This is a genomic window from Amycolatopsis sp. NPDC114478 (assembly GCF_055633805.1).
In genome coordinates this window covers 1-104,166 of the sequence record NZ_JBVKDO010000029.1, presented here as the reverse complement: position 1 = coordinate 104,166, position 104,166 = coordinate 1, and the positions used below count along the sequence as shown (strand labels likewise).

Annotated in this window: 92 protein-coding genes, 1 tRNA gene and 1 rRNA gene; 38 read left to right on the top strand and 56 right to left on the bottom strand. The window is 72.0% G+C overall.

The features are described from left to right. Nucleotides 1–64: 64 nt before the first annotated feature. On the bottom strand, nucleotides 65–1,225 hold the full coding sequence (locus ACZ7OH_RS45770) for a sensor histidine kinase (protein WP_470286649.1): 1,161 nt from the start codon (nucleotides 1,223–1,225) through the stop codon (nucleotides 65–67). Between the two features lie 159 nt (nucleotides 1,226–1,384). Continuing rightward, entirely contained in the window at nucleotides 1,385–2,560 is a 1,176-nt protein-coding gene (locus ACZ7OH_RS45765; RefSeq protein WP_470286648.1) for an MFS transporter, read from the bottom strand. A gap of 51 nt (nucleotides 2,561–2,611) precedes the next feature. Between ACZ7OH_RS45765 and ACZ7OH_RS45760 the strand changes: the two genes are divergently transcribed. The 4 genes from ACZ7OH_RS45760 (at nucleotide 2,612) to ACZ7OH_RS45745 (ending at nucleotide 5,980) form a co-directional block, all read left to right on the top strand. Then, a complete protein-coding gene (locus ACZ7OH_RS45760; RefSeq protein WP_470286647.1) occupies nucleotides 2,612–3,661 on the top strand; it encodes a LacI family DNA-binding transcriptional regulator in 1,050 nt (349 codons plus the stop codon). A gap of 173 nt (nucleotides 3,662–3,834) precedes the next feature. After that, nucleotides 3,835–4,209, top strand: a complete 375-nt coding sequence (locus tag ACZ7OH_RS45755) for a peptidase inhibitor family I36 protein (RefSeq protein WP_400904213.1) — start codon at nucleotides 3,835–3,837, stop codon at nucleotides 4,207–4,209. Between the two features lie 1,184 nt (nucleotides 4,210–5,393). Continuing rightward, nucleotides 5,394–5,470: transfer RNA gene (locus ACZ7OH_RS45750), tRNA-Arg, on the top strand. Between the two features lie 315 nt (nucleotides 5,471–5,785). Further along, entirely contained in the window at nucleotides 5,786–5,980 is a 195-nt protein-coding gene (locus ACZ7OH_RS45745; RefSeq protein ID WP_470286646.1) for a hypothetical protein, read from the top strand. 13 nt (nucleotides 5,981–5,993) lie between these two features. On the opposite strand, the gene ACZ7OH_RS45740 is transcribed toward ACZ7OH_RS45745, so the two are convergent. Continuing rightward, nucleotides 5,994–6,785 (bottom strand): alpha/beta fold hydrolase, encoded by a 792-nt coding sequence (locus tag ACZ7OH_RS45740; RefSeq protein WP_470286645.1) that lies wholly within the window; start codon nucleotides 6,783–6,785, stop codon nucleotides 5,994–5,996. A 180-nt stretch (nucleotides 6,786–6,965) separates the two neighbouring features. Between ACZ7OH_RS45740 and ACZ7OH_RS45735 the strand changes: the two genes are divergently transcribed. The 4 genes from ACZ7OH_RS45735 to ACZ7OH_RS45720 all read left to right on the top strand — a co-directional run bounded on the left by ACZ7OH_RS45735 (nucleotide 6,966) and on the right by ACZ7OH_RS45720 (nucleotide 11,334). Next, nucleotides 6,966–8,339: a TrpB-like pyridoxal phosphate-dependent enzyme gene (locus tag ACZ7OH_RS45735; RefSeq protein WP_400904208.1), complete on the top strand. Its 1,374-nt coding sequence runs from the start codon at nucleotides 6,966–6,968 to the stop codon at nucleotides 8,337–8,339. Then, the gene (locus tag ACZ7OH_RS45730; protein WP_470286644.1) at nucleotides 8,336–9,568 is read left to right on the top strand and encodes a hypothetical protein; all 1,233 of its coding nucleotides are present in this window, start codon (nucleotides 8,336–8,338) and stop codon (nucleotides 9,566–9,568) included. The genes ACZ7OH_RS45735 and ACZ7OH_RS45730 overlap by 4 nt, the downstream gene beginning before the upstream one ends. After that, complete coding sequence (locus ACZ7OH_RS45725) at nucleotides 9,565–10,074, top strand: hypothetical protein (protein WP_470286643.1); 510 nt, start codon at nucleotides 9,565–9,567, stop codon at nucleotides 10,072–10,074. The genes ACZ7OH_RS45730 and ACZ7OH_RS45725 overlap by 4 nt, the downstream gene beginning before the upstream one ends. A gap of 108 nt (nucleotides 10,075–10,182) precedes the next feature. After that, entirely contained in the window at nucleotides 10,183–11,334 is a 1,152-nt protein-coding gene (locus ACZ7OH_RS45720) for a DUF4365 domain-containing protein (protein ID WP_470286642.1), read from the top strand. A gap of 69 nt (nucleotides 11,335–11,403) precedes the next feature. Here the strand turns inward: ACZ7OH_RS45720 and ACZ7OH_RS45715 are convergent, their stop codons facing one another. The 12 genes from ACZ7OH_RS45715 to ACZ7OH_RS45660 all read right to left on the bottom strand — a co-directional run bounded on the left by ACZ7OH_RS45715 (nucleotide 11,404) and on the right by ACZ7OH_RS45660 (nucleotide 23,632). After that, nucleotides 11,404–12,651 (bottom strand): ATP-grasp domain-containing protein, encoded by a 1,248-nt coding sequence (locus ACZ7OH_RS45715; RefSeq protein WP_470286641.1) that lies wholly within the window; start codon nucleotides 12,649–12,651, stop codon nucleotides 11,404–11,406. An 8-nt stretch (nucleotides 12,652–12,659) separates the two neighbouring features. Beyond that, nucleotides 12,660–13,958 carry an MFS transporter gene (locus tag ACZ7OH_RS45710; RefSeq protein ID WP_470286640.1) on the bottom strand — a complete coding sequence of 433 codons (1,299 nt, stop codon included), beginning with the start codon at nucleotides 13,956–13,958 and terminating at the stop codon, nucleotides 12,660–12,662. Nucleotides 13,959–14,044: 86 nt separating this feature from the next. Beyond that, a complete protein-coding gene (locus ACZ7OH_RS45705; RefSeq protein WP_470286639.1) occupies nucleotides 14,045–14,761 on the bottom strand; it encodes a transglutaminase-like domain-containing protein in 717 nt (238 codons plus the stop codon). A 28-nt stretch (nucleotides 14,762–14,789) separates the two neighbouring features. Continuing rightward, nucleotides 14,790–15,935, bottom strand: a complete 1,146-nt coding sequence (locus ACZ7OH_RS45700) for an acyl-CoA dehydrogenase family protein (RefSeq protein WP_470286638.1) — start codon at nucleotides 15,933–15,935, stop codon at nucleotides 14,790–14,792. Between the two features lie 15 nt (nucleotides 15,936–15,950). Further along, entirely contained in the window at nucleotides 15,951–16,322 is a 372-nt protein-coding gene (locus ACZ7OH_RS45695; RefSeq protein ID WP_086671488.1) for an ectoine synthase, read from the bottom strand. Between the two features lie 4 nt (nucleotides 16,323–16,326). Continuing rightward, nucleotides 16,327–16,611: an acyl carrier protein gene (locus tag ACZ7OH_RS45690; protein ID WP_400904195.1), complete on the bottom strand. Its 285-nt coding sequence runs from the start codon at nucleotides 16,609–16,611 to the stop codon at nucleotides 16,327–16,329. A gap of 1 nt (nucleotide 16,612) precedes the next feature. After that, nucleotides 16,613–18,247, bottom strand: a complete 1,635-nt coding sequence (locus ACZ7OH_RS45685) for an AMP-binding protein (protein ID WP_470286637.1) — start codon at nucleotides 18,245–18,247, stop codon at nucleotides 16,613–16,615. A gap of 49 nt (nucleotides 18,248–18,296) precedes the next feature. Beyond that, nucleotides 18,297–19,601 (bottom strand): PQQ-dependent sugar dehydrogenase, encoded by a 1,305-nt coding sequence (locus ACZ7OH_RS45680; protein ID WP_470286636.1) that lies wholly within the window; start codon nucleotides 19,599–19,601, stop codon nucleotides 18,297–18,299. 94 nt (nucleotides 19,602–19,695) lie between these two features. After that, nucleotides 19,696–20,538 (bottom strand): O-methyltransferase, encoded by an 843-nt coding sequence (locus ACZ7OH_RS45675; protein ID WP_470286635.1) that lies wholly within the window; start codon nucleotides 20,536–20,538, stop codon nucleotides 19,696–19,698. Next, entirely contained in the window at nucleotides 20,535–21,611 is a 1,077-nt protein-coding gene (hppD, locus tag ACZ7OH_RS45670; protein WP_470286634.1) for a 4-hydroxyphenylpyruvate dioxygenase, read from the bottom strand. The genes ACZ7OH_RS45675 and hppD overlap by 4 nt, the downstream gene beginning before the upstream one ends. Nucleotides 21,612–21,638: 27 nt before the next feature. After that, nucleotides 21,639–21,851 carry an MbtH family protein gene (locus tag ACZ7OH_RS45665; protein WP_372666501.1) on the bottom strand — a complete coding sequence of 71 codons (213 nt, stop codon included), beginning with the start codon at nucleotides 21,849–21,851 and terminating at the stop codon, nucleotides 21,639–21,641. A 26-nt stretch (nucleotides 21,852–21,877) separates the two neighbouring features. Continuing rightward, complete coding sequence (locus tag ACZ7OH_RS45660) at nucleotides 21,878–23,632, bottom strand: amino acid adenylation domain-containing protein (protein WP_470286633.1); 1,755 nt, start codon at nucleotides 23,630–23,632, stop codon at nucleotides 21,878–21,880. Nucleotides 23,633–23,875: 243 nt separating this feature from the next. On the opposite strand from ACZ7OH_RS45660, the gene ACZ7OH_RS45655 reads away from it, so the two are divergent. The 4 genes from ACZ7OH_RS45655 to ACZ7OH_RS45640 all read left to right on the top strand — a co-directional run bounded on the left by ACZ7OH_RS45655 (nucleotide 23,876) and on the right by ACZ7OH_RS45640 (nucleotide 28,745). Further along, nucleotides 23,876–25,057: an acyl-CoA dehydrogenase family protein gene (locus ACZ7OH_RS45655; RefSeq protein ID WP_470286632.1), complete on the top strand. Its 1,182-nt coding sequence runs from the start codon at nucleotides 23,876–23,878 to the stop codon at nucleotides 25,055–25,057. Between the two features lie 84 nt (nucleotides 25,058–25,141). After that, nucleotides 25,142–26,377 (top strand): cytochrome P450 family protein, encoded by a 1,236-nt coding sequence (locus tag ACZ7OH_RS45650; protein ID WP_470286631.1) that lies wholly within the window; start codon nucleotides 25,142–25,144, stop codon nucleotides 26,375–26,377. A gap of 13 nt (nucleotides 26,378–26,390) precedes the next feature. Then, a complete protein-coding gene (locus ACZ7OH_RS45645; protein ID WP_470286630.1) occupies nucleotides 26,391–27,407 on the top strand; it encodes an alcohol dehydrogenase catalytic domain-containing protein in 1,017 nt (338 codons plus the stop codon). Between the two features lie 12 nt (nucleotides 27,408–27,419). Further along, complete coding sequence (locus ACZ7OH_RS45640; RefSeq protein WP_470286629.1) at nucleotides 27,420–28,745, top strand: extracellular solute-binding protein; 1,326 nt, start codon at nucleotides 27,420–27,422, stop codon at nucleotides 28,743–28,745. A gap of 54 nt (nucleotides 28,746–28,799) precedes the next feature. On the opposite strand, the gene ACZ7OH_RS45635 is transcribed toward ACZ7OH_RS45640, so the two are convergent. Next, nucleotides 28,800–30,146 carry a condensation domain-containing protein gene (locus ACZ7OH_RS45635; RefSeq protein WP_470286628.1) on the bottom strand — a complete coding sequence of 449 codons (1,347 nt, stop codon included), beginning with the start codon at nucleotides 30,144–30,146 and terminating at the stop codon, nucleotides 28,800–28,802. Nucleotides 30,147–30,325: 179 nt separating this feature from the next. Between ACZ7OH_RS45635 and ACZ7OH_RS45630 the strand changes: the two genes are divergently transcribed. Both ACZ7OH_RS45630 and ACZ7OH_RS45625 read left to right on the top strand, forming a co-directional pair. Then, complete coding sequence (locus ACZ7OH_RS45630) at nucleotides 30,326–31,567, top strand: acyl-CoA dehydrogenase family protein (RefSeq protein ID WP_470286627.1); 1,242 nt, start codon at nucleotides 30,326–30,328, stop codon at nucleotides 31,565–31,567. A gap of 16 nt (nucleotides 31,568–31,583) precedes the next feature. Beyond that, the gene (locus tag ACZ7OH_RS45625) at nucleotides 31,584–32,945 is read left to right on the top strand and encodes an FAD-binding oxidoreductase (RefSeq protein ID WP_470286626.1); all 1,362 of its coding nucleotides are present in this window, start codon (nucleotides 31,584–31,586) and stop codon (nucleotides 32,943–32,945) included. Nucleotides 32,946–32,998: 53 nt separating this feature from the next. Here ACZ7OH_RS45625 and ACZ7OH_RS45620 read toward each other — a convergent pair whose 3' ends face one another. Then, entirely contained in the window at nucleotides 32,999–33,361 is a 363-nt protein-coding gene (locus ACZ7OH_RS45620; protein WP_400904169.1) for a YciI family protein, read from the bottom strand. Nucleotides 33,362–33,919: 558 nt separating this feature from the next. Between ACZ7OH_RS45620 and ACZ7OH_RS45615 the strand changes: the two genes are divergently transcribed. From ACZ7OH_RS45615 to ACZ7OH_RS45600, 4 genes are all read left to right on the top strand, one after another. After that, nucleotides 33,920–35,524 (top strand): MFS transporter, encoded by a 1,605-nt coding sequence (locus ACZ7OH_RS45615; protein ID WP_470286625.1) that lies wholly within the window; start codon nucleotides 33,920–33,922, stop codon nucleotides 35,522–35,524. Between the two features lie 175 nt (nucleotides 35,525–35,699). Next, entirely contained in the window at nucleotides 35,700–37,214 is a 1,515-nt protein-coding gene (locus tag ACZ7OH_RS45610) for an FAD-binding oxidoreductase (protein WP_470286624.1), read from the top strand. A gap of 75 nt (nucleotides 37,215–37,289) precedes the next feature. Beyond that, nucleotides 37,290–38,684 (top strand): FAD-dependent oxidoreductase, encoded by a 1,395-nt coding sequence (locus ACZ7OH_RS45605; protein ID WP_470286623.1) that lies wholly within the window; start codon nucleotides 37,290–37,292, stop codon nucleotides 38,682–38,684. 6 nt (nucleotides 38,685–38,690) lie between these two features. Further along, nucleotides 38,691–39,875: an epoxide hydrolase family protein gene (locus tag ACZ7OH_RS45600; protein ID WP_470286622.1), complete on the top strand. Its 1,185-nt coding sequence runs from the start codon at nucleotides 38,691–38,693 to the stop codon at nucleotides 39,873–39,875. A 418-nt stretch (nucleotides 39,876–40,293) separates the two neighbouring features. On the opposite strand, the gene ACZ7OH_RS45595 is transcribed toward ACZ7OH_RS45600, so the two are convergent. Next, nucleotides 40,294–41,814, bottom strand: a complete 1,521-nt coding sequence (locus ACZ7OH_RS45595) for a methyltransferase domain-containing protein (protein ID WP_470286621.1) — start codon at nucleotides 41,812–41,814, stop codon at nucleotides 40,294–40,296. A gap of 29 nt (nucleotides 41,815–41,843) precedes the next feature. Next, complete coding sequence (locus ACZ7OH_RS45590) at nucleotides 41,844–42,575, bottom strand: DUF2306 domain-containing protein (RefSeq protein ID WP_470286620.1); 732 nt, start codon at nucleotides 42,573–42,575, stop codon at nucleotides 41,844–41,846. Between the two features lie 238 nt (nucleotides 42,576–42,813). Between ACZ7OH_RS45590 and ACZ7OH_RS45585 the strand changes: the two genes are divergently transcribed. From ACZ7OH_RS45585 to ACZ7OH_RS45570, 4 genes are all read left to right on the top strand, one after another. Continuing rightward, nucleotides 42,814–44,325, top strand: coding sequence for a multicopper oxidase family protein (locus tag ACZ7OH_RS45585; protein WP_470286619.1), 1,512 nt, complete (start codon nucleotides 42,814–42,816; stop codon nucleotides 44,323–44,325). Nucleotides 44,326–44,390: 65 nt separating this feature from the next. Next, complete coding sequence (locus ACZ7OH_RS45580; protein ID WP_470286618.1) at nucleotides 44,391–45,965, top strand: 4-hydroxyphenylacetate 3-hydroxylase family protein; 1,575 nt, start codon at nucleotides 44,391–44,393, stop codon at nucleotides 45,963–45,965. 22 nt (nucleotides 45,966–45,987) lie between these two features. After that, nucleotides 45,988–46,761, top strand: a complete 774-nt coding sequence (locus tag ACZ7OH_RS45575) for an SDR family oxidoreductase (RefSeq protein WP_400904156.1) — start codon at nucleotides 45,988–45,990, stop codon at nucleotides 46,759–46,761. Between the two features lie 82 nt (nucleotides 46,762–46,843). Next, the gene (locus ACZ7OH_RS45570) at nucleotides 46,844–48,430 is read left to right on the top strand and encodes an outer membrane protein assembly factor BamB family protein (protein ID WP_470286617.1); all 1,587 of its coding nucleotides are present in this window, start codon (nucleotides 46,844–46,846) and stop codon (nucleotides 48,428–48,430) included. Nucleotides 48,431–48,492: 62 nt separating this feature from the next. On the opposite strand, the gene aroF is transcribed toward ACZ7OH_RS45570, so the two are convergent. Next, entirely contained in the window at nucleotides 48,493–49,527 is a 1,035-nt protein-coding gene (gene aroF / locus ACZ7OH_RS45565) for a 3-deoxy-7-phosphoheptulonate synthase (RefSeq protein WP_470286616.1), read from the bottom strand. A 257-nt stretch (nucleotides 49,528–49,784) separates the two neighbouring features. Here aroF and ACZ7OH_RS45560 point away from each other — a divergent pair, with 257 nt between their 5' ends. Beyond that, nucleotides 49,785–50,204 (top strand): SgcJ/EcaC family oxidoreductase, encoded by a 420-nt coding sequence (locus ACZ7OH_RS45560; protein ID WP_470286615.1) that lies wholly within the window; start codon nucleotides 49,785–49,787, stop codon nucleotides 50,202–50,204. A gap of 53 nt (nucleotides 50,205–50,257) precedes the next feature. Here the strand turns inward: ACZ7OH_RS45560 and ACZ7OH_RS45555 are convergent, their stop codons facing one another. From ACZ7OH_RS45555 to ACZ7OH_RS45530, 6 genes are all read right to left on the bottom strand, one after another. Then, nucleotides 50,258–50,806 carry a carboxymuconolactone decarboxylase family protein gene (locus tag ACZ7OH_RS45555; RefSeq protein WP_400904148.1) on the bottom strand — a complete coding sequence of 183 codons (549 nt, stop codon included), beginning with the start codon at nucleotides 50,804–50,806 and terminating at the stop codon, nucleotides 50,258–50,260. Next, on the bottom strand, nucleotides 50,778–51,245 hold the full coding sequence (locus tag ACZ7OH_RS45550) for a DUF6187 family protein (protein WP_470286614.1): 468 nt from the start codon (nucleotides 51,243–51,245) through the stop codon (nucleotides 50,778–50,780). Before ACZ7OH_RS45550 ends, ACZ7OH_RS45555 begins: the two co-directional genes overlap by 29 nt. Then, nucleotides 51,238–52,566 carry an FAD-dependent oxidoreductase gene (locus ACZ7OH_RS45545; RefSeq protein WP_470286613.1) on the bottom strand — a complete coding sequence of 443 codons (1,329 nt, stop codon included), beginning with the start codon at nucleotides 52,564–52,566 and terminating at the stop codon, nucleotides 51,238–51,240. Before ACZ7OH_RS45545 ends, ACZ7OH_RS45550 begins: the two co-directional genes overlap by 8 nt. Before the next feature lie 19 nt (nucleotides 52,567–52,585). After that, nucleotides 52,586–53,062, bottom strand: a complete 477-nt coding sequence (locus ACZ7OH_RS45540) for a DUF6423 family protein (RefSeq protein ID WP_348957008.1) — start codon at nucleotides 53,060–53,062, stop codon at nucleotides 52,586–52,588. Between the two features lie 265 nt (nucleotides 53,063–53,327). After that, on the bottom strand, nucleotides 53,328–53,678 hold the full coding sequence (locus ACZ7OH_RS45535; RefSeq protein WP_400904144.1) for a DUF6235 family protein: 351 nt from the start codon (nucleotides 53,676–53,678) through the stop codon (nucleotides 53,328–53,330). Nucleotides 53,679–53,807: 129 nt separating this feature from the next. After that, on the bottom strand, nucleotides 53,808–53,933 hold the full coding sequence (locus ACZ7OH_RS45530; RefSeq protein WP_470286612.1) for a hypothetical protein: 126 nt from the start codon (nucleotides 53,931–53,933) through the stop codon (nucleotides 53,808–53,810). 135 nt (nucleotides 53,934–54,068) lie between these two features. Here ACZ7OH_RS45530 and ACZ7OH_RS45525 point away from each other — a divergent pair, with 135 nt between their 5' ends. Then, complete coding sequence (locus ACZ7OH_RS45525; protein WP_400904141.1) at nucleotides 54,069–54,281, top strand: hypothetical protein; 213 nt, start codon at nucleotides 54,069–54,071, stop codon at nucleotides 54,279–54,281. 569 nt (nucleotides 54,282–54,850) lie between these two features. Here the strand turns inward: ACZ7OH_RS45525 and ACZ7OH_RS45520 are convergent. The 17 genes from ACZ7OH_RS45520 to ACZ7OH_RS45440 form a co-directional block, all read right to left on the bottom strand. After that, entirely contained in the window at nucleotides 54,851–55,045 is a 195-nt protein-coding gene (locus ACZ7OH_RS45520) for an acyl-CoA carboxylase subunit epsilon (protein WP_470286611.1), read from the bottom strand. Nucleotides 55,046–55,059: 14 nt separating this feature from the next. Further along, on the bottom strand, nucleotides 55,060–56,769 hold the full coding sequence (locus ACZ7OH_RS45515; RefSeq protein ID WP_470286610.1) for an acyl-CoA carboxylase subunit beta: 1,710 nt from the start codon (nucleotides 56,767–56,769) through the stop codon (nucleotides 55,060–55,062). Continuing rightward, nucleotides 56,766–56,945: a DUF6222 family protein gene (locus ACZ7OH_RS45510; protein WP_400904136.1), complete on the bottom strand. Its 180-nt coding sequence runs from the start codon at nucleotides 56,943–56,945 to the stop codon at nucleotides 56,766–56,768. Before ACZ7OH_RS45510 ends, ACZ7OH_RS45515 begins: the two co-directional genes overlap by 4 nt. After that, a complete protein-coding gene (locus ACZ7OH_RS45505; RefSeq protein WP_470286609.1) occupies nucleotides 56,942–58,000 on the bottom strand; it encodes an NAD-dependent epimerase/dehydratase family protein in 1,059 nt (352 codons plus the stop codon). The genes ACZ7OH_RS45510 and ACZ7OH_RS45505 overlap by 4 nt, the downstream gene beginning before the upstream one ends. A gap of 13 nt (nucleotides 58,001–58,013) precedes the next feature. Beyond that, nucleotides 58,014–58,577, bottom strand: coding sequence for a flavin reductase family protein (locus ACZ7OH_RS45500; RefSeq protein ID WP_400904133.1), 564 nt, complete (start codon nucleotides 58,575–58,577; stop codon nucleotides 58,014–58,016). 2 nt (nucleotides 58,578–58,579) lie between these two features. After that, a complete protein-coding gene (locus ACZ7OH_RS45495) occupies nucleotides 58,580–59,032 on the bottom strand; it encodes an acyl-CoA thioesterase (protein WP_400904132.1) in 453 nt (150 codons plus the stop codon). 2 nt (nucleotides 59,033–59,034) lie between these two features. Then, the gene (locus ACZ7OH_RS45490; protein WP_470286608.1) at nucleotides 59,035–64,863 is read right to left on the bottom strand and encodes a type I polyketide synthase; all 5,829 of its coding nucleotides are present in this window, start codon (nucleotides 64,861–64,863) and stop codon (nucleotides 59,035–59,037) included. 245 nt (nucleotides 64,864–65,108) lie between these two features. Then, complete coding sequence (locus ACZ7OH_RS45485) at nucleotides 65,109–65,906, bottom strand: TIGR03084 family metal-binding protein (protein WP_470286607.1); 798 nt, start codon at nucleotides 65,904–65,906, stop codon at nucleotides 65,109–65,111. 206 nt (nucleotides 65,907–66,112) lie between these two features. After that, entirely contained in the window at nucleotides 66,113–67,171 is a 1,059-nt protein-coding gene (locus tag ACZ7OH_RS45480; RefSeq protein WP_470286606.1) for a carboxymuconolactone decarboxylase family protein, read from the bottom strand. 71 nt (nucleotides 67,172–67,242) lie between these two features. After that, nucleotides 67,243–68,895 (bottom strand): GMC family oxidoreductase N-terminal domain-containing protein, encoded by a 1,653-nt coding sequence (locus tag ACZ7OH_RS45475; RefSeq protein ID WP_400904124.1) that lies wholly within the window; start codon nucleotides 68,893–68,895, stop codon nucleotides 67,243–67,245. Next, nucleotides 68,892–69,461, bottom strand: coding sequence for a DUF5987 family protein (locus tag ACZ7OH_RS45470; RefSeq protein ID WP_470286605.1), 570 nt, complete (start codon nucleotides 69,459–69,461; stop codon nucleotides 68,892–68,894). Before ACZ7OH_RS45470 ends, ACZ7OH_RS45475 begins: the two co-directional genes overlap by 4 nt. 59 nt (nucleotides 69,462–69,520) lie before the next feature. Further along, nucleotides 69,521–70,897: a cytochrome P450 gene (locus tag ACZ7OH_RS45465; protein WP_470286604.1), complete on the bottom strand. Its 1,377-nt coding sequence runs from the start codon at nucleotides 70,895–70,897 to the stop codon at nucleotides 69,521–69,523. Continuing rightward, nucleotides 70,894–71,898 carry an enediyne biosynthesis protein gene (locus ACZ7OH_RS45460; RefSeq protein WP_470286603.1) on the bottom strand — a complete coding sequence of 335 codons (1,005 nt, stop codon included), beginning with the start codon at nucleotides 71,896–71,898 and terminating at the stop codon, nucleotides 70,894–70,896. Before ACZ7OH_RS45460 ends, ACZ7OH_RS45465 begins: the two co-directional genes overlap by 4 nt. A 1-nt stretch (nucleotide 71,899) precedes the next feature. After that, the gene (locus ACZ7OH_RS45455) at nucleotides 71,900–73,873 is read right to left on the bottom strand and encodes an FG-GAP repeat domain-containing protein (RefSeq protein WP_470286602.1); all 1,974 of its coding nucleotides are present in this window, start codon (nucleotides 73,871–73,873) and stop codon (nucleotides 71,900–71,902) included. Continuing rightward, complete coding sequence (locus ACZ7OH_RS45450; protein ID WP_470286601.1) at nucleotides 73,870–74,853, bottom strand: DUF1702 family protein; 984 nt, start codon at nucleotides 74,851–74,853, stop codon at nucleotides 73,870–73,872. The genes ACZ7OH_RS45455 and ACZ7OH_RS45450 overlap by 4 nt, the downstream gene beginning before the upstream one ends. A 94-nt stretch (nucleotides 74,854–74,947) precedes the next feature. Further along, entirely contained in the window at nucleotides 74,948–75,943 is a 996-nt protein-coding gene (locus ACZ7OH_RS45445; protein ID WP_470286600.1) for a DUF1702 family protein, read from the bottom strand. 28 nt (nucleotides 75,944–75,971) lie between these two features. Then, the gene (locus tag ACZ7OH_RS45440; protein WP_470286599.1) at nucleotides 75,972–76,877 is read right to left on the bottom strand and encodes a helix-turn-helix domain-containing protein; all 906 of its coding nucleotides are present in this window, start codon (nucleotides 76,875–76,877) and stop codon (nucleotides 75,972–75,974) included. A 486-nt stretch (nucleotides 76,878–77,363) separates the two neighbouring features. Between ACZ7OH_RS45440 and ACZ7OH_RS45435 the strand changes: the two genes are divergently transcribed. Together ACZ7OH_RS45435 and ACZ7OH_RS45430 are read left to right on the top strand one after the other, a co-directional pair. Further along, entirely contained in the window at nucleotides 77,364–78,170 is an 807-nt protein-coding gene (locus ACZ7OH_RS45435) for an AfsR/SARP family transcriptional regulator (protein ID WP_470286598.1), read from the top strand. Between the two features lie 63 nt (nucleotides 78,171–78,233). After that, nucleotides 78,234–78,932 (top strand): winged helix-turn-helix transcriptional regulator, encoded by a 699-nt coding sequence (locus ACZ7OH_RS45430; RefSeq protein WP_470286597.1) that lies wholly within the window; start codon nucleotides 78,234–78,236, stop codon nucleotides 78,930–78,932. Between the two features lie 195 nt (nucleotides 78,933–79,127). Here ACZ7OH_RS45430 and ACZ7OH_RS45425 read toward each other — a convergent pair whose 3' ends face one another. Next, nucleotides 79,128–80,378, bottom strand: a complete 1,251-nt coding sequence (locus ACZ7OH_RS45425) for an RNA polymerase sigma factor (RefSeq protein WP_470286596.1) — start codon at nucleotides 80,376–80,378, stop codon at nucleotides 79,128–79,130. A gap of 1 nt (nucleotide 80,379) precedes the next feature. Next, nucleotides 80,380–80,763 (bottom strand): YciI family protein, encoded by a 384-nt coding sequence (locus tag ACZ7OH_RS45420; protein ID WP_400905850.1) that lies wholly within the window; start codon nucleotides 80,761–80,763, stop codon nucleotides 80,380–80,382. A 155-nt stretch (nucleotides 80,764–80,918) separates the two neighbouring features. Between ACZ7OH_RS45420 and ACZ7OH_RS45415 the strand changes: the two genes are divergently transcribed. Then, the gene (locus ACZ7OH_RS45415; protein WP_470286595.1) at nucleotides 80,919–81,581 is read left to right on the top strand and encodes a maleylpyruvate isomerase family mycothiol-dependent enzyme; all 663 of its coding nucleotides are present in this window, start codon (nucleotides 80,919–80,921) and stop codon (nucleotides 81,579–81,581) included. A gap of 6 nt (nucleotides 81,582–81,587) precedes the next feature. On the opposite strand, the gene ACZ7OH_RS45410 is transcribed toward ACZ7OH_RS45415, so the two are convergent. Further along, nucleotides 81,588–82,208, bottom strand: a complete 621-nt coding sequence (locus tag ACZ7OH_RS45410; RefSeq protein WP_470286594.1) for an L-threonylcarbamoyladenylate synthase — start codon at nucleotides 82,206–82,208, stop codon at nucleotides 81,588–81,590. 145 nt (nucleotides 82,209–82,353) lie between these two features. Here ACZ7OH_RS45410 and ACZ7OH_RS45405 point away from each other — a divergent pair, with 145 nt between their 5' ends. Both ACZ7OH_RS45405 and ACZ7OH_RS45400 read left to right on the top strand, forming a co-directional pair. Beyond that, nucleotides 82,354–82,866, top strand: a complete 513-nt coding sequence (locus ACZ7OH_RS45405; protein WP_400904101.1) for a DUF899 family protein — start codon at nucleotides 82,354–82,356, stop codon at nucleotides 82,864–82,866. A gap of 186 nt (nucleotides 82,867–83,052) precedes the next feature. Then, entirely contained in the window at nucleotides 83,053–85,410 is a 2,358-nt protein-coding gene (locus ACZ7OH_RS45400; protein ID WP_470286593.1) for a sensor histidine kinase, read from the top strand. Between the two features lie 123 nt (nucleotides 85,411–85,533). On the opposite strand, the gene ACZ7OH_RS45395 is transcribed toward ACZ7OH_RS45400, so the two are convergent. Further along, entirely contained in the window at nucleotides 85,534–86,139 is a 606-nt protein-coding gene (locus ACZ7OH_RS45395) for a response regulator transcription factor (RefSeq protein ID WP_400904097.1), read from the bottom strand. 326 nt (nucleotides 86,140–86,465) lie between these two features. Next, complete coding sequence (locus ACZ7OH_RS45390; protein WP_470286592.1) at nucleotides 86,466–86,651, bottom strand: hypothetical protein; 186 nt, start codon at nucleotides 86,649–86,651, stop codon at nucleotides 86,466–86,468. A 456-nt stretch (nucleotides 86,652–87,107) separates the two neighbouring features. On the opposite strand from ACZ7OH_RS45390, the gene ACZ7OH_RS45385 reads away from it, so the two are divergent. Together ACZ7OH_RS45385 and ACZ7OH_RS45380 are read left to right on the top strand one after the other, a co-directional pair. After that, on the top strand, nucleotides 87,108–87,857 hold the full coding sequence (locus ACZ7OH_RS45385) for a helix-turn-helix domain-containing protein (RefSeq protein WP_470286591.1): 750 nt from the start codon (nucleotides 87,108–87,110) through the stop codon (nucleotides 87,855–87,857). A 224-nt stretch (nucleotides 87,858–88,081) separates the two neighbouring features. Next, on the top strand, nucleotides 88,082–88,687 hold the full coding sequence (locus ACZ7OH_RS45380) for a response regulator transcription factor (RefSeq protein WP_364466069.1): 606 nt from the start codon (nucleotides 88,082–88,084) through the stop codon (nucleotides 88,685–88,687). A gap of 52 nt (nucleotides 88,688–88,739) precedes the next feature. On the opposite strand, the gene ACZ7OH_RS45375 is transcribed toward ACZ7OH_RS45380, so the two are convergent. The 3 genes from ACZ7OH_RS45375 to ACZ7OH_RS45365 form a co-directional block, all read right to left on the bottom strand. Further along, nucleotides 88,740–89,933, bottom strand: a complete 1,194-nt coding sequence (locus ACZ7OH_RS45375) for a sensor histidine kinase (protein ID WP_470286590.1) — start codon at nucleotides 89,931–89,933, stop codon at nucleotides 88,740–88,742. 76 nt (nucleotides 89,934–90,009) lie between these two features. Beyond that, entirely contained in the window at nucleotides 90,010–91,464 is a 1,455-nt protein-coding gene (locus ACZ7OH_RS45370; RefSeq protein WP_470286589.1) for a SagB/ThcOx family dehydrogenase, read from the bottom strand. Between the two features lie 45 nt (nucleotides 91,465–91,509). Then, nucleotides 91,510–93,819 (bottom strand): TOMM precursor leader peptide-binding protein, encoded by a 2,310-nt coding sequence (locus tag ACZ7OH_RS45365; protein ID WP_470286588.1) that lies wholly within the window; start codon nucleotides 93,817–93,819, stop codon nucleotides 91,510–91,512. Between the two features lie 297 nt (nucleotides 93,820–94,116). On the opposite strand from ACZ7OH_RS45365, the gene ACZ7OH_RS45360 reads away from it, so the two are divergent. From ACZ7OH_RS45360 to ACZ7OH_RS45350, 3 genes are all read left to right on the top strand, one after another. After that, the gene (locus ACZ7OH_RS45360) at nucleotides 94,117–94,812 is read left to right on the top strand and encodes a winged helix-turn-helix transcriptional regulator (protein WP_400904087.1); all 696 of its coding nucleotides are present in this window, start codon (nucleotides 94,117–94,119) and stop codon (nucleotides 94,810–94,812) included. A 138-nt stretch (nucleotides 94,813–94,950) separates the two neighbouring features. Next, complete coding sequence (locus ACZ7OH_RS45355; RefSeq protein WP_470286587.1) at nucleotides 94,951–95,523, top strand: hypothetical protein; 573 nt, start codon at nucleotides 94,951–94,953, stop codon at nucleotides 95,521–95,523. Then, nucleotides 95,520–96,854: a copper resistance CopC/CopD family protein gene (locus ACZ7OH_RS45350; protein WP_470286586.1), complete on the top strand. Its 1,335-nt coding sequence runs from the start codon at nucleotides 95,520–95,522 to the stop codon at nucleotides 96,852–96,854. Before ACZ7OH_RS45355 ends, ACZ7OH_RS45350 begins: the two co-directional genes overlap by 4 nt. A 3-nt stretch (nucleotides 96,855–96,857) precedes the next feature. Here ACZ7OH_RS45350 and ACZ7OH_RS45345 read toward each other — a convergent pair whose 3' ends face one another. Further along, entirely contained in the window at nucleotides 96,858–97,523 is a 666-nt protein-coding gene (locus ACZ7OH_RS45345; RefSeq protein ID WP_470286585.1) for a maleylpyruvate isomerase family mycothiol-dependent enzyme, read from the bottom strand. Nucleotides 97,524–97,633: 110 nt separating this feature from the next. On the opposite strand from ACZ7OH_RS45345, the gene ACZ7OH_RS45340 reads away from it, so the two are divergent. From ACZ7OH_RS45340 to ACZ7OH_RS45330, 3 genes are all read left to right on the top strand, one after another. Then, nucleotides 97,634–98,353: an MgtC/SapB family protein gene (locus ACZ7OH_RS45340; protein WP_470286584.1), complete on the top strand. Its 720-nt coding sequence runs from the start codon at nucleotides 97,634–97,636 to the stop codon at nucleotides 98,351–98,353. Between the two features lie 120 nt (nucleotides 98,354–98,473). After that, nucleotides 98,474–99,736 (top strand): DivIVA domain-containing protein, encoded by a 1,263-nt coding sequence (locus ACZ7OH_RS45335; RefSeq protein WP_470286583.1) that lies wholly within the window; start codon nucleotides 98,474–98,476, stop codon nucleotides 99,734–99,736. A 97-nt stretch (nucleotides 99,737–99,833) separates the two neighbouring features. After that, a complete protein-coding gene (locus ACZ7OH_RS45330; RefSeq protein WP_470286582.1) occupies nucleotides 99,834–100,517 on the top strand; it encodes a CPBP family intramembrane glutamic endopeptidase in 684 nt (227 codons plus the stop codon). On the opposite strand, the gene ACZ7OH_RS45325 is transcribed toward ACZ7OH_RS45330, so the two are convergent. From ACZ7OH_RS45325 to ACZ7OH_RS45315, 3 genes are read right to left on the bottom strand one after another with little or no spacing between them, the layout of a single operon-like run. Beyond that, a complete protein-coding gene (locus ACZ7OH_RS45325; protein ID WP_086678475.1) occupies nucleotides 100,514–100,795 on the bottom strand; it encodes a metal-sensitive transcriptional regulator in 282 nt (93 codons plus the stop codon). The genes ACZ7OH_RS45330 and ACZ7OH_RS45325 overlap by 4 nt on opposite strands. A gap of 57 nt (nucleotides 100,796–100,852) precedes the next feature. Beyond that, nucleotides 100,853–102,895 (bottom strand): heavy metal translocating P-type ATPase, encoded by a 2,043-nt coding sequence (locus ACZ7OH_RS45320; protein ID WP_470286581.1) that lies wholly within the window; start codon nucleotides 102,893–102,895, stop codon nucleotides 100,853–100,855. Nucleotides 102,896–102,898: 3 nt separating this feature from the next. Then, entirely contained in the window at nucleotides 102,899–103,105 is a 207-nt protein-coding gene (locus ACZ7OH_RS45315; RefSeq protein WP_400904069.1) for a heavy-metal-associated domain-containing protein, read from the bottom strand. 78 nt (nucleotides 103,106–103,183) lie between these two features. On the opposite strand from ACZ7OH_RS45315, the gene cobF reads away from it, so the two are divergent. Further along, complete coding sequence (gene cobF, locus ACZ7OH_RS45310; RefSeq protein WP_470286580.1) at nucleotides 103,184–103,948, top strand: precorrin-6A synthase (deacetylating); 765 nt, start codon at nucleotides 103,184–103,186, stop codon at nucleotides 103,946–103,948. Nucleotides 103,949–104,073: 125 nt separating this feature from the next. On the opposite strand, the gene rrf is transcribed toward cobF, so the two are convergent. Beyond that, nucleotides 104,074–104,166 (bottom strand): 5S ribosomal RNA (gene rrf / locus ACZ7OH_RS45305); the annotation flags it as partial.

The window sequence follows — 104,166 nt, the reverse complement described above, 5'->3', positions numbered from 1 at the left end:
AGACAGCTCCACTTCACATCCGGAGGCCTTCACCTGTCTGCGCGACAGGCCGCCACCGGTCACCTCAACTCGGGACAACGTCCCTGGACATCACATCTAGCGGCGCGGTCAGCACGACGCGGGTGCCCTGCCCGGGCGCCGAGTCGATCCGCGCGGTGCCCCCGATTTCGGCCAGCCGGGCGTGGATCGAGTTCTCGATGCCGAAGCCGCCGCGGCGCGCGCCGACGTCGAAACCCGTTCCGTGGTCGCGCACGGAGACCGTCACCACGCCGTCGCGCTCTTCGAGACACATGACGGCTTTCGACGTTTTCGCGTGCTTCAACGTGTTTCGCAGCGCTTCGCGCGCGGCGTCGTGCAAGGAGTTGACGACGCTCTCGGGGACGTCGGACGGCTTCGCGAGCGGGACGAGGTCGACGCGCAGCCCCTCCGCCGTCATCTCGACCGCGAGCGCGCCGAGGCGGTGTTCGAGGCCGCCGGGCTCGGCGGGCGCGTCGCCGTCGAGGCTCAGCCGCAGGCGCAGCGCGTGCGCGCGGGCGATGCTGCGGACCTGGTCGAGGCTGCCGACCGGGTCGAGGGCGTCGCGGGGCGCCGGCAGCGCGAGGGACTCCATCACCTGCAGGACGGTGTCGTGGACGTCGCGCCGGTGCCGCTCGCGTTCGGCGGCCCGGCCGCGCTGTTCGCCCAGCCGGTGCGCGAACCGCATCGAGCCGGCGACCAGCATGACGATCGCCAGCGCCGTCGCGGCGGCCGCGACCAGGGCGAGCACGATCCACGTCGCGGGCGCCGACGTCCCGGACACGCCGGCCATGCCGTAGCGCAGGAGCACGGCGCCGGTGATCGCGACGGCTCCCGCCGGCGCGCCGCGCAGCAGCGTCCAGACCATGACCGTGCCCATGATGTTCGGCCAGGTCAGCGGGAGCAGAGCCGGGGCGAACACCGCCGCGGCGAAGCTCGTGACGAGCGTGTACGCGGTGTCGGCGACGAGCACGGGCCGGATGCCCGTGCTGCGGTGGAAGACCCAGGCCACCTCGGCCAGGTTCGGCACGAGGTAGAGCGCGATGGCGAGGCCGAGCACCGGAGCGCCCAGCGGGTCACCGGCCCAGATCGCTTGCAGGAACAACGCGAGCCGGAACGCGACCGGCACGAGCACGAGCCTCGGCACCGCCCCCTGCACGAGCGGGAGCCCGGCTCCGCCGGCTAGCGCCCCCGCGCCGCCGAGCAGCACAACCCTCACGACGTCCTCCCCGGGTCAAGGCCCCTACCCTGACCAGCCCACCTGAACTCGTAACGTCGGTCCATTCATTTCAGCTTACGACGCGCTCAGCTTGCCCCGCACGGTTCCGCACTGTCAACGGGGCCGCGGCGTAGGGATCCCGGCCCCGCGTCACGATTCGACGGTCAGCGCGGCTTCCTCCCGCTTCCGCGCGCGCCGGGCGCCGACGGCGGCGGGCAGGATCAGCGCGGCGACCAGCGCGACGAACCCGAACGCCACGCCGTAGTCCGTCACCTGCGCGATGCCGCCGACGATCGGCGGGCCGGCGAGGAACCCGGTGTAGGCGATGGCCGTGACGAACCCGATCTCGCGCTCGCCGCCGGTGCCGTCGCCGCGCTTCCCGGCGTCGCCGGCCAGGCTGAGGGCCATCGGGAACGAGGCCGCGAGACCCGCGCCGGCCAGCGCGAACCCGGCGTAACCGACCGCGGCGACCGGGATCGCGGCCGCGGCGAGCAGCCCGGCGGCGGCGAGCACCGACCCCGCGGCCAGGCAGCGCGTGGGGCCGAAGCGGCGTTGCGCGTACGTCCCGGCGAGCCGGGTCAGGGCCATGACCAGCTGGAAGCCGGCGAACGCGAGCGCCGCGGCACCCTGGCCGACGCCGCGTTCGACCGTCATCAGCAGCGCGGACCAGTCCGACGACGCGCCTTCGGCGATCGCCGAGCACAACGCGACCGCGGCGAGCAGCCACAGCACCGGACGGCGGATCGGCGCCCGGCCCGGCGTGACTCCTTCGCTGTGCTCGGGCCGGCTGCCGGGGACCGCGCGGAGGATGGGCAGCAGCACCGCGACGGCGACGACGGCGGCCACGGTCAGGTGCCGCCCCGGCGACCAGTCGTGGCCGGCGGCGAGGCCCGCGGCCAGCGAACCGGCGAGCGCGCCGAAGCTGAACCCCGCGTGGAACTCCGGCATGATCGCGCGGCGGAGCCGGCGTTCGACAGCGACCGCGGCGACGTTCATCGCGACGTCGAGCATCCCGACGCTCGCGCCGATCAGGAGCAGCGCGCCGGCCAGCAGCGGCACGGTGGGCGCGAACCCGACCAGCACCATCGAGCCGGCCGCGCTGACGGTGCTCCCGGCGACCACCATGCGAGCGCCCGCGCGTTCGATGATCCGGCCGGACACCGACGCGGCGGCGAGCATCCCGACGCTGGCGCCGAGCAGCGCCAGGCCGAAGACGCCGGGTGAGGCGTGCACCTGCGTCGCGAGCGCGGGCGTGCGCGACGCCCAGGAACCGAGCGCGAGGCCGTTGAGCGCGAAGACGACGAACACCGCGATCCGATCCCGCATGGCTTCAGCGTGACTGAAGCGCTTCAGAAAGTCCATGGCTACACTGCGCGGATGACCCGGCGCCGCCGTCCCACGCTCGACGACGTCGCATCGGCCGTGGGTGTCTCGCGGGCCACGGTCTCCAACGCGTACAACCGGCCTGACCAGCTGTCTTCCCAGCTGCGTGAGCAGGTTCTGCAGGCGGCCGCTTCGCTGGGTTACGCCGGCCCGGACCCGACCGCGCGCAGCCTCGCCACCAGCCGGACGGGGGCCGTCGCGGTGCTGCTGGACACGTCGTTGTCGGCGGCGTTCTCCGACCCCGCGCTGTCTTTGACCTTGGACGCGCTGGCGCGGGTGGTCGACCCGCACGCTTTGCTGCTCCTGCCGGGCGGTGCTTCCGGTGGGCCGCCGGCCGAGCGGGTGCTGACCGCGCAGGCCGACATCGCGGTGGTGTATTCGCTGGCCGACGGCGCTCCGGCACTGGATTCGGTGCGGGCGCGGGGGTTGCCGCTGGTGGTGATCGACCAGCCGCTGCTGCCCGGCGCGGCGCGGATCGGGTGCGCGGACCGGGAGGGGGCGGCGCTGGCGGCGCGGCACCTCGTTTCGCTGGGTCACCGGCGGTTCGGGATCTTCGCCGCTTGCAGCCGGGTCACGCCCGGCGGCGGCGGTCTGTCGGTCGAGGCCGCGGCTGCCGCTTCGTTCCGCGACACGCGCGAGCGGCTGGCCGGGTACCTGGACGAGCTGGATCCGGCGTCGGTCGTCGTGGAGGAAGCGGCCGGGCTCAGCGTGGAGAGTGCGTTGCCGGGGGCGTTCGCGCTGCTGCGGGCGACGCCGCGGCCGACCGCGGTGCTGTGCATGTCCGACCAGCTCGCACTGGCGGTCCTCGCCGCGGCGGGGCAGCTGGGGATCCGCGTGCCGGAGGAGCTTTCGGTGGCCGGGTTCGACGACAGTCCGCCGGCGTCGTGGTCGTCGCCGCCGTTGACCACGGTCCGGCAGGACCTGGCGGCCAAGGGCCGGATCGCCGGGGAGCTGGTGCTGCGGCTGCTGGCCGGCGGCTCGGTGCCGGCGCCGTCCGAAGTGCCGGTTTCCCTGGTGGTGCGGGGCAGCACGGGCCCCGCCTAGCACCGCGTTCTTCCGCCCGCAAGACCGTTCGCGGATCTGTGGACAACCGGTCCCCGCCCGCCGACCTGTCCACAGATCCGAAATCGCGGGCTGACAAATCTTCCGCCGCCCGCCAACCTGGAATCACCAGTTCACCGCGGCCCGGAAGCCGCGAATCCAGAGGGGAATCCACGATGTCTTCACGCCGTTTCCGCGCCCGGCTGCCGCACCTGCTGATCCTGGCCGCGCTGGGTCTGCTGACCAGCGTCGGAACCGCTCAGGCCGCGTCCGAACCCGGGTGCCAGAAGGGCGAGTTCTGCCTGTGGTCGGCGAACGACTACGGCGGCGAGATCTCGCGATTCGACTTGCGCACGACGAATCCCGGGGAATGCATTCCGCTGCCCGAGGGATTCGTGGGGTCGTCGTTCGCGAATCTGCTGACGCGGGACGTCACGGTGTACCAGAGCGAGGAATGCTCGACCGAGGGCGATTTCGTCACCTACCCGGGCGGCGGCACGTACGTCCCGGACGCGCCGTTCCTGGTCCGCGGGATCCAACTCTGGGAGTGACCCCCTGACCGGGGTGGGCCAGGTAGCCCCGTGACCCGGGCCCACTCGACCGCAGCCCACTGACCGGGGGCCCACGTCGCCGCCGCGCCCCGGGCCTAGTCGACCGCAGCCCACCAACCCCGGGCCCACGTGGCCACCGCGACCCGAGCCCACTCGACCACAGCCCACCGACCCGGGCCCACGTCGGCGCAGCCCGCCGACCCAGGCCACACCACATGTCCCACCACCGACCCGGGCCCGCACCGCCGTCCGCTCCAGGGCAGGAGCCGGCTCGCGGCGGCGGCCGGACCCGACCGGGGCCGCTCCCCGACAGCGGCCCCACCCCGTGGGCGCGCCCCAGCGGCGGGGCGCGCCCACGGGCTTCCCACGGAGGGCTCGACACCCCCCATCCGGGCGGCTCAGAGGCTTCCTCGGCTCCGAAGTGCGCGGGAACTCGCGGCTGGTCCTAGCGCGGCCCTGAGTCACCCAACCGGCTTCCTGAGCCTGTCCGGCGGGCGCGTGATCCATAGCGGCGCCCGCCGGACAACCACCCAGGCCCCGCCCCAAGAGGCCGTCTCAGTCTCACCCCAACCACCGCGCCGTCCACCGGGGCAGCCAGGCGTCCCAGCCAACTCACCCCTCGCGGCCGGCCACCCACAACCGGCCCTCCAGGCCCGCACGGCAGCCACGCGCAACCGTCAAACCCTGCGCCGGGGCAGCCACCAACGGCGCCCCACCTCGACGAACCCCACGCGTAGCCCGGCAAGGCCGCCGAACCCACGCGAACCACCCGTCGAGCAAAGCGCGGCCCACCCACAACCACCGCGGATAGATCAACGAGTCCAGAGAAGGCATTCATGCAGGTGAGGGAACCAGCGCACCGCCCGCCGCGGCGGGCAAGCAGCGGCGTGCGGACGCTCGCGGCGCTGCCTGCCCGGCCGCAGGGACGTGCGGGCGAGCGTGGTCGGGCTGGACACAGCAAGAGCCTTCTGATCGCCAGATTACAGGTTCGAGGCTCGTCCGGAAGCCCGTCCGGTCACCCTCAGCACCGCACCCGACACTCAAGGAGGTCTACACCACGCTTCCACCGAACTTCCGAATTCCGTCGAACGAGACCTGAAACGATTCGCCGGTGTCGAACGATCGAGAGGATGGCGACGACTAAGCTGCCATTGCCGGGTTGCCGGCAGCAGCCGTCGGCGCAGGCCCTCGTAGCTCAGCTGGATAGAGCAAGAGCCTTCTAATCTCTAGGTCGCAGGTTCGAGTCCTGCCGGGGGCGCCACCAGGGAAGACGTCGTGCGCGGCTGCGCACGACGCCCCCTGGCCATCGTGACCGGCCCACCTCGGGCCCTCCTCCCGCGCCGTCGGCCTGTCCCCACTTTGGACAGTCATCCCGTGCAGGCGGACTCCGGAAGTCGCATCGTGCGAGCGGCCAGGTGGCCCAGCGGTTCTGACCGAGCCCATCCCGAGACAACCTTGTTACCTGAGGCTTTCCGCACGCGATCGGTCACGCCCAGCGATCACGGCCGCCGTGCTTCCAAGACATCACCCGATCGAGCGAACTTCTAGCCCACCTATGAAGGAGGCGAACCACACCGTGGACCACCAAGTAGGACGACACCGGAGGCGGCGCGCCAACCGCGTCACCCGAAACACCCTCGACGAAGCCCGGCGCGCGGGGCTCGTCCGGCGGCACCTGACGAAGCTGCGGTACCTGGCCGAACGCGCCGCGCGCGCACCCGCGCCGGAGCCGGCCCCCGACGGGCCGGCCTCCACATCGGACGCCGCGTGAGGAGCCGAGCCGGTCAACCCAGGTAGAACTCGCGGAGCGCGGCGGTCAGGACGTCCGGCGCGACCGCGTGCTCCTGGTCGGGCAAGGTGCGGCGCCGCGCGTGCGGCAGGGCGTCGGCCAGCGCTTGGGCGGCGTTGCCGAACGACGCCGGACTCGCGCCGCCGTCGAGGACCAGGACCGGCTGGGTCAGGCCCGCCCAGCGTCCCTGCGGCAGGGAGCCGTCGCCCAGGAGGATGCTGTCGTAGACCAGCGTCGGCGCGACGCCCAGGAATCCCGGCCACAGCGGCGATGCCTTCATCTCGGCGATCCGCTCCGGCGGGGCGCCGAAGGACTCCGCCAGGTAGAGCTCGACCGCGTCGGCGCGGCGGTCGTCCTCGATCAGGGCCGTCAGCTTCGGCAGGAACGCCGGGGACGGGCGGGGGCGGGTGTCGTCGGTGATGAACGGCGGCTCGTACGTCGCCAGCTTCGTCACGCCGCTGCCGGGGCGGACGGCGGCGTCGAGGGCGAGCACCGTGCCGGCGGACATGCCGAACACGTGGGCCGAACCACCGGCGTCGGCGATCAGGGCGGCCAGGTCCTCCAGCTCACGCTCGACCGCGTACGGCGGGGTGTCCGTGCTGCCGCCGCGGCCGCGGCGGTCGTAGTGGTACACCGTGAAGTCCCGGCCGAGCAGGTCGGCCAGCTCCTGCGTGCGCGGGTCGAACGCGCGGTATTGGAACGTGCCGCCGACCAGGACCAGCGGCGGGCCGGAGCCGACCTTGTCGAACTCGATGACGGTGCCGTCGGCCGACGTTACGTGTCCCACGGGAACTCCCCTCGCGTTTTCGTGGCTGCGAAACGAAATTAGCGCACCTCGGCCGCCGATGGCCCAGAGCGCGCACTCCGGGAGATGTGCGCGGGCGGCCGGGGACGGCAGCATCGGGGCGTGCCGGCGGGCACCGCCGTGCGTCGGATCCGGTACTGCACAACGACGAGAGGCTCCGCGATGGAGAGAAGCAAGTTCCAGCTCGACGAGTCCCAGATTCCGAGCACCTGGTACAACATTGCCGCCGACCTGCCCGGCGCCCCGCTGGCGCCCGCGCTCAACCCGGCGACCGGGGTTCCGCTGACTCGCGACGAAATGGGCGCGACGATGCCGGAGCCCATCATCGACCAGGAGCTGAGCACCGAGCGGGACATCGAGATCCCGGAACCGGTGCGCCAGCTCTACGCCCAGTGGCGCCCCAGCCCGCTCTACCGCGCGCGCCGGCTCGAGCAGGCCCTCGGCACGCCCGCCAAGATCTACTACAAGTACGAGGGTGTCGCGCCGTCCGGGAGCCACAAGCCGAACACCGGGATCCCGCAGGCGTACTACAACAAGCAGGCGGGCAAGACCGGCCTGATCACCGAGACCGGCGCCGGGCAGTGGGGCAGCGCGACGGCGCTGTCGGCCGCGCTCTTCGGGCTCACCGCCAAGGTGTTCATGGTCAAGGTCAGCTTCCAGCAGAAGCCCTACCGCCGGGCGCTGATGGAGTCCTACGGCGCGACGTGCGTCCCCAGCCCGAGCCCGGAAACCGCGGTGGGCCGGGAGATCCTGGCCAAGTACCCCGACTCCCCCGGCAGCCTCGGCATCGCCACCTCGGAGGCGCTGGAGACGGCGGCCACCGACCCGTCGCTGGGTTACGTGCTCGGCAGCGCCGCGAACCACGTGCTGCTGCACCAGACCGTCATCGGGCAGGAAGCCCTGCTGCAGATGGAGCTGGCCGGGGACTACCCGGACGTCATCGTCGGCTGCTCCGGCGGCGGCAGCAACCTCGCCGGCCTGACGTTCCCGTTCATCGGCGCGCAGCTGCGCGGCGGGCCCGCGGTGCGGGTGCTGGCCGTCGAGCCGGCCGCCTGCCCCACGCTGACCCGCGGCACCATCGCCTACGACTACGCGGACACCGGCCGGCTCGGGCCGCTGTTCCGGATGCACACCCTCGGCCACGAGTTCATGCCGCCGCCCGTGCACGCCGGCGGCCTGCGCGCGCACGGCATCGGCCCGCTCGTCAGCCGCGCGGTCGAGGACAAGCTCATCGAGCCGATCGCGGTCGGGCAGACCGGGTGCTTCGAAGCGGGCGTGCAGTTCGCCCGCACCGAAGGGATCCTGCCGGCGCCGGAGTCGACGCACGCCATCCGCGGCGCGATCGACGAAGCCCTGAAGTGCCGCGCCGAAGGCGTCAGCCGGACCATCCTCTTCGGACTGTCCGGGCACGGTCACTTCGACCTCGTCGCCTACGACAAGTACTTCGCGGGCACGCTGGAAGACGACGTCGTCAACGAAGAGCAGCTCGACCTCGCGGCGGCGTCGATCCCGCAGCTGGGCGGAGCCACGTCGTGAGGGTGGCGGTCGTCGACGCGGACGGCATCGCGGCGCACCTGCCCGCGGCGCTGGCCGCCCACGGGCTGGAGACGGTGCGCGTCCGGTCCGAGGCACCGGACGTGCACCTGCGCGGGTCTGCGGAGGCCGACGTCCGGCACCTGGGCGACGTCGGCGAGACCGCGGATGCGTTGCGGCGCCTCGACGTCGGGTTCGTGCTGGCCGGGACCGAGTCGGGGGTGCTGCTGGCCGACGAGCTGTCGGCGGCGCTCGGCACCCCGGGCAACGGGATGAGCCGGCCGCGGGCGCGGCGCGACAAGTACGAGATGGTGGCGGCGGTCCGGGAAGCAGGCGTCACGACGGCCGCGTCGTTCTCGTCGCCGTCCGCTGACGAGGTCGTCGCCTGGGCGGAAGCGCTGGGCAGCTGGCCGGTCGTGCTGAAGCCGCTGGCGAGCGCGGGCACCGACAACGTCCGGATCTGCGGTTCGGTCGACGAGGTGCGCACCGGGCACGCGGCGATCCTGGCGGGCACCACGCGGTACGGTTCGCGCAACGAAACCGTGCTGGCGCAGGAATACCTGCACGGGGACGAGTACTTCGTCAACACCGTCAGCCGGGACGGCGTACACCATGTGGTCGAGGTGTGGCGCTACCACAAGCGGGCCCTCGACGGCGGCCACTGGATGTACGACTACGAGCAGCCGGTGCCGCTGGAGGAGCCGCGCGTGGCGGACCTGGTCGGCTACACGCTGGACGTCCTGGACGCGCTGGAAATCCGCAACGGCGCCGGGCACACCGAGGTGATGCTCACCCCGACCGGGCCGGTGCTGGTCGAGTCCGGCGCGCGGATGGGCGGCTCGCACCAGCCCGCGGTGATCTCGCGGTGCATCGGCACCAACCAGGTGGAGTGCCTGGCGCTGGCGGTGGCCCGTCCGGAAGAGGTGACCGAACGGCGGCTGCCGACGTACCGGCCGCGGTCGTTCCTGCGGTACGTGACGCTGATCAGCCCGGGCGACGGCGTGGTGCCGGACGAGGCCGGGTTCGCGGCGGTGCGCGCGCTGCCGTCGTTCGTCGACCTGGTGCTGACCACGCCGCCGGGCGGCCCCGTACGGCGGACGGTCGACCTGGCGACCTCGGTGGGTTACGTCTACCTCGAGGCGGACGACCCGGAGCAGGTCGAGTCGGACTACAAGCAGCTGCGCGAGTACGAACTGAACGGGCTCTACACAGGTGAGGCGGTACCCAAGTGACCAAAGCGATCACGGAACTGAGCGAGCTGGCGGACATCCCGGAGGAGTGGGTGCACGTCGCGAAGCGGATCTACCCGGGCGAAGACCTGCGGCTGCCGGGCGCGTACCTGAAGTGGTACGACGTCCGCGAAGAGGGCGAAGAGGCCGCGCCGGCGATCAGCGAGCAGGCCCGCCAGTACCTGCGCGACCAGGCGGAGTCGGGCGAGCTGGAGTTCGAGAACGAGCTCGGCTACGCGCAGCTCCACCACGACGGCGGCTACTACTTGATCGTGGGCCTGTGGCGCAAGGACGAGCTGTGGACGGCAATCTTCTTCCTGGACGGCGACGAGTTCAAGCGCTACCCGGCCAAGCCGGGAGCATTCCGCGCCACGCAGAACGTGGTCGAACTGGACACGACGGCCCACGAGCGCCGGGCGTGGGCCCGCTTCCTGCGCACGGACCGAGGCGAGGCGGCGAAGCGCGCGTACATCGAGGACTACTGCACGGGTGTCGTCGGAGTGCCGTGACCCGCGCGCGTGAGAACGGGCCCGCTCCCCGGTTGGGGGCGGGCCTGTTTCACATTGGGAAGACTCCGTGCGGCTTCCACCTTTCGGTGGCGTGAGACCATTACGGTCATGACCGTCAACAAGAATCGATCTGTCGAGCGCGGGGCAGTGAACTCGTTTCGAGCACTCATGGAGCGCCACGACTTCATAGTGCAGGAGATCGACGGCGGAAACGACCACGGCGAAGACGTTTATGTGAGCTTCACGGAGAACGGCGAGCGTACCGGAGACACCATCGCCGTTCAGATCAAGGGAGGGGCATCTTACCGGACCGCGAGCGGGTTCAGGGTGGCCATCAAAGATCACCTCGACTACTGGTCCAACAGCAACACGCCGGTCTTCTGCGTGGTTCAAGACCCGAACTCGATGGAGTTGTTCTGGGCGAACGCGAGCGCACAGATCCGCCGGGCTAAGAAAGCCGACGAACCCATAAAGTCGATCAAGGTCAACCCCGCGAACAAGCTGGACGATGCCACGATCGACACCTTCGCGCTCAAGGCGAGGCTGTACATCTCCGAAACCGGGGACTTCCACAGGTTTCTCACCAGGCTGTCGGGCGTCACCTTCGACGCGACGGACTACCTCGCGTACTTCGAGAACACCTACGGCGAGCAGATGATATTCAGACAGGAGAGAGGAAAGCCCACCGCGTCGCTCCTCCACTCCGATCTGGACTGGAACCACTACCACGTCACGGCAGACGACATCGCGTTCACCAAGCCGGCCATCGCGTTTCGCCGAGCCGCACACGAGCTCGTCTCCAGCGGATCCGAGAACCCGCATCCGACACTCAGGAATGTCATCCTGAACAAGCCGGAGCGTATGTGGGTGGAAGCCTGCTTCGAAGCGAGCCAGTGGGTCAGGGAGAGTGGCCAGGAACGGCAGCAGCAGGATTTCGTCTCGTCGCAACGCGTTGCCCCGATCCTATACTCGCCATGGGAGGAGCTCAGCGTCGCCAAGCACCCCTGGCGTCGAGACCCTCGAGTCAACGACCTCATGGAAAGGTTCATCCGACTCGGATACACCTATTGGGACATCTTTGCTACAGGCAACGGGCTTTCCCGAACCAGCTCCCGAGAAAGGGAAGCCGCCGCATGGTCAGAGTTGAAGAGCGTCGTGCATCAGCTGAGAACCTTGAAGGTGCCTGGTTATTACCTCATGGGAAACCGAGGCCGGCTGACTCGATCCGAGCTCCGTCAGCTTCTCGAGCAAGCTCGTTGAACCCGCCCCGGGCATGCGAAAGCCCCGGTGCGCCGACCGGCACCGGGGCCCTCGCTCGCCGCTAAACCCTTACTCTTCCGCCGGCCTCGTGCGGACCTTGATGTCCGCCACCTTTGCCTGGCTGAACTCGATCGCCGCCGTTGTGTCGGCCGCGGTCACCGCTACGTGGCCCAATCCGTCCCACGATCCGTCCAACGAGCGCACCACATCCCCCGGCGCTGCTCCGCCCAGGTCGATCGCCAGCGTCGCCGGGTCCGCCGATACCCCGTCCACTCCCGCGATCTCCACTATCTCGCCCGGCTCCGCCACCGCCAGCCAGCTTGCCGCCGCACCTGACGCGGGTGGGGCGGCCACGATCGGGGATACCAAGCCGTGGGGCCACTTCATCGTCAGCTCGTGCATGTCGACTCCGTGGACCGCGAACACCATCTCGTTGATCAGCGCTCCGCCGATGCGGTTCTGGGACTCGATCACCACCGGGCCGCGCGGGCTGAACTTGAACTCCGTGTGGCTCGGGCCGTCCGGGTAGCCGAGCACGTCGAGGAACGCCGGGATCATCCGCTCGACCGCCGCCACCTCCGTGGGCGACAGCCGGGCCGGGACTGCGTGGCCCGCGTGGACCACCGTCCCGGGCAGCGTCACCGCCTCCGTGATCGCCAGGACCGTGTGCGTCCCTCCGAACGAGAACGCTTCCGCGCTGTACAGCGTCCCGTCGATGTACTCCTCCAGCACGTACTCGTCGAGGTCGTACTGGCCCAGGAACGGGTGATCCGACACGTCCCGCTCCCGCTCGATGGCCGAGAACACCGCGTCGACCTGGTCCGCGCTGTCCACGCGGTGGACGCCGAAGCTCGCCGTGCCCGCTCCCGGCTTCACGATGAACGGGTAGCCGTAACGCTCGCCGAACGCCGTCAAGCTTTCGTGGCCCTCGAGCACCGCCGCGCCGATCGCCGGGACGTCCGGGTGGGCCGCCTCCGCGAGACGGCGGCGCATCACCGCCTTGTCCGTGAACCGGTGGCTCACCTCGTACGACGGGCCGCCGAGACCCAGCAGGTCACGGACTCTCCCCGCCGGGTCGAGGCCCGGCTCCGTCAGCGACACCACCGTCGTGAAGCCCCATGCCCGGTGCGCCGCCTCGACGAGCGGGGCGAACGTCGCCCAGTCCGTGTAGTCCGCGAGGATCGCGCCCACCACCAGGGGGCCGTACTCCGGCTTGAACTCGTCCGGGTTCTGGACGTACACCACCTCGCAGCCGGCCGCCTTCGCCGCGTGGAAGTGCTTCGGGTTGCCGCCGATGAGCAGGATGCGTGGCGCCATTTCGCTGGTCACTCCTGGGAAACTCGGACGGGTTCGGGCTCGGGCTCGACGTGCGGTGCGGGTACCGGCTTCTCCGCGCGGACCGACGGCAGGCACAGGCACAACGCGCCGCCGAGCACGCACGCGATACCCGACAGCGCGACCACCTGGGACCCGCTGAAGTGCTCCAGCAGCACGCCGCCGAGGGCCGCGCCCGTCGGGGACGACGCGACGATCACCGAGCGGCGGGCGCCGAACACCGCGCCGTACTGCTCGGACGTCACCGCGTTCTGGATGACGCTGATCTCGGTCGACGCGTACGGCGCCCAGACGAACCCGCCGACGAACATGATCACCAGCGCCAGCGGCAACGCGTGCACGAACACCAGGGGCAGCAGGATGAGACCCCACACCGTCGCGCCCACCGCGTTGACCACCGCCGGGCGGAACCGCGCCAGGCGCGGCACCATCACCAGGCCGAGCAGCGCGCCCACGCCCATCGCCGACCACATCGCGCCGTAGCCCGCGCCGCCGGCGCCGAGGTTCTGCTCGGAGAACACCGGGATCGCGGTCAGCAGCGGGCCGTAGGACAGGAAGTAGATGACCGTCAGGATCATCATCGCGCGGACCACCGGCACGGTGATCAGCGGACCGAACCCCGCGACGAAGCTGTTCTTCTTCGGAGCCGGCGACGGCGACGCCGGCACCGCCAGCGCCGGGTTCACCCGCACGCCGAGCACCAGCGCCGTCGCGACCAGGCACATGAGCGCCGGGATGAACAGTGCCCAGATGCCGATGAAGCCCGCCAGCGAACCGCCGAGGACCGGGCCGACCAGGTACGGGAACTGGTCCCCGATGGTCAGCACGCCGTTGGCCACCTGCAGCTCGCGGCGCGGGATGAGCAGCGGCGTGATGACGCGGGTGCCGACCTTCGCCAGCGGGTTCGTGACGCCCATGACCAGGCACAGGCCCAGCACCACCGGCACGCTGAACGTGCCGACCACCGACAGCAGCGCGATGCCGCCGATCGCGATGCCGCGGACGGCGAACCCGATCGCGGTGAGCTTCACCGGCGACCAGCGGTCGAACCACGCGCCGAGCAGGGGCCCCGACACGATCTCCGGGAAGCGGCGGAAGAGCACCGCGAGCCCGGCGAGCGCCGGGGAACCGGTCTCCACCAGCACGATCCAGATCAGGGCGACGGAGGCGAACTCGTCGGCGGTCTCCGAGAGGAGGCTGCTCACCGTGAGCTTGCCCAGCCCCGGGAACCGGCCCAGCACCGACCGCTGCCACCGGCTCCGGACGAAGCCGGGCGCCAGATCCACCATCACCGCTCCTTTCCAGGACTCCCCCCAGGAGCTGCGGTCCACCGTCCTCCCGCGCGACGGCGGACCGCATCTCCCGCTGTGCTCGGTTACGCGGCCTTCAGCCCGGACTCGCCGGTCTCGTCGGTCTCGTCGGCCGCCTCGGCGACGAGCGAGCCGCCCGCCGTCTCGTAGCGGCTGGCGAACAGGGCCGGGTGGGCCGAGCGGATGCCCTCGACGACGAGCTCGTACGGGAAGTCGTCGAAGTCGCCGTAGTCGTGGAGGAACTCCATGTACCGGCGGCCCTTGCTGTCGTACGGGTGCGACATGCTGTCGGCCGAACCGTCGAACTCCAGCGGCGTGATGCCGTAGAGCCGGCACAGCAACTTGTTGAACACCGGCGTCGCGCGGACCCACTTGCCGTCCAGGTACACGGAGTTGAGCGCGTGGAACCGGAACACGTCCCCGCCGACCAGCTCGCGCAGCCGCGGCGACGCGAGGTGGTTGCGGACGTCGGTGAGCGCGATCCGGCTCGGCACGCCCGCCGCGCGGCACACCGCGGCGTACACGATGGACTTGTGGACGCAGAACCCGCGGCCGCGCTCGATGATCGCGCTGGCCTTGAGGCCGTCGCGGCTCAGCGCCGCGCCGTAGACCTCGTAGTGCAGCTTGTCGCGGACCGCGTAGTACAGCGAAACCGCCTTGTCGGTGAGGGTCTGCTCGCTTCCGTCGAGCGCCTGCCCGACGAAGTCCCGGACGACCGGGTGGTCGTAGTCCAGGAACGGGGTGACCCCGAGCAGGTCTTGCGGAGGCGTCTCGGCCGCCATGTCGTCCTTCTTCCGGTTCCGGCGCCTGTCAGCGCACTCCGAGCATTCTGGCGACCTTGTCCCGCTGGACCTCCGACGTGCCGGAGTAGATCGTGCCGCCGGTGGCGTCGCGCAGTTCCTTCTCGATGCCGAACTCGCTGAGGTAGCCCCGGCCGCCGAAGATCTGCACGGCGTTGGTGGCCGACCGGACGTTGGCCTCGCTCGCGAGCACCTTCGCCATGGCCACGTCCACCATCACGTCCTCGCCGGCCTCGAACCGCTTCGCGGTGTCGTAGAACCAGTTGCGGGTGGTCTCCAGGTCCATCTTCATCTGCACGATCTTTTCCGCGATCAGCTGGCAGGACGCGATCGGCGCCCCGAACTGCTTGCGGGTCTTCGCGTATTCGACGCTCTGCTCGAGACGGTGCTCCATCGCGCCCAGGCTGATCGCGAAGGACAGCAGCACCTCCCACTTCATGACGTAGTCGAGCAGCAGGAAGCCCTTGCCCCGGCGGCCGACCATGTTCGCCGCGGGCACCACGCAGTCGGTGAACGTCAGGTTCCCCAGCGGCGACGTGCGCAGGCCCATCTTGTCGATCGGGGGCCCGGCTTCGAAGCCGGGCGTGCCCTTCTCGACGGCGAACACGCTGATGCCGAGCGGGCCGGTGCCCGGCGACGTCCGGGCGTAGACCAGGACGACGTCGGCGACCGGGCCGTTGGTGATGAAGAACTTCCGGCCGTTGAGGACGTAGTGGTCGTCGTCCCGACGCTCGGCCGTGGTCTGCATGGCGGCCGCGTCGGACCCGCCGTGCGGCTCGGTGATCGCGTGGGCGCAGATCACCGAGCCGTCGATGACCTTCGGCAGCAGCCGGTGCTTCAGCTCCTTCGAGCCGAACCGGTGGACCGGCACGCCGGTGCTGACCAGCTGCGTCGAGATAGAAAACCCGAGCCCCCCGTCGCGGCAGTGGCGGCCGAGGCCCTCCAGCACGTGCATGGTCGTCGGCAGGTCGTGCCCGCCGCCGCCGTACTCGGTGCCGAACGGCAGGCCGAACAGGCCCGTCGCGCCGATCTCCGGCCACAGCTCGCCGGCGAACTCGGCTTCGCGGTCGCGCCGGAGGTGGTCGGCGCCCCAGGCCCGGAAGGCCTCGGTGTAGCCGTCCCGCAGCTCCTGCTGCTTGTCGGTCCACTGCTGCATCGGGGGAGCTCCGGCTCAGTAGTTGGAGAATTCGTCGTCGAGGTTGTGCGACTCGTCGCCGATGAGGGCGGGCGTGAACATGCAGACCAGCACCATGTCCTCGTGCGGCGAGGCGATCAGGTGGTGCGGGTCGTGCTTGTCGAGGGCGTAGATCGTGCCGACCTCGATGACGTGCTCGTCACCCGCGGAGTCGATGACCTTGCCGCTGCCGGCGATGCAGTAGCACGCCTCGAGGTGGTTCTTGTACTCCAGCGCGGAGTCGGTGCCGGCGCGGACGATCGTGTGGGTCACGGTGTAGCCCATGCCGTCCCGCAGCGTCAGGAAGCGGTGGCTCAGGCCGTTGCCCCACTCGACGCCTTCGACTTCCGAAAGTTTGCGGATGATCACTGTGTCAGGCCGCCTTTCCCAGGTAGTCCACATCGGACGAGCCCGCCGCCGAGTGCAGCTCGACGAACCGGGAGATCGAGGTGATGGAGGTGAAGTCCTGCTCGACGATCTCGACCTCCTCCATCGGGATCTCGAACGTGGCCTCGAGCCAGGTGACCACGCGCAGCAGGCCGAGGCTGTCGATGACGCCGTTGGCGCGCAGGTCGTAGTCGGCCTCGAGCTCCTCCGGGCCGACGCCCGGCAGGAACTCGTCGAGGACGTACTGCTTGATCTGCTCGGAATAACCCATGTCAGCTCCCGTTCAACAGGTCTCGGATGACGGCTTTGCGGTCGGTCTTGCCCGTCGACGTCGTCGGCAGCGGGTCGTCGACGACGCGGATCGTGGTGGGCAGCGCCGCCCGCGCCAGGCGCTCGCGGCAGAACTGGCGCAGCGCGAGCACGCCGAGCGGTTCGGTCGTGTCGCGGCGGACGACCGCGTGGATGACGAGCCCCGCGACGTCGTCGGGCACCGCCACGACGGCCGCGCCGGCGATCCGCTCGTGGCCGAGCAGGACCTGTTCGATCTCCTCGAGGTTCACCCGCACACCGCGGACCTTGACCTGGGAGTCGGTGCGCCCGACGAGCGTGAACACGCCGTCGGCGGCGCGCTCGACGAGGTCGCCGGAGCGGAAGTAGACGCGGCCGCCCTCGCGTTCGACGAACTTGTCCGCCCCGCCGCCGACCGCGTACCCGGCCGTCTGGAACGGCGTCGACACGAGCAGCTCACCGGTGGCCGGGCCGTCGACGACCTCGCCGTCGGCGTCGAGCACGAGCGCGTCGACCCCGGGCAGCGGCCGGCCGATCGGCAGCGGGCCCTCGCCTTCGAAGCCGGTGATCTCGTGGATGAAGCTGTCGTTGGTCTCGGTGGCGCCGTAGATGTTGTGGAAGCGCGCGTTCGGGAACAGCCGCGGCAGCTCGGGCAGCAGCTTCGCGGGCATCTTGTCGCCGGTGACGATCACGTGCTTGACCGACTCGAACGGCGTCACGTCGGGGACGTCGGCGAGCAGCCGGTAGAGCATCGGGACCGACTGGACGACTTCGACGCCTTCGGTGCGGATCACCTCGGCGAGGTACTTGCCGTTGGTGGCCTTGTCCGGCTCGACCAGGACCGTCGTGCCGCCGGCCTTGAAGGTGGCGCGGATGTCGAGCAGGCAGAGGTCGAAGTTGAACGGCGCGTAGTTGAGCACCACCGTGCCGGGCCGCAGCCGGAACTTCGTCACCGCCCACTCGGTGAAGCGCTCGACGGCCTGGAAGCTGAGCGGCACCACCTTGGGCAGGCCGGTGGACCCGGAGGTCGTGAAGATGAACGAGGTCGCGTCCGGGCTGACGTCGGGGCCGGTGATGCCGTCGAGGCCGGCCAGGTCGCCGTCCGGCGGGACCGCGGTGGTGTCGATCTTGTGGATCCGCCGGCCGCCGACGCCGGCGCCGGGCTCGGCGGTCAGGACGTCGGTGCAGTCGGCTTTCTCCAGCAGCTCCTCCAGCGCCGTGGCTCCGAGCTCGGTGGAGGGCAGCATGAACGGGCGGCGCGCGAGCAGGCAGGCCACGATGAGCGCCACCGTGCGCGGGGTCTTCGCGGCGTGCACCGCGACGCGGGCCTCGGCCGGCAGCTGCAGCGCCGAAAGGCCCTCGTAGGCCGACATCGTCATGGCGGCCAGTTCGGCGTAGGACACCCGGACGTCGCCCAGCACCAGCGCGGTCGACTCCGGCCGGGTGCGGGCGAAGTCGGCCAGGCAGCCGAGCAGCGAACGCGAGTACGGCACAATGGTCTCCAACCCCGGCCGGGCGCGGCGACCACCGTCGCGCGCCAGCCAGTCACCCCAGCTCCCCCACGGGGAGTCCACTTCGGACTCCGGCGGGGCCCGGGCCGGGCTCCGCGTGGACTCCACCGTAGCTTCGCGCCGGAGTGACTGGCTTCTCGTGCGGTGCGGCTCCCGATCAGCCGATCGGTGTCCGGTGTGGACGGTCCGACCAGGACTCCCAGCGCCACAGCCGCCCGGTGCCCTGGGTCGCCTGGACGCCGTCCTCCGACATCTCGAACTTCCCGAAGTCGAGCAGGTACAGCGCGTCGTCGCCAGGCGCGAACCCGACGTCGATGGGCCGGGCGAGCGCCGGCGCGCCGGGCAGCTCCCGCAGCGACCAGTCCGCCGGGTCGACGACGACGAGGCTGCGCCCGACCGGCGGGCCGCCGGCGGGCAGGCACATCGGGGCTTCGTCGCCGAACAGCGTCACGACGAGCTGCCCGGCCAGCGACCCGCCCGGCACGACGGCGAAGCGGGTGGCCGAGACGTGCGGCTCGAACTCCAGCAGCGCGCGTTCGGGCGCGGGCAGGTCTTCGTGGTTGGCCAGCAGGAACTCCGGCTGCGTGCCGCGCTCGGGCGCGAACGCCGGGTCGGTCACCGGGCGGTCGCCGACGAAGTCCGGCCAGCCGTACCACCTGCCTTGCCGGACGTCGAAGAGCAGGTCGGGGGCGTTGCCGATCGGGCGGCTGCCCCGGTCGTCGGCGCCCTGGTCGAGCGCGATCAGCCGGCCGTCGGGCAGGAAGCCGAGGCCGAACGCGTTGCGCAGCCCCCAGGCCACCAGCTCCATGCCGGAGCCGTCGAGCTCGCACCGCAGCACGGCGGCGGTGCACGGCAGCTGCGCCGCGATCTTCTGGCCCGCGGTGGTCCGCGTGCCGAACGGGCCGAACGCGCCGGTGGCGATCGTCGCGCCGGGCTCGTCGGAGAACGGGTCCCGGGTGGTCGCGTTGAACCCGGTCAGCTCGATGTCCAGGCCGGGCAGGTCGAACGCGTGCGGCAGCCGGCGCAGCCAGCCGAGCTCGTAGGCGTCCAGGCCGATCACGCCGAGGTTGGACATCGCGCCCTGGCTGAAGTAGAGCTTCCGGTCGGCGCCGACCACGGCCATGTTCGTGTGGTAGTTGCCGGGGCCGGGCATGCCGTCGACGACGACGTGCTTGCGCCCGCCCGGGTCGACGCGGATGATCCGGCCGGCCCCGCCTTCGGAGACGAACAGGTCGCCCTCGAACCAGCACAGGCCGGTGACCGGCGCGGCGAGCTCGTCCGCGACGAGCGTGCGGTCGCCGCCGGCGAGCCGCCAGACCTTGCCGCCCGGGGCCGCGCCGCCGAAGGCGAGACCGGACTCGGCGACGAAGACGCCGCCCGCGTCGTCGAAGGCGAGGCTGGTCGGGAACTGCAGCCCGGTGGCGACTTCCACCGCCTCGGGGTGTGTCTGGTTCAGGGGCACGGCGAAACCTCCCGGCTGGTCGACCGCCGGCTGAGCAGCACTCAGCCGCTTCCGTTCGGCGACGCTAGCCGGGAGGTGCCGGGCGCACGTCTTTTCACGTGCGCTGGTGGTCCGCCTCGGCAAGACGGATGGCGTCCTCGCGGAACGCGCCCGACAGCTTGGCCCGCTGGCCGACGTCGGAGTACTCCTTCTTCGGCCCCTTGGTCCGGCGCAGCACGGTGATCGAGTTCTGCCGCACCTTCTGGCTCTCCAGCAGGCTGAGCACCTCGAACTCGCCGGGCCGGATCCGCTGGGTGTCCGCGATGTACTCCAGGATGGCCTCCCCCTCGGGGTAGGTCCGCAGGTAGTGCATCGCCAGGATGCCGCCGTCCGGGTTGATCAGGTCGAGGCAGTTTTCGAAGAAGTACAGGCAGTCCCACGCGTCGACCCAGGCGAAGTCGATGGGCAGGAAGTCGGCCGGCAGCGCGTCGCGGCACTGCCGCATCTTCGCGTTGACGACGGTGACGCTGCCGCCCAGGCCCAGCTCGGTCAGCAGGTCCTGGCACTTCGCCGCCGAGGAGTACTCGTCGGACAGGTCGTCCACCGCGATGAACCGCGACTTGCGCGGCTCGCGGTAGTAACCGGGGACCAGCAGGGCCGGCTCGGTGGTGATCCAGTCCTCGTCGAACTCGCGGCCGCTGTCGAGGTACGGCGCGTTCTTGCCGACGAGCGCCTTGGCCTCGGCCTCGACGAGCTCGTCCACTTCGGCCAGTGCCTTGGCGATGAACGGCGTCGTGTAGCCCATCCCGACCTCGAGCACGCGCTCGGGCCGGACCAGGTGGACCAGGTGCGACAGCAGCGGGGCGATCACCTCGGTGCCCATGCCGGGCACCCGCAGCCGCTCCGCCGCGGCGCGGAAGTCCGGCAGCGAGCTGCCGTTGCTGAACCCCGCGCTCACGACGCGTCTCCCCGGCCCCGCTGCAGTTCCACGGCTTCGTACAGCGCCTTGATGTTGCCCGAGCCGAACGAGCGCGAGCCGAGCCGCTCGATCACCTCGAGGAACAGGGTGTTGCGCGGGTGCACCGAGCGCGTGAAGATCTGCAGCAGCTGCCCGTCGTGGTCTTCGTCGACGAGGATGTTCAGCGCCTGCACCTCGTCCACCGAGTACCGCGACAGCTCGACGCGCTCGCGCAGCAGCTGGTAGTACGTGTCCGGGGTGTCGAGGAACTCGACGCCGCGGGCGCCCAGCGTGCTCACCGTCTCGGTGATGCTGTCGGCGGTGAAGGCGATGTGCTGCACGCCGGGTCCGCCGTGGTCCTTGAGGAACTCGTCGATGTGCCCGGCCGACTGCGACGAGTCCGGCTCGATCAGCGTGAGCGTGACGGCGCCCGAGCGGCTCTGCACGACCTTGGTGACCACGGCCTGGTCGCCGACGACGATCCGGTCGTCGAAGATCAGCTCGAAGTCCAGGACGGACCGGTAGAACTCGACGTTGTCGTCGATCCGGCCCGGCTCGACGACGACCGCGAAGTGGTCGACCGTCAGCAGGCCGGCGCCGGGGTCGGCGGCCTCGCTCACGACGCGGCGCTGGCCGGGCAGCACCCGCTCCGCCGCGGCGCCGAGGGGCTGCACGAACGTGTGCGTGACATCGCCGAAGCCGATGATCTTCGCGGTCACGGTTCCGTCCTGAGTGGACGGTGGAGCGACGGGTCGCGCGCCGCGCCGGACGGCCTCGTCGTACGCGGCGGCCGCGTCCTTGACGCGTAGGGCGATGTCCGAGACGCCGTCACCGTGGCGCTCGATGTACGCCGCCGTCGCGTGGTCGTCCACCTGGGCCTCGGTGAGCACGAACCGGATGTCGTTGCGCACGAGCTCGACCGAGCGGGTCTCCGCCGGCCCGGCCGACTCGGCGGCGACGGTGAACCCGTAGCCCTCGGTCAGCCACCGCGTCGCCGACCCGAGGTCGACCACGGCCACCTCGATGTGGTCGACCAGGACCTCGGCGAAGACCGAGCTGTCTGTTGACGTCATGTGTCCTTCTCCGTAGTCGTTCCGGGCTCAGTGCGCGTCGAGGCGGGCGGCCAGCCCGCGCGGGCGCAGGTCGGTCCAGTGGGTGCGCACGTACTCGAGGCACGCCTCCCGCCCGGCCGGCCCGTGCACCGCGGTCCACCCGGCGGGCACCGCGGCGGCCGCGGGCCAGAGGCTGTGCTGGCCCTCGGCGTTGACCAGCACGGAGAGACTGCTCCGCGGGTCGTCGAAGGGGTTCGTCATCGGCGGTCTCCTTCCCTCGGCGGGGCTCAGGCCTGCTCGTCGAGCAGGGCGTCGAGCCCGGCCACCGTCGGCTGGTCGAACAGGTCGCTGATCGACAGGTCGGCGTTCAGCGCCGCGCGGATGCGGCTGATCAGCTTCATGGCCAGCAGCGACTGGCCGCCGAGGTCGAAGAAGCTGTCCTCGATGCCGACCCGGTCGGTGGTGAGCACCTCGGCGAAGATCGCGCAGAGGGTCTCCTGGCGCGGGTTGCGCGGCGCGACGTACTCGACCGCGGGGCCGGCCTCCGGCTCGGGCAGGGCCGCGCGGTCGATCTTCCCGTTGGGGGTCAGCGGGAGCGCGTCGAGGACGATGAACCACGCGGGCACCATGAAGTCCGGCAGCAGCCGGGCCGCGTGGGCCTTCAGCGACGGCAGGTCGACGTCGCCCTCGCCCGGCACCAGGTACGCGGCCAGCCGCTGGTCGCCCGCGTCGCCTTCGCGGGCGACGACGGCGACGTGCGCGAGCCCGTCGTGCTTGGCCAGCACGGCCTCGACCTCGCCCAGGGACACCCGGAAGCCGCGGATCTTCACCTGGCCCGAGACGCGGCCGACGAACACGAGCCGGTCGTCCGCGCCGACCGCGACGAGGTCGCCGGTGCGGTACATCCGCGAGCCGGGCGCGCCGAACGGGTCGGCGACGAACCGGTCGGCGGTCTGGTCGGGCTTGCCGTGGTAGCCGCGGGCGACGCCGCGGCCGGCCAGGTACAGCTCGCCGGTGCCGCCGGGCGCCACCGGGGCCAGGTTCTCGTCGAGGACGTGGGTACGGACGCCGGCCAGCGGGCCGCCGATCGGGATCGCGTCCCCGCCGTCGAACGGCGCGGTCATCGGCTCGTGCGTGGCGAAGAGCGTGGTCTCGGTGGAGCCGTACATGCCGCGCACCACCAGGTCCGGGTTCGCCTCGAGGGCCCGGCGGACCGCGGCCGGGGCGATGACGTCGCCGCCGGTGAGGACCTCGCGCACACCGGACAGTGCCTCCGGGGCCTCCTCGGCCAGGACGCGGAACAGGCCGGCGGTGAGGTGCACGCCGGTGATCCGGTGCTCGGCGAGCAGCGCGCGCAGCGACTCGACGTCGAGGTTGCCGGGCGGGGCCAGCACGATCTCGCCGCCGTGCAGCAGCGGCACCCACAGCTCGTAGGTGGAGACGTTGAACGCGTACGGCGCGACCATCAGCACGCGCTCGTGGCGGCCGCCCTCCCACGCGGGGTCGAGCGCGAGGCCGAGGGCGTCCCGGTGGGTGACGGCGACGCCCTTGGGCTCGCCGGTGGACCCGGACGTGTGGATCACGTACGCCAGCTGGCCGGGATCGGCGGACCGGCCGGGGTCGGTGGCCGGGAGCGCGGCCAGTTCGGCGGCTTCCTCCGCGCTGTCCAGCAGCAGGGTCGTGGTGGTCGCGGCCAGGCCGTCATCCTTGCTCGCGGCGTCGGCCAGCAGGACCGGGGAGCCGAGGCTGTCGACGATCCACTGCTTGCGCTCCGGGGGGTACGCGTCGTGCAGCGGGACGTAGCAGCCGCCCGCCTTCAGGATCGCCAGCGTGGCCACCACCAGGTCCGCGGACCGTCGCAATTGGACGGCCACCGGCGCGTCCGGCGTGACGCCGAGGCCGATCAGCCGGTGCGCCAGCCGGTTGGCGCGCTCGTCGAGCTCGCGGTAGGTCAGGCGGACGCCACCCCCGCTCACCGCGGTCGCGTCCGGCGTGCGCGCCACCTGGACGGCAAAAACCTCCTGGAGGGAAGCGGAGACCATCACCAGCTCCAATCGCTTCGAATTCCCGGCCGTCCACCAGACGTTCCCCCGGCCGCGGACACCGGACCAGCGTCGCCCGGCCCGGTCACGGACGGCGTCTCCCGCATTGCGCCCGTACCCCGCCCCGGCGGCGGGACCGCACTGCGTGAGATGCCCCGGCCCCGGCCGCGGTGCGACGGTTCGGGGGCACGGATCGACGGTCACGAACGGCCTTGTCCCGTGGCCTTTCCCGAGGAGGACCTGATGACCATCGCCGATGCCCCGTCGAGGAGCGAGCTGGTTCGCCGCGCATCGGAACTGGTGCCGTTGCTGAAGAAGCACGCGATCTGGACCGAGGAGAACCGGCGCCTGCACGACGACACCATCGAAGCGCTGACCTACTCCGGGCTGCTCAAGCTCCGCGTCCCGCGCCGCTACGGCGGGTACGAGGCCGACATGACGACCGTCGTCGACGTGCTGGGCGAGCTGGCCCGCGGCGACGGCTCCACCGCGTGGGTCACCGCGGTGTGGGCGATCAGCACCTGGATGACCGGGCTGTTCCCGGACGAGGTGCAGGACGAGGTCTTCGCCGACCCGGACGTGCGGATCAGCGGCATCCTCAGCCCGACCGCGGTCGGCGTCCCGACCGAGGGCGGCATCGTCCTCAACGGCAAGTGGGGCTTCAACACCGGTTCCACGCAGAGCAAGTGGAACACGAACGCCGCGGTCATCGCCCACCCGAACGGCGAGTTCGAGCCGATCATGGTGCTCGTGCCGATCGACGAGCTGCAGGTGATCGACGACTGGCACACCGCGGGCCTGCGCGGCACCGGCAGCGTCAGCACGATCGCCAAGGACGTCTTCGTGCCGTCGGCGCGCGTGCTGCCGATGGTCCCGGTCCTGCAGGGACAGCACCTGTCCGCCGCGAACGCGGACTCGCCGCTGTACAAGGCGCCGTTCATGCCGACCGCGTGCACCACGGTCGCCGCGGTGCCGGCGGGCCTGGCGAAGGCGGCCAAGGACGCGTTCTTCGAGCGCCTCCCCGGGCGCAAGATCACCTACACCGCCTACGAAAGCCAGAAGGACGCGCCGATCACCCACTTCCAGGTGGCCGAGGCGACCATCAAGATCGACGAGGCGGACTTCCACGTGCACCGCGCGGCGAGCATGCTCGACACCAAGAGCGTCGCCGACGAGGAGTGGACGCTGGAGGAGCGGGCCCGGGTGCGCCTCGACATGGGCGCGGTCTGCCAGCGGGCCAAGGAGGCCGTCGACATCCTCAACACCGCCAGCGGCGGCTCGTCGGTGCACACCGACGTGCCGATCCAGCGCATCGAGCGGGACGTCCAGACGGTCAACCTGCACGCGATCATGCACCCCAACACCAACCTGGAGCTCTACGGCCGCATCGCCTGCGGTCTCGAGCCGAACACGAACTACATCTGATCCCCCTCGGCCGACCGGTGCGCCGCAGCCCGCGGCGCACCGGTCACCCGCCTGCCCGGTTCCCGTGATCGTTGGAGATGCCCCATGGAAGAGCGTTGCCCCGTCGCCCTGGACCCGGCCGGGACCGACATCCACGGCGAGGCCGCGCGGATCCGCGCGCACGGCCCGGTGGCGAAGATCGAACTGCCGGGCGGCGTCTTCGCCTGGTCTATCACCGGGTACGCGGAGGCCCGGCAGGTGCTCGGCGACCACCGCTTCTCGAAGGACCCGCGCAAGCACTGGGTCGACTTCGTGGAAGGCCGCATCGGCGAGGACTTCCCGCTGATCGGCTGGGTCCTCATGGACAACCTGACCACTTCGCACGGCAGCGACCACACGCGGCTGCGCAAGCCGTGTGCGCAGGCGTTCACCCCGCGCCGCGTGGAAGCGTTGCGCCCCAACGTCGAGAGCGTCGCGGCCAAGCTGCTGGACGAGCTCGCCGCGCTGCCGCCTGGTGAGGCCGTCGACCTCAAGGACCGCTTCGCGCACCCGCTGCCCGCGTCGGTCATCTGCGACCTGTTCGGCATCCCCGAGGAGTTCCGCCGCGACTTCCTGCGCGGCGGCGAGATCAACGCCGACACGACCACCAGCCCCGAAGAGGCCGCCGCGAACTTCGAGCGCTGGCACCAGGAGATGCTGGACTTCGTCGAGTCGAAGCGGCGCGAGCCGGCCGACGACCTGACGTCGGACCTCGTGCGCGCCAGCGACTCCGGCGCCGGGCTGACCGACGACGAGATGGTCGGCACCCTGCACATCATGCTCGCCACCGGCACCGAGCCGGTGAAGAACCTGATCGCCAACGCCGTCCTGCAGCTGCTCACCCACCCCGAGCAGCTCGCGCTGGTCAAGTCCGGTGAGCGTAGCTGGAGCGACGTCCTCGACGAGACGCTGCGGGTGCAGGCGCCGGTCGCGCACCTGCCGTTCCGGTTCGCGGTCGAGGACGTCGAGCTCGGCGGCGTCACGATCGCGAAGGGCGACCCGGTCCTCATGCACTTCGCCGCCATCGGGCGCGACCCGCAGCTGCACGAGAACGCCGACGTCTTCGACATCGCCCGCCCGGACAAGGAGAACCTCTCCTTCGGGCAGGGCATCTACCGCTGCATCGGCCGTCCGCTCGCGCTGCTGGAGGCGGAAACCGCGCTGGCGGCGCTGTTCGAGCGGTTCCCCGACCTGTCCCTGGCCGTGCCGGCGGCGGAGCTGTCGCCGCAGGTCACGTTCATCATGAACGGCATCGGCTCGCTGCCGGTGCACCTGAAGACGCCCGGCCCGGCCGGCGCGTGAAAGGGAGCGTGCGATGAAGGCAGCAGTGGTCCCGGCGGCCGGTGCCCGCTGGGAGCTGAAGGACGTCGCGACGCCGTCGGCCGGGCCGGGCGAGGTGCTGGTCCGGGTGCGCGCGTGCGGGGTGTGCCACAACGACGTCTTCCTGACCGACGGCACGTTCCCGTTCCCGCCGTTCGACCCGGTGATCGTCGGGCACGAGGCGGCGGGCGAGGTCGTCGAGGTCGGCGCGGGCGTGACGATCCGCAAGGCGGGCGACCGCGTCGGCACGACGTGGGTGCAGGGCACCTGCGGGCAGTGCGACTACTGCAAGCTGAACCTGCCGCTGACCGGCCAGTCGGGGATGAACTGCGCCGCGCCGCGGATGAGCGGGCTGACCGTCCAAGGTGGACACGCGCAGTACGTCGCGGTGCCGGCCGAGAGCACGGTCCTGCTGCCCGACGGCCTGAGCTACCAGGCGGCCGCGCCGATGCTGTGCGCCGGCTACACCTCGTGGAGCGCGCTGCGCGCGGCCGACCCCAAGCCGGGTGAACGGGTGGCCGTCCTCGGCGTCGGCGGGCTCGGGCACCTGGCCCTGCAGTTCGCCACCGCGTGCGGTTTCGAGACGGTCGCGATCACGCGGTCGCCGGAGAAGCACGACCTGGTCCGGGAGCTGGGCACCGAGCACGTCGTCGCCGACGGCGCCGGGCTGCGCGAGATCGGCGGCGCGGACGTCGTGCTGGTGACCGGGACGTCGTACCGCGCGGCCACCGACGCGCTCGCTGGCCTGCGCGTCAACGGGCGGCTCGTGCTGGCCACGATCGACCCCGAGGGCACGTTCGAAATCGGGCCGGCGAGCCCGGTCTGGGCGCAGCGGCAGAGCATCATCGGCGCGACGCACAACGGCCTCGACCAGCTGGCCGAGGCCCTGCGGTTCGCCGCCGACGGCCGCGTCACCCCGATCATCGAGGAGTTCGACGCCGAGCAGGTCGCCGAAGCGGTGGCCCGGGTCGGCAAGGGCGACGTGCGGTTCCGCGCCGTCGTGAACTACTAGAGGGGGCCGGCTGTGACCGTGATCAGCTTGTGGGTGCCGATCTACCCGATCATGCCCGAGTACCTGGCGCAGATGCGGGAGCTGGCGGCGCAGTTCGGGCAGGCGCACCCGGAGTACCGCGTGGAGGTCGAGGGGTTCGGGTACCTCGAGCTGCCCGGCGAGATCCACCGGGCCGCGCTCGACGGGCGGGCGCCGACCATCGCGCAGTACTTCTACACCTCCGCCCAGGAGGCCAAGGACACCCGCACGGCCGACGGGCGTCCGCTGTTCACCTCGGTGGAGCGGGCGATCGGCCGCCGCGAAGAGATCCTCGGCGAGCGGGTGGTGCTCGGCGACATCGTCCCCGGCGTCCGGGGCTACTACCGCTACCACGGCGCGGTGGCCGCGCAGCCGCTGCTGACGTCGACGACTTTGCTGTACGCCAACACCACGCTGCTGGCGCGGGCCGGCGTCCACGAGATCCCGCGGACGTGGGCCGAGGTCGAAGCCGCGTGCGAGGCGGTCGGGCGGCTGCGGGGCGACGGGCCGTCGCACAGCATCACGTGGCCCAACCACGGCTGGATGTTCCAGCAGTCGATCGCGCAGCAGGGCGGGTTCCTGGTCGACCACGAGAACGGCCGCCGCGGCCGGGCCCAGAAGGTCGACCTGGCTTCGCCGGAGGCGCTGGCCTACGCCGAGTGGTGGCGGAACTTGCACCGGGCCGGCCACTACTGGTACCTGCACAACGGCGACGCCGTCGACTGGGACGGCAACTTCCGGACGTTCGCCGAGGGGCACGCCGCGCTGACGCTGACGTCGTCGGTGGAGGTCGACCGGATGGTCCAGGCGGGCCGCGACGGCGGGTTCACGGTGCGGGCGGCGCGGATGCCGTACAACCAGGACGTCCCGCGCGCGGGCAACGTCATCGGCGGCGACGCGCTGTGGCTGACCGACGGGCTCGACGAGCACACCCGCGACGGCGCGCTGGCGTTCATGCAGTTCCTCTGCCGCCCGGAGCACGCGGCGGCCCGCCACAAGGCCACCAACTTCGTCCCGATCACCACCCCGACGGTCGAACGGCTGGCCGCCGAGGGCTGGTACGAGCAGAACCCGGACTTCCTGGTGGCCCTGGACCAGATCGCCACGACGACCGGCTCGCCGGCCGCGCGCGGCGCGCTGGTCGGCGAACTGGCGCACATCCAGGAGATCTCGGCGGCGGCGATGCACGACGTGTTGGTGTCCGATGTGGACGTCAAGACGCGGTTCACCGAGGCGACGGCCGAGGCCCAGGCGCGGCTGGACCACTACAACGCCTACTGCCGCGGTGAGGTCGAACGGGGTCCGATCCACGTCGGTTGAGCCACAACGAAAAGGGGCCTTCCGGTTCGGAAGGCCCCTTTCGCGTGCCCGGGACTACAGCGGCGCGTCCGGCCGGGTCACCGTCTCCCCCAGCACCTGGACGAACTGCTCGACCATCGCCGCGACCGACGCTTCCTCGAACAGGTTCGTGTTGTACTGGATGCCCGCCACGATGTCACCGGACGGGTCCAGGTTGAGCGTCCACAGTGCACCGTTTGGCACGTCCGAGCCCACCGGCTGGGAGAGCAGCCGGCGGCGGACCTCGGAGAACTCCAGGTCACCGACCAGCTCGCCGTCCAGCAGGAACGGGAACGGGAACACCTGGAACACCACCGCCGCGCGGCGGTCCTCCAGCGTGCGGGTCATCAGGTCCGGGGCCTGGGCCGCGACCTGGCCGAACGGGATGTCGTGCGAGTACGCCTGCAGGCACGACCGCCGGACGCGCGTGGCGACCTCGCGGAACGTCGCCGCGCCCCCCAGGTCCGTGCGCAGCGGCAGGTAGTTGAAGAACGGCCCGACCGTCAGCTGGAACTGCTCGTGCCCGCGGCCCGGGGTGAACGTCGGGACCGTGACGTCGGTTTCGCCGGTCGTGCGGAGCACCAGCACCTCGAACGCGGCCAGCAGCACCATGAACGGCGTCGAGCGCATCGCCGAGGCCAGCTCGAGCGCCGGCTTCACCAGCTCCGCGGCGATCTGGAAGCGGTAGACGCCGCTGGACTCCGGGATTCCCGCCGACTTGGGCAAGTCGGTCGGCACCGAGTAGACGCGCGCGCCGTCGAGGGTCTTGCGCCAGAACTCGCGGGAACGGTCCAGCTCGGTCCCCGACACGTTTTCCGCCTGCCGTTCGGCGAATTCGCGGTACTGGCGGGGGTCCGGCAGCTCGCCGACGTCGAAGCCGCGGCGGGCCGCGTACCGCGTCGCGAGGTCGCGGATGACGAGCCGGACCGACCAGCCGTCGGCCGCCGTGTGGTGCACGATCAGCACCAGCACCGAGTCCTTGTCGTCGAAGCGGCCGAGCACCGCGCGCACCAGCGGCGGGTCCGGGTGGATCTCGCCGGACTCCACCTCGATGATCAGCTCTTCGACGCGGCGGTCGCGATCGCCGTCGGCCGAGCCGAGCTCGCGCACCTCGAGGTGCGGCTGCCCCGCCGGCAGGATCTTCTGGTAGCGCTCGGGTTCGTCGCGCACGATCAGCGTCCGCAGGGCCTCGTGCCGCTCGACGACGTCGATCAGCGCGCCCCGCAGGGCGTCGACGTCGACCTCGCCGCGCAGGCGCCAGCCGTGCACGATGTGGAACCGGGGGCCGAACGGGCCGTCGGCGTCCCCGAGGTCGAAGCCGCAGAGGAACTCCTGGTTCGCCGACAGCGGCGCCCGCGCCACCGGGCCGTCGGGACTAGTCACGTTCGCCGCCTCCTCGCGCGTGGCCGGTTTCGGAGGAACGCTAGCGAAACCGCGGGCCGCACCGAGTCTCGCACCGTGCGGAACCCGGGCCCGCACTAGGTGAGATGCACCGGAGGCGGCCGCCGTGTGACGCTCGACCGCGTGGTGACGAACCGACCAGGACAAGGAGCCTCTTGGCGATGACGACGGTCAAGGACGTTACCGGAGCAGATTTTCCGCTGCCGCCCGAGCCGGGCCTGACGCCGGCGGAGGTGATCGCGCGGGCCGAAGCGATCGGGCCGGCACTGGTCGCCCGCCAGGCGGAGACCGAGCAGCGGACCTTCTACGCCGAGGACACCCACAAGGAGTTCGAAAAGGCGGGGTTCTACCGCCTGCTCACCCCGCGGCGCTACGGCGGCTACGAGTTCGGCATCGACACGTTCCTGCGGGTCACCACGGCGCTGGCCCGCGGCTGCCCGTCGACGGCGTGGATGTTCTGCCTCGGCGCGACGCACGCGCTGCAGGCCGCCACGCTCTTCGGCGAGCGCGCGCAAGCGGAGCTGTTCAAGGAGGGGAACTTCATCGCCCCCGCCACCATCGTGCCGAGCGGGACCGCGGAGTCCACTCCGGACGGTGACTGGATCATCGACGGGACCTGGCACTACTGCTCGGGTTCGCCGTACGCCACGCACTTCATCGGCCACACGCTGATCGACGGCGAGGACGGCGAGAAGGTCCCGATGCTCTTCGTCGTCCCGCGGGAGCAGTGGCGGCGGCTGGACAACTGGGGCGGCCAGCTCGGCCTCAAGGGCAGCGGCTCGCACAGCATCGTGATCGACAAGGCCCGCGTTCCGGCGCACCTGACGCTGCCGGGTACGCACATGAGCGAGATCGACGTCACCAAGGGCACGCCCGGCTACGCGTTGCACGGCAACGGCGAATACGGCGGCGGGCAGCTGAGCTTCATGCTGCTGGAGGTCGCGTGCCTGGCGGTCGGGATCGCGCAGGGCGCGCTCGACGCGTACGAGGAGCTCATGCGCTCGCGGCTGACGCTGTTCCCGCCGGTCGTCCCGCGCCACGAGCACCCGGACTACCAGTTCTGGTACGGCGAAGCGGCCGGCATGATCGCCACCGCCGAAGCCGCGGTGCAGCAGGCGACGCGGACCTGGCAGGAGATCTGCGCCGCGGGCCCGTCGGCATTCAGCCAGGAGAACGACCTGCGGCTGGCCACGATCTGCCGCGAGGTGATCCGGCTCAGCTGGCACGCGGTCGAGCGGAACCTGTTCCCCACGGCGGGATCCAGCGCGGTGCGCCAGGGCGAGCGGATCGAGCGCGTCTGGCGCGACCTGTCGACGTTGCAGAGCCACGCGGGCATCGGCGTGCTGCTCGCCACGGTGACCACCCGGAGTCTGGCCCAGGCCCACTTCGGCGAAGCCGCCTGACCCGAGGAGTCCCCCGATGCTCGTCAGCCAGCCCGGCGACGCCGCCTACGAGCGCGCCACGCGGGTGTTCAACCTGATCGCGCCGGTCGAACCGGCCGCGGCCGCCGAGGTCCGGACCGTCGACGACGTCCGGGCCGCGCTGGCGCACGCGCGCCGGGAAGGGCTCGCGGTCCGCGTCATGGCGACCGGGCACGCGTCGGCGACGGCCGGTCCGATGCCGGGCGCGCTGCTGCTGCGGACCCTGCCGGACGGCCCGGTCGACCTCGACCTGGAAGCCCGGCGCGTCCGGATCCCCGCCGGGACGCCGTGGGGCGACGTCGTCGCGGTGACCGCGCCGCACGGGCTCGCCGCGCCGCACGGCTCCTCGCCCGGCGTCGGCGCGGTCGGCTACCTGATGCGCGGCGGCCTGAGCTTCTACGGCCGTCACACGGGGTTGGCGGCCAACAGCGTCCGCGCGGTCGAGCTGGTCACCGCGGACGGCGAGCACCGGCGGCTCGACGCGGAAACCGACCCGGAGGCGTTCTGGGCGGTCCGCGGCGGCGGGGGCGGCCTCGGCGTCGTGACGGCCGTCGAGGTGGACCTCTTCCCCGCGGCGCGGGTGATCACCGGCGCCGCGTTCTGGCCGGCGGCGCACGCCGACCGGCTCTTCAAGCAGTGGCGGCAGTGGACCGCGGACGCACCCGACACCGTGACGACGGCGTTGCGCGTCATGAACCTCCCGGACCTGCCGCAGATCCCGGAAGCCCTGCGCGCCGGGCCGGTGCTCGGCATCGACGGCGTGGTGCTGAGTCCCACGGCCGGCGACCTGCCGCTCGCCCGCGCCCAAGCCGGAGAGCTGCTCGGCCCGCTGCGCGCGATCGCCGAGCCGGTGTTCGACACCTGGCACGAAGGCGGCCCGGAAGACGTACCCGCCACGCACATGGACCCGGCCGACCCCGCACCGGTGCACGGCGACCACCTGCTGCTCGGCGACCTCGACGACGAAGGCGGCCGCCGGTTCACCCGGATCATCGGCGAGCGGCGGGATTCACCGCTGGTGACGACGGAACTGCGCCAGCTCGGCGGCGCGTTCGGCCGGCCGGACCCGGCGGGCGGCGCGCTCTCGCACCTGCCGGCCGGGTTCGCCTACGTCGCCGCCGGCGTGCCGTTCGGCGACGTCACGCACGAGTCCATAGTGGACACGCTGGCCGCGGCCCGGGAAGCGCTGACGCCGTGGGACACCGGCCTGACGACCCCGACGCTGGTCGAGACGCGCGAGCAGCCGCAGGGCATCCTGGCGCCGGACGCGATCGCGGCGGTGGACCGGGTGCGTGCCCGCTTGGACCCGGACGGCCTGTTCCGCCAGGACATCGCGCGCAACTCCAGCAACCGCACGTGAGAGCCGGGGCCGGTTCCTCCGCGGAGGAACCGGCCCCGGCAACGTCCGCTCGATCAGGCGGGACCGGCCTCGTGGATGACCTTGCGGACCTCGATCGCGGTGTGCTTGGCGTCCGGGATCTGCGCGGCCAGCTCCACCGCGCGCTCCTCGCTCTCGACGTCCACGACGTAGTAGCCGCAGAGGAACGCCTCGGACTCGACGAACGGGCCGGACGCGACGTCGGTGGCGCCTTCGCGGACGCGCACGGTCTTCGTCGCGTCGGGGTCGGCCAGCGCCTTCGTCTCGATCATCTCGCCGGACTCGGAGATCAGCTGGTGGAACTTGCCGTGGCCTTCGAAGACCTCGTTCTTCTGGTCGTCGGTCAGGCCCGCCCACAGCGTCGGGTTCATGTGCATGATCAGCAGGTACTTCGCCATTGTTCTACTCCCCGGTCGGGTGTGCCTTTTCTCGGATGGGTCGGAGCGGGCCGCTGGCCCCGGACGTCCGACGGGAAGAGCGCGGTGAGATTCACTCGTTCGGCTCACCGGCCGCCTGACCGACAGTGGTCCGGCGGAACCTCTTCGGCGGCGAAGCTAGCACGGTGCGCAGGCGACCGACTACGCCTCGCCGACCGTCCCGGCCCCACCGGACCCCGGCGCCGGACCCGCGGAAACCGGCGAAAAAGCGGCTCACACCAGCGGAAACCCCAGCGCCGGCGGAGCCCGGGGCACGCCGGTCCGCTGGGCCTAACAGAGCAATACGGAAGATGCAACGATCACTACTTTCCGTGACCATGGTGGACATGACCGAACCACGAGGTACCGACGTGCCCGGGCCGACCTGACGCCCGCCTCGCACCGGAGGTCCTCCGCGCGGCGGACGCGGGAAACGCGTGCCGATCCGGTGTCCGGATCGCGCCGGCGGCGCCGACTCCCCGGTGAGCGGCGGCCCGCGGGCGCCAAGACGGCTTCATACGCAATAGGAAGGACCAACCCATGAACGACACTACGCAGACAGGGGCCGACGTCCGGGCCGGCCGGCGGGAATGGATCGGGCTGGCCGTGCTCGCCCTGCCCACCCTGCTGGTGTCCATCGACGTCTACGTGATGCTGCTCGCGCTCCCGCACCTGACCGCCAGCCTGGGCGCGAGCACCACGCAGCAGCTGTGGGTCACCGACATCTACGGCTTCCTGCTCGCCGGCTTCCTGGTGACGATGGGGACGCTCGGCGACCGCATCGGCCGCCGCAAGCTGCTCCTCATCGGCGCGGCCGCGTTCGCCGTGGCTTCGGTGCTCTCGGCGTACTCGACCAGCCCCGAGATGCTCATCGCGGCCCGGGCGCTGCTCGGCATCGCCGGCGCGACGCTGGCGCCGTCGACGATGTCGCTCATCACCACGATGTTCCGCAACCCCAAGCAGATGGGGATGGCGATCGGCATCTGGGCGATGTGCTTCTCGGTGGGCGCGGTGATCGGCCCGCTCGTCGGCGGCCTGATGCTGGAGCACTTCTGGTGGGGCTCGGTGTTCCTGCTGGGCGTCCCGGCCATGGTGCTGCTGCTCGTCCTCGGCCCGATCCTGCTCCCGGAGTTCAAGAACCCGGACGCCGGCAAGCTGGACCTGCCGAGCGTGGCGCTCATCCTGGTGACCGTGCTGCCGGTGATCTACGGCCTCAAGCAGCTGGCCGCCGAGGGCTGGAGCGTCGTGGCGGTGCTCTCGGTCGTCGTCGGGCTCGCCTTCGGCTACGTCTTCGGGCGGCGCCAGGGCCGGCTCGAGCACCCGCTGCTGGACCTGAAGCTGTTCGCCAGCAAGGCGTTCAGCACGGCGCTGGGCAGCATGCTGTTCGGCACCATGCTGATGGGCGCGATCATGCTGTTCATCACGCAGGACCTGCAGCTGGTCAACGGCCTGACGCCGTTGAAGGCGGGCCTGTGGATGCTGCCCGCGGTGGCCGCGAACACGATCAGCTTCCTCGTGTCGCCGATCCTCGGCCGCCGGTTCCGGCCGGCGTACCTGATCGGCATCGGCCTGGCGATCTCGGTCGTCGGCCTGCTGGTGCTGACCCAGGTGGACGCGACGGCGGGCCCGGGGACGCTGGCGACCGGCTTCGCGCTGATCTTCCTCGGCGCCGGCCCGCTGGTGACGCTGGGCATGAACCTGATCTTCGCCTCCGCGCCGCCGGAGAAGGCGGGTTCGGCCGCGGGCCTCAACGAGACGAGCGGCCAGTTCGGCTTCGCGCTGGGTATCGCGGTGCTCGGCAGCATCGGCGCCGCGGTGTACCGCGGGCTGGTCAGCGTCCCGGCGGGGACACCGGAGCCGGCCGCGAGCGTGGCCAAGGACAGCATCGCCGGTGCGGTGGACGCCGCCACCACCCTGCCCGCCCAGGTGGGCGGCCAGGTGCTGAGCTCGGCCCGCGAGGCGTTCACCAGCGGCCTCCACGTCGTGGCGATCGTCAGCGCGGTCCTGCTGGCCGCCGTCGCGGTGCTCGCCGCGCGGCTGCTGCGGCACGTCCCGCCGACCGGGGCGGCTCCGGCCGGCCCGGCCGAGGAGGCGCCCGCCGCCGAGCAGGCCACCGAAGAACCGGCGGCGACGCCCGCCGGCTGACCCACCGCACGACCGAACCACGGCCGGTGCCGCGCTCTCGCCAGAGCACGGCACCGGCCGTCGTCGTCCCCGGACCGTCCACAGTGGAACCCGCCACGATCGGCAACGCGGAAGACGCCGGGGCAGGGGCCCGCATGTGACGGTCATACCCGTACGTCCGCTATGGAGGAACGAGATGACCGAGCAGCCCCCGGCCTTCGGGCCGGTCACCGTCACCCCCGCCGACCCGCGCTACGAGAACCTGGTGGAGAGCTACAACCACCGGTTCGCCGGCAAACCGGACTACGTCCGCCTGGCCGGCTCGACCGAGCAGGTCGTCGCGGCCGTGCAGGAGGCCGTCGACGCCGGCAAGCGCCTCGCGGTGCGCAGCGGCGGGCACTGCTTCGAGGACTTCACCTCCTCGCCCGAGGTGCAGGTGCTGCTCGACCTGTCCCGGCTGAACGCCGTCTACTACGACGAGTCCCGCCGCGCGTTCGCCGTCGAGGGCGGCGCGACGCTCGGGCACGTCTACCGCGTCCTCTACAGCGGCTGGGGCGTCACGATCCCGGCGGGCACGTGCTTCGAGGTCGGCGTCGGCGGCCACATCTCCGGCGGCGGCTACGGCCACCTCTCGCGGCGCGACGGCCTCGTCGTCGACCACCTGTACGCCGTCGAGGTCGTCGTCGTGGACGAAGACGGCAAGGCGTCCGCCGTCGTCGCCACGCGCGAGGAGGACGACCCGCACCGCGACCTCTGGTGGGCCCACACCGGCGGCGGGGGCGGCAACTTCGGCGTCGTGACGCGGTTCTGGCTGCGCTCCCCCGGCGCGGACTCCGACGACCCGGCGCAGCTGCTGCCGAAAGCGCCGCGCGCGATGCGCCGCCAGGCCGTGGTGTGGCCGTGGCCGGCGTTCACGCCCCAGTCGTTCAAGCGGGTGCTGCGCAACTACTGCGCCTGGTACGAGCGCAACAGCGACCCCGGTTCGCCGTACGAGTCCTTGTGGAGCAACCTGATCATCACGCACCAGGACGGCGGCATCTTCACCGTCACCGCGGTGCTGGACGAGGACGTGCCCGACTCCGAGCAGCTGCTCGCCGCGTGGTTCGCGGCGCTGACCGAAGGTGTCGACGTCGAGCCGGTCGTCAACGACGTCGCCGTGCTGCCGTGGTTCAGCACCTGGATGCCGTCCTACAGCTGGCCCAACGACCCCAACGGGCGCTACAAGAACAAGGCCGGCTACCTGCGCAAGGGGTTCACCGAGCACCAGCTCGACGCGATCCACCGGCACCTGACGGTCGAGGGCGGCACCGCGGGCGGCTGCCTGGTCGTCACCGGCTTCGGCGGGCAGGTCAACGCCGTCGCCCCGGACGCGACCGCGATCCCGCAGCGCGACTCGATCCTCAAGGCGTCGATCAGCACCGGCATGTGGCTCTCGCCCGCCGAGGACGAGGCGAACCTGGCCTGGGTGCAGGCGTACTACCGGGACGTCTACGCCGAGTCCGGCGGTGTCCCGGTGCCCGGCGAGGTCAACGACGGCTCGTACATCAGCTACCCGGACGTCGACCTGGCCGACCCGGCGCAGAACACCTCCGGCGTGCCGTGGTCCACCTTGTACTACAAGGACAACTACCCGCGCCTGCAGGACGTCAAGCGCCGCTACGACCCCCGCGACGTGTTCCGGCACGCGCTCTCGATCCGGCTCCCGGACTGACCGGCGCCGTCTCCCCACCCCACCGGAGAAAGGGACGAACGATGTCCAGCTACGTTGCCGCGGGAGGTGACCGCGATGGCCGCACCCGCGGGTGACCGCGCAGTCGTCCTCGGTGCGAGCATGGCCGGCCTCCTGGCCGCCCGCGTGCTCTCCGAGACCTACGCCGAAGTGGTCCTCGTCGACCGCGACAAGCTGACCGGCGAGACCACCTACCGCCGCGGGGTGCCCCACGGCAGGCACGCGCACGGCCTGGTGGCCCGCGGGCAGCAGATCCTCGAGGGCCACTTCCCCGGCCTCAAGGACGAGCTGTCCGAGGCCGGGGTCAAGTGCGGGGACTTCAGCTCCGACGTCCACTGGATCTTCAACGGGCGGCGGATGAAGCCGGCACCGTCCGGTTTGGACTGCGTCCCCGCGATCCGGCCGCTGCTGGAGTACCACGTGCGCAAGCGCGTGCAGGCGATCCCGAACGTCGTCTTCCTGGACCGCCACGACATCCTCGGGCTTGAGTCCACGGAGGACGGCAGCCGGATCACCGGCGCGCGCGTGCAGGCGCACGGCGGCGACGGCCCGACGGTGTTCCACGCCGACCTCGTCGTCGACACCACCGGCAAGGGCTCGCGCACGCCGCTGTGGCTGGCCGAGCTGGGCTACGACAAGCCGGTGGAGGAGCGCGTCAAGATCGACCTCGCCTACACCACGCGCCACTACCGGCTGCCGGCCGACCCGTTCGGCACGGACCTGGCGATCATCCCGGCGGCGACGCCGGAGACCCCGCGCGGCGCGTTCTTCCACCGGATGCCCGGCGGCGACGGGCGCGTCGAGCTGTCGCTCACCGGCGTCCTCGGCGACCACCCGCCGACCGACGCCGAGGGCTTCACCGCGTACGTCAAGTCGTTGCCCATCCCGGACATCCACGACGCCATCTCGACCGGCGTGCCACTGGACGACCCGGTGACGTTCCGGTACCCGGCGAGCATCTGGAAGCACTACGAGAAGCTGCGCCGGTTCCCCGCCGGGCTGCTCGTGATGGGCGACGCGGTGTGCAGCTTCAACCCGATCTACGCGCAGGGCATGACGGTCGCCGCGCTCGAGTCGCTGGTGCTGCAGCAGCACCTGCGGCGCGACCCGGTGCCGGCCGCGCGGCCGTTCTTCAAGGAGATCGCGAAGAAGATCGCGGGCGCGTGGTCGGTGTCGGCGGGCGGCGACATGGGGTACGCCGGCGCGGAGGGCCGCAAGGGGCTGATGACCGACTTCGTCAACCGCTACGTCGCGCGGCTGCAGGAGGCGGCGGTCGAGGACTCGGTGCTCACCAACGCGTTCATCCGCGTGGCCGGGCTGATCGACCCGCCGCAGTCGCTCCTGAAGCCGAAGTACGCGCTGCGGGTGCTCCGGCACCGCCGGCGCCCGCAAGCCGTCCTCCCGCCCGCGGCCGAGCCGCCGGCCCCCCAGGCCCGCGACCTCGCGGCCTGACCGACGATGCCAGACAAGGATGGGGAACCAGTGGCCGAGATCAGACCGTTCAAGATCGACATCCCGCAGGACGCGCTCGACGACCTGCACCGGCGGATCGACGACACGCGCTGGCCGTCGGAGCTGCCGGGCGTCGGCTGGGACCGCGGTGTCCCGGTCGGCTACCTGAAGGAGCTGACGAAGTACTGGCGCCACGATTTCGACTGGCGTCTGGCCGAGCAGCGGCTCAACGACATCCCGCAGTTCATGACGACGATCGACGGCGTCAACGTGCACTTCCTGCACGCCCGCTCGCCGGAGCCGAACGCGCGCGCGCTGATCATCACGCACGGCTGGCCGGGCTCGGTGGCCGAGTTCCTCGACGTCGTCGGCCCGCTGACCAACCCGGCGGCGTACGGCGGCGACCCGGCGGACGCGTTCCACGTCGTCATCCCGTCGGTGCCGGGCTACGGCTTCTCGGGCCCGACGGGCGCGATCGGCTGGGACGTGCCGCGGATCTCCCGGGCGTGGGCGAAGCTGATGCGCGCGCTGGGCTACCACCGCTACATCGCCCAGGGCGGCGACTGGGGCATGCCGATCTCGCTGCACCTGGGTCTCGCCGACCCGGCGCACGTGGCGGGCGTGCACGTCAACATGTTCGTGACGTTCCCCCCGGACGACCCGGCGGCGTTCGCCGGCCTCGACCACGCCGAGCGCGCGCGCCTGGAGTTCGCGGCCCACTTCGAGCAGGACAAGGCGGGCTGGCGGCACATCCAGTCGACCCGGCCGCAGACGCTGTCGTACGCGCTGACGGACTCCCCGGTCGGGCAGCTGGCGTGGATCGTCGAGAAGTTCAAGGAGTGGACGGACTCGGACAACGTCCCCGAGGACGCGGTGGACCGAGACCTGCTGCTGACGATCGTCTCGATCTACTGGCTGACGGCGACGGCGGGCTCCAGCGCCCAGCTGTACTACGAGTCCAACCGGCTGGACTTCGCGAAGACGTGGGGCGGCCCGTGGGACCTGGCGGCCCCGGTCGGGGTGGCGTACTTCCCGGCCGACGCGGTGCGGCCGGTGCGACGGTTCGCGGAGTCGATCCTGCCGACGCTGAGCCGCTGGACGGAGTTCGACCGCGGCGGCCACTTCGCGACGATGGAGCAGCCGGATCTGCTGGTGGACGACTTGCGGGCGTTCGCTCGCACGTTGGGCTGAGTCTGGTTTGGATGGGGCCTTCCCGCCTTGCGGTGGGAGGGCCCCTTTCGCTTGCTCGGGTCTGGGGTGGGCGGCTCGCCCGGATCTGCTCGGGCTCGCACCGTCGGCGGATGTCTTGAATGAGTCGTTCAAGACCGCCCGACGAGCTTGCGACCCCGCCAAAGCGATCCCGTCGGCGCTCGACCACCAGAGCCGGCTCGAGACAGCACCCGGCCAACTGCCCACCCCAGCAAAGCGCGGGGGCGTTCCCGCGGCGGGAACACCCCCCGCGCGCGCTAGGCCCTGGGTGGACCCGCTCCCGCGTCTGCCCGGCTTCGCACCCGGCGCCGAACGTCTTGAATGAGTCATTCAAGACCACCCGGAACGCCGAAAGGCCCCCTGCCACCGAAGCGGCAGGGGGCCTCCGAGATCTCCGAATCTAAGCCGGCTTCTCCGCCGTCACGAAGATGAACGAGCCCGGGCCCGACTCGTCCCGCACCACCAGCCCGGCCGCCTCCACCCACGACCGCACCAAAGCCCTGCTGAACAACGGCATCCCGCCGTCGGGGAACCCCGGACCGCGGAACGTCGACTGGTAATAAGCCAGCACCGGGTCCTCAGCCGAACCGAACGTCAGCAGCGTGAACGTCCCTCCCCGCTTCAGCACCCGGCCGGCTTCGGCGATCGCCTGGGCCGGGTCCGGCATCGCCTGCAGCGCGTTCCAGCAGTTGACCCCGCCGAACGACGCGTCCGCGAACGGGAGGTCGAGCGCCGACGCCTGGACCGCGCACACCTCCGGCAGCCTTCCGCGCAGCCAGCTCAGCATCGTCGGGTTCAGGTCCAGCGCCACCAGGCGGTCCGGGCCCAGGAGCTCGGCCAGCACCGCCGTCCAGCGGCCCGCGCCCGCCGCCAGGTCGAGGACCGTGCCGTCCACCGAGCTCAACCGGGCGGCCAAGTACTCGTCCTCGTCCGCCGGCGTGACCTGGCCGCCCCAGTTCGTGCCCATCAGGCGCAGGAAGCCCGGCCGCAGCACCTCTTCGTAGTACAGGCCGATGCTGTTCATCGCCGCCGCGTTGCTCAGGACGTCGTCCGGGTCGTCGGCCGCGACCGGGCGGGTCGGGTCGGCGGTGAAGTCCAGCACGCCCCGGGCCAGCGGGTACGTTCCCGGGCAGACCGGGCAGTGCGCGCCCGAGGGCCGGGCCGCAAGCGGTCCGTGGCACACCGGGCAGCGCAGCACCGGCGCGTGCCGCGTGATCCCCGCCAGGCCGTCGTCCGACGCCTCGACCGGGACGGCGGCGCGCAGCGGGTTCGTGTCCGCCGCCACCACCGGCGTGCCGGCCAGCTGCGCCCAGTAGGCGTGCGCGCCGGCGTAGCCCAGCACCATCTTCGTGTCGCCGTCCCAGGTCGCCTTCGCCTGCGCGTCGGGCAGCTCGGCGACCCAGCGGCGGTCGAACTCGCGCTCGGCGTCGGTCAGCGCCCACTCCGCCGGTGACGGCCAGACCCGGCCGAGCACCAGGTTCTCCCGGTCGTACGGCTCGAGGCAGCGCTCGAGGCGGCTGCGGTCCTCGGCCGTCAGGTTCCGGTGCGCGACGGCCGCGAGGATCCGCTCCGAGTCGGCCGGGAAGTGCGCCACCAGGTACAGCAGACCCAGCGCAACCGGCTCGCCGTCGGCGTGGCGGTCCAGGACGTCGAGGTAGGTGTCCAGGCCCTTGGCGACCTGCGTGAAGACCTCGGTGCCGAGCCCGTGCTCCTCGGCCAGCAGCCCGAGCAGCACCGCTAGCCGGCCCGCGCGGGCGTCATCGGCCACCGCGAGCAGGTCGACGAACTCCGGGACGAGGTCGGCGGCGAGGGCAGCGTCGTGCCACACGCGCGCGGTGAGGTCCGCGAACTCGGCGTCGAGCCGGTCCGGGTCCGCGGCCGCGAACCCGGCGAGCGCCGCCGGGACGTCGGGGTTGGTCATGTGCGTCCTTTCACCGAGGGGCGGGAAGGTCAGGCCGCGGCGCGCAGCGTCTCCGGCTGCCCGCGCCGCGCCTTCTTGCGCGAACCGCGCTCCCACGCCCACTGCGCGACGAGCACGTTGAGCACCCACAGCCACGACGACAGCTCGAGGAACACCATGATGTCGATCTGCACGCCGATCCGGACGCCGAACAGCGGTAGCACCAGACCCAGCACCCGGCCCCACGACGTGCCGAGCGCGAGCGCGAAGCTGTAGTACATCCAGCGGCGGTGTTCGGCGTAGCGGTGCTTGCTCTGCTTGCGGAACCCGACGAGCGTCACCGCGATCCAGCCGACGGACATGGCGAACAGGCCGACGCCGCCGGTCGGGGCGGCCGAGAACGGCAGCAGCACCAGGCCGAGCAGGGCGCTCGGCAGCACGCCACCGTAGAGGTAGACGTAGCCGCTGATCTTGTGCACCTTGCGGTTGCGCCCGCGCAGCGCCGGCATCACCTGCAGCAGCAACGTGATCATCGCGATGTTGCCGAAGATCGCGTGCAGCGCGACGGTCGGGAAGTGCAGCGCGAAGCCCGGGTCCGGCGGGATCCGCGACTGCGCCGGGTCGAAGCTGAGGTAGCGCGGCAACGCGTAGAGCGCGTTGAACACGACCAGGGCCAGCGTCGCGAGGACCCACGGGTTGAGCACGGTGCGGCGCCACGAGAGCGCGGACTTGCCGCGGGTCGGGAGTTTCCGGACGGAATCGCCGGCCAGGTTCTGCGTCACGACGGATTCCTGCCTTCCTACTTGAAGATCCACTGTGGATCGGCGGAGCGACCGCCGGGCGCGGAGTACCCGAGGAGCGTCACACCGGCGCGCCGCGGCGGGCACCTCCCGACGTGCGATGTTCCTTCGTGCCAGGGAATTCCACTGCGCACGGCGCGAGAAGTACCCCGGGCGCACCGGTGCGAGGATCGGGCAGGCCGAGACCTCGACGTCCGCACGCCACTGGGGAGAACCAAGAATGCTGAACAGAAGACGCATGCTCGCGCTGGGCGGCCTGACCGTCGGCGGCGCGGTCGGCGGGCTGTTGCTGCCCAAGGGATCCCCGGGTGGCACCACCGCGGCACCCGCGGTGACCGACGCGGTGCGCCCGCTGACCCAGCACAAGATGGACGGCATGCCGATGGGCGGGCTCGACGTCTCCGGTCCGTCGGCCGAGTCGCTCGCCGCGGTCGCGCCGCCGGTCACGCCGTTCTCCGTGCCGATGCCGGTCCCGGCCCAGCTGCGCCCCTACCTGCGCGACGCGGCCGCCGACTACTACCGCTTGAGCGTCCAGCCTTCCGACGTCGAGATCTTCCCGGGCCTGCGCACGCCGGCACTCACCTACGGCGGCACGTTCCCCGGCCCGACGATCCGCGCGCGCACCGGCCGGACGACCAAGGTCACCATCACCAACCGGCTCGCCGACGACACCAACGTGCACCTGCACGGCGGGCACACGCCGGTCGCCAGCGACGGCTACCCGATGGACGTCATCGCGCCCGGGCAGGCCTACACCTACGAATACCCGAACAACCAGCAGGGCGCGACGCTCTGGTACCACGACCACGTGATGGGCCTCGAGTCCGACCACGTCTACCGCGGGCTGCACGGGTTCTACCTCATCGACGACCCCGCCGAGGCGTCGCTCGGGCTGCCCTCGGGCGAGTTCGACGTGCCGATCATGCTGCGCGACGCGCACTTCGACGAGAAGGGCGCGTTCGTCTTCGACATCCCGCGCGGCACGATCCTGGCCAACGGCAAGGTCCAGCCGTACTTCCAGGTGGCCGCGCGCAAGTACCGCTTCCGGCTGCTGAACGGCGCCAACGAGCGGATGCTGCAGCTCAACCTCGGCGGCGCGCCGCTGCTCCGGATCGCCTCCGACGGCGGGCTGCTGCCGGCTCCCGTGGCGGAAACCGAGCTGTCGCTGGCTTCGGCCGAGCGCACCGAGTTCGTCGTGGACTTCTCGCGCTACAAGGTCGGCACGCAGCTGGTGCTCTCGGACGCGACCGCGGGCCCGGTGCTGCGCTTCGACGTCGTGCGCCCCGCGCCGGACTTCAGCCGCGTGCCGGACCGGCTGCGCGCGCTGCCCGCGTTGACGAAGGCGAGCGTCACCCGCGAGCTGGTGCTGAGCTTCGACCTCACCGGCGTCCCGCTGGGCCTGATCAACGGCAAGCCGTTCGACCCCAACCGGATCGACTTCCAGGTCAAGCGGGGCAGCACGGAGATCTGGAAGATCACCAACGGCGACACCGCGCACCCGATCGACCACACCTTCCACTGCCACCTGGTGCAGTTCCGGGTCCTCGAACGCGAGGGCGCGCCGCTGCTGCCGCAGGACGCCGGCCGCAAGGACACCGTGTTCCTCGGGTCGGGCAAGTCGGTCACCGTCCAGGCCACCTTCACCGACTTCCTCGGGAAGTACCTGTACCACTGCCATTTCCTCGAGCACTCCACCAGCGGGATGATGGGGCAGTTCGAGATCGTCGCCTGACGGTCCCGGAAACCCCCGTCGCGCAACGCATTCCGACTCCGCCACGAGAAGAGGGTCCAGCCGCGATGGTCGATCAGCAGGGCACCGAGACGGGTTCCGCGAACCAGGCCGCCACCCGTCCGCTGACCGGTGCCGAGTACGTGGAGAGCCTGCGCGACGGCCGGGAGATCTACCTCTACGGCGAACGGATCAAGGATCCGGTGGCGCACCCGGCGTTCCACAACCCGATCCGGATGACCGCGCGGCTGTACGACGCGCTGCACGACCCGAAGCACCAGGACGTCCTCACCAAGCCGGTCGACGGCGGCGGCACGGGGTACACGCACCGGTTCTTCACCACGCCGAAGACGGTCGAGGACCTCGTCGGGGACCAGAAGGCGATCGCCGCGTGGGCGCGGATGAGCTACGGCTGGATGGGCCGCAGCCCGGACTACAAGGCGTCCTTCCTCGGCACGCTGGGCGCGAACGCGGACTTCTACGGGGAGTTCGCGCCCAACGCCCGCCGCTGGTACCGGGAGTCGCAGGAGAAGGTGCTCTTCTGGAACCACGCGATCGTGCACCCGCCGGTCGACCGGAGCCGGCCGCCGGACGAGGTGTCCGACGTCTTCGTGCACGTCGAGCGCGAGACCGACTCGGGCGTGATCGTCAGCGGCGCCAAGGTGGTCGCGACCGGGTCGGCGCTGACGCACTACAACTTCATCGCCCACTACGGCCTGCCGATCAAGCGCAAGGAGTTCGCGCTCGTCGCCACCGTGCCGATGGACGCGCCGGGCATGAAGCTCATCTGCCGCCCGTCCTACACGCAGGCGGCGGCCACGATGGGGCGCCCGTTCGACTACCCGCTCTCCTCGCGGCTGGACGAGAACGACACGATCCTGGTGCTGGACAAGGTGCTGATCCCCTGGGAGAACATCTTCGTCTACGGCGACATCGGCAAGGTGCGGCTGTTCTCCGGGCAGTCCGGGTTCATCGAGCGCTTCACCTTCCACGGCTGCACGCGGCTGGCGGTCAAGCTCGAGTTCATCGCCGGGCTGCTGCTCAAGGCGCTGGAGATCACCGGCACCAAGGACTTCCGCGGCGTGCAGGCCCGCGCCGGCGAGGTGCTGGCCTGGCGCAACCTGTTCTGGGCGCTGTCGGACGCGTCCGCTCGCAACCCGGTTGAGTGGAAGAACGGCGCGCTGCTGCCGAACCCGCAGTACGGGCTGGCCTACCGCTGGTTCATGCAGCTGGGCTACCCGCGCATCCGCGAGATCATCCTGCAGGACGTGGCGAGCGGGCTGATCTACGTCAACTCCGGCGCGGACGACTTCGCCAACCCCGACGTCCGGCCCTACCTCGACAAGTACCTGCGCGGCTCGGACGGCGTCGAGGCGGTCGACCGGACCAAGCTGATGAAGCTGCTGTGGGACGCGGTCGGCACCGAGTTCGGCGGCCGCCACGAGCTCTACGAGCGCAACTACGCCGGCAACCACGAGAACACCCGGGTGGAACTGCTGTTCTCGCAGCTCGCCGGCGGCGAGGTCGACGACTACAAGTCCTTTGTGGACGAGTGCATGAACGAGTACGACCTGGACGGCTGGACGGTCCCGGACCTGTCGTCCTTCGACGAGCTGCGCCGGCCGAAGCCGTTCGCCGCCTGACCCTCGATCCAAGGAGCCCAGAGTGCTGGAGAACAAAGTCGTCGTCGTGTCCGGCGTGGGGCCCGGTCTCGGCCGGTCGCTCGCGGTGCGCAGCGCCGCCAACGGCGCGGACGTCGTGCTGGCCGCGCGCAACGAAGAGCGGCTCGCCGAAGTCGCCCGCGAGGTCGAAGGGCTGGGCCGCAAGGCGCTCGTCGTGCCGACCGACATCACCGACGAAGCCTCGGCGCAGCACCTGGCCGACACCGCGCTCGAGACGTTCGGCCGGGTCGACGCGCTGGTGAACAACGCGTTCGCGGTGCCGCCGATGACGCCGCTGACCAGCGTCGACGTCGCCGACATCCGGCCCGGCTTCGAGACCAACGTCTTCGCGGCGCTGCGGCTGAGCCGGCTGTTCGCGCCGTCGCTGGCGGAGAACAAGGGCGCGATCGTGATGATCAGCTCGGTGGTCATCCGGCACTCGAAGCCGCCGTTCGGCGTCTACAAGATGGCCAAGGCCGCGCTGGTTTCCCTGGCGCAGAGCCTGTCCTCGGAGCTCGGCCCGCAGGGCGTCCGGGTCAACACCGTCACGCCCGGCTACATCTGGGCGGACGCGCTGAAGGGCGGCTTCGCGTACATGGCCGAGCAGCGCGGTGTCCCCGCGCAGCAGGTCTATGACGAGGTCGCCGCCAACCTCGACCTGCGCCGGCTCGCGCTGCCCGACGAGGTCGCGAACGCCGTGCTGTTCCTGCTGTCCGACCTGGCGAGCGCGATCACCGGCCAGAACCTCGACGTCAACGGCGGCGAGTTCCACCACTGAGTTCCCGCACTGAAGTTCCCGAAAAACGCACGAACCGCGCCCGATCCCCCGAACGACCGGGCGCGGACGTAAGGAGGCAACGGTGTCCGACACCGACATCCGGCCGGTCCGCAAGCTCCGGCGCAGGCGCCTGCGCACCGGGCTCGCCCTCGTCGCGCTCGCGGTGGTGTCCGGGATCGCCGGCACCGAGCCGACGGCGGCCGCGGACCGGCTCTCTTCGGAGAGCCTGGCCGCCTGGGGAGGCCGGCCGAGCCAGCCCTGGCTGGGGCACAACTACGACCTGGCCAACACCCGGGCGACCACGCGCACCGCGATCAACTCGCGCAACGTGGGCGACCTGAAGGTCAAGTGGCGCTACCCGCTTTCGGGCACGCCGACCTTCGCCGGGCTGATGGCGAGCAACCCGATCGTCGTCGACGGGGTGACCTACTTCGCCGACCTCAACTCCAACGTCTACGCGCTGGACTCGAAGACCGGCCGCGAGCTGTGGAAGCGGACGTTCGGCGACCCGAACGTCGGGCCCAACGGCGTCGCCTACGGCAAGGGCCTGATCGTCGCGACGACGTTCACCGGCGTCTTCGCCCTCGACGCCCGCACCGGCAAGACGGTGTGGACGCGGGAGCTGATCAACTCCGGCAAGGGCGGTGTCGACGTGGCCCCGCAGGTCTACGGCGACACGGTCGTGGTCAGCACGGCGCCGTCGACCTGGACCGAGTACGTGCCCGGCTCGATGGGCATCGTGTACGCGCTGAACGTCCGCACCGGCGCGGTGCAGTGGGAGTTCAACACGGTCAAGGACGGCGACCTCTGGGGCCATCCGGAGATCAACAGCGGCGGCGGCCTCTGGTACCCGCCCGCGATCGACGACGAGGGCCGCATCTTCCTCACCGTCGGCAACCCGGCGCCGTACCCGGGCACGCCCGAGTACCCCAACGGCAGCAGCCGGCCGGGCCCGGACCTGTACACCAACTCACTGGTCACCTTGGACGCCCACACCGGGAAGCTCCTGTGGTATCAGCAGGTCCTGCCGCACGACGTCCGCGACTACGACCTGCAGGATTCGCCCGTGGTCACGAAGGTGCGGCTGCAGGGCAAGCTGACCGAGGTGGTCATCGCCGCGGGCAAGATGGGCTCGGTGCACGCCTACCGGGCGTCGGACGGCAAGCCGCTGTGGTCGCTGCCGGTCGGCAAGCACCTCAACGACACCGGCCCGCTGCCGGTCGAGGTCACCGAGGTCTACCCCGGCACGTTCGGCGGGGTGGAGACGCCGATGGCGGTGTCCGACGGCACGCTGTTCGTCCCGTGGGTCGACCTGGCGACGCACCTGAGCGCGATCAAGCCGCTGCAGGCGTGGCCGGACCTGGCCTCGGGCAAGGGCGGCCTGCTGGCGGTCGACGTCGCGACCGGCCGGGTCAAGTGGACCCAGCCGCTGCCCCAGATGGCGTTCGGCGCGGCGACGGTGACGAACGACGTGGTGTTCACGAGCACGTTCGACGGAACGGTGTACGCGTTCGACGTTCGCAGCGGCAAGCAGCTGTGGACGACGAAGACGGGCGCGGGCATCAACTCGTTCCCGGCGATCGACGGCAACACGGTGATCGTGACGGCGGCGGCCCCGGGCTTCACGGCGCACCCGGTGCCCGAGGTGATCGCGTACTCGCTCCCCTGATCCCCCGCCTCGATGAGAACGGCCCCCGGTGCACGCACCGGGGGCCGTTCTCTTTGGGTCCTTCAGCCGGCCAGCAGGCGACGGTGCCACCACGTCGACGGGCGGCGGCCGACCACCGCCGTCAGGTCGTCCAGCTCCGCCGACAGCCGCTGCAGGTCCTCGGTCACCAGCGCCTGCGGGCCGTCGCACAGGGCCTGCTCCGGGTGCGGGTGCACGTCCACCAGCACGCCGTCCGCCCCCACCGCGATCGCCGCGCGGGACAGCGGCAGCACCAGGTCCCGGCGACCGCCCGAGTGGGACGGGTCGATCATCACCGGCAGGTGCGACAGCCGCTGGACCACCGGGACCGCCGAGATGTCGAGCGTGTTGCGCGTCGCCGTCTCGAACGTGCGGATGCCGCGCTCGCACAGGACGATGTCGAGGTTGCCGCGCTGGGCGATGTACTCCGCCGCCATCAGCCACTCCTCGATCGTCGCGTTCATGCCGCGCTTGAGCAGCACCGGCTTGCCCGCCTCGCCCGCCGCCTGCAGCAGCCCGAAGTTCGACATGTTCCGGGTGCCGATCTGCAGCATGTCGGCGTACCGCGCGACCATCTCGACGTCGTGCGCGGCGACCACCTCGGTGACCACCGGCAGGCCGGTCTCGGCGCGGACGTCGGCCAGGATCTTCAGGCCCAGCTCGCCGAGACCCTGGAAGGCGTACGGGGACGTGCGCGGCTTGTACGCGCCGCCGCGCAGGAGGACCGCGCCGGCGGACTGGGCCATCCGCGCCGCTTCCAGGGTCTGCTCCTGCGTCTCCACCGCGCACGGCCCCGCGATCAGCGTGACCGTGTCCGGGCCGATCGGCACCCCGCCGACGTACACAGTGGACCGTTCGGCGTGGTGCTCCCGGCTGACCAGCTTGTACTTGGCGGAGATCCGCGTGACGCTCTGCACGCCGGGCAGGCCGCCGAGGTTGAGCGTCTCGAACCGGTCGACGTCGCCGACCAGGCCGATGATCACCCGGCTCACCCCGCGGCTGACGAAGGCTTCCCCGCCGGCCGATTCCACCCGCTCCACGACCGCCTCGACGTCCTCGGCCGTGGCGTGCGTGGCCATGACGATCACCATGAGTCAGACCCCTTCAGCGTTCCGGGCCGTGCTCGGCCGGCGGGCGCCGGTCGTGGTCCCGGTCACTTCATGATCCGGCCTGCCCGCGCATAGCCACGTCTCCACGGTTGCGCACCCGCTCCCGTGCCCTCTTGCCCGGAACCCTTGACGCGCAACGGTTTCTCGCAACCGGCAGGTAGTCCGGCGGGGACCGCGGCACCTACTCTCGAAGGACTCGCGCCCACCGAGGGAGAGGGAATCCCGGTATGTCCACCAGCAATGGCACGTCCACCGTGGCCACCGAACAGGCCGCCGTCGCCGCCGTCCCGCAGCGGATCGTCGCGGCGTGGGCGGAAAACGACGCCGAGGCCTTCGCGAAGGCTTTCACCGAAGACGGCACCATGGCCCTCCCCGGCGGCGTCTTCGTCAAGGGCCGGGACGGCATCAAGGCGTTCATGGGCGCCGGCTACGCCGGCCCGTACAAGGGCACGCGCGTCTTCGGCGAGCCCGTCGACCTGAAGTTCCTGGGCAAGGAGGCGGCCGTCGTCATCACCCTCGGCGGCGTCCTCGCCCCGGGCGAGACCGAAGTCAGCCCGGCCCGCCAGGTGCGCGCCATCTGGGTGCTGGCCAAGCAGGACGGCGAATGGCTGATCGCCGCCTACCAGAACACCCCGATCGAGAACTGAACGCGCCGGAGGCCACCGGGACCGCGGTCCCGGTGGCCTCCGTCGTGTCCGGGTCAGGCGTCGGCGAGCAGGCCCGCCAGGCCCGCGTAGCCGCCTTCCTTCAGGCGCTCCCCCGACGTCACCGTGTAGGCCGCGTCGGCTTCGATGCCGAGCCCCTCGACCATCCGGTTCATGAAGTTGAACAGCGCGCAGACCAGGACGGCGTCGTGCAGCGCGCGCTCGTCCCAGCCGGCCGCGAACACGGCTTCGGCGTCGGCCTCGGTCATCCGCGACGGCGTCCGCGTCAGCTTGCCGACGTAGGCGAGCACCGGCTTGAGCTTCTCCTCGACCGGCGCCGAGTCCAGGTCGGCGACCGCCGCGGCGAGCACGCCTTCGGGGACGCCGAACGCTTCCGCCGTCACCGTGTGGATGCCGTGGCAGTAGCCGCAGGCGTTGACCCCCGACACGTACGCCGCGATCATCTCGCGCTCGCCGGGCGTGAACGGGGACTCGCCGCGCAGCAGCTCCTCGTGGAAGGCCAGCAGGTGCTTGGCGGGACCCGGGTAGGCCCGGAAGACCTGCAGCAGCGTCGTCTCAGCCGGCAGGGACTTCAGGTACGACATCGAAGGGTTCCTTTCCGTCCGCCAGCCCGGCGGCCAGCTGGTCGACCTCGGTGCCGCGCAGCGCGCACGCGGTCAGGTACGCGATCGTGCCGGCGCCGGCGCCGGGCACCGCCGCCGCGACGAGGTCCAGCCGGCGCTCCCACTCCCGCCGCAGCGAACCCGGCGACGACGTCGACGGCGGGTCGCCGACCTGGTCGCGCAGGGCCAGCCAGTGCTCGCGGCCGGACTCCAGCAGGCCGCCGAGGCCGAACCGGGCCGAGCCGTGCCGGGCCTGGTCGACCACCTGCGTGACCAGGGCCGGGTCGTCGGCGAGCCGGGCGAGCGCGAGGCCGGCGAGCAGCCGGTCGGCGTCCAGGCCCAGCAGGATGATCCCGGCCTCGGTCGCGCCCGGGGCGTCGACGTCCGGGAGCGCGAACCGTGAATCGTGGCGCTCAGACACCGACGACCGCCTCGGCCGGCGCGGTGGCCACACCGCGCAGCTGGGCGGCGATCGCCGCGGCGACCCGGGTGGTGGCGACGCGGTGGCCGTCGATGTTGCGGGCGGCCGGGCCGAGCACCATGCCCGCGGCGGCCCCGACCACCGAAACGCGCGGCTCGCGGCGGTAGGACAGCGTGCGCTCGTCCAGAAACGGCCAGCCGTCGCGGGCCTCGACGAGCTCGTCGGGCAGCAGGCCGGTGCCGATCGACGGCGTCGTGCCCAGCGCGAGCACGACGTGGTCGCCCGCGACCCGCCGGCCGCTTTCCAGCCGCAGCACCACGCTCCCGCCGACCGCGGGCGCGATCTCCTTGACCGCTTCGCCGCGGTGCACGACCAGCCGGCCTTCGGCCTCGGCGCGCTCGAGCAGCGGCCGGAACTCGAACATGATCGACGCGCGCCGGAACCGGCCCATCAGCTCGAGCCGCTCGGCCCAGCCGACGCCGTCGAAGCGCTTGCGGCCCTCCGGCCGGAAGAAGGTGGAGTTGACGTCCGCGCACTGGTAGCGCTCGCCGGTCTCGCGCACCACCCAGTGCACCTCGCGCCCGGCTTCGAGGGCGCCGGTGATCAGGTGGGCGGCGGTGAGCCCGGCGCCGACGACCACCTGGGAGCGCGCGCCCGCCGGCACCGATTCGTCCCAAAAGGACACTCCGCGCGGCGGGTGGCCGCCGCCCCACCAGGTTTCCGGCGCGGGCCGGCGTTCCTCGCCGGGGCACAGCACGACGTGGCGGGCGGCGACGGAGAAGCGGTCGGTGTGCACGGTGACGGCTCCGGGGGTGGGCGCGACCTCGCGCACGGTCGCCTGCCAGGTCTTCTCCCCCACGTGGTGGGTGGTGACCAGGTGCGCGCAGTAGGCGTCGAAGACGTCGACCGGGACGACCGAGCGGTGCCCGGACTGCGACATCCGGATCTCGCGGCGCTCGGTGGGCGTCAGCCGGCCCCAGTGCAGCCGCGCGAAGTCGAGCAGCTCGCAGTCGCGGAAGCCCTCGACGCCGGGGTGGTGCTCGTAGGGCGAGCGCAGCACGCGCTGGCCCAGCAGGTCGATCCGGCCGAAGAACCGCCCGCACGGCCGCCCGGTGCGGTCCACGACGACGACGTCGGGCACGCCGTGGTGCCACAGGGCGGAGGCGACGGCGAGGCCGGCCGGGCCGGCCCCGACGATCACGACGTCCGCGGCCGGCGCGGGCGACGCCCCCCGCGCCGGGGACGGTGGCGCGGGCGGGCGGGGCCAGGCGCGGCCACGCGGCGAGTCGAGCAGGTGCGGCTCCGGTACGAACGTGATCACTGCTCGCCCCGCCGCCGGCTCAGAGCACCGTGACGGGGACGATCAGCTCCACGACCGGCCGCTGGCTCATCCCGTTGGTGACGAGCTCGTCCAGCGTCTGCTGGGACTGCTCGGCGCTGTCGGTGGCGATCGGGCTGTAGCGCGAGTAGAAGTACGTCGGCTTGCGGCCGCTGGTCTCCATCGAGTACGTCTTCAGGACGGTCTCGCCGGGGCGGACCTCGCCGTCGTAGAAGGTGAGGCGGCGCTGGTCGGGCGTCATGAAGCTCTTGGAGAACTGCGGCGACATCAGCATTTCGTCGTCGAGGAACGTGGAGTCCTCGTCCATGACGGCCTGCATCGCGACCCAGGTCTGGTCGGTGAGGTTGGTTTCGGCCTTGATGACCTGCCAGCGGCCGGGCTCGGGGAGGTTGACGCTCACCGAGACGTCGTGGTCGGTGGTGTCGATGGCCCCGGTGATCATGAGCACCCGGCGGCCGACGTCGGCGGTCCCGGTCATCTGGACGTCCCGGGCGCGTACCCGGCTGGAAACGTCGAGTCCTGGCAATTCGGGTGAAGACATGGTGCAGCCTCCTACGTTTACCCACCCCAGAAATAGCGGCCTGACCAGCGAACACGCAAAGGCTTTCACATCGCCGGAGACACTGTCAAGGTGAGGAATGCACGTCCGGGAAGTCGATAATCGGCGGCCGATCAGCGGAAGTACCGGCACCCGGGTGCGGAACGCGGATTGGGCCGTTCAGCTCAGCACTTTCGAAGAGCAATCACTCCGGGCTGGACGTCTCCTGAGGTGCGGCGGCGGCATCGACCCCGTCTTCGACCGTTCCGACATAGCGGATTTCGAAGGCGGAATCGGCGCGCTGCACCATCACTTTCATGACCAGCCCCGGTTTCACCATGACGATGAAATTGCCGGGATCGCGGGGGTCGCCGAAAATGTCGTAAACGAGAAAAGCGGAGCCGTCACCGACGGCGAACAAGGCTTCGTAGACGACGTTCCGCTCCGCCTGCGACGCCGTCTCGGCCCAGCTTTCGAGGACCTCGAGGCCCGCCGTGAGCTGGAGGCGCATTGCCATCCGCCGGCCTCCCAACCGAACGTCGCAGATCGCCGTCACGCATGGGCCACCGTGCTGCGGTGACACTCCGGCCCGAACACCATCGATTCTCCTGGGCGGACGGCGCGGTGCTCATCTCCGAGCGTGCGCTCCGGCACCGTCCGTGTCCGGCGCCGGAGCTCCCGCGGCTCAGTTGTAGCCGAGCACGATATGGTCTTCGACCTCCGGTTCGAGTGCTTCGACGAGCCGGAGACCACGGGGTTCCTCGGCGGGTGGCGGGGTCCAGTCGTCGGCCGGGACCGCTGCTGCTGTCATGGCGTTCCTCCGTGCTTTTCGGTGTGGATCCACCATGCGCCACGGGTGTCGAGGATCGGACGTGCGCAGCTTTTGAGTGGTCGGGATAGGGGTCCGGGAGGTGCACTGGGAGTGACTCGAGGGCGAGGTTGTGGCATGGCGGAAGAACAAGGGTTCCTCGGCGGCGCGGCCGACCGGCAGCGCACGTGCGCGGTGTGCGGAGCGGAGTTCAGGCGCGGCGAGCGCACGGAGGTGGAAGCGTTTTCGGACGGCGCGGTGCGGTATGTGGCCGTGCACCCGGGACACACGACGCACTCACCGAGCCGGGAACGGGCGGCGGAGCGAAGGTTGCGGGGCCAGGCGGCTTGAGGGCGGCGCGGGCTTGCCCCGGCCGGCGGTTTGGCGCGGCTTTCCTCGGCGACGCCCCGAACCCGCGGGTACGCCCGGCTCGCCGACCACTCCGGCAGCCCCGCACCCTCTGCGGCGACCGCGCGGGGCATGGGGGCAGGATCGGCCGCCATCCCACAGGCGGCGAAACCTTGCCCTCCAGCCACCGCCAGCAGCCCGGCCACGCGCCGATTCGACCGACTACCGCGCCAACGCCCCACCGCGCGGGGCGCGGGCGAGGCAGGCGCCGGGCGCCGGCCGCGCCGAGCGCCGAGGCAGGATCGGCCGCCACCCCACAGGCGGCGAAAGCTTGCCCTCCAGCCACCGCCAACACCCGCCGCGCACCGATTCGACCGACTACCCCGCTAACGCCCCGCCCCGCCCCGCGGGGCGCGGGGCGCGGGGCGCGCCGCGGGGCGCGGGGCGCCGAGCGCCGAACGCCGAGCGCCGAACGCCGAACGCCGAGCGCCGAGCGCCGAGGCAGGATCGGCCGCCGCCGGCACTTCGCGGCGCGCCGGTTCGTCATGCCGGTGAACCCGGAAGCACCTACCTCAGTGCGGCAATCCCGACAGCCGCCAAGCCCCCACCGCGGCCCGCACCTCCCGGCCCCGCCACGCCGGGTCCCCCCACACCGACGGCCGCGGCGTCGCCTCCGGCGGGCGGACCGCCGAAAGCGAAAGCACCGCCACCAACGCCGCCAGCTCGCAGTCGTCCGGCGTGCCCCTGACCACGCGGATCGCGGACATCCGGAACCACCCCCTCAGATCGGCAGGTTGCCGTGCTTGCGGCCCGGCGCCGGCTTGCGCTTGTCCTTCAGCATCGCCAGCCCGCGGGCCACCGCCGCGCGGGTCTCGGCCGGGTCGATGATGTCGTCCACCAACCCGCGCTCCGCCGCGTACTGCGGGTTCAGGTACTCCTCCGTGTACTCCGCCACCAGCTTCGCGCGCAACGCCTCGGGATCCGACGAAGCCGCCAAGTCGCGGCGGTACAGCACGTTCACCGCGCCCTCCGCGCCCATCACCGCGATCTGGTTCGTCGGCCACGCCAGCGACAGGTCGCAGCCGATCGACCGCGAGTCCATCACGATGTACGCGCCGCCGTACGCCTTGCGCAGGATCACCTGGATCCGGGGCACCGTCGCCTCGCAGTACGCGTGCAGCAGCTGGGCCCCCTGGCGGATGATGCCGCCGCGCTCCTGCTCCACCCCCGGCAGGAACCCGGGCACGTCCACCAGGCTCACCAGGGGGATGCCGAACGCGTCGCAGAACCGCACGAACCGCGCCGCCTTCTGGGACGCCGGTCCGTCGAGCACCCCGGCGAACACCACCGGCTGGTTGCCGACCAGGCCGACCACGCGGCCGTCGATCCGGGCCAGCGCGCACAGGACGTTGCGGGCCCAGCCCTCGTGCAGCTCGAAGAACTCGCCGTCGTCGGCGACCTCGGCGAAGACGTCGCGCATGTCGTACGGCTGGTTCGGCTCCACCGGCACCAGGTCCGCCAGCCGGGGGCGGTAGTCGTCCGTCGCGTTCGTCGGCGCGGTCGCCGGCGGCGGGTCCAGGTAGTTCGACGGCAGCAGCGACACCAGGTACCGGACGTCGGCGAGGCAGCTCTCCTCGTCGTCGTGCACCACCGTCGCGACGCCCGAGGCACTGCCGTGGACGTCCGCGCCGCCGAGCTCCTCGTGCGTGACGCGCCGGCCGCTCACGGCCTCGACGACGTCGGGCCCGGTCAGGTACATCCGCGCGGTGTCGCGCACCATGAACGTGAAGTCCGCCAACGCCGGCGAGTACGCCGCGCCGCCCGCGCACGGGCCGAGGATGACGCTGATCTGCGGGATCACCCCGGACGCCTCGACCTGGCGGCGGAAGATGCCGCCGTAGCCGTTGAGCGCGAGGACGCCCTCCTGGATCCGGGCGCCGCCGCTGTCGTTGAGCCCGATCACCGGGGCGCCGTTCGCCACCGCGAGGTCGAGCACCTTGTGGATCTTCGCCGCGTGCGCCTCGCCGAGCGACCCGCCGAAGAGCGTGAAGTCCTGGGCGTAGACGAACACCCGGCGCCCGTCGATGGTGCCGGAGCCGGCGACGACGCCGTCGGTGTGCGGGCGGTTGCCCGCCAGGGCCGGCCCGGTCGCCTGGTGGCGCCGGTAGGGCTCGATCTCGGTGAAGGAGTCGTCGTCGAGCAGCAGGGCGAGCCGTTCGCGCGCGGTCAGCTTGCCCAGCGAGTGCTGCCGGCGGACGGCGTCGAGCTTGCCTTCGTGGATGTGCGCGCGCAGCTCCTCGCGGCGCCGGCGCAGCAGCGGCATGTCGGCCGGCGCCGGGCGCGCCAGGTCGGCGGTGCGGGCCAGCTCGATGACCTGGGCGTCCCCGGACGGCGCCGGGCGGCCGAGCCGGCGGCGCCGGGCCCCGTCGGGGACCGGCACCACCTCCGCGTCGTCCGCCCGCGCCGCGCCGGACTCCTGGCTTCCGCTCACGCGGCATCCCTCATCCGGGCCCGGTGGTCCCGCTCGATCTCGGCGACGATGTCGGACCACACGATGCCGCGGCCGAGCCGGGGCATCGGGCGGACCAGCGCCTCGACGGGCGGCGGCGTGGTCACCGCGGGCTGCCGGTCACCGGTGTCCGCGTGCCCGGCGTCGCTGGTGGTCATGGCAGGACCTCCTCGGTCTGGACGGCCCCGGGTCCGGGACCGGTGAATACTGCGTGTCTGACGTCCACTGTGGACATAGCGCCCGCTTGCCGGCCGGTGATCCGCCCGGTCGCGCGCAACCAGGCCACCGTGTCGCGCACGGTCTCGAGCACCGGCCGCGCCGGGACCCCGCCGCCGGGTGCGTCCGCGGCGACCGGCACCGCCGTCGCGCAGACGTGGATCGCGCCGTACTGCACCGGCAGCGCCCACGGCCAGACGCGCTGCAGCCCGTCGGCGAAGCGCCCCACCGGGTACAGCGCCCGCGGCGGCAGGACCACCGCCGGCAACGCGCGCCCGGTGGCCTCACGGGCGACGGCCAGGTACTCGCGGGTCGTCAAGAAGTGCCCCGGCCCGAAGAACGCGGCCCCGGACACCGACCCGTCCAGGATCCGCGCGTGCAGCTCCGCCGAGTCGCGGACGTCCCCGATCGGGAGCCCGCCGCCCGGCCAGATCGGCGTCAGCCCGCGCAGGACGTCGCGCAGCCGCGCGTTCTGGTCGCCCAGGCGCGGGTCGTCCGGCCCGAGCAACGCCGGCGGGTACGTGACGACGACCGGTGCGCCGGCCGAGCGGTGCTGCCGCGCGATCCGCTCGGCCGCCGCCTTCGACGCCAGGTAGGGCTCCCGCGACTCCCCGACCGGGCTCGCCACCCCGATCGACGGCGCGGTCGCCGGGTACAGCGCCCCGACCGTCGACACGTGCACGATCCGCCCGGCACCGGCGCGGCGCGCGGCGGCCACGACCACCTCGGTCCCCCGGACGTTCACCCGCCACAGCTCGTCGCGACGCCGGCTGTCGAACGTGTAGACGCCGGCCGCGTGCAGCACCGCGTCCGCCCCCGCCACCAGCCGCCGGACCGCCACGACGTCGGTGACGTCGCCGCCGACGACCTCGACGCCGGGCCGGGCCCGGCCGACCGGGTCACGGGCGAGCAGCCGGACCCGGTGCCCCCGCCGCAGCAGCGCCGCGACCGTGTGGGCGCCCAGGAAGCCGGTGCCGCCCGTGACCGCGATCAGCATGACCGTCCCTCCCTCAGGCCGCGCGGGCCTTGCCGTCGACGTGGTAGTAGCCGCCGCCGTAGAAGACCAGCGCGTGCTCGCCGGTGCCGCGGCTGGTGGCGAGCACCCGGCCAAGGAAGATCGAGTGGTCACCGCCCTCCAGCACCTGCGCGAGCTCGCACTCCAGCCAGGCCAGCGCCCCGTTCAGCAGCGGGGCCCCGGTCTTGCCGCCCGGCGTGTAGCCGACGGCCTCGAACTGGGCCATCCCGTCGGGCCGGCGCCAGTCTGCGAAGTACTTCGACGTGTCCTGCTGGTCGGCCGCGAGGATGTTCACCCCGAACGAGCCGGCGGTGACGATCGCCGCGTGCATCCGGGCCGCCTTGGACACGCAGCACAGCACCATCGGCGGTTCCAGCGACACCGACGAGAACGCGTTCGCGGTCATGCCGTGCGCGTCCTCCCCGCCCGCCGTCAGCACCGTGACCCCGGTGGCGAACTGCGCCATCACCTGCCGCAGTCCCGGCTGGGCCGAGAGGCCGCGGCGTGCCGGCGACTTCGGCAGCCGCTTCAGCACGTGAGGCTCCGATTCGTAGCCCACTTTCAGACTCCCTTGCCGTTGACCGCGGCCGTCCAGTAGGGCACCAGCGCCTCGCGCAGCTGCTCGGGGACCCGGGACGGCACGGTGGCCGTGTTGGGCCCGCGCATGCACGCGATCCGCTGCCGTCCCCGGGCCACCAGGCGCTCGTCGCCGCCCTCGGTGAGGTGGACGTAGTCGAACGCGAACTGGATCTGCGTCGAGGTGAGCTCCTCCAGCCGCAGCCGGATGGACAGCTCGTCGAACGCGGTGATCTCGGCGAAGAACTCGCACTCCACCTTGAGGGTGAACAGCTTGAGGTCGTGGCGGACCTCTTCGAGCACCGCCGGGGCCTTCTCCTTGAGGAACATCTCGCGGCACCGGCCCTGCCAGCGCACGTAGTTCACGTAGTAGACGTTGCCCACCAGGTTGGTCTCTTCGAAGCCGACCGTGTGGCGGATCTCGTAGTAGTCGGACATCTTCAGTTCCCCTCTGCGTGGAGCACGGCGAAGACGATCGGGTCGGTCCGGTCGTTGACGGTGGTCGACCAGGTGGCGATCCGCGCCCCACCGGAGGCGAGCAGCGCCCACCCGTCGGCGTCGACCTGGCGCACGGTGAGGGCCTGGGTCATCGAGCCGGTCTTGCGGACGCACTCCAGCGCGCTCCAGACCCGCGTGTTGGCCACGCTGATCGGTTCGCCGGTGTCCGCGGCCAGCAGCCGGCCGAGGGCGAGGAGCTCCTCGCCCAGCAGCCCGGCCCAGTCCTCTTCGGTGCGTTCGATCGCCGTCTCGATGTCGCAGGCGACCTGGTCGGCGCCGGCGACCACGAGGGTCAGCTCCGAGGTGTGCGACGCGGTGACGTGCACGCCGCCGTCGCACTCCGGCTTGCCGTCGGGGCGGTAGCGGACCTCGACCGGCTTGTCGAGCGCACGGCCCGCGGCGAGCGCGGTCTGCGCCCTCCGCTCGGCGATGCCCTCCGCCGGGCGCCCGGCCGGGTCCGGCTCGAGCACCACCGACCGCGTCCCGCCGAGCAGCCGCTCACACGCACGCTCCACATAGGACCCCAGCATCGAGGGGACCCACGGCCCGGCGCCGTCGCGCTTGCGGACCGCGCGCAGCTTCAGGCCTTCCCAGCGCTCGACCAGCGTCCCGTCCGGGTTGCGCACGTCGAGGTCGTAGACGTAGCTGTCGCCGTCCTGGAAGCGTTCCTTCGCGTCCAGCAGGACGTACTCGTCGTGCTGGCGGCCCGGCTCGGCCAGGTACAGTTTCTCGATGCCCTGCGGCAGCAGCGTCGCGTCGGGGACGCAGCACTGGATCGCGTGCATCATCGCGTCCCGGGTGCCGGGGTCGGCCAGCAGCCGCTCCTGCGGGAGGAACGGCGCGAACCAGTAGTGGTCCGCGTTCGTCGAGATCTCGGCGACGGCGTGCCGGGCGCTCGCCCGGCGGTAGCCGAGGACCCGCTGGAACCGCTTGCCCTGGAACAGGACCGAGCCGTACAGCTCGCTGATCGGTTCCACCGGCACCGGCGGCAGCGCGACGTCCCGCGGGACGCACTCACCGATCCGGTCCGGCCGGGCGAAGCTCAGCCGCGCCTTGAAGTGGTCGGCGCTGAAGCCGGTCTCGTCGCTGCGGATCACGACGTCGACGGTGTCGGCGTCGCGCGCCAGCGTGGCCAGCCGGACCGTCGTGGACCCGCCCGGCGAGACGATGATCGGCCGGAGGAACTCGACGTCCGACAGCACCGGGGTGCCGGTGCGGTCCAGCGTCGCCGCCGCGGCCTGCGTCATGGCCTCCATGCCGAGCACCGCCGGGAACAGCAGCTGCCCGTCGAGCAGGTGGTCGGTCAGGTACGGGTCGGCCCCGTCGGACAGGTCGGCCTCGGTGATCAACTCGACGCCCGGGTAGTGCACGACCGCGCGGTCGACGAACCGGGTCAGCGGCAGCTCCCGCTTCTGGATCGGCAGCGTGGCCAGGCCCGACGTGCGGCCGCAGACCACCAGCACCGGCGGCGCGGCCGGGTCGGCCAGCACCTGGCGGAGGATGGTGATGCCCTCCTCGGTCGGGATCGGCGTGATGCCGTCGCGCATCAGGGCGCTGACCACGCCGAGCTTCTCGCCCATGCCGGTGCCCGACCAGACCGACCACTCCAGCGCGATCGCCCGCGCCTTCGGGTGCTCCTGGCCGAAGCGCAGGGTCAGCTCGGTCATCCAGTCGTTCGCCGTGGCGTAGTGCGCTTCCCCGCGCAGGCCCGCCCGGCCGATGATGCTGCCGAAGGTGACCAGGAGCTTGATGCGGTCCTGGTCGACCGCGGCGAGCACCGCGTTGAGCCCGCCGATCTTCGGGGCGAGGGTCTTGCGGAAGCTGTCCTCGGTCAGGCTGAAGAGGGCGGCCGGCTCGTTGCGGCCCGCGCCGTGGAGGATCGCGGTGACCGGGCCGAGGTCGGCCTGGACCCGGGCGACCGCCTCGGCGATCTGCGGGGCGCTGGTGACGTCGGCGCGCTCGTAGCGGTAGCGGATGCCCGCCGCCTCCATGCGGTCGAGGTTCTCGGCCAGCTCGGTGTCGGACTCCGGGTCGGAGCGGCCGAGCAGGGCCAGCCGCGCGCCGGAGTCCTTCGCCAGCGCCAGTGCGCTCTCCGCGGTGATGCCCTTGCCGCCACCGGTGACGAGCAGGACGTCGGTGGCGTCCAGCGAGTCGCGGATCGGGCCGGGCTTCGGCGCGGCCAGCGCGGACAGCCGCGGCACCGTGCGGCCGCCGTCGGCGCCGTAGCGGGCTTCGGTGAAGTCCGTGGTCGCGGCGACCTCGGCCACCACCGTGTGCACGGCTTCCGCGACCGCGTCCACATCGGACGGTGCCGGGTCCGCGAAGTCGATGATCGTCGTCTTCGCCGAGGGGTCCTCGAGCCGCAGGGTCCGGGCCAGGCCGGCCGCGCCGTAACCGTGGTGCACGACCACGAAGCGCGTGCCGTTGGGGGCGGCCATGACGGCGCGGCCGGCGTCGAGGAACAGCCCGACGTGGCTCGAGTCGCAGTCCGCCGGCAGGCAGAGCAGCACGCCGTCGCCGGCGCCGGACGCGGCGAGCGCGGCCTTCAGCGGTTCGGCCAGCGGGTGCCGCGGTGTCGAGAAGACCTGCCACTCGGCGCGGCCGGTTCCCGGCGTCAGGTCCGCGGTGGGCCGCGGCGCGGGCACGTACTCGACCGCGAACGGCCGGACCCACGGGCCGACGCCCGGGGCCTCGCCGACGTGGGTGTCGGTCGGCTTGGCCGTCTGCGCCAGCTCGTCGATCATCTCGGCGAGCTCACCGAGGCACACGGTCGCGAAGTTCGGCATGCCCTCCAGGGCGGGCCGGCCCAGCGCGCGGGTGACGTCGTTGACCAGCTGCCCGACCGTGATCGACGACAGGTGCAGGTCGTCGAGCGGGTGCGTGTCGGCGGTGACCGCCTCCAGCGGCAGCTCGACGCGCTCGGCTGCGAGCTTGCGCAGCAGGTCCAGCGTCGAGCCGGAGTCGCCTTCGGCGGTGCCGGCGTCGGCCTCGGCGGCCTGGGCCTTCTCCGCGGCCAGTTCGGCGGCCAGCTCGCTGTCGATCGACGGCGCCGCCTCGCACGGGCTGGCGAGGAAGCTGAACTCGCCGTCGGCGGGCAGCGCCCGCACGACGCGGCCTTCGAACAGCGCGTCGGTCGCGATCGGGGCGCCGAGCGCGAACGCCGCGCCGACGATCCGCAGCAGGGCCTGCAGCGACGCGTTGTCCGTGTCGATCGCGAGCACCGGGGTGTCCGGGGCGATTTCCTCGAAGAGCCCGGTCAGCACCCGGCCGGGGCCGACCTCGACCACCAGGTCGCTGCGCTCGGCCACCTTGGCGGCGGCCTCGCGGAAGCGGACCGGCAGCACGATCTGGTCGCGCAGCAGCTCGGGCAGGTTCTCGGCGGCGTGCAGGACGTCGCCGCTGACCGTCGAGACGACCGGGCGCTCCAACCGGGCGAAGGAGAACTCGCCCAGCTTCTCGGTCATGGCGTTCGCGGCCGGCTCGACGGCCGGCGAGTGGAAGGCGTGCGAGACCTTGATGCGGGTCGCGCCGACGCCCTGGGCCTTCGCCCGGGCGACGATCTTGTCGATCGCGCCGGCCGGCCCGGAGATCACGGTCTGCTCGGGCGCGTTGTAGCCGGCGATGACGACGTCGTCGCCCAGGCCCAGCTCTTCGACACGGCCGGGCGAAGCGGCGATGCCGGCCATCGCACCGGTGCCGTCGCCGGTGGTCGAGGCCATCACCTTGCCGCGGACCTTCGCCAGCTCCAGCAGCCCGCGCTCGTCGAGCGCGCCGCCCCAGTGCAGGGCGGTCAGCTCGCCGAGGCTGTGCCCGGTCGCGGTCGAGGCCTCGATGCCGAACGAACGCAGCACCCGCAGCGCGGCCAGCGAACCGGTGACGATCCGCGGCTGCGCCACCTCGGTGGCGACCTGGTCGCCGCTGGCGGGCAGCCCCGCGGCGCGGAAGATCTCGTCGGCCACGGTGAACCGGCGGCGCAGGGCGCTGTCGCCCCCGCGTCCGGAACCCTGGCCCGGGAACAGGTAGCCGATCTTCGGCGCGGAGCCGCGGCTGCTCGCGAAGATGCCGTCGCCCGCGTCGAAGACCGCGTCGCCGGACTCCACCTTTTCCAGGAGCTTCGTCAGCTTGCGCTCGGCGTGCTCCGGGTTGGCCGCGACGACCGCGGCGCGCACGGACCGGCCGGCCAGCTTCCCGGCCAGCTCGCCGGCGAGGTCGGTCAGCTCGGCGAACGACAGCTTGGGCACGACCTCCAGCGTCGCGGCGATGTCGCCGCGCAGGGTCGCGACGTCCTCGGCGTCGAACAACAGCAGCTCGGCGTCCTGCCGGCCGGCCACCAGCGTCCGGGCCCGCTCGTCGAGCTCGCGGCGACGGGCCGCGGTCGGCGCCTCGGTGACCGTGACGTGGGAGTTGATGCCACCGAAGCCCATCGCCGAGACCCCGGCGCGGACCGGCTGGTCCTCGGGCCAGAGCGACGCGTCACGCGGGACGTACATCCGCGCCGACGTGCCGGTCAGCGACTCGTGCGGCTCGTAGTGGCCGGTGGCGGGCGGGATGACCTGGTGGTAGACCGCCAGCGTCGCCTTGATCAGGCCGGCGACCCCGGCCGCGGCCTTGGTGTGCCCGATGTTGCCCTTGATGGTCGACAGCGCGGCCTGCTTGGCCAGCGGGTCGGCGTCGCGGCGGGCGGTGGACAGCGCCTCGATCTCGGTGGCGTCGCCCAGCGCGGTGCCGGTGCCGTGGCCCTCGAAGTAGGAGACGGTCTCGACGCCGTAGCCCGCGCGGTCGTAGGCGCGCTTGAGCGCCAGCCGGTGCCCGGCGGCCTCGGGCCGGGTGATGCCGCCCTTGCCGTCGGAGGAGACGCCCCAGCCGCCGATCGACGCGTAGATCCGCTTGCCCTGCTCCAGCGCGTCGCTCTCGCGCATCAGGACGAGCATGCCCGAGCCCTCGCCGGGCCAGAAGCCGTTGGAGTCGGCGTCGTAGACCTTCATCTCGCGCTTGGCCAGCGCGCCGGTCTTCGCGAAGCCGATCACCTCGAACGGGTCGATCGAGAGGTCGACACCGCCGGCGACGGCGAGGTCGAGGTCGCCCTGGGCGAGCGCGTTGGCCGCGGTCACCACGGACAGCAGCGAGGACGAGCAGGCGCCGTCGACGGTGTACCCGCCGCCGGCGAAGTCGAAGTGGTTGCACACGCGGCCGGCGATGGTGTTCGCCAGGCCGCCGGCGAGGGTGTCCTCGTTGATCTCGGGGAACGGCTCCTTGTACTGGATCTCCAGCTCCCGCAGGAAGGACGCCGTCTCCTCGTCCTCCCAGCCGCGGGAGCTCAGCGCCGCCGCGACCGTGCGGCGGACGTACGGCCAGCGCAGCCGCATGATGTTCGCGCGGGAGAACTCGCCGGTGAGGCTGTTACCGATGACGACACCGGTGGTCGTCCGCGGGGCACCCTCACCCTCGCCGAAGCCGGCGTCCGCGAGGGCCGCCGCGGCGACGTCGAGGGCGAGCCAGTGCGTCGTGTCCGTCGCCCGGAACGTGCTGCCGGCGACCTTGTGCGCGACCCGGTCGAACTCGTAGTCCCGCAGCACGGCCGCCTTCTGCGCGTAGAAGCGGTCCGGCGCCTTCGGGTCGGGCGAGTAGTAGTCCGCCCGGTTCATCCGCTCGTCCGGCAGCCTGCGGAACGCCCGGCGCCCGGCCAGCACGTTTTCCCAGAGCTCCTCCGGAGAACTCGCGTCGGGGTACCGGAGACCGATACCGACGATCGAAATCCGCTCTACGCTCATGCCACCGCACTCCCACTGGCTCTCGAGCCCCGTATCACCGGAACCATCAGGTCCCCGCTGTCCTCCGGCGCGGTCCCGCCGCCGGTCTGTCGTCCTCGGGCGGCGGCGCCGCCCGGTTCGCCCGGCCCGCCGGGCCGCCGGGGTCCAGCATCTCCCGGGCGGTGCGGACCGTCTTCTTTCTCCCTGCCCCCGGCCCGCACATCAGCACGCTGGGACAACGAACCTCATCGTCTAAAATGGACTGGTCAGGCGTTGAACTCCCCCGGGCGGCGGCCTTGGCCGGCCGGCCCGCGGTAGGCCTGGGCGATGTCGAGCCACTGGTCCGCCAGCGTGCCCTTCGCCCGGATGTCGAGGTCGTAGCGGTGCCGCCGCCGGGTGACGAGCAGGCAGAAGTCCTCGGCGCTGCCGCTCACCCGCTGGGCCGCGTCGGCCGGGCCGAACGTCCAGAGCGCGCCCGAGGGCGCGGTGAGCTCGTACCGGAACTCCTCCGCGGGCGGCGTCAGGTTCCGCGCCTCGTAACCGAAGTCCCGGACCCGCACGGCGAACCCGACCAGGTGCTTGATGCGGTCGGTGCGCTCGAGGCGGACGCCGAGCGCGTCGGCGACGTCCTGGCCGTGGCCGAACAGCTCCATCATCCCGGCGCACGCCAGCACGTACGGCGGCAGCGGGTTCACCAGCCACGGCACCAGCTGGTCGCCGGGCACGGCGGCGAGGGCCTTGATGCCCGCGTCGCGCTCGGCGCGCCAGCGGGTCAGCAGCACCTCGGCCGGATCGTGGATGAACTCCTGCAGCGCGCCCTCGACGGCGTTCTCGAAGCCGACGGACGCAACCGCCTTGGTCATCTGGACGAAGGCTTCCGGCTGCGCGGCCGAGAGGCCGGCGATCCGGAAGATGAACGCGAGGTGCGCGATCTGGTGCTTGACCGCCCAGCCCGGCGCCGGGGTCGGGGTGTCCCACCCCGCTTCGGGCAGGCCGGCGACGAGCGCGTCCACCTCGGCGGCCTCGGCGGTCAGGTCGGCGATCACGCCCGTGGTGTCAGTCACCTGTCTGTCCTCTCACCGGTGCGACGTCTTTCGGGAACGTCTTCTCGTGGGAAAGCGGCCGCCGCGGAGGTGGCGGGGTAAGGGGAGCCACCGTCGCGGCGACCGCCGTCCGGCAGACCGGGACCGGCCGGGGTGGCGTCACGGACCGGAATGTTCGTTGTGTCCCGGTGCTGCGCGCCCCGGCGGGCGATCTGACCTTTCGATCATCACCCGCGCCGACCTGCGGAGTCTTCTCTTCGCGGGCGGTGCGGCAGCCGCTCACCGGCCGCCACGGCCGCGGTGAGAGCCGCCCACGACACCAGCTCCACCAGGGCCCGATCGTCCGTCCTTTCCGGACGGACGCCGGCATCGGCCTGGTACGCCGCCTTGGCGGTGAAGAGCGCGAGCCGGCCCGCCGCGCGTTCGTGTTCGGGCAGTTCGGCCAGCACCGGCTCGGCCCACGCACGGCTGAGCCCGGGCGGTTTCCCGTCCCACGCCTTGACTTCCCGGCGGACGAGCTCCCGCACGCGCGCCGGCACCGAGCGTTCCCCGGCGGCTTCGATCGCCGCCGTGGCGCGCTTGAAGGCGTCGGCCAGGGTACCGCCCGCTGGCGCCCACCCCGGGCCGTCGACGGCGGCCGCGGGCAGCAGCCCCAGCGCCTCCCCGGCGGGTGGCGCGGCGCCCGGCTTGAGCAGATATCCCAACACTGCCTTGGCTTTCGCCCGCGCCTGCGGCGGCACGGCGTCCGGCAGCGGCGACGGGCCGAGGAACACGCTCACCATCCGGTTGAGGTAGTGGAACGCGACGGCCACGGCGGTGAACTCGGCGGCGGTGTCGGCGGGGACATCGGCCGGCAGCCGGCCCTCGCCCCGCGCCCACGCGGCGAGCGCGCGCGTGTCGCGGTCCGGAATGGCGGCCGTGTCCCCGGCTTCGATGGCCGCGGCGGCGTCGGGTTCGCCCAGCGAACCGAGCGCCATGCCGTGCACTTCGACGCAGTAGGGACAGGAGTTCGCCGCCGACACGGCGGCCGCGACGACCTCTTTGTCCGCCCGGCTCGCGGTCCCGGCCGCGACGAGCGACTCCCGCAGCACCAGCCACGCGGCGGCGAGCACGTCCGGCGCGGGCGAGTGCAGCGCGATCGGCGGGGCGAGCATCCCGAAGTCCCGTTCGACCTGCCGGTAGACGTCCCGCACGAGCCCCCGCGCCCGCCGCGGCCGCACGGCCTCGACGTGCTTCACGTCCCGCAGCGTCCGCCGCAGGGCGAACCGCACCAGTCCGGGCGCCATGGTTCCTCCTCGAGAAAGGGCGAACTCGCGCTCCCAGGAACCCAGGAGCGCGAGTTCGAAGTACCCGTGCATCAGCTGCCGGCGACCAGGTCCAGTTTGGACACCGCGCGCCGGCCCGTGATCGAGCCATCAGGCGACGGTGCCCCGTACTTGACGGCAACGCCGCGCGACTGCAGCTCGCGGACGATGCCCGGGATCGACCGCTCGGCCAGCGCCGCGATCGTCATCGCCGGGTTCACCGTCAGCGCGCCCGGCACCGAGGCGCTGTCGGTGACGAAGATGCCCGGGTGGTTGCGCAGCTCGTGGTTCGGGTGCAGCGCGGACGTCGCCGCGTCGTCGCCGATCCGGCACGACGCCAGCGGGTGCACCGTGTACGCCCCGACCACGTCGTTCGTCCACGGGGCCACGCGAGCCAGGCCGTCCTTCTCGATGATCGCCTTGCAGTCGGCGTCCGCGAGCGCCCAGCCGCGGCGCGTGTTCGGCGTCGGGTCGTAGCGCAGCGCGCCGCGGCCGAGCATCTGCTGCGAGATGCGGTACGCGTTCCCCGTGGGCGGCGGGGTGCCGAAGACGCCCTCGTTGTCGTCCTCGGTCATCAGGAAGATCGTCAGCCAGTTGGCCCACTGGTTGAGGATCTCCTTCTTCTGCGCCCCGTACCAGCGCGGTTCGTCGCCGCCCGGCACCTGGGCGAGAATCGTCCCCAACCCTGGAGGAAAGTACAGCTGCTCCAGCGAGTACCGCTCGTACTCCGGCAGCGAGCCGTCGAGCTTGTCCCAGTTCGCGACGGTCGGGCCCTTGCCGATGTGGTTGGCCGAGTACACCGGACCGTCCTCACGGGACAGTCCGAGCACCTCGCGGACGCGGTCCTCATCGATGATCGCGGTGTTGAGCCGCTCGCCGTTGCCGGAGAAGTACCGGCCGACGCCGTGCGGCATGGTGCCGAGCGCGGCCTCCGAGCGCTGCAGGATCACCGGCGTCGCGCCGGCGCCGGCGGCGATGATGACGACCTTCGCCTCGATGACGCCGGTGCCGGTGTGGATCCGGTAGTCCTCTTCGTCGATCAGGTCGAAGTGGACGCGGTAGCCGCCGTCCTCGGTCCGCTCGAGGCGCTGGACCTCGTGCAGCGGCCGGATTTCCGCGCCGTGCGCCAAGGCCGCGGGCAGGTAGTTCGTCAGCATCGACCGCTTGGCGTCGAACTTGCAGCCCGCCATCATGAAGTTGCAGTTGACGCAGGTGTCGTTGTCGACGGCGACCGGCGCCGGGTTCGCCGTGCGCCCCGAGTGGTGGCACGCCGCCGCCCACAGGCCACCGGCGTAGGAGACGTCACTCCAGTCCTGTTTGGACACCGGGATCGACTCGTCGACGCGGTCGTACCACGGCTCCAGCGTGTCGCGGGAAATGACCGACGGCCACATCCGGCGCCCGATGCTGCCGTGGCGCTCGAACACGAAGCGGGGCGCCCGCGGCATCGCGGCGAAGTACACCACGCTGCCGCCGCCGACGCAGTTGCCGCCCAGCACGCTCATCCCGTCGCCGACGACGAAGTCGAACGCGCGGGTGTAGGACGAGCCGAGCAGGTAGTCGTGCTCGAAGTCGGCCGCGGCCAGCCACGGCCCGCGCTCGAGCACGGTGACCTTGGCCCCGCCCGCGGCGAGGTGGTAGGCCGGGATGGACCCGCCGAAGCCGCTGCCGACGATGACGACGTCGGTCTGGTCGATCGCACTCATGCTGGGCTCCCGGAAGGCGTCGTGTCGGGGTGGAGCTCGGCCAGCTTGCGGCCGTAGCCGAACTTCGGGAACCGCCAGAAGCCGTCGGCGTCCGGGGCTTTGTAGCCCAGCGCCAGCAGGCCGGGGTGCCCGTCGCGGATGGCGTCGGCGGTGTGCAGGTGCGGGGCGCTGTCGTAGGCCATGTTGCAGAACAGCGCGAGGCTGACCCAGCCGTCCTTCTCCGGGTGCCCGGGCGTGGTCAGCCGCCGCACCAGCTCGCGGCGGTGCTCGTACGGCAGCGCGACGAACGGCGGGACGTCGTGGTCGAGCTCCAGCGCCACCTCGCCCGCGTAGGACTTCGCGTGGTCGTTGAGCGACTGCGCGAGGTAGGGCAGGCCGGCCGTGACGCCGGTCGCGTCGAAGTTCAGCAGCTCGAGCGCGCCCGCCTCCACCGAGCCGGGCCCGGGCGCGGCCCCGGCGATCGCCCGGTCCTCCGGGTACCGCTTCTCCCCGGGCACGATCGTGTCCGCGTAGGCCTCGAGGGTCATGTTCTTGACGCGTTCTTCTTCGGTGGCCTCGGGTTGCACCGGCCTACCTCCTCATCGAATGTCCACAATAGAGCTCGGGCGGCTCGCCGCCGCAGACTTCAGGCTGCTGCCGACCGCCGCGTCCGGTCCCGGCGCCGCACGGTCATCGGCAGCCCGCCGCGCACCCGCAGCGAGAGCATCGCCTCGGGTTCGACGACCTTCCCCGCCACCTTGCGCAGTTCCAGGTCCCGGGCGGCCATCGCGAGCACGAACACCGCCTCCATCACCCCGAGGCTGTTGCCGATGCAGAACCGCGGCCCGGCGCCGAAAGGCAGGTAGGCGTACCGCGGTGGCCGTTCCGCGGCGGTGAACCGGCCCGGGTCGAAGCGCTCCGCGTCGGTCCAGAAGCCAGGGTGCCGGTGCAGCGTGTAGGGCACCACGACGACGTCGGAGCCGGCCGGCACGTGGTACCCGCCGATCTCGTCGTCGGCCTGGGCGATCCGCGGCAGCAGCCACACCGGCGGGTACAGCCGCATGACCTCCTCGACGACCGCGACGGTGAACTTCAGCCGCCGCAGGTCCTCGTGCTCGGGCAGCCGGTCGCCGAGCACCTCGACGGCTTCGGCGTGCAGCCGCTCGCCGACCTCGGGGTGCTCGTCGATCAGGTGGAACGCCCAGCCGAGCGTGCTCGCCGTGGTCTCGTGCCCGGCCAGCAGCAGGGTGATCAGCTCGTCACGCATGCGTTCCCGCGACGCGCCCTGCTCCGACCCGGACGCGATCAGCCGGGACAGCACGTCTTCGCCGTTTTCGACCGGGTTCGCCAGCCGCTGCTCGACGAGCTCGTCGGCGATCCGGCGCAGGTCGTGGCGGGCGGTCCGGAAGTGCAGCTGCTTCTTCAGCGGTACCCACTGCGGGACCATGCTCAGCGTGACCGCCTCGAACATGGCCTGGTCCTGCACGGCCTCGAACGAGTGGCCGAGCGTCTCGTACCCGCCCAGCTCGGCGTCGAGCAGCGTCTTGCCGAGCACGCCGAGCGTCAGCCCGGTCATCTCGTGCAGGATCTCGACCGGCCCGTCGTGCGTGGCCAGCCGCTTGATAAGACCGTCCACTTCGGACGCGACGACCGCGGCCTGCCGCGAGATCCGCTTGGGCTGGAACACCGGCTGGATGGTCCGGCGCTGCTTCTTCCACGTCTCGCCGTCGCTGGTGAGCAGGCCGTCGCCGAGGGCCCGGCGGGCTTCCTGCAGGCCGATGCCCTTGTGGTAGTTCGCGGCGTTGTCGGCGAGGACGTGCTTGGCCAGGTCCGGGTGGTTCACCAGGTACATCGCCTTGGGTCCGATGGCGATGCGGACGACGTCGCCGTAGGTCTCGGCGTTGTCGCCCATGAGCGCGAGCCGGTCGGTGAAGAGCTGCTTCAGCAACCGGAACGTCGCCCGGCGCGGCGGCCCGGGCGGCGCGGTGCGCGCCGCCCGGGCCTCGTCCGAAGGACCGGTCATGCCGCGATGGCCCCGGGCTTCTCGTCGCCGGCCGGCGGCGCCGAGGCGAGCTCCAGCTTCGCCTTCTGCGCGGCCTGCTCGGCCTCGAACTTGATCCGCGCCTTGTTCGAGAAGTGCAGGCCCCACAGGAACATGCCGCGGATCAGGCAGACGGTCGCGGTGGCCAGGAACAGCCCGTAGGCCACGTGCACGGAGGTGAAGAAGCCGTACGTGAGCGCCACCCCGGCCCCGAAGGCGAACTGCGAACCCCTCTTCGACGGCGACGTGCCCGGGTCGGTCACCATGTAGTTGGTGTAGAGCACGAACGCGACGCCGGTGCCCATCGCCAGCGCGCCGGGGATCGACGTGCCGAAGAGCCAGCCGCGGACGAAGGCCTGGACGACGAAGAAGCTCAGCCAGCCCGCGATGAGGAACATCCGGTTGGTCAGCAGCGCGTTGAGCACCGTGCCCGACACGAGGATGATGCCGACGATCAGCCAGCCGCCCCAGGTGGGGATCTGCTCGGTGAAGTGGTACGGCGGCGCGATGCTGGCCCACGGGAACACGAGCAGGATGATCGTGATGCCGAAGTTCGACGGGTTCATGTAGTGCCGCATGCGGCCGTACACCGGCGCCTGCAGGATCCACTTGGTGCCGACCGCGACGGCGACCCCGAACATCATCACGAAGATCTGGTCGTTGACGTAGGTCAGCATGTTCAGGGCGAGGCCGGTGATGTGCGCCGGCAGCAGGAACTCCACGAGGCCCTTGAACCCGTTGCCCCGGAACCGGACGTCCCGGTGGGTGACGCGGGCGTTGATGATCTCGAGGAGGATCTCGGTGGTGTACGCGGTCGCCAGCGCGACGAACGGGTACAGCCACGGCTGCTCGAAGCCGAGCACGGTGTAGCCGATGATGTTGAAGATCGTGATCGAGATCGCGAAGCGCCGCAGCGCGGTGATGACCTTGTTGGTCCGCTTCGGTGGCGCGGTGTCCACCTTGGTCAGAGTCGGGCTGGCCATGTCACATCGCTTCCTTCGCCGTGGAGCCGAGCTGGTACTGGTGGCAACCGGGTTGCAGCTTCAGGTCCTGCGTCCGCAGCTGCCCGGTCCGGTCCCGCCACTGCAGGTGCACGTCGAGCAGGCCGCTGACGTTCTGGCCGAGGCCGATCTGGACGTCGAAGCTGCGCCGGCCGGCCTCGCCGCTGCTGCCGTCGACCCGGCCGAGGTACTTCTTGCCGTCCGAGGTCGTCACGGTGACCTCGGCGCCGATCGCCGGGTTGCCCGCCGCGGGCAGCGGGCCGGGCGCCACCGGGGCGTCGGTGGTCAGCTTCAGCTGCAGGTACTTGCCGGGGTTCGGGCTGTCGTTGTGGTAGAAGATCGGCTCTTCCCACTGCCGCGCCACGGCGAACTCGGGCAGGCCGTCGCCGTCGGTGTCGCCGACCGCGATGCCGCGGGTGGGTACCGGCACCGCGAGCCCCAGCTTCGGCGCGAGGTCGGTGTAGCGGCCGTCCGAGCTCTTCACGAAGAAGTGCAGCGTCTGGTCACCACCGATGTCGTCCCCGGCGCGGGCGTTCGGCCACCAGAACGGGTTGGACAGCAGGCCGTCGTGGGCCGTGGCGATCTCCTGCAGGTTCGGCCAGCGGTTGACCTGGCCCTTGACGAACCCGGTCGCCTGCGCGATCTGGTTCTCCCCGCTGTTGTTGAAGTCCTGGATCTTGACGTCCCAGCCCCAGCCGGACCACGCCGTGCCCTGCTCGGCGCTGTCGTCGTGGAACGGCGCGACACCGTTCTGGAACTGCCGGGTCAGGTCCGCGTTGTCCTTGGCCTTGTTCATGAACTGGAAGTTCGACTCCTCGATGCCCCACGACGTCGTGATGTTGCTGACGAACAGGTCGTAGAGGCCGTCGTGGTTCAGGTCGCCGAAGTCGACGCCCATCCCCTTGAAGGAGTCGTGGCCCAGCACCTTCGACTTCGGGTCGGCGATCCCGCGGACCCCGGTGACCTCGGCGAGGTCGATGTGGCCCGGCGTGGACTTGTTGTACAGGAGGTGGTCGTGCCCGAAGTCGTTGGCGATGTAGAGCTCCGGCAGGCCGTCACCGTTGACGTCGGTCGCGCTCGAGGCCAGCGTCCAGCCCAGCCGCGCGGACTCGGGGATGCCCTGCGACGCGTCCACGAAACTCGCGCTCGGGTTCGCCCCGGCCGTGGCCCCGGTCCAGCGGAAGATGTACTTGCCCCCCGAGTTCGTCGCGTGCGACATCGACTGGTTCAGCGTGATGCCGCCGTCGGCGGTCGGGTCCAGGACCTTGCTGTCCGGGAAGTAGTTGCCGACGAAGACGTCGACGTGCCCGTCGCCGTCGAAGTCGCCGATGGTGACGGAGTCGGTGTTCCACAGTGGACCGCTGTACTTGCCGTCCGGGCCGCGGTGGTTGCCCGGCACCAGCTCGGTCGGCTGGAACGCGGACGCGTCGAACTTGGTCGCGTTCGCCTTCTGCAGGAACAGCACCGGCGACCGGCCCCAGTAGTAGACGAGCACGTCGGTGCGGCCGTCTTCGTTGTAGTCACCGGGGACGCAGCCCATCGGCGCCATGTAGTCCCACGTCGGCAGGGTGGGCGCGGGGTCGAGCGCGAAGGGCGCGTAGCGCGGGCCGGAGTCCGGCGCCGGAGTGATGACGACCTGGTCGCTGCGCGGGTCGACGAGGCAGAGGTCGTTCGGCTTGCCGCTGCCGCTGATGTCGTTGATCGCGATCGCGGCGCCGACCGAGGAGATCCAAGCCGCGATCTTCTCGTACTCCTTGTTCACCGTCCGGATCGACTGCGACTTCTTGGCCGCCGGCAGCGCGATCGTCATCGGGGTGAAGTGGAACTTGCTCGCCATCGCGTCTTGCTCGGCGGCGGAGACGGTGGGCAGCCGTGCGACCAGGAACAGGCCGAGGATCAGCACCAGCGCCACGATGCCCGCCAGCTGCTTGCGCAGCCAGCCGAAGGTCGCGGTCATTTCTTCTTCCCTCCGTGGGTCAGCACTTCTTCGGCGATCCGCTGCCGCCAGGTTTCGAACGCCGGGACGTCGTCACCGTCGACGACCACGGCCGGCCGGACCTCTTGGGTGATGGCCGCGACGCGCTCGGCGGACAACCCGCAGATCGCCCGGGCCGCCATCTCGGTCTCGGGGATGAGCAGGCCGGAACGCACCCGGCACTCGGCGGCGAAAGCGCTCCCTTGGGCCAGCTGCCCGTGGTGGATCCCGGCCCGGTCGACCAGTTCCGCCAGTTCGTCCGCCGTGACGCCGCACGCGTAGGTCGAGGCGAGCCCGATCCCGGCGTACAGGTCGCCGTGGCGCGACTCGGGGAACTCCTCGACCGTCTTGGCCACCAGTTCGACGTCCGTGCCGCAGATGAACCACAGCGCCCGGCCGATGCCCTGGTCGATGGCGCGCAGCGCGTAACCGTCGTAACGCCGGTCCGGCCACGAGAAACCCGGCTCCTGGTACTGGTTCCGGATGTACTTGTCGGTCTTGAAGTAGGCCTGGTGGAAGCCGTAGCCGTCGAGCACCAGCCAGCGCAGCAGCGGGTCGAACGCCGAAGCCTTCGGCCACGCGAACCGCGGGAGCCGGCACATCGCCCAGCCGACGCCGACGTAGATGATGTAGTCGTGCTTCTCGCCCGGGCCGGCCAGGAACTCGGCGATGTTCGTGCTCTTGCCGAACGGCAGCCCGTCCAGCACGCCGTACCCCATTCCCGCGCCCTCGTAGGCGAATCCGCGGAACTGCGGGGGGATGCGCTCGAGCCATTCCTCGGCCTGCTCGACCGACTTCGCTTCGACGGCGTGCGCGTACCCGAGGAGGAACTTCTCCCCGACGGTCTCGAGCCTTTCCTGTGCGGCTGGGCTCTTCCGGTGGAAGCCCCGCTTCTCCAGCAAGGTCTCCGAGACGTTCGGTGTCAGGATGCGGCGCCTGAGCGTACGCCAACCATTGCCCAACGCACTCTCCCCCTTAGGGTCGACTGGGATGTTCCTTCTACGGTCACAGATTCGCTGGTCAGCGCTCTACTCCGCGCTTGCCGGCGATCACGGTTCACGCGGTGCGCCGCCGGGCGGCCGGGTCGAACTCCGCCCGGATCCGCTGCCGCCACAGCTCGTACGGCGGCTGCGGGCCGTCGTCACCGTCGGCCTGTTCGGTGCGGTCGGCGAGGTTTTGCGCGCCCTGCACGGAAAGATCGGTGAGCACCCCGGCGGCGAGGTGGGTGTGGGCGGGCACGTACGAGGAGTACGTCCGCGCCTTGACCGCGAACACCACGCCGAGCGCGAGCTCGTCGTAGTGCTCCCCGGACGCCCGGCGCAGCCGGCCCAGCCCGCCCTGGTCGCTGCCGCCGGCGAACGTCGCGGCGAGCCCCACCCCGCTCCACAGGTCCGCCCGGCGGTGCTCGGCGAACCGCCCGACCGCCGCGGCGACGGCGTCCGGGTTGCCGCCGTTGATGAACCACAGCGCGCGGCCGACCCCCTGGTCGAACGCCCGGCCGAAGTACTCCGGCCGGGCCGCCCACGGGTAGGGCACCGGCTCGGCCTGCTCGTCGACCCACTTCTCCGTGTCGAAGTAGGCGCGGTCGAAGCCGTAGCCGTCGACGGCCAGCCAGCTCATCACCGGGTGGTGGGCCACCCCGGTCAGCTCGGGCAGGATGTTCTTCCACAGTGGACGCGGCAGCCGCGCCATCGCGAAGCCGATCCCGATGTAGGTCAGGAAGATGTGCGGGCGCCCGGGTCCTTCCAGGAGCTCGCGGGTGCGGTCGCGGCCGCCGCCCGGCATGGCGTCGAGGATCGTGTAGCCCATCGTCGCGCCTTCGTAGGCGAACCCGCGCTGCTCGGGCTCGATCAGCGCGAGCCGGCGCTCGATCTCCCACAGGGAAGCGCCCTCGACGGCCCATTCGAACCCGCACACGACCGCCTGCGGCACCGCCTCCAGCCGGGCCGTCGCGTCCGTGTGGGTCACCGGGAAGCCGCGTTCGGCGAACCCGACGGAGGCGAGCGACGGAGCGAGGAACCGCTTGCGGAGCACTCCGATAACGGTGGACATGCTGTTGTCGTCCTTTGGTCGGCGGGGATCAGGCGACGGCGCGCAGGTGCGGCCGCTGGGCGGCGAGCATGCGCTGGGTGAACGGCGACTGCTTCGACGCCAGCGTGATCGCGATCGGCGCGTCGGTCGCGGCCGGCGCGCGCAGGCCCACCTGCGCGGTGGACTGGCCGTAGGGCGCCACGGTCACACCCTGGTAGCCGATCGAGAAGCGCGGTCCGCCCGTGCCCGCCTGGTGCTGCGCGACCGCGATCGCCGTCCACCGCCCGGCGGGCACGCCGTGGATGGTCAGCTCACCGGAGCTCATGTTGGCCATGCCGCCGAAGGCGACCGGCCCGCACTGCGGCACCGGGTCGGCGAAGAGCCCGACGAGGGTGTCCGCGGGCGCGGAGCCGCGCGGCATGTCCAGCCGCATCGACAGCACCCCGGTGCCGGTCTGCAGCGAGGCGCAGCTGCGCCCGGCCGCGCGCAGCGTGCGCAGCGGCGGGAGCCGCTGGAACGTCGGGGAGATCGCCACGAGCAGCTCGGCGACCTGCGGCTCGCGGTACTGCGTCGGCGTCATCCCGACCGCGCGCGAGAACCGGCTGGTGAACGTGCCGACGCTGCTGTAGCCGACGCTGCACACGATGTCGGAGACGTTCAGCGACGTCGTCAGCAGCAGCCGCTTCGCCTCGAACAGGCGCACGGCGGTGAGGAACCGGCCGGGCGTGACCCCGGTGGCGTCGGCGAACATCCGGGAGAAGTGGAACCGGCTGACGAACACCTCCGACGCCAGCTCCGCGAGCGTGATCGGCTCGAAGTACCGCTCCTGGATCGACGAGATCGCCTGCAGCACGGCGGGCCGGACCGACTTTTCGACCCGCTCGAGGGCGGGCGCCCGGGGCGGTTCGTCGAACTCGCTGTCGTGTCCGACAGCCGCAATAGACCGCAACATCATCCGTCCAACCTCGAATTCCCCTGATGGCAGTTCTCCTGGTGCCAGGGAAGACGCCGGGCCTTGCAGGACGATCGACGAGCGATGGAGGGGTCCCGGGCGAAACGCACCCGGTCGGGCGAACCCCGCGCGGCCACGGGTGATCCACACCGGACAGTCCGTGCGGAACGCACGGCGCCAGCGTGCGCGGCGCCCGCCCGGATGATCCGCGGCGGCCCCGCCGCACCCGCGCCTGGTCCGTTCCAGCGACGCCGCCGGGCGCGGAGCCGCAGGTTGGGCCGGATGGCGGACCATGCGGAACGCACGTCGTGAACCTGCGGAACCCACGGGGCCACGGGGCAAACGCACGTTGACTCTGGTGGGTGACTCACTGGTCGGCGGAAGGACGCTCTGTCACATTCGAATAGAAGCCCGGAGTCGGCCGTCCCCCGACCCCGCGCGGCTCGACTGGGGAGCGCGAGGACGCATTGATGACGCTGGAGGCCTGCCATGTACTCCGAACTGCCGCCAACGGAAGCACCCGACGACGGTGGCGTGACGTTCACCGTTCTGGGCCCGCTGGAAGTGCTGCGCTCCGGCGTCGACTACGCGCCGACCACGCCGAAAGTCCTGCAGCTGCTCGCCGTACTGGTGATGCGCCCGGGGAGGATGGTACACATCGACACCCTCATCCGGGAGCTGTGGTCGGACAACCCGCCCCGGACGGTGCGGACGACGCTGCACACCTACGTCTACCACCTGCGCCGGTGCATCGACCAGAACCGGCTGGCGGCCGACGGTGAGAAGATGCTGGCCACCAAGCAGTCCGGCTACACCTTCTACATCGATCCGTCCCAGGTGGACACCTACCGGTTCGTCCGGCTGCAGCAGCGCGGCCACGAGCACCAGGACGCGGGCGACCACGCCGCGGCGGCCGACGCCTACCGCGCGGCGCTCGACCTGTGGTCCGGCCCACCGCTGGCGAACGTCCACTGTGGACCGATCCTGTCGGCGTACCGCACCGAGCTGCTGGAGCAGCGCCGCAGCGTGCTGCACCTGCGGATCGAAGCCGAGATCACCAGCGGCAAGCACCGCGAGCTGATCGGCGAGCTGCGCTCGCTGGCCACCGGCAGCCCGCTCGACGAAGCCCTGCACGGCCAGCTGATGCGCGTGCTCGGCCGCAGCGGGCGGCGCTCCGACGCGATGGCCGTCTACCGCAGGCTGCGGTCGCGGCTGGCCGGCGAGCTGGGCGTCGAACCGTGCGACGACCTCCAGGTGCTGCACCGCGAGCTGATCTCCGAAGGCGACCACCGCTGATCCACGCTTCCCCGGCTTCGGCCGATCACCCCGCTCCGCCCGAGAAAGAAGTGAGGAAGTTCGATGCCCGCTCCCACCACCCGCGCCTACGGCCAGTTCTGCGGCCTCGCCCGCGCTCTCGAGATCATCGGCGAACGCTGGTCGCTGCTGATCGTCCGTGACCTGGTGCTCGGTCCGAAGCGCTACGACGAGCTGCAGGCCGGCCTGCCCAAGATCCCGCAGTCGATCCTGTCGGCCCGGCTCAACGAGCTGGAGGCGACCGGCGTGCTGCGCCGCCGCGTCCGCGCCGAGCTCGACGCGGGCCTGGTCTACGAGCTGACCCAGTACGGCAGCGAGCTCGACAGCATCCTCCTCGACCTCGGCCTGTGGGGCGCGCGGTCGCTCAACCAGCCGGGCCCGGACGACGTGTTCACGCTGGACTCGGCGATCCTGTCGCTGTACACGACGTTCCGCGCCGACGTGGCCGAGGGCGTCCAGATCACGTACGAAATCCGCTACGACGACCGCATGATCGTCCACGCGCTGGTCGAGGACGGCGCGGTCAAGGTGGGCGAAGGCCGTTTCGCGGGCGCGGACCTGGTGGTCAAGGCCACGAGCGGCGCGGCGATGCTGGACTTGATGAGCGGTCACGTGACGGCGGCGGAGGCGGTCCGCACGGGCAAGCTGTCGATCGAGGGCGACGTGGCCGACCTCGAGCTGCTGGCCCGCCTGTTCCACGTCCCGGCGGCCCCGGAGCCCCCGTCGGGCATCGTGGTCCGCTGAGTTCCCGGTGGCCCGCCCGGCTCGGCCCCGGGCGGGCCCCGCTCAGTTCTGCGCGGGGGCTGTCGCAGCGGCCTCCGGACACCCGCCCTTGCCGATCTCGGGCGGGCCTCGCTCACTTCCGCGCGGGCGCTATCCGCGGCGGCCTCCGGCGATCCGGCTGCCCACTCGCTCTAGCCGACCCCGGGCGGCCCCCAGTCAGTTCTGCGCGGGATCCGCGGGAGCGATCCGCCCAGCCCGCTTCATCAAGTACCGCCGCTCGGGCAAACTCGCCGTCCGCTGCGCCGCCTTCAAGTAATACTCACGCGCGCCCGGCAAATCGCCCGCCAGCTCCAGCAAGTGCGCACGAACCGCGTCCAGCCGGCGGCCCACGTCGAGCTTCGCGTCGACCGTGTCCAGCAGCTCGAGCCCGCGCGCCGGGCCGGAGGCCTGGGCCACCGCCACCGCCTGGTTGATCGTCACCACCGGGCTCGGCATCAGCGCCTGCAGCACGTGGTACAGCTCGACGATCTGCGGCCAGTCCGTCTCCTCCGTGCTCGGCGCGGTGGCGTGCAGCGCCGCGATCGCCGCCTGGACCTGGTACGGCCCGAGCGTGGCGCGGCCGATCGTCGCGTCCACCAGGGCTTCGCCCTCGGCGATCAGCGCCGCGTCCCAGCGGCCGCGGTCCTGGTCCTGCAGCGGCACCAGCTCGCCGTTCGGGCCCGTGCGCGCCTCGCGCCGCGCGTCGGTCAGGAGCATCAGCGCGAGCAGCCCCGCGACCTCGCCCTCGCCCGGGGTCAGCGCGTGCACCGCGCGCGTCAGCCGGATCGCCTCCGCGGCCAGCTCCGCGCGCACGAGGTTCTCCCCCGACGTCGCCGTGTAGCCCTCGTTGAAGATCAGGTACAGCACCTGCAGGACGACGCGCAGCCGGTCGCCGAAGTCGTCCGGCGACGGCTCGTTGAACGTCGACCCCGCCGCGGCGATGCTCTCCTTGGCGCGGGTGATGCGCCGGGTCATCGTCGCCTCGGGCACCAGGAACGCGCTCGCGATCTGCGCCGTGGTGAGGCCGCCGACCGCGCGCAGCGTCAGCGCGACCTGCGAAGGCGGCGACACGGCGGGGTGGCAGCACAGGAACAGCAGCTTCAGCGTGTCGTCCTCGCCGGCGGGCTGCTCTTCGCCCGGCCCGGCGACGACGGTCACCGGCTCCCGCACGGCGACCGACTCCTCGCGCCGCCGCCGCGCGCTCTCGCTGCGCCAGTGGTCGGTGAGCCGCCGGGTCGCGACCGTGACCAGCCAGCTGCGCGGGTTGTCCGGGACGCCTTCTGCGGGCCACTGCTCGCTCGCCGCCAGCAGGGCCTCCTGGACGGCGTCCTCGCACGCGTCGAACTGGCCGTACCGGCGCACCAGCACACCCAGCACCTGCGGCACCAGCGGGCGCAGGACCTCGGCGACCGGGGCGGGCGCGGTCACGTCACGAACCGGGGATCTCGGTTTCGGCGTCGGCGAAGAAGACGATCTCCCGCACCTCGACGCCCATGCCGTCGAACGCGGCGTCGGGGATCATCGCGGCCAGCTCGACCGCGCGCTCCTTGCTCGCGCAGTCGACGAGGTAGTAGCCGGCCAGGAACTCCTTCGACTCGAGGAACGGGCCGTCGGTGACCGCCGGCAGTCCCCCGCGGACCCGCACGACGGTGCTGTCGGCGACCGGCGCGAGCGCCTGCGTGCCGATCATCTCGCCGGACTCCCGGATCGTGCGGATGAAGTCCTGGTGCCCGCTCATGATGGCGTCCATGTCCTGCTGCGACAGGTTCGCCATCACGTCGGGGTTGAGGTACATCGCCAGCAGGTACTTCACGCCCACGCTCCCATCGTCGGTGGGCATGAACATAGCCGACCCCGCCGCCGCCCGTGGCGTCACGTCGCAAGCGCGAAGTGGAGCCGACGCGGGGCCGCCTGCCAGCCTGGACCCCCGGGCAGTCCCGGTTACCCGGACCCAGGAGGGTGGCACCGATGGCCGACGTGTTCACGGACCTGCAGACCGAGACCGAGGCGCTGGCCGAGCTGGCCGAGCGCCACGGGTACGGCCCCGGCCCCGACCTCACCGGGCACTTCGCCCGGCTGACGTCGACCGCGCGGCTGGTCCGGCTCAGTGCCGAGAACCCCGGCGCGTTCGGCGTCACCCCGCAGATCTCCTACGACTCGCTCGACGAGGCGATCGTGACGTGGCTGATCGAGCAGCGGAAGGCCAACGCCCTGCTCGCGTCGGCGCCGGCGAAGCCGGAGCTGCCGTGGAGCGACGGGCCGCTGCGCCCGTCGGTCCTCGCGGCGGCGGCGCTGACGGAGCTGTTCGCGTGCGGCCAGGACATCGCGGACGCGCTGGGCGTCCCACCCCGCCGCGACGACGCGATCGGCCACGTCGCCTACTACGGCGTCCGCACGAGGGACCGCGCGTACCGCCGCCACCAGCGGACGCCACCGGGGCCGTTCCGCTTCGAGCTGCTGGCGCCGTCGGGGACGCGGTGGGACTTCGGACCGCAAGAGTCAGCCGATCGGGTGACCGGCTCGGCCGAGGACTTCTGCTTGCTGGTGACGGGTCGCCGCCACGCGGAGGATCTGGGGTTGACGTTCAGCGGCGAGCACACCGCCGAATGGCTGGAGCTGCTGGAGAACTGACCGGCGTCACTCGAACGGCGCAGGGTCGCCCGCCCCGATCCGCAGGATCTCCGGCTCGCCCGAGGAGAAGTCGACCACCGTCGTCGGCTCGACCCCGCAGTCGCCCGAGTCCAGCACCGCGTCGAGCTGGTGGTCCAGCTCCTCCTTGATCTCCCAGCCCTGCGTCATCGGCTCGGCCTGGTCCGGCAGCAGCAGTGTGCTCGACAGCAGCGGCTCGCCGAGCTCGGCCAGCAGCGCCTGGGTGACGCGGTGGTCGGGGATGCGCACGCCGACCGTCTTCTTCTTCTCGTGCATCAGCCGCCGAGGCACCTCCTTGGTCGCGGGCAGGATGAACGTGTAGCTGCCGGGCGTCGCCGCCTTGATCGCGCGGAACACCGCGTTGTCGATGATGACGAACTGGCCCAGCTGGGCGAAGTCCTGGCACACCAGCGTGAAGTGGTGCCGGTGGTCGAGCTTGCGGATGGAGCGGATCCGGTCGAGCCCGTCGCGGTTGCCCGGCCGGCACCCGAGCGCGAAGCACGAGTCGGTCGGGTAGGCGATCAGCCCGTCGGCGCGGAGGAGCTCGACGACCTGCCCCAGCGACCGGCGCTGCGGGTTCTCCGGGTGCAGGTCGAAATAACGTGCCATGCCCGCAGAGCCTAGGGTCCGCGCACCGGCCGGGCACGGCGAGGGCCGCGCGTCTCCCAGCTTGCCGTTCCCGGGCCGAACGCTGGGAGCCGCCCGGGCCCTCGGGCCACACTCCGATCGGGACCACACCCAGGGAGGGCGAGCCATGACGGAGCTGACCGTGCCGGAGCTGGACCGGCCGCGGGTCGTCAACGCGGCGAAGTACCTGTTCGAGGGCCCGCAGGGCCGCATCTCACTGGCCGACCTCTTCGACGGGCGCCCGCGGCTCGCGGTGCACCACACGATGCCGGGCCACAGCGGCCCCTTCGGCGACGCGGCCGCCGCCGACGTCGCCGCCGCGCTGCACGACCCCGGCCTGCGGCTGGTGCTGGTCTCCACCGCGCCCTACGCCGAGCTCGAGCGGTACCGGCGGCACTTCGGCCGGGACCTGACCACGTATTCGGCGAGCCGCGCGTTCACCGCCGACTTCCCGGTGACCCGGCGGCTGCCCGAGACCGCGGGCGGCGAGTTCTGGGACGACCTCGAGTCGGCGCTGGGCTTCTTCCGGTACGAGCGCGGTTCCGTGCTGCACACCGGGTCGGTCGCCTTGTCCCGGCTGGACTTCCTGAGCCTGCTCGGCGTCCCGGACCGCCTGCGGTCCGCGTCCGGCCGGCGCTGAGCCCGCACCCCGGCCGCCGCCGTGCCGTCCCCCCGCGTCCGCCGCGCCCCCTCGCCACGTCTTTTCGGCGCGAGGAACCGGACGTCCGGTGGGTTACGATCGGTCGGCAGCAGAACGCACACCACGCCCTGGCCGGGCCACCTGGGGCGCCCCGGCCACCGCCGAGACCCCGGGGGTTCCGCACTGATGTCGCCGGTCGCCGCGCTCGAGCCGGCCGCGGAGCTGTCCGCCACCGCCGAACCCCGCGGCACCACCGCGGCCGACCGGCGCCCGCGGCTGGCCGCGTACCTCGCCGCCGCCATCATCGTCGTGGTCATCACCGGGTTCAGCGTGATCGGCGTGGTCAGCCTGCTGCCCCGGTCGGTCGGCCTCTTCCACGCCGGGTACGCCGTCGTGGCCGCCGCCGCGCTGCTGGCGATCCAGCTGCTGTGGTTCAGCCGCCCGTCCGCCGGGCTCGCCTCGACGACCAGCCGCGTGCTGTTCGCGGTCATGATCGTGCTCGCCTACGTGCCGATGCTGACGTTCGGCTGGCTGTGGGCCACCATGCTCGTGTACGTCGGCAGCGCCGCGCTCCTGGTCCTCCCGCCGCGGTACGGCTGGGGGGCGGTCGTCGCGGTGCTGCTCAGCACCGTCGCGGTCTACCAGGCCTTCGGCGCCAACCCCGTGAGCACCGTCTACAACGTGTTCGGGACGTTGTTCTACATCCTGGTGTTCTACCTGCTGTCGCGGCTCGCGCGGATGGTCCACGAGCTGCACGCGGCCCGCAGCGAGCTGGCCCAGCGCGCGGTCGCCGAGCAGCGCCTGGCGTTCGCCCGCGACCTGCACGACCTGCTCGGGCTGAGCCTGTCGGCGATCGCGCTCAAGGGCGAGCTCGTGACGCGCCTGATGCGCAAGTCGGCCGAGCGCGCCAAGGCCGAGCTCGGCGAGATCACCGCCACCGCCCAGCGCACGCTCTCCGACGTCCGCGCGGTTTCCCACGGCTACCGCGAACTTTCGCTGGAGAAGGAGTCGCGGACGGCCGAATCGCTGCTGTCGGCGTCGGAGATAGCCGTCCGGATCCACCTCGACCAGGGAGATCTGCCGGTCCAGGTCCGCACGCTGCTGGCCAAGGTCCTGCGCGAAGGCGTCACGAACGTCCTGCGCTACAGCGACGTCGAGCACTGCGAGATCGACGTCCGCCACCAGGACGGCAAGGTCGTCCTCGAGATCGTCAACGACGGCGTCGCGGCGGACGATCCGGCGCTCGCCCCGGGCAGCGCGCTGACGGCGCTGCCCGACGAGGTCGCCGCGCTCGGCGGCGCGGCGACGGCGAAGACCGGCGCGGACGGCCGGTTCCGCCTGCACGTCGAGCTCCCCCTGCCCAGCGGCCTGGGCGCCGCGGCCGCGGAGGACACCGGCGAGCGCTCGGAGAGCGCGTCGAAGGAGATCCGCCGCCTGCTGCCGGTGGTCATGGTGCTGATGGGGATCGGCGCGACGGCGCACCTGCTCCAGCTGACCCCGCGGCTGTGGGAGATCGCGCTGGTCCTCGGCTCGATCGTGGCGCTGCTGGCCCTGCAGTTCTCGTACTTCAACCGGCCGTCGACCCAGCTGCGGTCGGCGCAGAGCTACGGGATGCTCCTGGTCCAGGCGTGCCTGATCTACCTGCCGCTGCTGCCCCTCGGCGCCAACTGGGTGAGCCTGCCCGGGCTGCTGATCGGCAGCGCGCTGCTGGTGCTGCCGCCGGTCGCGGGCTGGGCGTTCTTCGCCCTCAACATCGCCGCCTACGCGGAGATCCAGCGGCTGACGGGCGCGAGCGTCACGACCACGATCTTCTACACCGCCGCGACCGTGATGACGAGCCTGGCCGTGTTCGGGCTGCTGTGGCTGGTCCGGCTGGTCACCGAGCTCGCCAGCACCCGCCGCCGGCTGGCCGAGATGGCGCTGGCCGAGGAGCGCCTGCGGTTCGCCCGCGACCTGCACGACCTGCTCGGCATGAGCCTGTCGGCGATCGCGCTGAAGAGCGAGCTGACCGCCCGGGTGCTGCCCCTGGACCGCGACCGCGCGGCGGAGGAGCTGAACGAGGTCCTCGGCCTGACCCGCCAGGCGCTGTCGGACGTCCGGTCCGTGGCGAGCGGCTACCGCGAGCTGTCGCTGGACAGCGAGTCCCGCACGGCGAAGTCGGTCCTGGCGGCCGCCGACGTCCGCGTCCGCATGGAGATGCTCGGCGACGAGCTGCCGACCCCGGTGCGCACGGTGCTGGCGGTGGTCCTGCGCGAGGGCGTCACGAACGTGCTGCGGCACAGCAAGGTGGAGAGCTGCGAGATCGCGATGCGCCGCACGGACGGCGGCATCTGCCTCGACATCGTGAACGACGGCGTGGAGCGCAACGGGGAGAGGGCGGAGCCGGTGGTGCCGGAACCCGGAACGGCGGCGGTGCCGCGGGATTCGTCGCCCGGGAGCGGGATCGGGAACCTGTCGCACCGGGTCGCGGACCTGGGGGGCGAGCTGACGGCGGGAGTCGAACCGGACGGCCGCTTCCGGCTGCGCGCGGTCGTCCCCGCCTGAACCCGCGCGCTCCAGGCAACATCAGACCGGCCCCGGCCAACGGGATCGGCGCCCCCATACCCGTCGAAGCGGACGAACCCTTCCGGACTGGACCAATCCCTCTGGTCTGGACCTCCGCCCGGCTCACAGCCAGCCGGACTCCTCCGCGATCCGGATCGCGTCAACCCGGTTGCGGGCGTTGAGTTTCGCCACCACCGTCGTGAGATAGTTCCGTACTGTCCCGGCGGAAAGGTACAGCCGAGCGGCCACCTCCACCGTTCCGTACCCCTGCGCGGTCATCCGCAGCACGTCCAGCTCGCGGGCCGTCAGCGGGCAGTCCACCGTGTCCCACGCGGCCAGCGCCAGGTCGCCGTCGACCATGCGGCGGCCGGCCAGCACGCCGCGGACCGCGTTCGCCAGCTTGTCGGGCGGGGCGTCCTTGAGCAGGAACCCGCCCACCTTGGCGTCCAGCGCCCGCCTCAGCGTGCCGGGACGCCCCAGGCTGGTCAGGATCAGGGTCCGGCAGTCCGGCAGGTGCTCATGCAGCTCACCGGCCGCCGTGAGGCCGTCCTTGCCGGGCAGGTCGATGTCGATGACGGCCACCTGCGCCTGCTTGGCCCGCGCGGCGGGCAGGATCTCGAGCCCGGAGGCGACCTCGGCGACCACGTCGATGTCGGGTTCGAGCCGCAGCAGCGCCACCAGTGCTCCCCGCACGATGTGCATGTCCTCGGCCACCAGCACTCTGATCACGGGTGCCTCCGCACTCACGATTCCCCAGAAGCTCAGTCAATCATTCTGCTTGACGAATCGGTTGCACCATTCGGGCACCACTTTTGCGGCGATGCCGCGAAATGCACATGCACGGGTTAGGACCAGGTTAAAAACGCCTAGTCGCGCCCGGACGGCTACCAGCCGTCACGAGCGCGTGACGAGTTCCCGTCACCCGTGTCGGAAATTTTCCGGCCACGCCATTCGCGGCCCGCCCCGCCGGTCCACGCGCGGCGAGCCGGCCGCGCCGGGCGCGCTGGGCGCGCGGCGTGGCCGGCTCACGACGGCGAGAACTGCGCAAACGCGCATCAAGCCGCTTCGAGGAGGTCGGCCCGGCAGTAGCAGGTGCCGCGGCGGGTCTGCTCGGTGCCCGCGGGAGCGTCGATGCTCCAGTGCTCGAAACGGTCGATCACGAGGTCCGATCCCGCCTTTTCGAACTCGATCTCCAAATCGGCGAAAAGGGCGCGGACGTTGGCGGAAACCTGTGCGGACATGTTCTGCTCCCAGTGGCGAAGATGAATGCTTCACGTGCCATAAATCGTCGCCAACGGACGCAACATCAACCAGTGCCCGCATCATCGCCGTGATGTGGCTTACACATGGTCCGTGCGGTTTCGGAGAAGACTCCGAACGGGCTAGCAAGGGGGTCGAACCCCGTCGAACACCCCGGTTTTCGTCACTTTGCGCGCTCACGCGCATCCGGCCCGCTACCGAGGGTGTGAGAAACGCATGTGCGTCACCCCTCGGTGTTCCCGTTCCCGGGCCCGTTCACACCCGATGTGCAAAACGCATGTCCGGGACCGGTGAAATCCATCCGGACCGGTGCACAGAGCACTTAAGAAGTAGACGCCCGCCGACCTACAGTTTTGGTCGAAATCACATCCCCCGCACCGGACGCCTTCACCCGGAAGACGACCGAGCGGCATTGTCGACCGGGAGGGACGGCCACCATGGATGAGATCGTCCGGCAAGCCGTGGCACGCGCGATCGTGACCATGCGAGACAACCTGGGTGAGCGGCTCACGATCGACGACCTCGCCCGCGCGGCCATGTTCAGCAAGTTCCACTTCACCCGGGTGTTCCTGCGGGTCACCGGGCTGTCGCCGGGCCGGTTCCTGTCGGCCCTGCGGCTCGCGGAGGCCAAGCGCCTGCTCGCGACCACGGTCATCTCGGTGGCCGACATCAGCCACCAGGTCGGCTACAACAGCGTCGGCACGTTCAGCGCCCGCTTCAGCGGCAGCGTCGGCGTTTCGCCGTCGGGTTACCGGCAGCTGCGCGGCACGGCGCCGCGGCTCACCGACCGGCAGGCCCAGACGGGCTCCGGGACGACCGTGCGCGGCCAGCTGCGCGTCGCGCCGTCGGCCGAGGTCGGGCCGGTGTTCGTCGGGCTCTTCGCGGCGCGGATCGCCGAGGGCGCGCCGGCCCGGTTCGCCGTCCTGCCCGGGCCGGGACCGTATGCACTGGCAGACGTTCCGCTGGGCTCCTGGTACGTGCTCACCCACGCCTACGGCTGCGGCGAGGTCGACAACCACACCCTGCGGCCCTACACCGGCCTCGCCGGCCCGGTGACCGTCCACCGCGGCGTCACGGCGAGCCTGGCCGACGTCCGGCTGCGGCCGCGGCACGGCTTCGACCCGCCGGTCCTGCTCGCGCTGCCCGACCTGCGCCAGCCCGCGGTCGCCCGTCCGATGGCGGTCTGAGGCGTGCAATTCCGGCGCACCGAATCCGCCGTTCGTTAATCCGCCGGCGGCGAACGAACCAGGTCCGCCTTCCCGGCAGCCATTCGGCCCAGCCGGGCCGGCGGGCACCGGCGGCGAATTCCCGGCCATTCACCTCGGGTGCGCTTGCGCGAAACACCGTCGCGGCCGGGCAATGGCGTACAATTGCGGTTCGGAGTCAACGGACTGGGGTGCGAGGTACCGTCGTGATCAAGGTGTTGCTGGCCGAGGACATGCACATGGTCCGCGGCGCCCTGGTCGCCCTGCTCAACCTGGAGTCCGACATCGAGGTGGTCGCCGAGGTGTCCAGCGGCGACCAGATCCTGCCCGCCGCCAAGGCGGCCCAGCCCGACGTCGCGGTGATCGACATCGACCTGCCGGGCAAGGACGGGCTGTCGGCGGCGGTCGAGATCCACGAGAGCCTCCCGGACGTCCACACGCTGATCCTGACCAGCCTCGGCCGCCCCGGCACGGTCCGCCGCGCGCTGGACGCGAAGGTGAACGGCTTCCTGCTCAAGGACTCGCCGTCGGACAAGCTGGCGAACGCGGTCCGCTCGGTCGCGATCGGCCGCCGCGTCATCGACAGCGAACTGGCGCTGGCCGCCTGGGAAACCGACGACTGCCCGCTCACCCCGCGCGAGATCGAGATCCTGTCGCTGGCCGCGCGCGGGCGCAACGTGGCCGACATCGCGGCGGAGCTGTTCCTGTCGGCCGGCACGGTCCGCAACTACCTGGCCGCCGTGGTCACGAAGCTCAACGCCCGCAACCGGGTCCACGCGATCCGCATCGCGACCGAAGCGGAATGGCTTTAGCTCCCAACGGGTGAACTTCGGCGGCCGCGCCCGGAAACCGGCCGGAAAGCGCTTACGCCGTGAGCTCGTCCGCCGCCCGGTGCCGCCGCACCACGCCGCACGCCACCGGAACCGCCGCCAGCAGCCGGTGCGTGCCGTCCGGGCAGGACTCCGCCGCCAGCGTCCCGCCCAGGGACTCCACGCGGTCGACCAGGTTGCGCAGGCCCGATCCCGAACCCGCGCCGACGTCGGCGGGGCAGCCGGCGCCGTCGTTGACGATCTCCAGCCAGGCCGTCCCGTCCTCCTTGCTCACCGAGAACGCGCACCAGCTCGCGGTGCTGTGCCGCACCACGTTCGTCACCCCTTCGCGCAGCACCGCGGCGAGCGCGGTCGCCACGTCCGGCGGCAGGTCCGCGATCCCCGAACGGGCGACGGTCACCCGCGTCCCGGCCGCGCTCAGCACCGCCGCCGCGGCCCGGCACTCGTCGTCCAGCGACAGCTCGCGGAAGCCCGCCGCGACCGTGCGGACGTCGGCCAGCGCGCGCCGCGACATCGTCAGCAGCTCGGCCAGCTCCTCCTTCGCCCGGCCCGGCTGGCCGATCACCAACCGGTCCACGAGTTCACCCTTGAGGGTGATCGCCGACAGGCTGAGGCCGAGCAGATCGTGGACGTCGCGGGAGAACCGCTTGCGCTCCTCGGCGATCGCGTTGCGCTTCAGCTCGCGGCGTTCCTCTTCGCGCTCGGCGGTCAGCCGCACGGCCGCGCCCGTCCCGGAAAGCGCCAGCGCGGCGATCGCGGCGGACACCGCGCCCGCCAGGCCGGCGTCCGCGGTTCCCGTCGCCCAGGCGGACAACAGCCCGGCACCGACGCACACGAGCCCCGCCGCGGGCACCGCCCGGACCGGGCGGACGGCCAGCAGCAGCCCGCCGGCGAGGAACCCGCCCGCGGCGCTCCACAGGGCGCCCAGCTGCAGCATCGGCCCGTACCCCAGCAGGGCCTGCGCGGCCAGCGCCAGGCCCGGACGCCGGACGCGGCCGTGCGCGAAGGCGGTCAGGTGCACGCCCGCGAGTGCCGCCGCGCAGGCCAGCGCGAGCAGCCGCGGGGTCCAGGTCGTCCGCTCGGCCAGCACCGGGAGCACCGCGCTGAGCGCGACCGCGGCGGCCGCCGCCACCGGACCGGCCGCGACGAGCCCGCGGAAGTCCGGCCGCTCCGCCGGCGGCACGGCCCGCATCCGGAACTTCCCCCGCAGCCGAACCGGATATGCCACGGCGCCTCCCGCCTCAGCCGCACCCCAGATCCCCAACGGTAACAGGGCGAACGGTCACGACGGAGGCTTCGCCCGATCAGCCGGAAGCGTTACCGAGCGGGAAATCGAGGACGCACTCGCCGACGCTGACCTCGGCGGGCCACTCCAGCTTCAGCGACCGGTCCACCCGGTCGCCCGCGTCGACCGGCACGGCGTGCGCGGCGAGCCCCATCGCCTTGGCCGCCAGGTACAGCACCTGCTGCAGCGCGCCGACGTGCACCAGCGTCGTCGCGTACGCGGCGCTGCCGAGCACCCACGCGATCCGCGACATCCGCGCGGTCATCGTCAGCAGCACCGAGGGCCGGCGGTGGCTGCCCGCCCCGACCATCGCCAGGTCCAGCATGCCGTCCAGGACGCCGAGGTCGTCGTTGATCAGCGTCAGCGTGTGCCACAGCGGGTCGTAGTGGTAGATCCCCCGCGCGAGGTCCGCGCACCGGTTGATCCCGACGTAGATCTCGAGCTCGTACAGGCAGGCGACGCTGAAGTACGGCCGCTGCGACGCCTCGTGGCCGGGACCGCCGGGCAGGTACGCCGGCCCGATCGAGCGCACCCGCGCGGCGCGGAAGAGGAACTCCCCGACCTGCTCGGCCGACAGCGCGCGCTCGGTGACCTCGGGGCACCGGTGGTCGTGTTCGAGCAGGGTCGCGAGCGTCGGGTCGGTCGCCTTGAGCACGGCCGGGTCGGGGCGGTGCAGCGGGAAGGTCGGGCCGGCGGTGATCTGCTTGACCACCGGCGGCTCGACGCCCGCCCGGTGCGCCTCCGGGTCCGGCGGGCCGCCTTTGAGCCACGTGCGGCTGCGGGCGTGGAACAGCAGGTCGTCCGGCGACCAGACGGCGAGGTCGGTGTCGGTGTCCTCGGCGAACTCGGCCCAGTCGTCGGCCAGCAGCACGACCCCCGCCGCCACCAGGTACGCGACGACGTCGGCCACGACCACCTCGGGCAGCCCGCAGGTCTCGGCGACCTGCGCGACGGTCACCGGCCCGGCCAGCGACGACGCCACGGCCACCGCCGGCGGCCGCAGCAGCGCGACGCGGTACCGGGCGCGCGGCGACTCCAGCAGCAGCCCACCGCCGTCCGGGCGCATCGCCGAGTACCGCGACAGCTTGATCAGCCGGCCGGGCGGCACCGCGTCGGCCGGGAAGACCGGCGCCTGGGTCACCGGGATGGCCGAGAGCAGCGGCCCGCGGCCGTCGTTGAGCGCGAGCGAGTGCACGACCGAGCCGGAGAGCTGGTTGAGGACCTTGCGCAGCGTCCCCGCCCACGCCTCGGCGCCGTTGCCCGCCGACGTCGCGAGGTTCCCCATCGAGATCGGGCCGAGCGCCATCCGGCCCAGCGACTCGCGGACCGGCCGGGGGACGTCCGGCAGCTCGTACTCGCCCCACCAGGTGATCGCGACGAGCGTGTCGTCGTCCCCCGCCTCCAGCAGGGTGTCTTCGGTGAGGGACCAGAGCCGGACGGTCTCCGGGATCCCCTCCGGGCGGTAAGCAGGCACGGCCAACTCCTCAAGCGAACAGCGAAACCGAGCCCGTGGTGGCGCTCAGAGGAACATCGGGAACGGGTTGAGCCGTTCGTACGGGGTCGGCGCGTCGAGCCGGCCGAGCCGGACCGGGACGTCGAAGAGCCGGCCGGGCGCGAACCGGGCCCAGAACGGCCGCAGGCCCGGCGCGAGCACCTTCGCCACCGGGATCCCGACGTCCGGGCGGGTCTGGTCGAGCACCAGCAGCTCGACGCCGGCGCGGTCGAACACCCGGGTCAGCGCGTCGACGTCGTCCCGGACGTCGGCGCGGTTGACGAACGGGAAGTCCGCGGCGGTCCGCATCCGCTCGCCCGCCACCGGCCGCAGGTACGGCTGGTTCGCGACGGTCGCGAACCTGAGCCAGCGCCGCGCGTCCGGGTCGTCGACGTCGTGGCCCGCGGCCTGCACGGCGGGCAGCATCTGGTTGAGCTCGGTCACCGCGCGGCGCACCGCGATCCGCGGGTCGAGGTGCGCGCCGAAGCCCATCATGATGTCTTCGTGCGGCCCGTCGGTCCGCCGCGAAACCGCGACGGTCACCGGGATCCCCAGGTCCGACGTCACGTCGAGGACCCACATCTCGCGGCCGATCCCCGCGTAGCCGGCGGCCATCTCGTCCAGCCACGGGTCGGCGAAGGACGCGAGGTCGACGCCCGGCACCGGCGTGCGGTTGTACCACCACAACGCCACGGCGTCGCGCTCGACGAGCTCCAGCGCGCCCTGCAGGACCGCGTCCTCCAGACTGCTGCCCGCCGCGGTGCCGTTGGAGTCCGCGCGCACGCCGGGGGCCGCGCTCTCGCGCGGGATCCCGTAGTACAGGTAGGAAGTCGGCAGCAGGCGGCGGCGCCCGGCCGGCGTCCACACCGGCGTCCAGTCGACGACGGCGGCCGGGTCGAACGGCTCCGGGACGTGCTGGAAGGTCGCGTGCTCGGCGTTCCAGTCGGCGCGGCCGGCGTACTGGCGGTCGGCGAAGAGCATGCACGCGTTGGGGTGCACGGCTTCCTCGCCCAGCTCGTCGAAGGACGCGCGGATCCGCAGCTCGTCGCCCTGGAAGTTGCCGGAGAACCGTTCCGCCGCCTCGCAGAGCGCGCTGACCTCGGCGTCGAGCGGGCTGACGCCCTTGCCGCCGTTTTCGCAGCGCAGGCTGGCGCGCAACGCGGCCATCGCGGTGACGCCGCGGGCGACGTTGGGCCCGGAGCGGTAGGCGTTGGCGAACCAGGGCGCGTCCGGGTCCCGCCGGATCTCCTTGATGATCCCGGTGACCGGGCTGACCAGGTGGCGGTGCCGCTCGAGCATCTGCGACGGCGTCGCCGTGCGGTGGCCGCCGCCCCCGGTGGTCGCCTTCTTCGCCGGCCGGAGCTCGACCGGGCGCACCGAGCGCCAGGTCACCAGCCACCGGTCGCCGCAGCGCGGGCACTGCGGGCGGCGGTGCAGCTCGTGCAGCCTGCCCTGCAGGTCGAGCGTGTCGAGCGTCCAGACGCACTGCTGGCCGTGGTGGCGGTACCCGGCCACCCACTTGGCCGCCTCGAGCGCGACGAGGTGGGCCGCGGCCGAGGTGAGCGGTGGCAGCGCGGGCACCGGGCGGCGCGCCGGGCCGGCGTGGCCGAGCTCCTCCTGCACGCACGCCTCGGCGTGCCGGTGGCCCCAGAGCCGGTGGGTCAGGCAGTGCCAGCAGGCGCCGTCCGGCTGCAGCACCGGGCCGATCCACACCTGGGCCCCGGACGGGCGGGCCAGCAGCCACGGCCGCCCGGCGCGCCGGTGCTCGGCGTCGATCTCGGCCAGCCTCGGGTCGAGGTAGTCGGCGCACAGCACGACCGACAGGTCGGCGGTGCCGGTGTCCGTGCGGACCACTTCGAGCCCGGCGCCGGCCAGCGCGCGTTCGACGGCGCCGGAGTCGACGCCGTCGGCGCTGTCGCCGACCGCGGTCAGCCGCACGGTGCCCCGCCGCGCGGCGACGACGTCGGCGTCCACCCCGCAGGCGTCCCAGTAGGCCAGCGCGCGTTCGTCGCCCGGGACGTCGTCGGTGCCGGGGCTGCGCAACGTCACGAGCCCGGCGTCGACGAGCTGGGCCAGGAGCGCGGCGACCTCCTCCGGCGCCATCCCGCCGGGCCGGCCGCGCAGCAGCCGGTCGAGGTCGTGGGTGCCGTCGAGCAACGCCGCGAGCGACTCGATCTTCGCGCCGCGCATCGCGATCACGCCCTGTTCGGAGAACAGGTAGGCCCCCTTGCCTTCGCGCACCTCCGCGCGCAGGTGCCGCCGGAACGCCGGGGCGCGCACCGGCACCGGGACGTCCGTGGCGCCGCTGCCGTGCGCGTCCACCGCTGTCGTGCGCATGGGCCCTCCTGCCGATCCGGGGCTGGGCGGGACGAGAGAAGGAAATCCTGCTCCACGGCAGGTCTACTCAGCCAGTGCTCAAAGCACCGGCAAGTCATGCGAAACGCATGGTTTGACGTGGAAAACGCATGGAGCACCGGTGCGTCGCTCACTGGCCGCACCCGGCGGGGAACCGTCACCGTAGACAGCGACGCCCGTGGCGGCACGGTGCGTCGGGGGCACCGTAACCGAACTCGCGTTCCCGCGCGAACGCGGTGGCGCCCGGTCTGGCACCCGAGACATAGTGAGGACCCGAGTATGCCTACCTCTGCTCGCACGTACGGACAGTTCTGCGGCTTGGCCCGGGCGCTCGAGATCGTGGGCGAGCGGTGGTCGCTGCTGGTCATCCGTGACCTCATGCTCGGCCCGAAGCGGTTCAACGACCTGCAGCGCACGCTGCCGCGGATCCCCGTGAGCATCCTGACCTCGCGCCTCAACGAGCTCGAGGAGTCGGGCGTCATCCGCCGCCGCGTCCTGTCGCAGCTGGACGCGGGCGTCGTCTACGAGCTCACCGAGTACGGCTGCGAACTCGACCACATCGTGCTGGACCTCGGCCTGTGGGGCGCCCGGTCGCTGACCTACCCGCGCGCCGACGAGGTCTACACCCTCGACACCGCGATCATCTCGCTCTACACGACCTTCCAGGAGGAGGAAGCCGCGGGCGTGCACGTCAACTACGAGCTGCACCACCTCGGCGGCGAGATGATCGTGCACGCGCTGGTCGACGACGGCTCGCTCAAGGCCTCCGCCGGCTCGCTGCCCGCGGCCGACCTGGTGATCGAGCCGCAGGGCCCGGCGATCCTCGACCTGCTCAACGGCAGCTTGTCCGCCCAGGACGCCATCTCCAGCGGCAAGGTCCGCGTCCAGGGCGACCCGGCGCACCTCGAGCTGTTCACCCGGCTGTTCCACATCCCGCCGGCCCCGGAGCGCCCGACCGGGCTCTCCGTCCACTGAGCGCGGGGCCGCCCGGCGGTACGCAATCCGCCGGGCGGCGCAACTTCCCTTGCGGGATCAGCAATCCGGAGTAACTGAAGCCACTCCGGGAACGGCTATCGTCGACGCACATCGTCGTCTTGGTGAACTGGGGTCCGCATGTCGACGTCCGAACTCGCCCGCCCGTCCGGGTTCCTCGGCCCGCTCAACAGCCGGTGGCACCACCGCGCGCTCGCGGTGTTCATGGTGGTCGTGATCGGGCACTGGGCCGAGCACATCGTGCAGGCGTTCCAGATCTACGTGCTCGGCTGGCCGACCCCGAAGGCGCGCGGCGTGCTCGGGATGCCGTTCCCGGCCCTGATCAGCTCCGAGTGGCTGCACTACGGCTACGCGCTCGTCATGCTGGTGTTCCTGTGGATCCTGCGGCACGGCTTCGCCGGGCGGTCGCGGCAGTGGTGGAACCTCGCGCTGGCCATCCAGTTCTGGCACCACATCGAGCACCTGCTGCTGTTCATCCAGGCGCAGACCGGCTGGCGGCTGGCCGGGCAGAAGGTGCCGACCAGCATCATCCAGCTGCTCGTGCCCCGGGTCGAGCTGCACCTGTTCTACAACACGATCGTCACCATCCCGATGATCGTGGCGGTCGTGCTGCACCGGCGCGCGTCGGTGGCCGAGCACGAGCTGACCGGCTGCACCTGCGGGCTGCGCCCGCCCGCCCTCGCCGCGTCGTGAGCGGCCGGGCCGCGCGGCGGGCACTGGGCCTGCTGGCCTTCCTGGCCGGCTGGCTGGTGCTCACCGCCGCACCGGCGTCGGCGCACGTCGAGATCGTGTCGATCACCCCTGGTGACGGTTCGCGGCTGACCGCGGCGCCCGCGCAGGTGTCGGTGACGCTGTCGGAGAACGTCGGCATCCAGCCGGGTTCGCTGAAGGTCGTCGACACCCAAGGCACCGCCGTCGACACCGGGCCGGTGTTCCAGCCCGGCGACGTCGCGGAGCAGGTGGCCGTCCGGCTGAAGCCGGACCTGCCCGACGGCAGCTACCTCGTCGAGTACGCGTTCATCTCGACCGACTCCCACCCGGTGCGCGGCACGTTCGCCTTCGTCGTCGGCGCCGGCCCGCTGATCACCTCGGCGGGCGCGGTCGCGGCGGCGACCGGCACGGACCCGGCGGTCGACGTGGTGTCCACGGTCGTGCGCTGGCTGTCCTTCGCCGGCATCGTCCTGCTCGGCGGGCTGGTGTTCCTGCTGACGTGCCACCCGGCCGGGCGCACGGACCCCCGGGCCCGGCGGCTGCTGAAGGCGGGCGTCTGGCTGACGGCGGGCACGGCGGTCGCGACGTTCGTGCTGCAGGGCCCGTACGCGGCCGGCCGCGGCTTGGGGGCGTTGCTCGACCCGAGTCTGCTGGCCGACACGCTCCGGCTGTCCTACGGCAAGCTGCTGCTGGTCCGGCTGGTCGCGGCCGGGGTGCTCGCGGTGGTGCTCCCGCGCGTCCTGGCGGCTCCGCCGGCGTCGGCCCGCCGCGGCCGGCTGGAGAACCTGGCGATGATCACCGGGTTCGCGGCGCTGCTGAGCTTCTCGGCGAGCGGCCACCCGGTGACCGACCGGGTGCTGTACTTCTCGGTGGCGGCCGACCTGGTCCACTGGGGCGCGATCGCGGTGTGGGCCGGCGGGCTGGTCCAGCTCGCGCTGTGCCTGGTCCGCCGGACGCCGGACCTCGGGCCGGTGGTGACGCGGTTCTCCCGGCTCGCGATGAACTGCGTGGCGCTGATCGCGATCAGCGGCGGCGTGCTGGCGCTGCGGATCGTGCCGTCGGTGTCCGCGCTGTGGACGACGACGTACGGGCTCCTGCTGCTGGGCAAGATCGCGGGTTTCGCGGCGCTGCTCCTGGTGGCGAACGTGGCCCGCCGCGCGGTGCAGCGCGGGGTGACGGGCGGCGATGGCGGCACGGCCGTCTTGACGGTGGAGCTGCGCCGGCTACGGCTGGCGGTGACGGCCGAGGTCGCGCTGGCCTCGGTGGTCCTGGCCTTGGCGGCGGTTCTGTCGGCCACGCCGCCGGGCGGCTGAACCTCAGACCCCCGGTGAGCGCGGCGGGCTGAACGGGCCCCAGCTGAACGCGGGCAGCCACGGCCCCGGCGCCGCGCTCCACTCCAGCCCCGCCAGCTGGGCGAGCGACCGCCGCCCCGCCAGCGCGCGGTACAGCTCGTGCGCCGGCGCCGTCAAGGTCGCCGTGGGCCGGCCGGCACCCGCCGTCCACTGGGAGCCGCCCGTGGTGCGCAGGCGCAACGCCGGCAGCTCGCGGCCGGCGACCGCGCCCGAAAACCCGCGGACCAGCACCTCGAAGCTCGGCGCCCAGGCCGCGTGCTCCACCGGCGGCGGCACGCCCAGCGCCGCGCGCAGGTCCAGCTCGTGGGTGTAGGCGTCCATCACCATGACCTCGCCGCTGCGGCCGCCCGCCTCCGCGAGGCGGCGGTCGAGGTCCTCGCCGACGTCGTCCCAGTGGTCGAGCAGTTCGGGGACCGTCGACGCCGCCGAAGCCGGCACCGGGCCGCCGTGGCGCGCGAGGACGCGGTCGGCGATCCCGGTGAGGTGGCCCAGCAGGTCGGCGACGGTCCACTCCGGACACGCCGGCACCCGCCGCCCGCCGACGCCGTCGCGGCCGCCGAGCAGGGCGCGGACACCGCGCCGCACCTCCGGGTAGCCCACGAAGTCCGGGGCCGGCCGACTCGCTGTCACGCGTCCCACCTCACCTGGCACGATCGGGGCTTCCGGCCCAGTATGCCCAGGTGGCGGCCTCGGCGAATCTCCTCGCTTGCCGACACCGAAGACCCCGGGAGGTAGTGATCTTGACCACTCTGTGGTCCACCTCGGCGCAGTGGGCCCTGCTGCCGCCGGTCCTGCTCGCGCTGGTGCTCAGCGTCGCGATCGGGCTCGAGCGCGAAGCCGGCATGAAGGCCGCCGGGCTGCGGACGCACAGCCTGGTCGGCGTCGGCTCGGCCGTGTTCATGCTCGTGTCGAAGTACGGCTTCGCGGACCTGCTGAGCACCGACCACATCTCGCTCGACCCGTCGCGGATCGCCGCGCAGATCGTCTCCGGCATCGGCTTCATCGGCGGCGGCCTGATCTTCGTCCGCCGCGACGCCGTGCGCGGCCTGACGACGGCGGCGACGATCTGGCTCACGGCCGCGGTCGGCACGGCGTGCGGCGCCGGGCTGCCGGTGCTCGCCGTCGGCACGACGATCGGACATTTCGTCGTGACCCGTGGCTTCCCGCCGCTGCAGCGGTTCGTCGCGCGGCACCGCCGCGAGCCGCCGGTCGTGCGGCTGAGCTACCTCGACGGCCACGGCGTGCTGCGTGCGGCGCTGGCCGCGTGCACCGGACGCGGCTGGAGCGTGCACCACGTAGACGTTGATCACGAGCCGTTTTCCGAAGAGGGGCAACGGATCGCGGTCGTGACGCTGCGCCTCGACGGCCGCGGTGATCTCTACGACCTGGCCGCCGAACTCGCCGAACTGCCCGGCGTCCGGAGCACGTCCACCGGTCCGGGAGAACCGCTCGACGAATGATCGCCCGCCCGGGCAGCGCGCGGGGGCGGGTTTGCGGCACACTGGGGTGGACGCGGAATTCCCCGGTACCGCAAGGAAAACGTGCGGCCGAGGAGAAACCATCCAATTCGGAGGTGAGGCATGGCCCCCGGCGGTGGCGAGGACGTGGTGCGCACGCAGCCCGGATTCGACCTGGCGTGGCGCGGATTTCACCGCGCGCAGGTCGCCGAGTACGTCGCGTGGGCCGAAGCCGAGATGCGCAGACTCGCCGCCGAACGCGACTCGGCCCGGCAGCGCGTGACCGCGCTCGTCGAGGACAACCGTGAGCTCCGCGTGAAGATCGACCGGATCAGCCGCACCCCGATCGAGCCGGACGCGCTGCAGGAGCGCTCCCGCCGGATGATCGAGCTGACCCGCGAGGAAGCGACCGAAATCACCACGCGGGCAACGGAAACGGCCGAGCGCCTGGTCCGCGAGGCCGAGCAGGAGGCGATCCGGCTCACGGAGAAGGAACGCCGCCTGGTCGCCGAGACCGAGGCCGAGGCGGAGCGTCGGCGCGTCGAGCACGAGGAGTTCCTCCGCGCGGCCGAGCAGCGCCGCCGCGAGCTCGACGAAGCCGCCGCGCACCGCCGTGCCCAGCAAGAAGAGGATCACACGCGCGCGATGACGGTCCGCCGCGCCGACTCGATGCGCACGCTGGCCGAGGAGGAGGCGGCCGCGCGCGCCAAGGCGGATCAGCTGGTCACGACGGGCGAATGCAAGCTCGCGGCCGCGCAAGCCCAGGCCGAACGCCTGGTCACCACCGCCCGAGCAGAGGCCAAGACACAGGTCGAGACGGCCGAGGCCAAGGCCGCGAAGCTGGTCAAGACCGCGGAGACGAAGGCCAATAAGTTGGTCACGACTGCCGAAGCACAAGCCAGTCAGCAGCTCACCGCCGCCGAAGCCAAGGCCAAGAAGCTGGTCACAAACGCCGAAGCGCAAGCCAGTCAGCAGCTCACCGCCGCCGAGACGAAGGCCAAGAAGCTGGTCACAAACGCCGAAGCACAGGCCAGCCAGCAGCTCACGAACGCCGAAACCAAGGCCAAGAAGCAGGTCGCCACCGCCCAAGCCCGAGCCGAGAAGCTCGTCACCACCGCGGAAGCCGAGGCCGAACGCCTGGTCACCGAAGCCACGACCCAGAGCGAATCCCTGGTCGAAGCGGCCCAGCGGCAGGTCACGGCCCTCACCGAGGTCCGCGACAAGCTCCAGGCGAGCCTCACCGGCTGCCGGTCCCTGCTCGCCGACGCGGCCGTCGCCCTCGACGACCGGCCCGCGCCCTTCGACCCCGAAGCCACCCTGCCGATGTCGAAGCGGGTGCCGGTCCAGCGGCGCTCACCCGCCGACCTCACCGACGCCGTCGGCTGACGGTTGCCCGCCGCCCGGGCAGCCCCATGATCGTCGGGTGAGGTCCCCGAAAACCGCGGCGGGAGCCGCACGCGCTCAACTCGCGGGACATCCTCCCTTGACGCGACCGTTCGCCCTGGTCACGGCGGTCGTGGTGCTGGCCGCGTCGACGACGCTGGCCAACCGCGTCCTGCCGGGCTGGGCGTACCCGGTGTGCGGGGTGGTCGCCGCGGCGATCCTGGTGGCGCTCGGCCGGGCCGCCGGGTGCTCGTGGACCGGGCTCGGGCTGGCGAACCTCCGCCGGCCCGCACTGGTCGGCCTGGCCGGGGCCGCGCTGATCGCCGTGGTGTTCGGGATCGCGCTGGCGGTGCCGGCGCTGCGCACGGTCTACCAGGACGGCCGCGTCGGCGACCCCGACCTCGGGCAGCTGCTGTGGTTGACCTGCGGCCGCATCCTGTTCGGGACGGTGCTCATCGAGGAGGTCGCGTTCCGCGGCGTGCTGCCGGGCCTGCTGGGCGCGACGGACGACCGCTGGCGCTGGCCACCGATCCTCGGTGCGGCGGCGCTGTTCGGCCTGTGGCACGCGCTCCCGGCGCTGGCGATCGGCCGCAACGCGGCGGTCCACGCGGTGTTCGGCGCGACCCCGGTGGTGGTGCTCCAAGTGCTGGCCATGGCCGCGGCGGGCGTCGCGGGGATCTTCCTGCACTGGTGGCGGCACACGGGCCGGGGCGTGCTGGCGTCGGTGATCGTGCACTTCACGACCAACGCCGGCGGCCTCACCCTGGCGGTGCTGGTGCGCTAGGAACGCACCAGCCGCGCGATCGCGTCCGAAGCTTCGCGCACCTTCAGGTCCGCCTCTTCGCCGCCGGCCGCGGCCGCCTGGACCACGCACGTCGCCAAGTGCTCGTCGAGCAGCTCGAGGGAGAACGACTGCAAGGCCTTCGTCGCCGCCGAGACCTGCGTCAGGATGTCGATGCAGTACTTGTCCTGTTCGACCATGCGCTGCAGCCCGCGGATCTGCCCCTCGATCCGGCGCAAGCGCTTGAGATAGGCCTCCCGCTCGGTTCCGTAACCCGTCATCGCCCACCTGTCCCCGTCGTCACCCGTCCCTGACCACCGACTATACCCTCCGGGGGTTCAGCGGAACCGGCGCAGCCGGAGGCTGTTGCTCACCACGAACGCCGACGAGCACGCCATCGCCGCGCCGGCGATCATCGGGTTCAGCAGGCCGAGGGCGGCCAGCGGCAGCGCCGCGACGTTGTACGCGAACGCCCAGAACAGGTTGCCCTTGATGGTGGCGAGCGTCCGGCGGGCCAGGCGGATCGCGTCGGCGGCCACGCGCAGGTCGCCGCGCACCAGCGTCAGGTCGCTCGCCTCGATGGCCGCGTCGGTGCCGGTGCCCATGGCCAGCCCCAGGTCGGCCTGGGCGAGCGCGGCCGCGTCGTTGACGCCGTCGCCGACCATCGCGACCACGCGCCCCTCGGCCTGCAGCCGCTTGACGACGTCGACCTTGCCCTCCGGCAGCACCTCGGCGACGACCTCGTCGATCCCCGCCTCGGCCGCGATCGCCCGCGCCGCGCCGGCGTGGTCGCCGGTCAGCAGGATCGGCGTCAGGCCGAGTTCGCGCAGCTCGGCGACCGCCTGCGCGGACGTCGGCTTGATCGTGTCGGCGACGACCAGGTGGCCGCGGACCTCGCCGTCCCAGGTCACGCCGAGCGCGGCGCCGTCGGCGCGCCCGACGCTGACAGTGCGTCCTTCGACCACGCCGGTCACCCCGACGCCCGGGATGCTCCGGAAGTCGCTGACGGGCGGGAGGGCGCCGAAACGCTGTTTCGCCGCGTCCGCGATGGCGCGGCCGATCGGGTGCTCGGACGCGGCCTCGACGGCTCCGGCCAGCCGCAACGGCTCGCCGTCGCCCTCGACCAGCGTCATCCGGCCGGTGGTGACCGTGCCGGTCTTGTCCAGGACGACGGTGTCGACGCGGCGCGTGTTCTCGAGCACCTCGGGACCCTTGATGAGGATGCCGAGCTGCGCGCCACGGCCGGTGCCGACGAGCAGCGCCGTCGGCGTCGCGAGGCCGAGCGCGCACGGGCAGGCGATGATCAGCACGGCGACGGCGGCGGTGAACGCCTGGTCGGGCCGGCCGCCGGTCGCGAGCCAGACCACCAGCGTGGCCAGCGCCGCGAGGACGACCAGCGGGACGAACACCGCCGAGACCCGGTCGGCGAGCCGCTGCACCTCGGCCTTGCCGTTCTGCGCGGCTTCGACCAGCCGGGCCATCTGCGCCAGCCGGGTGTCGCCGCCGACGCGGGTGGCGCGCACGAACAGCCGCCCGCCGACGTTGACGGTGGCGCCGGTGACCGCGTCCCCCGGCCCGACCTCGACCGGCACCGGCTCGCCGGTGAGCATGCTGGTGTCGACCGCGGAGCCGCCTTCGGTGACGACGCCGTCGGTGGCGATCTTCTCGCCGGGCCGGGCGACGAAGACGTCGTCCACCTGCAGTTTTTCGACGGGGATCAGGTGCTCTTCGCCGTCGCGCAGGACGGTGACGTCTTTCGCGCCGAGGTCCATGAGCGCGCGGAGGGCGGCGCCGGCGCGGCGCTTGGAGCGGGCCTCGAAGTAGCGGCCGGCCAGGATGAAGGTGGTGACCGCGGCGGCCACCTCGAAGTACAGGTGGTCGCCGGCCGCGCCGAAGAAGAGTGCGTACAGCGACCAGGCCACCGACGCGACGACGCCGAGCGAGATCAGCGTGTCCATGGTGGCGGTGGCGTGGCGCAGGTTGACGGCCGCGGCGCGGTGGAACGGCCACGCGCCCCACGTCACGACCGGGGCGGCGAGGGCGAGCACGATCCACGGGTCGACTCGCCAAGCCGGGACCATCGCGAGGGCGATCACCGGGACGGTCAGGACCGCCGAAAGGAGCAAACGCTTGCGCAGCGTGGGCGTCTCATCGGGCGCTTCGGGCTCGGGCAGCTTCGCGGAGTACCCGGCGGCCTCGACGACGGCCTTGAGATCGTCGACGGACAGCGCGCTCGGGTAGCTGACCTGGGCCTTTTCGGTGGCGTAGTTGACCGTCGCGGTCACGCCGTCGACCTTGTTGAGCTTGCGCTCGACCCGCGCGGCGCACGACGCGCACGTCATGCCGCCGATGGCGAGTTCGACGCGGGTCGCGGTGGTCATGGTTCAGGCGACCAGGCGGTATCCGGCCTCGGTGACGGCCGCGGCGACGGCGTCGGCGGAGAGCGGGGTGGCGCTGGTCACGGTGACGCGGCCGCTCTCGACGTCGACGTCCACGCTCTGGACGCCTTCGAGTTCGGAGACCTCTTCGCGGACCGAGGTGGCGCAGTGTCCGCAGGTCATGCCCTCGACGGTGTAGCTCGATTCGGTCATCTCAAGGTCCTTTCGCTCTCCTTCCTTTATACCCATCGGGGGTAGGGGTTCACTCGCGACCCCCACCACACTCGCGGTATGCGCAAGCTCTACGCGATCGGGATCGGCGCCGGCGACCCGGAGCACCTGACGGTCCAGGCGATCGACCGCCTCAACCGCGTCGACGTGTTCTTCGTGCTCGACAAGGGGTCGGAGAAGGCGGATCTGGTCCGGTTGCGGCAGGAGATCCTCGACCGCTTCGTGACGCGGACGGACTACCGCGTGGTGCTGGCGTCGGACCCGCCGCGCGACCGCACGCCATCCGATTACCGAGCGGCGGTGGCCGACTGGCACGAGGCCCGGGCGTCGGTTTACGAGCAGCTTGTGCAGTCGGAGCTCGGGCCCGACTCGGCAGGAGCGTTCCTGGTGTGGGGCGACCCGTCGCTGTACGACAGCACGATCGCGTTGATCGAGGCGGTGCTGGCGCGGGGGAACGTGGCGTTCGAGTACGAGGTGGTCCCGGGGATCAGCAGCATTTCGGCGCTGGTGGCCCGCCACCGGACGACGATGAACCAGATCGGGCGGTCGGTCCAGCTGACGACGGGCCGCCGGCTGGCCACGGGCTGGCCGGAGGGGGTCGACGACGTGTTCGTGCTGCTGGACGCGAACACGACTTTCGACCAGTACACGGACTCGGGCTTGCACATCTTTTGGGGTGCGTACGTGGGGACACCGGACGAGGTGTTGTTGTCGGGTCCGCTCACACCGGAGTTGGCCGAGCGGATCCGCGTGACGCGCGCGGAGGCCCGCGAGCGGCACGGCTGGATCATGGACACGTACCTGTTGCGCCGCCCGGCCGAGTAGCCGCGCCGGCCCGATCGGCCGACCGGCAGCGGTGTTCACGCCGCCCTGTCGGCCGGCCGTGGGCATGCGAAAAGGCCCCGGGAGAACCATTGCTGATTCTCGACCGGGGCCTTCCCGTAAATAAAGTTCGGCGGTGTCCTACTCTCCCACAACCCTTCGGTTGCAGTACCATCGGCGCTGTCAGGCTTAGCTTCCGGGTTCGGAATGGGACCGGGCGT

Bases quoted from the DNA above. Each gene is read 5' to 3' on its own strand.
- ACZ7OH_RS45510 (WP_400904136.1), bottom strand. From the start codon at position 56,945: ATGACCACCAGCGACGCCGGGCACGCGGACACCGGTGACCGGCAGCCC.
- ACZ7OH_RS45690 (WP_400904195.1), bottom strand. From the start codon at position 16,611: ATGGGTTATTCCGAGCAGATCAAGCAGTACGTCCTCGACGAGTTCCTG.
- ACZ7OH_RS45445 (WP_470286600.1), bottom strand. From the start codon at position 75,943: ATGTCCACCGTTATCGGAGTGCTCCGCAAGCGGTTCCTCGCTCCGTCG.
- ACZ7OH_RS45700 (WP_470286638.1), bottom strand. From the start codon at position 15,935: ATGCAGCAGTGGACCGACAAGCAGCAGGAGCTGCGGGACGGCTACACC.
- ACZ7OH_RS45505 (WP_470286609.1), bottom strand. From the start codon at position 58,000: ATGCTGATCGCGGTCACGGGCGGCACCGGCTTCCTGGGCGCCCACACG.
- ACZ7OH_RS45335 (WP_470286583.1), top strand. From the start codon at position 98,474: ATGGCCCCCGGCGGTGGCGAGGACGTGGTGCGCACGCAGCCCGGATTC.
- ACZ7OH_RS45365 (WP_470286588.1), bottom strand. From the start codon at position 93,819: ATGCGCACGACAGCGGTGGACGCGCACGGCAGCGGCGCCACGGACGTC.
- ACZ7OH_RS45530 (WP_470286612.1), bottom strand. From the start codon at position 53,933: ATGACAGCAGCAGCGGTCCCGGCCGACGACTGGACCCCGCCACCCGCC.
- ACZ7OH_RS45705 (WP_470286639.1), bottom strand. From the start codon at position 14,761: ATGGCGGCCGAGACGCCTCCGCAAGACCTGCTCGGGGTCACCCCGTTC.
- ACZ7OH_RS45415 (WP_470286595.1), top strand. From the start codon at position 80,919: ATGGCCGACGTGTTCACGGACCTGCAGACCGAGACCGAGGCGCTGGCC.
- ACZ7OH_RS45435 (WP_470286598.1), top strand. From the start codon at position 77,364: ATGTACTCCGAACTGCCGCCAACGGAAGCACCCGACGACGGTGGCGTG.
- ACZ7OH_RS45455 (WP_470286602.1), bottom strand. From the start codon at position 73,873: ATGACCGCGACCTTCGGCTGGCTGCGCAAGCAGCTGGCGGGCATCGTG.
- ACZ7OH_RS45440 (WP_470286599.1), bottom strand. From the start codon at position 76,877: ATGATGTTGCGGTCTATTGCGGCTGTCGGACACGACAGCGAGTTCGAC.
- ACZ7OH_RS45410 (WP_470286594.1), bottom strand. From the start codon at position 82,208: ATGGCACGTTATTTCGACCTGCACCCGGAGAACCCGCAGCGCCGGTCG.
- ACZ7OH_RS45495 (WP_400904132.1), bottom strand. From the start codon at position 59,032: ATGTCCGACTACTACGAGATCCGCCACACGGTCGGCTTCGAAGAGACC.
- ACZ7OH_RS45660 (WP_470286633.1), bottom strand. From the start codon at position 23,632: ATGGTCTCCGCTTCCCTCCAGGAGGTTTTTGCCGTCCAGGTGGCGCGC.
- ACZ7OH_RS45525 (WP_400904141.1), top strand. From the start codon at position 54,069: ATGGCGGAAGAACAAGGGTTCCTCGGCGGCGCGGCCGACCGGCAGCGC.
- ACZ7OH_RS45325 (WP_086678475.1), bottom strand. From the start codon at position 100,795: ATGACGGGTTACGGAACCGAGCGGGAGGCCTATCTCAAGCGCTTGCGC.
- ACZ7OH_RS45475 (WP_400904124.1), bottom strand. From the start codon at position 68,895: ATGAGTGCGATCGACCAGACCGACGTCGTCATCGTCGGCAGCGGCTTC.
- ACZ7OH_RS45655 (WP_470286632.1), top strand. From the start codon at position 23,876: ATGACCATCGCCGATGCCCCGTCGAGGAGCGAGCTGGTTCGCCGCGCA.
- ACZ7OH_RS45650 (WP_470286631.1), top strand. From the start codon at position 25,142: ATGGAAGAGCGTTGCCCCGTCGCCCTGGACCCGGCCGGGACCGACATC.
- cobF (WP_470286580.1), top strand. From the start codon at position 103,184: ATGCGCAAGCTCTACGCGATCGGGATCGGCGCCGGCGACCCGGAGCAC.
- ACZ7OH_RS45520 (WP_470286611.1), bottom strand. From the start codon at position 55,045: ATGTCCGCGATCCGCGTGGTCAGGGGCACGCCGGACGACTGCGAGCTG.
- ACZ7OH_RS45715 (WP_470286641.1), bottom strand. From the start codon at position 12,651: ATGGCGCCACGCATCCTGCTCATCGGCGGCAACCCGAAGCACTTCCAC.
- ACZ7OH_RS45735 (WP_400904208.1), top strand. From the start codon at position 6,966: ATGGAGAGAAGCAAGTTCCAGCTCGACGAGTCCCAGATTCCGAGCACC.
- hppD (WP_470286634.1), bottom strand. From the start codon at position 21,611: ATGACGTCAACAGACAGCTCGGTCTTCGCCGAGGTCCTGGTCGACCAC.
- ACZ7OH_RS45600 (WP_470286622.1), top strand. From the start codon at position 38,691: ATGCCAGACAAGGATGGGGAACCAGTGGCCGAGATCAGACCGTTCAAG.
- ACZ7OH_RS45405 (WP_400904101.1), top strand. From the start codon at position 82,354: ATGACGGAGCTGACCGTGCCGGAGCTGGACCGGCCGCGGGTCGTCAAC.
- ACZ7OH_RS45465 (WP_470286604.1), bottom strand. From the start codon at position 70,897: ATGACCGGTCCTTCGGACGAGGCCCGGGCGGCGCGCACCGCGCCGCCC.
- ACZ7OH_RS45605 (WP_470286623.1), top strand. From the start codon at position 37,290: ATGGCCGCACCCGCGGGTGACCGCGCAGTCGTCCTCGGTGCGAGCATG.
- ACZ7OH_RS45430 (WP_470286597.1), top strand. From the start codon at position 78,234: ATGCCCGCTCCCACCACCCGCGCCTACGGCCAGTTCTGCGGCCTCGCC.
- ACZ7OH_RS45645 (WP_470286630.1), top strand. From the start codon at position 26,391: ATGAAGGCAGCAGTGGTCCCGGCGGCCGGTGCCCGCTGGGAGCTGAAG.
- ACZ7OH_RS45720 (WP_470286642.1), top strand. From the start codon at position 10,183: ATGACCGTCAACAAGAATCGATCTGTCGAGCGCGGGGCAGTGAACTCG.
- ACZ7OH_RS45620 (WP_400904169.1), bottom strand. From the start codon at position 33,361: ATGGCGAAGTACCTGCTGATCATGCACATGAACCCGACGCTGTGGGCG.
- ACZ7OH_RS45665 (WP_372666501.1), bottom strand. From the start codon at position 21,851: ATGACGAACCCCTTCGACGACCCGCGGAGCAGTCTCTCCGTGCTGGTC.
- ACZ7OH_RS45625 (WP_470286626.1), top strand. From the start codon at position 31,584: ATGCTCGTCAGCCAGCCCGGCGACGCCGCCTACGAGCGCGCCACGCGG.
- ACZ7OH_RS45360 (WP_400904087.1), top strand. From the start codon at position 94,117: ATGCCTACCTCTGCTCGCACGTACGGACAGTTCTGCGGCTTGGCCCGG.
- ACZ7OH_RS45390 (WP_470286592.1), bottom strand. From the start codon at position 86,651: ATGTCCGCACAGGTTTCCGCCAACGTCCGCGCCCTTTTCGCCGATTTG.
- ACZ7OH_RS45765 (WP_470286648.1), bottom strand. From the start codon at position 2,560: ATGCGGGATCGGATCGCGGTGTTCGTCGTCTTCGCGCTCAACGGCCTC.
- ACZ7OH_RS45560 (WP_470286615.1), top strand. From the start codon at position 49,785: ATGTCCACCAGCAATGGCACGTCCACCGTGGCCACCGAACAGGCCGCC.
- ACZ7OH_RS45385 (WP_470286591.1), top strand. From the start codon at position 87,108: ATGGATGAGATCGTCCGGCAAGCCGTGGCACGCGCGATCGTGACCATG.
- ACZ7OH_RS45610 (WP_470286624.1), top strand. From the start codon at position 35,700: ATGACCGAGCAGCCCCCGGCCTTCGGGCCGGTCACCGTCACCCCCGCC.
- ACZ7OH_RS45595 (WP_470286621.1), bottom strand. From the start codon at position 41,814: ATGACCAACCCCGACGTCCCGGCGGCGCTCGCCGGGTTCGCGGCCGCG.
- ACZ7OH_RS45585 (WP_470286619.1), top strand. From the start codon at position 42,814: ATGCTGAACAGAAGACGCATGCTCGCGCTGGGCGGCCTGACCGTCGGC.
- ACZ7OH_RS45710 (WP_470286640.1), bottom strand. From the start codon at position 13,958: ATGGTGGATCTGGCGCCCGGCTTCGTCCGGAGCCGGTGGCAGCGGTCG.
- ACZ7OH_RS45400 (WP_470286593.1), top strand. From the start codon at position 83,053: ATGTCGCCGGTCGCCGCGCTCGAGCCGGCCGCGGAGCTGTCCGCCACC.
- ACZ7OH_RS45480 (WP_470286606.1), bottom strand. From the start codon at position 67,171: ATGGCGCCCGGACTGGTGCGGTTCGCCCTGCGGCGGACGCTGCGGGAC.
- aroF (WP_470286616.1), bottom strand. From the start codon at position 49,527: ATGGCCACGCACGCCACGGCCGAGGACGTCGAGGCGGTCGTGGAGCGG.
- ACZ7OH_RS45320 (WP_470286581.1), bottom strand. From the start codon at position 102,895: ATGACCACCGCGACCCGCGTCGAACTCGCCATCGGCGGCATGACGTGC.
- ACZ7OH_RS45460 (WP_470286603.1), bottom strand. From the start codon at position 71,898: ATGGCCAGCCCGACTCTGACCAAGGTGGACACCGCGCCACCGAAGCGG.
- ACZ7OH_RS45315 (WP_400904069.1), bottom strand. From the start codon at position 103,105: ATGACCGAATCGAGCTACACCGTCGAGGGCATGACCTGCGGACACTGC.
- ACZ7OH_RS45580 (WP_470286618.1), top strand. From the start codon at position 44,391: ATGGTCGATCAGCAGGGCACCGAGACGGGTTCCGCGAACCAGGCCGCC.
- ACZ7OH_RS45540 (WP_348957008.1), bottom strand. From the start codon at position 53,062: ATGACCGGGACCGCCGACGTCGGCCGCCGGGTGCTCATGATCACCGGG.
- ACZ7OH_RS45355 (WP_470286587.1), top strand. From the start codon at position 94,951: ATGTCGACGTCCGAACTCGCCCGCCCGTCCGGGTTCCTCGGCCCGCTC.
- ACZ7OH_RS45760 (WP_470286647.1), top strand. From the start codon at position 2,612: ATGACCCGGCGCCGCCGTCCCACGCTCGACGACGTCGCATCGGCCGTG.
- ACZ7OH_RS45755 (WP_400904213.1), top strand. From the start codon at position 3,835: ATGTCTTCACGCCGTTTCCGCGCCCGGCTGCCGCACCTGCTGATCCTG.
- ACZ7OH_RS45490 (WP_470286608.1), bottom strand. From the start codon at position 64,863: ATGAGCGTAGAGCGGATTTCGATCGTCGGTATCGGTCTCCGGTACCCC.
- ACZ7OH_RS45630 (WP_470286627.1), top strand. From the start codon at position 30,326: ATGACGACGGTCAAGGACGTTACCGGAGCAGATTTTCCGCTGCCGCCC.
- ACZ7OH_RS45615 (WP_470286625.1), top strand. From the start codon at position 33,920: ATGAACGACACTACGCAGACAGGGGCCGACGTCCGGGCCGGCCGGCGG.
- ACZ7OH_RS45555 (WP_400904148.1), bottom strand. From the start codon at position 50,806: ATGTCGTACCTGAAGTCCCTGCCGGCTGAGACGACGCTGCTGCAGGTC.